The sequence below is a fragment of the Catalinimonas locisalis genome (genome assembly GCF_038039535.1).
In the GTDB taxonomy this organism is placed as follows: domain Bacteria; phylum Bacteroidota; class Bacteroidia; order Cytophagales; family Cyclobacteriaceae; genus Catalinimonas.
The window spans coordinates 57,672-173,014 of the sequence record NZ_JBBPHP010000003.1 but is presented as its reverse complement, the minus strand read 5'-3'; the positions used below and the strand labels follow the sequence as shown (position 1 = coordinate 173,014).

93 protein-coding genes, 1 tRNA gene and 1 pseudogene (2 of these 95 cut by a window edge) are annotated in these 115,343 nt (G+C 42.3%); 47 read left to right on the top strand and 48 right to left on the bottom strand.

The genetic code is table 11. From position 1 onward, the window contains the following. Positions 1-370 carry the 5' end (the start) of an alanine--tRNA ligase gene (gene alaS, locus WJR50_RS06690; protein ID WP_341292468.1) on the bottom strand. It extends 2,267 nt beyond the left edge of the window, so the window shows 370 of its 2,637 coding nt (coding positions 1-370); its start codon is at positions 368-370; the stop codon falls past the left edge of the window. A 158-nt stretch (positions 371-528) separates the two neighbouring features. Between alaS and WJR50_RS06685 the strand changes: the two genes are divergently transcribed. The 3 genes from WJR50_RS06685 (at position 529) to WJR50_RS06675 (ending at position 3,684) form a co-directional block, all read left to right on the top strand. Continuing rightward, positions 529-1,503, top strand: coding sequence for a M23 family metallopeptidase (locus tag WJR50_RS06685; RefSeq protein WP_341292467.1), 975 nt, complete (start codon positions 529-531; stop codon positions 1,501-1,503). Positions 1,504-1,695: 192 nt separating this feature from the next. Then, positions 1,696-3,435: a 2-succinyl-5-enolpyruvyl-6-hydroxy-3-cyclohexene-1-carboxylic-acid synthase gene (gene menD, locus WJR50_RS06680; RefSeq protein ID WP_341292466.1), complete on the top strand. Its 1,740-nt coding sequence runs from the start codon at positions 1,696-1,698 to the stop codon at positions 3,433-3,435. A 45-nt stretch (positions 3,436-3,480) separates the two neighbouring features. Then, the gene (locus tag WJR50_RS06675) at positions 3,481-3,684 is read left to right on the top strand and encodes a hypothetical protein (RefSeq protein ID WP_341292465.1); all 204 of its coding nucleotides are present in this window, start codon (positions 3,481-3,483) and stop codon (positions 3,682-3,684) included. Between the two features lie 34 nt (positions 3,685-3,718). Here WJR50_RS06675 and WJR50_RS06670 read toward each other — a convergent pair whose 3' ends face one another. The 4 genes from WJR50_RS06670 to WJR50_RS06655 form a co-directional block, all read right to left on the bottom strand. Further along, positions 3,719-4,093 carry a DUF1622 domain-containing protein gene (locus tag WJR50_RS06670; protein WP_341292464.1) on the bottom strand — a complete coding sequence of 125 codons (375 nt, stop codon included), beginning with the start codon at positions 4,091-4,093 and terminating at the stop codon, positions 3,719-3,721. 89 nt (positions 4,094-4,182) lie between these two features. Beyond that, positions 4,183-4,935, bottom strand: coding sequence for a hypothetical protein (locus WJR50_RS06665; protein ID WP_341292463.1), 753 nt, complete (start codon positions 4,933-4,935; stop codon positions 4,183-4,185). A gap of 212 nt (positions 4,936-5,147) precedes the next feature. Beyond that, positions 5,148-6,347 carry a tRNA 2-thiouridine(34) synthase MnmA gene (gene mnmA, locus WJR50_RS06660; protein WP_341292462.1) on the bottom strand — a complete coding sequence of 400 codons (1,200 nt, stop codon included), beginning with the start codon at positions 6,345-6,347 and terminating at the stop codon, positions 5,148-5,150. An 85-nt stretch (positions 6,348-6,432) separates the two neighbouring features. After that, a complete protein-coding gene (locus WJR50_RS06655; RefSeq protein ID WP_341292461.1) occupies positions 6,433-6,918 on the bottom strand; it encodes a four helix bundle protein in 486 nt (161 codons plus the stop codon). A 97-nt stretch (positions 6,919-7,015) separates the two neighbouring features. Between WJR50_RS06655 and WJR50_RS06650 the strand changes: the two genes are divergently transcribed. Both WJR50_RS06650 and WJR50_RS06645 read left to right on the top strand, forming a co-directional pair. Continuing rightward, positions 7,016-7,573 carry a hypothetical protein gene (locus tag WJR50_RS06650; RefSeq protein ID WP_341292460.1) on the top strand — a complete coding sequence of 186 codons (558 nt, stop codon included), beginning with the start codon at positions 7,016-7,018 and terminating at the stop codon, positions 7,571-7,573. Positions 7,574-7,798: 225 nt separating this feature from the next. Continuing rightward, positions 7,799-8,176, top strand: coding sequence for a hypothetical protein (locus WJR50_RS06645; RefSeq protein ID WP_341292459.1), 378 nt, complete (start codon positions 7,799-7,801; stop codon positions 8,174-8,176). A gap of 41 nt (positions 8,177-8,217) precedes the next feature. Here WJR50_RS06645 and WJR50_RS06640 read toward each other — a convergent pair whose 3' ends face one another. Both WJR50_RS06640 and WJR50_RS06635 read right to left on the bottom strand, forming a co-directional pair. Beyond that, entirely contained in the window at positions 8,218-8,886 is a 669-nt protein-coding gene (locus tag WJR50_RS06640; protein WP_341292458.1) for an endonuclease III domain-containing protein, read from the bottom strand. 36 nt (positions 8,887-8,922) lie between these two features. Beyond that, positions 8,923-10,299 (bottom strand): deoxyguanosinetriphosphate triphosphohydrolase, encoded by a 1,377-nt coding sequence (locus WJR50_RS06635; RefSeq protein ID WP_341292457.1) that lies wholly within the window; start codon positions 10,297-10,299, stop codon positions 8,923-8,925. A 364-nt stretch (positions 10,300-10,663) separates the two neighbouring features. Between WJR50_RS06635 and WJR50_RS06630 the strand changes: the two genes are divergently transcribed. The 7 genes from WJR50_RS06630 (at position 10,664) to WJR50_RS06600 (ending at position 15,640) form a co-directional block, all read left to right on the top strand. Next, the gene (locus WJR50_RS06630; RefSeq protein ID WP_341292456.1) at positions 10,664-11,923 is read left to right on the top strand and encodes a site-specific integrase; all 1,260 of its coding nucleotides are present in this window, start codon (positions 10,664-10,666) and stop codon (positions 11,921-11,923) included. A gap of 19 nt (positions 11,924-11,942) precedes the next feature. Next, positions 11,943-12,179 carry a hypothetical protein gene (locus tag WJR50_RS06625; RefSeq protein WP_341292455.1) on the top strand — a complete coding sequence of 79 codons (237 nt, stop codon included), beginning with the start codon at positions 11,943-11,945 and terminating at the stop codon, positions 12,177-12,179. Between the two features lie 65 nt (positions 12,180-12,244). After that, the gene (locus WJR50_RS06620; protein ID WP_341292454.1) at positions 12,245-13,261 is read left to right on the top strand and encodes a hypothetical protein; all 1,017 of its coding nucleotides are present in this window, start codon (positions 12,245-12,247) and stop codon (positions 13,259-13,261) included. A gap of 77 nt (positions 13,262-13,338) precedes the next feature. Continuing rightward, positions 13,339-13,632, top strand: a complete 294-nt coding sequence (locus WJR50_RS06615; RefSeq protein WP_341292453.1) for a helix-turn-helix domain-containing protein — start codon at positions 13,339-13,341, stop codon at positions 13,630-13,632. After that, positions 13,629-14,036 carry a hypothetical protein gene (locus tag WJR50_RS06610; RefSeq protein ID WP_341292452.1) on the top strand — a complete coding sequence of 136 codons (408 nt, stop codon included), beginning with the start codon at positions 13,629-13,631 and terminating at the stop codon, positions 14,034-14,036. Before WJR50_RS06615 ends, WJR50_RS06610 begins: the two co-directional genes overlap by 4 nt. After that, positions 14,026-15,348, top strand: a complete 1,323-nt coding sequence (locus tag WJR50_RS06605) for a hypothetical protein (protein WP_341292451.1) — start codon at positions 14,026-14,028, stop codon at positions 15,346-15,348. Before WJR50_RS06610 ends, WJR50_RS06605 begins: the two co-directional genes overlap by 11 nt. A 22-nt stretch (positions 15,349-15,370) precedes the next feature. Then, the gene (locus WJR50_RS06600; RefSeq protein WP_341292450.1) at positions 15,371-15,640 is read left to right on the top strand and encodes a DUF5681 domain-containing protein; all 270 of its coding nucleotides are present in this window, start codon (positions 15,371-15,373) and stop codon (positions 15,638-15,640) included. A 164-nt stretch (positions 15,641-15,804) separates the two neighbouring features. On the opposite strand, the gene WJR50_RS06595 is transcribed toward WJR50_RS06600, so the two are convergent. Next, positions 15,805-16,419: a HEPN domain-containing protein gene (locus WJR50_RS06595; RefSeq protein ID WP_341292449.1), complete on the bottom strand. Its 615-nt coding sequence runs from the start codon at positions 16,417-16,419 to the stop codon at positions 15,805-15,807. A gap of 594 nt (positions 16,420-17,013) precedes the next feature. After that, a tRNA-Met gene (locus WJR50_RS06590) sits at positions 17,014-17,086 on the bottom strand. A gap of 91 nt (positions 17,087-17,177) precedes the next feature. Between WJR50_RS06590 and era the strand changes: the two genes are divergently transcribed. Both era and der read left to right on the top strand, forming a co-directional pair. After that, positions 17,178-18,062, top strand: a complete 885-nt coding sequence (gene era, locus WJR50_RS06585) for a GTPase Era (protein ID WP_341292448.1) — start codon at positions 17,178-17,180, stop codon at positions 18,060-18,062. A 120-nt stretch (positions 18,063-18,182) separates the two neighbouring features. Continuing rightward, a complete protein-coding gene (gene der / locus WJR50_RS06580; RefSeq protein WP_341292447.1) occupies positions 18,183-19,490 on the top strand; it encodes a ribosome biogenesis GTPase Der in 1,308 nt (435 codons plus the stop codon). 11 nt (positions 19,491-19,501) lie between these two features. On the opposite strand, the gene WJR50_RS06575 is transcribed toward der, so the two are convergent. The 5 genes from WJR50_RS06575 to WJR50_RS06555 form a co-directional block, all read right to left on the bottom strand. Beyond that, on the bottom strand, positions 19,502-22,120 hold the full coding sequence (locus WJR50_RS06575; RefSeq protein ID WP_341292446.1) for an FBX42 beta-propeller domain-containing protein: 2,619 nt from the start codon (positions 22,118-22,120) through the stop codon (positions 19,502-19,504). A gap of 245 nt (positions 22,121-22,365) precedes the next feature. Beyond that, positions 22,366-24,429 carry a Kelch repeat-containing protein gene (locus tag WJR50_RS06570; RefSeq protein WP_341292445.1) on the bottom strand — a complete coding sequence of 688 codons (2,064 nt, stop codon included), beginning with the start codon at positions 24,427-24,429 and terminating at the stop codon, positions 22,366-22,368. A gap of 197 nt (positions 24,430-24,626) precedes the next feature. Beyond that, the gene (locus WJR50_RS06565) at positions 24,627-27,185 is read right to left on the bottom strand and encodes a Kelch repeat-containing protein (RefSeq protein WP_341292444.1); all 2,559 of its coding nucleotides are present in this window, start codon (positions 27,183-27,185) and stop codon (positions 24,627-24,629) included. 27 nt (positions 27,186-27,212) lie between these two features. Further along, positions 27,213-29,444: a hypothetical protein gene (locus WJR50_RS06560; protein WP_341292443.1), complete on the bottom strand. Its 2,232-nt coding sequence runs from the start codon at positions 29,442-29,444 to the stop codon at positions 27,213-27,215. A gap of 113 nt (positions 29,445-29,557) precedes the next feature. Next, positions 29,558-30,586: a DUF3500 domain-containing protein gene (locus WJR50_RS06555; protein ID WP_341292442.1), complete on the bottom strand. Its 1,029-nt coding sequence runs from the start codon at positions 30,584-30,586 to the stop codon at positions 29,558-29,560. 134 nt (positions 30,587-30,720) lie between these two features. Between WJR50_RS06555 and WJR50_RS06550 the strand changes: the two genes are divergently transcribed. Next, a complete protein-coding gene (locus WJR50_RS06550) occupies positions 30,721-31,998 on the top strand; it encodes a beta-1,2-mannosidase (RefSeq protein ID WP_341292441.1) in 1,278 nt (425 codons plus the stop codon). On the opposite strand, the gene WJR50_RS06545 is transcribed toward WJR50_RS06550, so the two are convergent. After that, complete coding sequence (locus WJR50_RS06545) at positions 31,995-32,183, bottom strand: hypothetical protein (RefSeq protein WP_341292440.1); 189 nt, start codon at positions 32,181-32,183, stop codon at positions 31,995-31,997. The genes WJR50_RS06550 and WJR50_RS06545 overlap by 4 nt on opposite strands. A 447-nt stretch (positions 32,184-32,630) precedes the next feature. Here WJR50_RS06545 and WJR50_RS06540 point away from each other — a divergent pair, with 447 nt between their 5' ends. Then, positions 32,631-33,068 (top strand): Dabb family protein, encoded by a 438-nt coding sequence (locus WJR50_RS06540; RefSeq protein ID WP_341292439.1) that lies wholly within the window; start codon positions 32,631-32,633, stop codon positions 33,066-33,068. Positions 33,069-33,123: 55 nt separating this feature from the next. Further along, positions 33,124-36,288, top strand: a complete 3,165-nt coding sequence (locus WJR50_RS06535; RefSeq protein ID WP_341292438.1) for a DUF5107 domain-containing protein — start codon at positions 33,124-33,126, stop codon at positions 36,286-36,288. An 81-nt stretch (positions 36,289-36,369) separates the two neighbouring features. On the opposite strand, the gene WJR50_RS06530 is transcribed toward WJR50_RS06535, so the two are convergent. The 5 genes from WJR50_RS06530 to rsmA all read right to left on the bottom strand — a co-directional run bounded on the left by WJR50_RS06530 (position 36,370) and on the right by rsmA (position 43,961). Continuing rightward, positions 36,370-39,672, bottom strand: a complete 3,303-nt coding sequence (locus WJR50_RS06530) for a VPS10 domain-containing protein (protein WP_341292437.1) — start codon at positions 39,670-39,672, stop codon at positions 36,370-36,372. A gap of 159 nt (positions 39,673-39,831) precedes the next feature. Continuing rightward, the gene (locus tag WJR50_RS06525) at positions 39,832-40,674 is read right to left on the bottom strand and encodes a pentapeptide repeat-containing protein (protein ID WP_341292436.1); all 843 of its coding nucleotides are present in this window, start codon (positions 40,672-40,674) and stop codon (positions 39,832-39,834) included. A 101-nt stretch (positions 40,675-40,775) separates the two neighbouring features. Continuing rightward, positions 40,776-41,705, bottom strand: a complete 930-nt coding sequence (locus WJR50_RS06520) for a 2-hydroxyacid dehydrogenase (protein ID WP_341292435.1) — start codon at positions 41,703-41,705, stop codon at positions 40,776-40,778. A gap of 115 nt (positions 41,706-41,820) precedes the next feature. Beyond that, on the bottom strand, positions 41,821-43,194 hold the full coding sequence (mgtE, locus tag WJR50_RS06515) for a magnesium transporter (protein WP_445223452.1): 1,374 nt from the start codon (positions 43,192-43,194) through the stop codon (positions 41,821-41,823). After that, positions 43,176-43,961 carry a 16S rRNA (adenine(1518)-N(6)/adenine(1519)-N(6))-dimethyltransferase RsmA gene (rsmA, locus tag WJR50_RS06510; protein WP_341292434.1) on the bottom strand — a complete coding sequence of 262 codons (786 nt, stop codon included), beginning with the start codon at positions 43,959-43,961 and terminating at the stop codon, positions 43,176-43,178. Before rsmA ends, mgtE begins: the two co-directional genes overlap by 19 nt. 112 nt (positions 43,962-44,073) lie before the next feature. Here rsmA and WJR50_RS06505 point away from each other — a divergent pair, with 112 nt between their 5' ends. Further along, a complete protein-coding gene (locus tag WJR50_RS06505) occupies positions 44,074-45,510 on the top strand; it encodes a leucyl aminopeptidase family protein (protein ID WP_341292433.1) in 1,437 nt (478 codons plus the stop codon). A gap of 5 nt (positions 45,511-45,515) precedes the next feature. Then, positions 45,516-46,583, top strand: a complete 1,068-nt coding sequence (pdxA, locus tag WJR50_RS06500) for a 4-hydroxythreonine-4-phosphate dehydrogenase PdxA (RefSeq protein WP_341292432.1) — start codon at positions 45,516-45,518, stop codon at positions 46,581-46,583. Between the two features lie 6 nt (positions 46,584-46,589). Here pdxA and WJR50_RS06495 read toward each other — a convergent pair whose 3' ends face one another. The 9 genes from WJR50_RS06495 to nirB form a co-directional block, all read right to left on the bottom strand. Further along, on the bottom strand, positions 46,590-48,017 hold the full coding sequence (locus tag WJR50_RS06495) for a rubredoxin (RefSeq protein WP_341292431.1): 1,428 nt from the start codon (positions 48,015-48,017) through the stop codon (positions 46,590-46,592). Positions 48,018-48,157: 140 nt separating this feature from the next. Next, complete coding sequence (locus WJR50_RS06490; RefSeq protein ID WP_341292430.1) at positions 48,158-51,673, bottom strand: molybdopterin-dependent oxidoreductase; 3,516 nt, start codon at positions 51,671-51,673, stop codon at positions 48,158-48,160. Positions 51,674-51,775: 102 nt separating this feature from the next. Continuing rightward, a complete protein-coding gene (locus WJR50_RS06485) occupies positions 51,776-53,152 on the bottom strand; it encodes a NarK family nitrate/nitrite MFS transporter (RefSeq protein WP_341292429.1) in 1,377 nt (458 codons plus the stop codon). A gap of 33 nt (positions 53,153-53,185) precedes the next feature. Beyond that, positions 53,186-54,469, bottom strand: coding sequence for an alginate export family protein (locus WJR50_RS06480; protein ID WP_341292428.1), 1,284 nt, complete (start codon positions 54,467-54,469; stop codon positions 53,186-53,188). 307 nt (positions 54,470-54,776) lie between these two features. After that, the gene (locus WJR50_RS06475; RefSeq protein WP_341292427.1) at positions 54,777-55,406 is read right to left on the bottom strand and encodes a molybdenum cofactor guanylyltransferase; all 630 of its coding nucleotides are present in this window, start codon (positions 55,404-55,406) and stop codon (positions 54,777-54,779) included. 2 nt (positions 55,407-55,408) lie between these two features. Next, positions 55,409-56,101 (bottom strand): response regulator transcription factor, encoded by a 693-nt coding sequence (locus WJR50_RS06470; protein WP_341292426.1) that lies wholly within the window; start codon positions 56,099-56,101, stop codon positions 55,409-55,411. Next, positions 56,076-57,917, bottom strand: a complete 1,842-nt coding sequence (locus WJR50_RS06465) for a sensor histidine kinase (protein ID WP_341292425.1) — start codon at positions 57,915-57,917, stop codon at positions 56,076-56,078. The genes WJR50_RS06470 and WJR50_RS06465 overlap by 26 nt, the downstream gene beginning before the upstream one ends. A gap of 135 nt (positions 57,918-58,052) precedes the next feature. Further along, positions 58,053-58,427: a nitrite reductase small subunit NirD gene (gene nirD, locus WJR50_RS06460; protein ID WP_341292424.1), complete on the bottom strand. Its 375-nt coding sequence runs from the start codon at positions 58,425-58,427 to the stop codon at positions 58,053-58,055. 51 nt (positions 58,428-58,478) lie between these two features. After that, positions 58,479-60,977, bottom strand: coding sequence for a nitrite reductase large subunit NirB (gene nirB / locus WJR50_RS06455; protein ID WP_341292423.1), 2,499 nt, complete (start codon positions 60,975-60,977; stop codon positions 58,479-58,481). 244 nt (positions 60,978-61,221) lie between these two features. Between nirB and cobA the strand changes: the two genes are divergently transcribed. Continuing rightward, positions 61,222-61,983 (top strand): uroporphyrinogen-III C-methyltransferase, encoded by a 762-nt coding sequence (cobA, locus tag WJR50_RS06450; RefSeq protein ID WP_341292422.1) that lies wholly within the window; start codon positions 61,222-61,224, stop codon positions 61,981-61,983. 411 nt (positions 61,984-62,394) lie between these two features. Here the strand turns inward: cobA and floA are convergent, their stop codons facing one another. Genes floA through proS form a run of 3 tightly spaced genes read right to left on the bottom strand, consistent with a single transcriptional unit; the run spans position 62,395 to position 65,412 of the window. Further along, a complete protein-coding gene (floA, locus tag WJR50_RS06445) occupies positions 62,395-63,384 on the bottom strand; it encodes a flotillin-like protein FloA (RefSeq protein WP_341292421.1) in 990 nt (329 codons plus the stop codon). Positions 63,385-63,398: 14 nt separating this feature from the next. Beyond that, positions 63,399-63,884: an NfeD family protein gene (locus WJR50_RS06440; RefSeq protein ID WP_341292420.1), complete on the bottom strand. Its 486-nt coding sequence runs from the start codon at positions 63,882-63,884 to the stop codon at positions 63,399-63,401. Positions 63,885-63,933: 49 nt separating this feature from the next. Further along, positions 63,934-65,412 carry a proline--tRNA ligase gene (gene proS, locus WJR50_RS06435; protein ID WP_341292419.1) on the bottom strand — a complete coding sequence of 493 codons (1,479 nt, stop codon included), beginning with the start codon at positions 65,410-65,412 and terminating at the stop codon, positions 63,934-63,936. 144 nt (positions 65,413-65,556) lie between these two features. On the opposite strand from proS, the gene WJR50_RS06430 reads away from it, so the two are divergent. Both WJR50_RS06430 and WJR50_RS06425 read left to right on the top strand, forming a co-directional pair. Continuing rightward, entirely contained in the window at positions 65,557-66,834 is a 1,278-nt protein-coding gene (locus tag WJR50_RS06430; protein ID WP_341292418.1) for a hypothetical protein, read from the top strand. A gap of 103 nt (positions 66,835-66,937) precedes the next feature. Next, positions 66,938-68,533 (top strand): hypothetical protein, encoded by a 1,596-nt coding sequence (locus WJR50_RS06425; protein ID WP_341292417.1) that lies wholly within the window; start codon positions 66,938-66,940, stop codon positions 68,531-68,533. Here the strand turns inward: WJR50_RS06425 and WJR50_RS06420 are convergent. Both WJR50_RS06420 and WJR50_RS06415 read right to left on the bottom strand, forming a co-directional pair. Then, positions 68,523-69,053 carry a shikimate kinase gene (locus WJR50_RS06420; RefSeq protein WP_341292416.1) on the bottom strand — a complete coding sequence of 177 codons (531 nt, stop codon included), beginning with the start codon at positions 69,051-69,053 and terminating at the stop codon, positions 68,523-68,525. The genes WJR50_RS06425 and WJR50_RS06420 overlap by 11 nt on opposite strands. A 9-nt stretch (positions 69,054-69,062) precedes the next feature. After that, a complete protein-coding gene (locus WJR50_RS06415; protein WP_341292415.1) occupies positions 69,063-70,175 on the bottom strand; it encodes a BT_3928 family protein in 1,113 nt (370 codons plus the stop codon). Positions 70,176-70,553: 378 nt separating this feature from the next. Here WJR50_RS06415 and folP point away from each other — a divergent pair, with 378 nt between their 5' ends. Together folP and cdaA are read left to right on the top strand one after the other, a co-directional pair. Then, positions 70,554-71,330 (top strand): dihydropteroate synthase, encoded by a 777-nt coding sequence (folP, locus tag WJR50_RS06410; RefSeq protein WP_341292414.1) that lies wholly within the window; start codon positions 70,554-70,556, stop codon positions 71,328-71,330. Further along, positions 71,327-72,286: a diadenylate cyclase CdaA gene (gene cdaA, locus WJR50_RS06405; protein WP_341292413.1), complete on the top strand. Its 960-nt coding sequence runs from the start codon at positions 71,327-71,329 to the stop codon at positions 72,284-72,286. The genes folP and cdaA overlap by 4 nt, the downstream gene beginning before the upstream one ends. Here cdaA and WJR50_RS06400 read toward each other — a convergent pair whose 3' ends face one another. Then, positions 72,287-72,565: a hypothetical protein gene (locus tag WJR50_RS06400; RefSeq protein ID WP_341292412.1), complete on the bottom strand. Its 279-nt coding sequence runs from the start codon at positions 72,563-72,565 to the stop codon at positions 72,287-72,289. A 110-nt stretch (positions 72,566-72,675) separates the two neighbouring features. On the opposite strand from WJR50_RS06400, the gene murB reads away from it, so the two are divergent. From murB to WJR50_RS06370, 6 genes are all read left to right on the top strand, one after another. Beyond that, entirely contained in the window at positions 72,676-73,707 is a 1,032-nt protein-coding gene (gene murB / locus WJR50_RS06395) for a UDP-N-acetylmuramate dehydrogenase (RefSeq protein WP_341292411.1), read from the top strand. A 101-nt stretch (positions 73,708-73,808) separates the two neighbouring features. Beyond that, complete coding sequence (locus WJR50_RS06390) at positions 73,809-74,339, top strand: DUF2911 domain-containing protein (protein WP_341292410.1); 531 nt, start codon at positions 73,809-73,811, stop codon at positions 74,337-74,339. 348 nt (positions 74,340-74,687) lie between these two features. Further along, the gene (locus tag WJR50_RS06385) at positions 74,688-75,497 is read left to right on the top strand and encodes a PhzF family protein (protein WP_341292409.1); all 810 of its coding nucleotides are present in this window, start codon (positions 74,688-74,690) and stop codon (positions 75,495-75,497) included. Between the two features lie 100 nt (positions 75,498-75,597). Continuing rightward, positions 75,598-75,918 (top strand): Dabb family protein, encoded by a 321-nt coding sequence (locus WJR50_RS06380; protein WP_341292408.1) that lies wholly within the window; start codon positions 75,598-75,600, stop codon positions 75,916-75,918. 142 nt (positions 75,919-76,060) lie between these two features. Further along, positions 76,061-77,473, top strand: a complete 1,413-nt coding sequence (locus tag WJR50_RS06375) for a sulfatase family protein (protein WP_341292407.1) — start codon at positions 76,061-76,063, stop codon at positions 77,471-77,473. Between the two features lie 49 nt (positions 77,474-77,522). Further along, positions 77,523-78,026, top strand: coding sequence for an AAA family ATPase (locus tag WJR50_RS06370; protein WP_341292406.1), 504 nt, complete (start codon positions 77,523-77,525; stop codon positions 78,024-78,026). 90 nt (positions 78,027-78,116) lie between these two features. Here the strand turns inward: WJR50_RS06370 and WJR50_RS06365 are convergent, their stop codons facing one another. Next, positions 78,117-78,428: a PepSY-like domain-containing protein gene (locus tag WJR50_RS06365; RefSeq protein ID WP_341292405.1), complete on the bottom strand. Its 312-nt coding sequence runs from the start codon at positions 78,426-78,428 to the stop codon at positions 78,117-78,119. Positions 78,429-78,868: 440 nt separating this feature from the next. Here WJR50_RS06365 and WJR50_RS06360 point away from each other — a divergent pair, with 440 nt between their 5' ends. After that, positions 78,869-80,959: a phospholipase D-like domain-containing protein gene (locus WJR50_RS06360; RefSeq protein ID WP_341292404.1), complete on the top strand. Its 2,091-nt coding sequence runs from the start codon at positions 78,869-78,871 to the stop codon at positions 80,957-80,959. A 107-nt stretch (positions 80,960-81,066) separates the two neighbouring features. Beyond that, complete coding sequence (locus WJR50_RS06355; protein ID WP_341292403.1) at positions 81,067-82,083, top strand: hypothetical protein; 1,017 nt, start codon at positions 81,067-81,069, stop codon at positions 82,081-82,083. Between the two features lie 223 nt (positions 82,084-82,306). On the opposite strand, the gene WJR50_RS06350 is transcribed toward WJR50_RS06355, so the two are convergent. The 7 genes from WJR50_RS06350 to WJR50_RS06320 form a co-directional block, all read right to left on the bottom strand. Next, positions 82,307-83,086: an NIPSNAP family protein gene (locus WJR50_RS06350; protein ID WP_341292402.1), complete on the bottom strand. Its 780-nt coding sequence runs from the start codon at positions 83,084-83,086 to the stop codon at positions 82,307-82,309. A gap of 81 nt (positions 83,087-83,167) precedes the next feature. Further along, positions 83,168-83,869 carry a hypothetical protein gene (locus tag WJR50_RS06345; RefSeq protein WP_341292401.1) on the bottom strand — a complete coding sequence of 234 codons (702 nt, stop codon included), beginning with the start codon at positions 83,867-83,869 and terminating at the stop codon, positions 83,168-83,170. A gap of 11 nt (positions 83,870-83,880) precedes the next feature. After that, positions 83,881-84,258: a GntR family transcriptional regulator gene (locus WJR50_RS06340; RefSeq protein ID WP_341292400.1), complete on the bottom strand. Its 378-nt coding sequence runs from the start codon at positions 84,256-84,258 to the stop codon at positions 83,881-83,883. An 11-nt stretch (positions 84,259-84,269) separates the two neighbouring features. Beyond that, entirely contained in the window at positions 84,270-85,043 is a 774-nt protein-coding gene (locus WJR50_RS06335) for a hypothetical protein (RefSeq protein WP_341292399.1), read from the bottom strand. Next, positions 85,040-85,915, bottom strand: a complete 876-nt coding sequence (locus WJR50_RS06330) for an ABC transporter ATP-binding protein (protein ID WP_341292398.1) — start codon at positions 85,913-85,915, stop codon at positions 85,040-85,042. Before WJR50_RS06330 ends, WJR50_RS06335 begins: the two co-directional genes overlap by 4 nt. Before the next feature lie 161 nt (positions 85,916-86,076). Next, on the bottom strand, positions 86,077-87,351 hold the full coding sequence (locus WJR50_RS06325; protein ID WP_341292397.1) for a hypothetical protein: 1,275 nt from the start codon (positions 87,349-87,351) through the stop codon (positions 86,077-86,079). Between the two features lie 282 nt (positions 87,352-87,633). After that, complete coding sequence (locus tag WJR50_RS06320) at positions 87,634-90,528, bottom strand: UPF0182 family membrane protein (protein WP_341292396.1); 2,895 nt, start codon at positions 90,526-90,528, stop codon at positions 87,634-87,636. 364 nt (positions 90,529-90,892) lie between these two features. On the opposite strand from WJR50_RS06320, the gene WJR50_RS06315 reads away from it, so the two are divergent. The 9 genes from WJR50_RS06315 (at position 90,893) to WJR50_RS06275 (ending at position 99,970) form a co-directional block, all read left to right on the top strand. After that, on the top strand, positions 90,893-92,698 hold the full coding sequence (locus WJR50_RS06315; protein WP_341292395.1) for a tetratricopeptide repeat protein: 1,806 nt from the start codon (positions 90,893-90,895) through the stop codon (positions 92,696-92,698). Positions 92,699-92,815: 117 nt separating this feature from the next. Then, positions 92,816-93,211: a hypothetical protein gene (locus WJR50_RS06310; protein ID WP_341292394.1), complete on the top strand. Its 396-nt coding sequence runs from the start codon at positions 92,816-92,818 to the stop codon at positions 93,209-93,211. A 26-nt stretch (positions 93,212-93,237) separates the two neighbouring features. Next, entirely contained in the window at positions 93,238-94,326 is a 1,089-nt protein-coding gene (locus WJR50_RS06305) for a class I SAM-dependent methyltransferase (protein ID WP_341292393.1), read from the top strand. Between the two features lie 33 nt (positions 94,327-94,359). Then, complete coding sequence (locus tag WJR50_RS06300) at positions 94,360-95,286, top strand: alpha/beta fold hydrolase (RefSeq protein WP_341292392.1); 927 nt, start codon at positions 94,360-94,362, stop codon at positions 95,284-95,286. 43 nt (positions 95,287-95,329) lie between these two features. Then, entirely contained in the window at positions 95,330-95,488 is a 159-nt protein-coding gene (locus WJR50_RS06295; RefSeq protein ID WP_341292391.1) for a hypothetical protein, read from the top strand. A gap of 29 nt (positions 95,489-95,517) precedes the next feature. Next, entirely contained in the window at positions 95,518-97,266 is a 1,749-nt protein-coding gene (locus WJR50_RS06290) for a tetratricopeptide repeat protein (RefSeq protein ID WP_341292390.1), read from the top strand. A 306-nt stretch (positions 97,267-97,572) separates the two neighbouring features. After that, positions 97,573-97,923 (top strand): hypothetical protein, encoded by a 351-nt coding sequence (locus tag WJR50_RS06285; RefSeq protein ID WP_341292389.1) that lies wholly within the window; start codon positions 97,573-97,575, stop codon positions 97,921-97,923. A gap of 2 nt (positions 97,924-97,925) precedes the next feature. Continuing rightward, a complete protein-coding gene (locus WJR50_RS06280; protein ID WP_341292388.1) occupies positions 97,926-98,795 on the top strand; it encodes a hypothetical protein in 870 nt (289 codons plus the stop codon). Further along, positions 98,795-99,970, top strand: a complete 1,176-nt coding sequence (locus WJR50_RS06275; RefSeq protein WP_341292387.1) for an adenylosuccinate synthetase — start codon at positions 98,795-98,797, stop codon at positions 99,968-99,970. The genes WJR50_RS06280 and WJR50_RS06275 overlap by 1 nt, the downstream gene beginning before the upstream one ends. A gap of 23 nt (positions 99,971-99,993) precedes the next feature. Here the strand turns inward: WJR50_RS06275 and WJR50_RS06270 are convergent, their stop codons facing one another. Next, entirely contained in the window at positions 99,994-100,686 is a 693-nt protein-coding gene (locus WJR50_RS06270) for a helix-turn-helix transcriptional regulator (RefSeq protein ID WP_510167119.1), read from the bottom strand. Positions 100,687-100,818: 132 nt separating this feature from the next. Beyond that, a pseudogene (locus WJR50_RS34375) lies at positions 100,819-101,003 on the bottom strand (WYL domain-containing protein); the annotation flags it as partial. 92 nt (positions 101,004-101,095) lie between these two features. On the opposite strand from WJR50_RS34375, the gene WJR50_RS06265 reads away from it, so the two are divergent. From WJR50_RS06265 to WJR50_RS06250, 4 genes are all read left to right on the top strand, one after another. Then, positions 101,096-102,475 (top strand): RtcB family protein, encoded by a 1,380-nt coding sequence (locus tag WJR50_RS06265; RefSeq protein ID WP_341292385.1) that lies wholly within the window; start codon positions 101,096-101,098, stop codon positions 102,473-102,475. Between the two features lie 552 nt (positions 102,476-103,027). Next, a complete protein-coding gene (locus WJR50_RS06260; RefSeq protein WP_341292384.1) occupies positions 103,028-106,084 on the top strand; it encodes a SusC/RagA family TonB-linked outer membrane protein in 3,057 nt (1,018 codons plus the stop codon). 87 nt (positions 106,085-106,171) lie between these two features. After that, a complete protein-coding gene (locus tag WJR50_RS06255; protein ID WP_341292383.1) occupies positions 106,172-107,914 on the top strand; it encodes a RagB/SusD family nutrient uptake outer membrane protein in 1,743 nt (580 codons plus the stop codon). 279 nt (positions 107,915-108,193) lie between these two features. Then, a complete protein-coding gene (locus WJR50_RS06250) occupies positions 108,194-109,429 on the top strand; it encodes a phage integrase SAM-like domain-containing protein (RefSeq protein WP_341292382.1) in 1,236 nt (411 codons plus the stop codon). 58 nt (positions 109,430-109,487) lie between these two features. Here the strand turns inward: WJR50_RS06250 and WJR50_RS06245 are convergent, their stop codons facing one another. From WJR50_RS06245 to WJR50_RS06235, 3 genes are all read right to left on the bottom strand, one after another. Beyond that, the gene (locus WJR50_RS06245; RefSeq protein WP_341292381.1) at positions 109,488-110,249 is read right to left on the bottom strand and encodes a hypothetical protein; all 762 of its coding nucleotides are present in this window, start codon (positions 110,247-110,249) and stop codon (positions 109,488-109,490) included. Further along, positions 110,230-112,344 carry a hypothetical protein gene (locus WJR50_RS06240; protein WP_341292380.1) on the bottom strand — a complete coding sequence of 705 codons (2,115 nt, stop codon included), beginning with the start codon at positions 112,342-112,344 and terminating at the stop codon, positions 110,230-110,232. Before WJR50_RS06240 ends, WJR50_RS06245 begins: the two co-directional genes overlap by 20 nt. Before the next feature lie 297 nt (positions 112,345-112,641). Beyond that, complete coding sequence (locus tag WJR50_RS06235; RefSeq protein ID WP_341292379.1) at positions 112,642-114,141, bottom strand: YfaP family protein; 1,500 nt, start codon at positions 114,139-114,141, stop codon at positions 112,642-112,644. Positions 114,142-114,309: 168 nt separating this feature from the next. Between WJR50_RS06235 and WJR50_RS06230 the strand changes: the two genes are divergently transcribed. Together WJR50_RS06230 and WJR50_RS06225 are read left to right on the top strand one after the other, a co-directional pair. Next, the gene (locus tag WJR50_RS06230) at positions 114,310-114,870 is read left to right on the top strand and encodes a sigma-70 family RNA polymerase sigma factor (protein ID WP_341292378.1); all 561 of its coding nucleotides are present in this window, start codon (positions 114,310-114,312) and stop codon (positions 114,868-114,870) included. Between the two features lie 8 nt (positions 114,871-114,878). Next, positions 114,879-115,343: the 5' portion of a tetratricopeptide repeat protein gene (locus tag WJR50_RS06225; protein WP_341292377.1), read on the top strand. Its footprint extends 282 nt past the window's final position; 465 of the gene's 747 nt are visible here — the first part of the coding sequence; its start codon is at positions 114,879-114,881; its stop codon lies off the right edge, out of view.

Below are 115,343 nucleotides of genomic sequence, written 5' to 3'. Positions count from 1 at the left end.
AACGATCTTTGGGGAGTTTATATACTTCTGTCAGTAGTTCCCAACCCCAAGCAATGGCTTCTTTTTTAAAATAGTCTCCGAAAGACCAGTTTCCCAACATCTCAAACATCGTATGATGGTAAGTATCTATGCCTACCTCTTCTAAGTCATTATGCTTGCCGGAAACTCTTAGGCACTTTTGACTGTTTGCAACTCGACTGTAAGGTGCGGGTTTATTCCCTAAAAAGTAGTCTTTAAACTGGTTCATACCCGCATTCGTAAACATAAGAGTTGGGTCGTTTTTTGTTACGATAGGGGCAGATGGTACAAACTGATGTTTCTTACTTTCAAAAAATTGTATGAATGTTGTTCTTATTTCCTGAGAATTCATTGTACACGTAATTTTTCAGCGCAAACGCATAATATGAAATAGTGTAAATTTAGGATATTACCACATTTATAACTCACTCTTTCATGCATCTATAACTGATACCTTGATTTTCAAATGCTTAAAGGGACAAAATTAAAGATTAGAAACCAGCATTAACAATGTCTAAGATAAAATATTATTACGATACCGAAACCTGCAAATACGAACGCATCCGGGTGAGTAAATGGGATGTCTTTTTAAATGTATTAGGGTTCATATCACTAGTGTTGGTAGCAGGAATATGCCTAATTATAGTTTTTGACACCTATTTTGAATCACCAAAAGCAGCCAGGCTCAAAAAGGAAAACGAAGAGTTACAGTTTTATTATGATATGCTGAGCAAAGACATGGAGCGTGCCAACGATATGTTGACATCTTTGCAGGATAGAGATAATCATGTTTATCGTACCATATTTGAAGCTGAGCCTATTCCTTTGTCAGTAAGAAATGCGGGAGTAGGAGGAGTAGAACGCTATAAAGAATTACTGGAAGATGGTTTGGAAAGAGAAGAACTTATCCTCAATACCAAAGAAAAAGTAGATAAGCTTAAGCGTCAGCTGTATATCCAGACCAAATCTTATGATGACTTGCTGGGTATGGCGGAAGATAAAACGGAGATGCTGGCAGCAATTCCTGCCATTCAGCCAGTATCTAACAAAGAGCTTAGAAGGTTGGCTTCCGGTTTTGGTATGCGTATGCACCCTATTTATAAAGTGAAAATGATGCACCCTGGCATTGACTTTTCTGCTCCGCAGGGTACACCTATCTATGCTACGGGTGCTGGTAAAGTGGTTACAGTAAAAAGCTCATTCACCGGATACGGAAAACAGGTGGAAATAGAGCATGGCTTTGGCTATATCACCAAATACGCTCATATGTCTGACTTTAATGTAAAAGTTGGGCAAACTGTAGAGCGTGGCCAGTGCATTGGTTATGTAGGGAATACAGGTACATCAACTGCACCTCACCTGCACTATGAAATTCTGAAAGATGGGGATAAGGTAAATCCTATCCACTTCTTCTATCAGGATATCACGGCTGAGGAATACGAAGTGTTGGTACAACTGGCCTCTATTGAGAACCAGTCACTCTAGTTTGATTGCTTAAGGTTAAAAGTTGAAGGTCAAATTGTGTTGCAATACTTATAACTAGGCATATAATGATATTAGGGAGCTTCGGCTCCTTTTTTTATGTCCCTACTTTGATAAAGCTTGTTGTGAATTCATGAAAGTTTGGCAAACTTGCTGTGCCATTTCAAGTTGAAGCATAAATAAGTTGTACATAGTTTGATACTTCCGTCAATTATTCAGGCCGCACAAATATGTGCCCAGTTGGGTGTAAGACACGCAGTGCTTTCCCCCGGCTCACGCTGTGCTGCTTTGTCTATTGCCTTTGTGCGCCATCCGCAGATCAAAACCTATACTCTCAGTGATGAGCGTTCTGCGGCTTTTGTGGCTTTAGGCATAGCCCGCCAGTTGCACGAACCGGTGGTATTAATATGTACTTCAGGCTCTGCGGCTTACAACTATGCTCCGGCAGTAGCCGAAGCTTTTTTTCAGCAGATTTCTCTACTTTTGCTTACCGCAGACCGCCCGCCGGAGTGGATTGATCAACTGGATGGACAGACAATCCGCCAAAGAGAAATTTACGGAAGGCACATCAAGGCCAGTTTTGAGTTTCCGATTGGACAAACCCAAGAAGATCAATGGTATGCGAGCAGAATGGTTTCTGAAGCACATAATCTATGCATAGCTTATCCGCAGGGGCCAGTACATATCAATGTGCCGATCAGAGAACCTTTTTACCCACAGCGTGGTGAAGAAATCAAGTTTGATCAGGATGTGAAAGTTATCCGGCAAATTCCTGCTAACTATAGTTTGCCAAACGCGCAGGCTTCAACTTTACTGGAGCAGTGGAATGCAGCAGAGAAGAAGCTGATCGTTTGTGGACAAGGTGCTATGGAAGTTGATTTGATTAAGGTTATTGAGAAAATAAGCAAAGAGCATCAAATCCCAGTAATAGCAGATGTGATCTCAAATATGCATGCTCTATCAGGAGCGGTCAAACATGCGGATGTGCTACTGGCACAAAAAGATGAAGATTTGTTAAAGCAGCTTCAGCCCGATCTGCTCATTACTTTTGGCTTGTCGGTGATGTCCAAAAACCTGAAGCTCTTTCTACGAAAATATCGCCCCGCTCAGCATTGGCATATACAGCCTTCGGGCAGTGCTGCCGACACTTTTCAGGCATTGACTCAGGTAGTGCATGCTTCTCCTTTGGCGTTTTTCCAAAACATGCTACAGCAAAAGGGAATACTTTCTACCCAAAGCGATTTAGTAAAGGTCTGGCAAAGAGAGGAGCAAAAAGCAGCAAATTATATTAATACTCTGTTTGAAAAAGAGGAGCCCAATCAACCTGGTGAGTTCCAGGCAGTGAAGGAAGTACTTCACTATTTGCCTGACCAAAGTAATCTGCACCTGGCCAACAGTATGGCGGTGCGTTATGCAAATCTTGTGGGTTTGGGCGAAAAACAGGATGGGGTGGAGGTTTTTGCTAATCGGGGTACCAGCGGGATAGATGGAAGCAATAGCACTGCGGTGGGTTCAGCCTTGAGTTCTGACCGCCTGACTGTATTAATTACCGGAGATCTGGCCTTTTTCTATGATCGTAATGCTTTCTGGCATAACTATAAGCTGCCTAATTTGCGGGTAATATTGCTGAATAATCATGCGGGAGGAATCTTCAGAATGATTGACGGTCCGGCAAGCCAGCCCGAACTGGAAGAGTACTTTGAAACCAGACAAACTCTGGAAGCTGAAAATACAACACGAGACTTTGGTATGCAGTATCAGCACATTGAGTTAAAAAGCGAAGCAGATATGCACGAACTAAAAGAGTTGTTGCCTGGTTTTTATCAGCGTTCGTCAGCGCATACTCAGCTATTAGAAATTGTAACGGATGCTCGTGTGAATACCGAAATTTTTAAGCAGTACAAAAAGCTGATTCAGCAGAAATATGGAGCCTGAAATAGCTGTTGGTTACACTTTTCAACATATAACATTAAAGCAAGAATGCCCATTTCTTTTGACAATATCAGGATAGGTAAAAAATACTTTTTGACCAACTACGGTGAAGAATCAGAGTTTGAGGTGATGGAGTGGTTAGGCGAAGATAACTACAAGCTCAAAGACCTGACTTCACTGGAAATTTACACACTGAACGACCTGATCAAATACGGCAAATCCGAAGATTTTGATATTTACGAAATTAAATAATAATGTAGCTTCCTGGAGTTTGGCAAATTCAATTTTAAGTATTCTGACTCTGCTTCTCTTCACTATTGTTTTGCCAGGGCCATTTACCAGTGAGTTCCAGTTCTAGTGTGAAACTTAGAAAAGTACGAATAAGCACAATAACAGCCAGTACGCCTACAGTACTGAATGATAAATCTACAGCGACAGTGTGGATGATATCGGCCGCAACAAGAAGCTCAAGCCCCATGAGGATGCCTCTTCCAAGTCGTTGACGTGCTTTATGAAAAGTATTTTCAGTTTTGTCCTTGCTTAAAACTTTTATTAAGCTATAAAAACAAATATAAAGAGCCGTTAAAGTGAGTATACCTACACCAATTACTTCTACGATTGCCGCACACCACTCCGCAATTGGTTTGACTAATTCGGACAAAACTTGGTTTCTTTAAGTTGAAAAAATAGTTGTCACTGACAATTTCAAAATTGCTGGCACTAAAAGCAAGCTAAGATAGAAAATCTAACCTATCTCGCTTCTTCATAAACAGAACAGTTTTGCATATGTTCTTTGATTTCTTCCGCACTTAGATAGACGCTTTTCTTGTAGGTCTTATATTTTTTGGAAGCTTCAGAATTCTTCAACACATGTTCCTCCCAGGCAATTGCCTGCCAGCCCAGGCCTCTTTCAATCGCGATTTTATCTACTTTGTGTTCCAGTTTAGCCCGGGCTTTTTTGCTGAAAAGGTATTTGATACCAAGCCAAAGAATATCCAACCCACTCCGTTTGGAGTAGTCAATGATGTGGGCATACTCATGACCGATTCCCCCTAATTGGGCATTAAATGGAAAATCTTCAAAAAGTACACCTTCCCGTTCCTTTACTTTTTTATCAATAAAAATATTGTAACTGCGTTTGTCCCTGCCACGAAACAGGCTCCAGAAACGTGGACGGGCTGCCAGGGTAGTTTTGGTATCAAGATAAACAAAGCGGATTTTGGTGTCTTTAAGTTCAGGATAGTAAGCCAGAGCGATCAGGCTGGGTAACAATGCTTGATCCGAGAAATCTTTATTACGCTGGTAAGCTTCCAGTAAATCTTCCTGATAGTGCATACAGTCTTCTGCATGAAAAGTCTTTTTAGGAATTGTCAGCGCATTAAAATGGGCAAAGGAAAAACCATTGTGTTCTACCGAGGATATAGCAGAATTAGTGGATTCTGGCTGAGAATATGCTGAAGTAAATACGATGCAGAAGAGCATCAACGGGATAACTGCTTTCATAAACTGCTCATTAAATAAGCGAAACTTTTCACATTGTCAAGTCGCTCCTTAAATATAAGCAAGAATTACCCCGCTTGGTTATGAGGAAAAATATAGACGCCCCTTTGAAATGTACTATTATTCACATAAGCTGGTCTAAAGCCAGTAAAAAGTATTTCTGTGTGAAAATGGTATATGAATCAGTATTGCAGGGAGATAAAAGGTATCGGGAGTTAAGCGATCACTCCCGAACCTATAAGCTCGTCATCCTGATACCAGGCTGCAAATTGCCCTTTGGCTATACTTTTCTGCGGGCGCTCAAACACTATGTATAAGCCATCATGCTCCTGATAAAGAGTAGCTTTTTCCAAAGGTTGGCGATAACGTATGCGTACCTGAAATGAAGAAGATTCTCCATTTTTCAGTTGTAAATCTTCTCTTACCCAATGCATCTCCGCCCGACTGATGAACAATGCAGGACGATACAGTCCCGGATGATCACCGCCCTGCCCGGTGTAGACAATATTTTTATCTGTGTCTGTAGCAATGACAAACAGAGGCTTGGGCGTACCTCCCACATTCAGACCTTTGCGCTGTCCGATGGTATAGTAATGCGCTCCATTATGTGAGCCTACTTCTTTACCCATATCTGCAGAATATTCGTAGGCAGCACTCAGGTCATTCAGACTTGCAGGCTCTGCGTCCGAGGTTCCGGCTACCGCCAAAGACCTCTCATATACAGCCGCTTCAGCAGGAATTTCAACGATCTTACCGGGTTTTGGCTGAAGTTTTTGCTGTAAAAATTCAGGAAGCCTTACCTTACCTACAAAACAAAGTCCCTGAGAGTCTTTCTTATCTGCAGTAACCAGGTCCTGCTCACGGGCAATTTGCCGCACTTCAACTTTCTGCAATTCACCGATAGGAAACATAGCTTTGCTCAATTGCTCCTGATTGAGCTGGCAGAGAAAGTAGCTCTGATCTTTGTTACCATCTTTTCCTGCCAAAAGGTGAAAAGTAGTGCTGCCATCAGCATGAACAGTTTCTGCTTTGCGACAATAATGTCCGGTGGCTACATAGTCAGCTCCTAGCTTAAGCGCAGTTTTTAGAAAGATATCAAATTTAATCTCCCGGTTGCAGAGTACATCAGGATTGGGTGTACGCCCCCGCTCATATTCATTGAACATATAGTCTACGATGCGCTCTTTGTACTCCTTGCTAAGGTCAATGGTCTGGAAAGGAATATCCAGCTTTTGTGCTACAATAAGGGCATCATTGCTGTCTTCCAGCCAGGGACACTCACGACTGATGACTACACTGTCGTCATGCCAGTTTTTCATGAACAGGCCGATCACTTCATAGCCTTGTTCTTTCAATAAATAGGCGGCGACACTGGAGTCAACTCCGCCCGACATACCTACTACTACGCGTTTCATAATATGTAATACCGGAAGTGAGGAAAAAAGGTTCGGGTACGATTGTGTTTGAATGTTATAGTTTTTGGCTACTTGCAATAATGACTCAAGATTTTTTTGTTTCAGTTTGAAGGTGCTCTTCCGGGATTTGATAAGAGTCCGAACTGAGGCGATAATTTTCCCTGGGTTCTCTGACTCTGGAACCACTCATACCACTGAATTTCTTTTCACTCGTTGACAAATATTTGATCAGGGCCAAAATAGATTTTCTGGTATTGTCCGTTTGTGTATGTAGCTTTTGAATTTTCTCCTGCTCAATGTAAGCCAGATCTTCACAGAGATAAAGCATACTTTTTACTTCAGCAACTGAACTCTGGGCATAGTTGAGAAACAAAATGAATTCCTTTTTAGAATAGCGGGCAAAGCCTTCAGCAATGTTGTTCATTACAGAAATAGAAGCCCGCCTGATTTGGTCTCGGGCACCAAAGTCCCTGCTAAGCTCTCCGGATGAACTGGACTGATAAACTTCTTTTACTAGCGTTCGTGCCATCTGCCAGCATCTCAAGTCTTCAAAATATTCTACTTTAGCCATTTTATCTATTTTTTCACATTAACTAAATCCTATTAAGGTCGTTCTCCCATCATAACCCCCAAACACAAAGAACTATAACACCATAACACTATCCTATATGAATATCAGTGCGTTTCAGCAAGCCAGAGAGAAATATCGCCCTGCAAATATAAAGCTTCTTTTGATCACTGAAGCTCCCCCTGCTGAAGAGCGAAATCGCTATTTCTATTATGAGTATGTAAGCAGAGGGGATAGCTTATTTCTGGAAACGATAAAAGTACTGTTCCCCGAAGAGGTAGAAGCATTTGAAACAGTTAAAGCCATTAGAAGAGAAAAGACTTATTTTTTGGAACGTTTGCAGGAAGAAGGCTATTACCTCATCGGTGCAGTGGATAAGCCCCTGCCTGGAAAAACAGCGGCTGCAAGGACAAATCTTTACCGCGAAAATCTGCCGATTTTGATGAAAGAAATATTACAGGTAGCGCGTCCCAATACTCCTATCGTACTGATTTCGGCAGTGGTTTACCGGGCCATAGGCGAATCTCTGCGAGCCAGCGGTTTCAATGTAATCCATGACGATATTATTGAATTCCCCAACTCTGGACAGCAGGTAAATTTCCGTCGTAAGCTTAAACCCTTGCTCAGAGAAAATCAGCTTTTGCCCTCCCCAGTCTGATAATGTTGTAGTGTTATGGTTCGTGGTGTTATAGTTCAAGCATTATAGAAAAGAATTAAGTAAAGCATTACAAATACCTTTGCTCTTCTACAACTGCAATATCAATACGAGGAAGCTGAGAACCATAACACTATAACACTTAGAACTAAGAACCCAAACACTTATAAACCTGACTTTTCCTTTAGCTTTCATTATATTGGATAACCACATGATATCTAAATTATTATGGCTTACAAAAATTTAGTCCATCTGCACAATGAGCACCGCCACTGGCTTAATGAGTTTGATCTTTATCAGGATGAAATCAAGTATTTTCAGCATCAGCTGGCTAAGAAAGTTCCTCTCCTGGAAGATCGTGAACTTAAGGACGATTCACAGTATTTTAAGAGCCAGTGGATAGAAATTCTCGCTAAGATTGATGATTTCCGACACAAAGTGTATGCCCACGAGGCACGGCTCTACCGCAAACTGGAGCTTGCCAACCGTACCAAAGATCATGTGATTACGGATGAAGAACACCATATTGTGAAAGGGGAGATGGAAGAGTTTTCTTTACGTTACAAAGCCTTGAAACAACGCTTTCAGGAGTTTATCAAGCGGTGAGAAAATTTGCAATATGTCGGTGATCTGCTCAACAAATTAGTCTAGCGGTGACTACCGACTCCCACTTGCTGGCACATGGATTCCAGCGGGCAGCGAGAACACAACGGAGCTGTGCCCTTACAAACGTGTTTACCAAAAGGAACCAGCAAACGGTTAATTTCTACCCGGTATTGTTCCGGCAGTATTTCTTCAAGGGCCATCATGGTTTTTTCAGGGGTTTTGGTTTGCACATAACCCCAACGATTGCTTACCCTGTGCACATGAATATCTACACCGACGCGCATCTGCTGACAGGCAATGCCTAGTGCCAGATTTGCACACTTAGGACCCACTCCGCTGAAAGATAGCAAGGTGTTAAAATCACAGAGTAGTTCACCTTCATATTCTGCCGTGATCTTTTTAGCAATGTTAAGAATCTGTTTGGCCTTACCTTCATGAAAAGTGCTAGCCTGAATGGCGGTATCAATTTCTTCTACTGATAGATTTACCATTGCTTTGGGAGTGCGGGCTTTTTTGAAAAGTTGTATAGAAGTGGGTACGGTAACTTCATCATAAGTGCGAATGGAAATCATACATGCAACCAATTGCTCAAACAGAGAAGTATAGCCCTGGTCATAAAGGTCAAAAAGAGCAGCTTTAGGAAAACTTTCTACTACATTTTGTAAAAGGCTTACGGCCCGATCAATATCAAAAGCTTCTTTTTCAGGCATACATCTTAAAGAATACTTTCTGCCTGAATGTTTAGCCTATCTCAACTCCGGCAAAGAAATTCCTTTGATGTGACGGAAGAGGTCAACCGCATAGAGGTCGGTCATGCCCGAAACAAAATCTACGACCGACTGCACTTTTTCGTACAGGCAGGTATTTTCTTCAGGCTGAAATTGCAAGGGTAGTAAGCGGAGTAATTTTTTACTTTGATGGCCTTTCATATTCAACACTGCCGGGACAAACTCTTCCAGCAGGCCTCCCAGAATCTTATAACCGGCCAGTTCAATCTCTACCACCGGACGATAATTATAGATGCGGTCTATAGATTTACTTTGCAGCGCCTGAAAAGCTTCGCCCAAACTTCCGGATAGCTCATCCAGTAAACTTTTTTCATAGGTGCCTTCCAGAATTGCGTCCCGATTTTGCCAGAAAATATCCGCACATTCATTTACCAGACTATTGATTGCTACGGCTCTCAGGTAGCCCATTCTTTCATTTAAGTCCTGAATTTTAAGCGCATTGCTCTTAATGCGCTGATATTTATCAGTAGTTAAGTCAGCAAAAAACTGTAAAAGTTGATTTTGGGCTTCTTCGGTACTAATGATCTTTAGTCGGTGGGCATCCTCCCAATCAATCACCTGATAGCAAATGTCATCGGCAGCTTCTACCAGATATACAAAAGGGTGGCGTACATAAGCTTTGGGATTATCAGAAGTAGCTTTGATTTTCAGTTCGGCAGCAATCTTACTAAAAGTCTCAATTTCTGAATGAAAGAAGCCAAATTTACTCCGGCTCTTACGGCTTTTGTTCAGGCCAATCGCTGACTCACAGGGATATTTCACCATGGCAGCCAAAGTGGTATAGGTAAGTCTCAGTCCTCCGTAACTCCGTTCTTTGAACTGATGCGTCAGCAACCGTAAACCATTGGCATTTCCTTCAAAATTAGTCAGATCATTCCATTGGCTGGAGTTGAAACTATCTTCCAAAAGACTTCGGATTTCTCCCTCCAGATTGGTAAAATAAGTGGAAATCGCTTTCTCTCCTGAATGTCCAAAAGGAGGGTTGCCAATGTCATGGGCAATGCAGGCAGCACTGATCACCGAGCCCATCTCATTGCGGTAAAAGTGTGCAAACTGAGGCGTCTCATCAGGATGTTCATCTGCTATGCGGTGTCCGATGATATTGCCTAGGGACCTTCCTACGCAAGCAACTTCTAAACTGTGAGTTAAGCGATTATGGACAAATACGCTGCCGGGTAGCGGAAAGACCTGCGTTTTGTTCTGTAAGCGACGGAAAGGAGAAGAAAAGATAAGTCGATCATAATCCTGCTGATAAGGGTTACGGATCATATCCGTATAAGTAGGGCGGTCTTCCACGCCCAGCCGTATAGGAGAAAAAAGATGATTCCAGTGCATGATGTCTCTGTGATTACTACAAGCTCAAAATGAACAGCAAACAAGATGGACAGAATGTCTGAATCTGCAAAATGGAATCAGAAAATGAATTATTATAAAAATTGTAACTTGAGCATCTGAGAAGGAATTAAAACAAAAAAACCTGAAGTGTGGACTTCAGGTTAATGAGTAGCGGGGACAGCGCTAGAACCTATACAATTCAGTAAAATCATATTTAACTTAAATATACTGTAAATCAATTACTTATGAAATATTGAGATTAAACCACATTAGAATAAGACAAAGGAAATAAAGATTTAGTGTCCCCTATAGTGTCCCCTAATTCTCAAATTATTATATTGCCTTTGGTTCAAAATTTAGATCAATGGCAAGTATTAATTTCTACCTCAAGAATCCCAAAGAGGAGGAAACCTTAATTTTTCTATTCCTCCGCGTCAAAAAGTCAACCGTTAAAATTCACACCGGCCAAAAGATTCCCCCTAAATACTGGGATCATAAGTCACAACGGCCAAAGAAATCATACGCTAAAAGTCCGGAGCTAAAAGTATTCCTGAACAACCTAGAAAAGAACTCCGGCAAGTTCCTGTTAGAAGAAAGTTCTAATGATACTACTCCTAATCTGGCAAGGGTAAAAGAAAGAATATTGGCAAGTATTCATTTTGAAGATGCGAAGCCGGAGAAGAAAGAAGATTTTTTCGGAGTCTATGAGGAATTCCTGACAGTAACCAGTACCCACCGGAGCGAACGCACCATACAGAAATACCAAACCCTAAAACAGCAATTACTAGACTTTCAGAAGAGGAAAAAAGTAAAGGTCAAATTTGAGAACATAGATATTAAGTTCTTTGATAAAATGACCGACTACTATTACAACGATCTGAAATTTGTAAATAACACTTTCGGAAAGTATGTCTCCTCTTTTAAAACCTTTATGAGTTGGGCAACTGATAGGGGGTACAATCAAAAGATTGATTACAGGAAATTTAAAGTAATAAAAGAGGATGCCGATATAGTGGTTTTATCAGCCCGGGAACTTGCAAAACTTTATGAACTTGACTTATCCGATAATAGCAGATTAGAGAGGGTAAGAGATGTATTTTGTTTAGGGTGTTTCACCGGATTAAGATTTTCTGACTTGGAGCAACTGAGGCCGGAACACTTCAAAGGAAATAGCCTGTTAATCAAAACCTACAAAACCAGAGATACGGTTAATATTCCTTTGAGGGAGGAGGCACAACAAATCATAAACAAGTACCTCATAAAACCTCACTTTTTACCGGTAGTTACTAACCAGAAAACAAACCTATACCTTAAGGAACTGAGCAAATTAGCCGGTATAAATGATTCTACCACTGTGAGCCGGTATAAGGGCGCTAAACGCATTGAATTCACTAAACCTAAGTATGAGTTCATTACTACCCACTGTGCCCGTAGAACCTTTGTAACGTTATCATTAGAGGCCGGAGTAAGGCCGGAGCTAGTAATGTCTGTTACCGGCCATAAGAGCTACAAGACTTTCAAGAAATACATTAAAATCACGGATAAGGTAGTAGAGAATGAATTCCAAAGGATTTGGAAACGTGACCAATCCGGCGAAAAGTCATTTATGAAGGTAGCTAACTGATAGTAAAGGCCATACGATTATGAATACAACAACAACAACTTTAGGTATTAGCAAAATAGATTTTATGGGAAATAATCTCATGTTTTTGCACCTGAGCAATGAACGCACGGTATTAGTACCCTTAGAAAAGTTTGAGCCAATTGCCCGACTCACTGCGGAGGAGCGTAACGACTTTGAGATTATTGATAACCAATACCTCTCTTTTTTGGCAATTGATGAGGTGTATAGTGTGAGAGAGTTGATAGGGATTGAGTAGGCAATTATCCGGCGAAAGTCATTTATGAAAGTGGGTATTTAAAACTTTTTACAATTACTTGATCAATGGAAAAAAAAATCTTTTTTCAATATAAAATTATTGATAACAGTGAATCTATAGAGCACGATGTGGGTAATTATTATTATCACCTACTATGTATCAATCCTGAAGGTTTTGATGTAATACTTTATAAAAAGATTTTCGTCTTAAATGGTAGGACTAAAAGTCTTACCTTTCCTACTCTAGATGAAATTAAAAACTTTGATGTTAAAATTTATGATTCAATACCTTTTTGGGCTATTGAAGAAATAGAGGAATACTCAAAAAAGTATCCTGATTGCTCAGAACTATGGCCTCATTTAGGGTATCGTTTCTATACAGAGGCCAGATTAAAATACATCAGAGGTGTATTAAATTCTAAAAGTGATGAATTTGAGATTGTTCCAAATCCATTCATTAAACATATTAATGGATCAAACATCTTTGAGGTAAATTTAGAAGCTAAGTTTTTGGAAAAATTAAAAGTTCTTAAAACTAAAGATGTTCAAGGTTTTCTTAACTATCATTATGATAGATACAAAAATGAAAAAATAGAGTTTATTGATTTATTGAAAAATCTGTTAGTGTCGTTTCCGTACCAAGAATATGACACATTTGAAACCCATAATAAACATTTTTTAGGGGAGATTTATGGAAATTCAAGAGAGAATTACCTAGCTACAATGAATTGGATAGACAATAAAAGAGCAGAAGTTTTTTATCAGCAAATCGATAAACAGAAACCAAAGAAAGGAGAAGAAACCACAAGAAACCAGCAAATATTAATTCTTTACTACCTAGAATTATTCCATAAGAATTTAGGGTTAACCTCTGCTCAATTAAGAGAGTTTTTAGCAATCCTGTTAAATAAAAGTCCTGATAACATAAAGAAGAGTTTGGGTAATGATTTTTTGAATGCTAAGAGTTCAAATGAAGGAAAAGACTTAGAATTTGTTAAAGATTTATTTGAACGGTTTGGTTTTTCAACAGAGAAGATCATTCAAGATTTAGACGAAATAGAAAGAATTAAGAAGTTTAAGTAAAATCGGGGGTTACCCCCAGCCCTACCCCCATCACCAACTAGGTTAAGTTGCGGTCATAATCATTAAATCTTTACATTATGACCGATGTAGTATTATTATCTATGCCAGTAGATGAGTTTCGGGTTTTGATCTCCGAAACAGTCAAAGAAGAGTTAGCACAACTCCGGCCAGCTCCGGCCAATGAAAAGAAGTACCGCACCCGAAAAGAAACTGCGGATTTACTTCATATCTCCTTACCCACGTTAAACGAGCGCACTAAAAAGGGCGAAATAGAAGGATCTCGGATAGGGGGTAGGTTACTCTATTCTGAGGAGGCAATAGAGAGAGCCTTAACCAGTACGAATTTAAAAAAGAGAGGGGGTAGATCATGATTTGCGAACCTATAACCCTACCCCCTCATGAAATTATCCGGTATGTATTAGACCATGAATCCGGATGCTATAATTTATCCTTTGCGCCGGTAGGTTTTAACCGGATGCCTTTTCGTCTAAAGGTAGAGCGTACATTCAACAGGCAAAAGATTGGTTCCGATATGGTAATATCAGGCTCTTTGAATGGGAAGAAGTTTTTTACTGGCATACGTCCCATATCAGAAAATTGGTTTTATGGTGACCAATTGTATAAAGGTAAAAAGTACCTGCTGTTATTTCAGTTTTCGCCGGATAACCAAGAGTTGAGGGTTTACTATAACCTCAACGTTTACCCTACTTACAAAAGTGTGAGAGCAAAAAGGGTAGAACAGTTTATCCAGAGCTATAAAATAATTGTTAAATAGAACCTATGCGAAAGGAGGAGGTTTATGGCCTCCTCTTTTCTTTGGTTCAAAATCAATCAATGGTATGATTGACTTTGTTAAGATAGGAATAGATCAGTTGACCGCCAAGGAACTCCTTTCAAATAAGTTACTTGACTTTAGCCTGCTAGTATCAGAGAAAACCGGCGAAATAAAATATAGAGAAGCAAAGTATAAGAATCTAGATTTTACAGTATATGAAAATGGGGTAGGAAAGATAACCGGATCACTCCACAAGTTTTGGCGCAATAACGCCAATTACGATGACTTTTATTTCAGGGAGTTAATAGAGGTTATTGATACTTTAAAGAACTCCTTTGGCATTAATGCTCATCATGCCAGGTTGCAAAATGTAGAGATAGGGGTAAATTTAACTGAATTACCGATAAGGCCGGATCAGTTCATAAATACTCTAATCCATCACAAAGGAGAACCATTTTCCAGAATGAGGAACATTCATAGGAAATCATTAGGCAAAGATTGCTATCATCAAAGGTATGGTATCAAAATCTATAACAAGGCCAAACAATATGGTTTACCTTATCCGGTACTCCGGTACGAGTTAAAGTATATCAAAATGAAGGAATTGAATGAGATAGGTATCTTTACATTGTACGACCTGACAAAACCTGACATTTTACCAGCGTTAGGAGCGCTATTAGAGGCCAAATTTCGTGACATACTCTTGATTGAGCCACAAATACCCAAAAAGGATTTGAAGTCCGTAGAGCGCCGGAATTTGGCCAATTACACTAATGTTCATTACTGGGAGGAGTTGAATTTTCGGAGTCCAAAAAAATACCAGTACCACCGGAAAAGATATGATGAAATAATAGGCCGGTATGTAGTTAATCCGGTGAAAGGTCAGATAACCAATGCTATCCGGCAAAAGTGGCAAATACTAACTTTTACTAACCCCAAAACTTTAGACAAATTAACCGACTTACAAAAATCAATGTCGGGTAATATTAACCACTCGTATAGTAGGTTAAAAGACTATAAGTTTACAGAAGTGAACACCATAAAAAAAAGGGTGTGTAGCTATACCGGTAAAGACATTTCAAATCAGAGAGCAGACAGTAAATTTATTTCAGCAAAAAACACTAGTTATGAATATGCTCACAAGGTTAGGAATAGGGATAGCAACCCAAGAAACAACCTCCGGAGGAGAATTCTAAAAGGTGAAGAGTTGCCAACTTTATTTGATGTAAACCAGTGTCTTAAACTATCGGATAAGGATAAAGAACTTCTTAAATTCTGGGAGGGTACTAAGTATGAGGTAAGAATTAATTGATTGTAAATTATTGTAGTTAACAATGGCATTTGAAAAAGGTAAATCCGGCAATCCTAAAGGCCGACCAAGAGGAGCAAAGAATAAGGTCACTATTGAAATGAGAGAGGCCTTAAGTGCAGTATTGTTTGAGGAGGTAGAAAAAATACCTCAATACATTAATGATTTAAATTACCCATCTGCAAAGTTGGCATTTATCATTAAGTTGTTGCCCTACATCATGCCTAAAGTGGAGGCAACAAAGTATGATGAATTTGGAGAGGGAAAACCTTTTGATATGGATGCATGGAATTAATAAAAACGCCGAATCCATGGAATAGAAGAGTTTTTAGACTCCTAAAAAAGGAATTGCAGATAAAAAGGGGGTAGGGGGTGTAAATCGCATAAAACTGAAGTTTTCTCAATCGGAAGAGAGTATCTTTGTTCTCGGAACAACTTCCTCACGAGGGGGTATCAATATCATTTGTTATTCCAACCTGTTTCCTCAAATTTCTTATCGTAGTACAATTTTTCATTGGAATAGGGTTTGTTATTGGTAATAACCCACTTTCGATATAATTCGAAAGGTACTGCATAAATATAGGCAAATGGGCCATTAGTATATTTTACATAATCTGGCATAGGCATCTGATTAATAACATGGAAGAAGAATTCATCAATTTTCTCTAACTCATCTATTCCCGTACCCCAGCCTCCTTTCAGCCTTTCATTTGTTTTAAATGGATAACGATCATCAGGATATCTATTTACCGAATAAAGGTCAGAAAGTCTTTGACCATATTCATTGAAACGCATTAGATCACATTCTCTTTTACTCTCAATGGCTTTAATTAGGCCCGGTATATCATGGAATCTATGTTTTCTCTTAAAATCAACTAGTGGATCAATTTGAATATAAAGTGCCTTTAAGATTTTTTCTATAGCCTGCTCTGCTAAGACGAGTCCTGATTGGTGAAGTGCATTTAAGAAACAACATCTACAACCTAGATAATCATTAGTTGCCATGAAATAGAACATTGTTACCAAATTATTTTCAGCGGTGTACTTTCTTATCTTTTTATGGACGTCTTCCATTTAAATAGACCTAATAAGATGATACTTTTAATAGTTTCCCATAGATAAGGCATTGTCTTTCCTCAATTTGGATGTAGTTTATTTTATTCTACAAATGGTTTCCTCATAGAGGTAGACTTTTCAGTAATTATATCTAACAGCAAAATTGTTACCCCCTAATTTTGGTGCAATAATCGTATTTAATCTTAGTAACAATCCCTCATCATTATTAGCCTCCAATACACGTTCATACCCTGATTCATTTGGATTTAATAGTAAGAACGGGTAACTGTTGCAATTGATTGAAGAGTGATCCTTTCTAATTTCATCATAATTAGGTAGATCAGGAATTCTAGTTACAAGTAAATGTTGATCCACATGTATAAACGTAATCAGATATAGCGAACCTGAACAGAAGTATCCAGTTGTATGATTATTGGGCAACTTAATTATGTCAGTCCTGTCTAATAATTGAGATATTGTTTGATCTTTTATATTTATATGCATGTAATCATAATAAGTTGTTAAAATGAATTTAGTGTCCCCTATAGTGTCCCCTAGAAATGAGAAAACCTCACAACTTTCTGATAAACAGATTGTTATGAGGTTAATTAGTAGCGGGGACAGGACTCGAACCTGTGACCTTCGGGTTATGAGCCCGACGAGCTACCAACTGCTCCACCCCGCGATGTATATTTTTAAACGTCTTTTTCGCTTAAGAGGATACAAAAGTAGTACTTTTTATTTTTTAATCAAATATCTTTGTAAAAATTTTCTAAATGGAAGCCAAAATACACAAAGCAGGATTTGTGAGCATCGTAGGGAAACCTAATGTGGGGAAGTCAACCCTGATGAACCAACTGGTAGGGGAGCGGCTTTCTATCATCACCTCCAAAGCTCAGACCACCCGCCACCGCATTATGGGAATCATTAACGGTGATGATTTTCAGGTGGTCTACTCCGATACCCCGGGCATTCTAAAGCCGGAATATGAGCTACATCAATCTATGATGCGCTTTGTGAGTGTAGCCCTGGAGGATGCTGATATCATTCTTTTCGTGACCGATCTCTACGAAAAATACCAGGAAGAAGAGCATATACAAAGACTCAAGGATTCGGAGGTCCCAGTTATTTTGGTGATGAATAAAATTGACCTGGCCAAAGGCTCTCAGGCTGAGGATAAAATGGCTTACTGGCAGGAAATCCTGGAGCCCCAAGAATCTATACTGGTTTCCGCACTGGAAGGGCTAAATATTTCAGAGGTTTTTGAAGCCATTTTGCGCCGACTTCCTGAGCATCCCCCTTATTTTCCCAAAGATGAACTTACCGATAAGCCGGAGCGTTTCTTTGCAGCTGAGATTATTCGTGAAAAGATTTTTAAGAATTACAAGAAAGAAGTTCCCTACAGTTGTGAGGTAGTGATTACCGAGTTTAAGGAAGATGAAAGTATCATCCGTATGCGTTCTGAAATCTTTGTGGAGCGCAAAAGTCAGAAAGGAATAATAATTGGCAAAGGAGGAGAGGCCATTAAAAAAGTGGGCATTGAAGCCCGGGCTGATCTGGAAAAATTCTTTGACAAGCAGGTTTACCTGGAGCAGTTTGTGAAAGTTTCTCCCGATTGGCGTAAAAAGCAGCCGAAACTTCATAATTTTGGCTATAGATAAATAGTGTTATGGTTCTAGGTACTATGGTTATTGTCTTTCATCATTTTTGAACTATAACACACGAAACTAAGAACCGAGAACCATTTCACTCAGAACCAAGAACCATAATACAAAAATAAAGTGTCAAATATAGTAGCGATCGTAGGTAGGCCTAATGTAGGGAAGTCAACGTTGTTTAATCGTCTGATAGAGCAACGTAAGGCCATTATGGATGATGTAAGCGGAGTAACCCGTGACCGCCATTATGGTTACGGACAGTGGAACGGACTGCATTTTACTGTCATTGACACAGGAGGCTATGTAGCCAATTCTGATGATATTTTTGAGGAAGCCATCCGTACCCAGGTTCAACTGGCGATTAATGAGGCTACTGTGATCCTGTTCATGGTAGACTGTGAGACCGGGATTACAGATTTGGATGAAAGCTTCGCTAATATTCTGCGAGGTACACAGAAGCCCCTTTATATCGTAGCCAACAAGGCCGATAACCATGAGCGTTCATTCATGGCGTCTGAGTTTTATGGCATAGGTTTGGGAGAAGTTTTCCCGATCTCATCAGCAAGTGGTTCAGGTACCGGTGATTTGCTGGATGCAGTTGTTTCTCACTTCCCTGCCGACGATGATGAAGACCCGGAAGCGGGTATTCCCCGACTGGCTATTTTGGGACGACCTAATGTAGGGAAATCCTCTTTCCTGAATGTGCTCTTGGGTGAAGAGCGTAGCATCGTAACTGATATTGCCGGTACAACCCGTGATGCACTCCACTCTCGCTACAATCTGTACGGCAAGGATTTTATCCTGATAGACACTGCCGGGCTGCGCAAAAAAGCTAAGATATCTGATAATATAGAGTTTTACTCTACCATTCGCTCTGTGCAGGCGCTGGAAGACAGTGATATCTGTATCATTATGCTGGATGCACAAAGGGGCATGGAAGCACAGGATATGAATATCGTACAACTCGCCGACAAGCATAGGAAAGGCATACTGATATTGGTCAATAAATGGGATTTGATAGAAAAGGATACCAAAACAGCACTGGAATACAAAAAGAAGATTGAAGAGCGCCTGGGCGAATTTAACTATATCCCCATTGTCTTTACTTCTATGGCGACTAAACAAAGGGTGTTTCAGGCGATAGAAAAAGCTTCTGAGATTTATGAAAACCGCCAGCGACGTATCAGCACTTCCAAACTGAATGAACTGCTGGGTAAAGACATTGAGCATTACCCACCGCCCTCAGTAAAAGGTAAGCATATTAAAATCAAATATATCACGCAATTGCCTACCAGAACGCCTTCTTTCGCCTTTTTCTGTAACCACCCCAAATACGTAAAAGCAGCTTACAGGCGTTACCTGGAAAATAAATTAAGAGGGCACTTCAACTTTGAAGGGGTACCTTTGAACATTTTCTTCAGGCAGAAGTAGACCAATGTAGCCTACTCCTTAGGTGGGGTGAATTCCCATATTTGACTTTCGTCTGCAACTCCATCATATATATTTCTTATATGGTAACCCTTTGTGGAGGTACTGATACCAATTGGATTAGAAAATAGCATATTTCCAATATCCATCTGCTTCCAAGAATCAAGTATAGGGTCATATTGATAGAATTGAACTTTGTCTGTATGATCAACATAATAATTGTTACCAATATATGCGTAGTTTCCTATACTAAAGCCGACCGCACCACCTAAAAGACCAGGGTAATCACTGAGTTGTTTCCAAGAGTTAATAGCAGGGTCATACTCCCATAAGTCTCTTAAATTGGCATGATCACCTGCTCCTAAACCCACATAACCTTTACCGTTCATAGAGAATGCAATAGCTCCATATCTTCCCTCCGCAGGTAAGTTTGCGAGTTGCTTCCACGTATCTGTTTCCGGATCATATTCCCAAAAATCATTCTGGATTCCTCCTAAGCCTACATAACCTTTATTATTGATAGAAAAACCAATGGACAGCCAGCTTATTTTGCCTGGATAATCAGCTAGTTTTGTCCAAGTGTCAGTATTGGGATCATAACCGTAAAATTCATGATCATTTCCTGAAGTAGAATTTGTCCCAAGCCCAATATATCCTTTATTACCTATAGCAAAGCCGATTCCCTCTTCTCTCGCACCCCCTCCATAATCAGCTCTTTGAATCAATTGATTAGTTGCAGGATCATATTCATAAAAGGCTTTTGTTACCCCATTGTCAGCACTTCCGGTACCAAAGTATACTTTATTGTCTATTGAGAATGCTGCAGGGCGTCCGTCAAATGCTCCCACAGACAATGAAAGTTTAGCTACCCAGGAGTTTTGCTCTGTAGTTACAGTAAAAAAAGCTTCTTTGTCATTGATGACCAGTGAGGAAGGAAGGGTAGAAGAGAATTCTTCTGAAGCAGTAACTTCTATCCAGATTTTGTCTCCGGTTTTCACGCTAAAGCCATTGTTTCTGTAATTTACACCATTTACGTAAATGGCACCTGTTTCATGATCATCGGTGCTGAACCAGGCTATGCCGGATGGAGTAGGATGAGGCAGTCCGGTGATGGTAATTGTATCAGAGATATACTTCCTCTTTATTTTGGCATTCTTAATCGGCGTAAAGCTAAAAGGATCAGGAGAGTAGTCATCGGTAGTAATGCTGAAGCTGGCAGCTATTCCATTAATATCAACTAGAGCAGAAGTAGCGGCTTTAAATTCGGTGCTGGAAAGCAATTTGACAGCTAGTTCATCTCCGTTTTTAACTGAAGTAGTATCAGTTTCCAATTCTACACCATTTTTAATAATAGTACCTTCCTCAATTTTTAAAGGAGTAGCGAAAGGAATTCCACTTACGGTAATGGTATTGGAAGTATAAAATGAATCCACCGCCACATCTTTCTGGGCAGTGAAGCTGAAAACATCAGGGATATAGTCATCGGTAATGACCTGGAAGTTTTTGACTAGTGTACCAATCGTAATTTTCGTACTTACTGTATCAGCATAAGCATCACTGGAGGTAAGCTGAAGTTGGAGTTGGTCGCCATTTTTCACCTGTGTGACTGAGTCTTCCATCAATTTTCCGTTCAGAATAATTTGTCCATGCTGCACGATAGCATCAGCCGTACCCCCTTCTTTCAACCCACTTAGGGTGACTACATTTGAAATAATATTTACCTTGGTAGCTACGTCTTTTTGTAGGGAAAAGTTGAAATTCTCAGGCGTATCATCTTCATCTTTATTGAGGATGCCATCACCATCGCTGTCAACATACTGTTCAAAGTTAGGAATTGTAGCCTCTACGCCCATGTCTGTATAACGCTTCTCCAGATGCGTTCGGATCTGGGGTAGATTGAGTGACATGGCCTGCTCTTTTAGCTTAGTTTTGGTTGTTTCACTATTGACCACCCCATCTTCTTTGAGGTCAGTGATGATGTTGGCCAGAAGCTCAGAAAGTTCTGCTACTGAATTATCGGCCTGTAGTATGGCAGAAATGACGAGTAGAATTGCATTATCATCACCATCATGTGAAATGTCCAGTGTTTCGGAATAACCGATACTGTCAGCTTTTATACCAAAAACAGTAAGAATTTCGCTTTGTGCTTTCTGCTTCGCTTCTTCAAAAGTACTTTCTTCTTCCTGCATAAGGTAGGCCACTCTGCTAAACTCAAGGTAGGAAAGCAGGTTGACATTAACTGAAGTGGCATCAGTAACATGAGCAAGTCCAAAAAGCGTAAGCTGTGCGGAAGATTTCTCTCCCTTTACCTCATCAAAATAGAAACCATTGGCCTGAAGCTGTACAAAAGGGGAGTTAAGTGGTACTTCTTTGAAATTGAAAGCGCCCTTATTGTCATTGATTTGAGAGGTAAAATTCTTACCAGTAGCCAGGAGGTTTTCATTAAGTTCTGACAAGGTAATAGCTGTACCATTGATGAATGGTCCTTTTTGCACATAACCGGAAAGGTCAATGGTGAGGGTAGAATCTGTAGCAATGGGTGGTGTATTAATGAACTCATCATCTTCTCGGCAGGCCAAAAGCATAAAAAAGCAAAAAATGAATAGTGAGGGGTAGTTTATAAATATTTTCATTACAAGTTAATATTTACTTTTTTGTGTAAATATACTTATAAATGTATTATTTATAATAAAAAATTGAATATTTAAATAAGCCTGGTAAGATTAGTTGTGGTGTAATAAGTAGAATTCCACAGGTTCTGGAGAAAAGATGCGTGCAGCAGGCTGATCTTTTGAGGTAAATGAAAAAAGCTCCTAATGATGAGGATAGGAGCTTTATATAAATTGCTTAGAATATTTATTATTAAAACGGTATAGATCTAGGGCATAAACCTATAAAAGGAACTTCCCATAGCAGTACTAACGCTTGTGTTTAAGATAGCGTAATTATCAGCAGTAACTGCAAAAATGAAACTACGCGACTCCTGTTCAATCCCTTTGATCTGCGTTATTGAATTATTGCTAGGGTCATAGGCATAGAATGAATTTCTGAAATTATCATTAAAGTATAAGTACCCTACGCCTTTCAATGAGAAACCAAATTTAGGATTAGTTTTGGGTAGGGTGCTTACGGTTGTCCAGGAAGCACTGGCAGGGGAAAAGCTGAGTAGTTCAGAGGAGTTTTCTTCAGCAAAATATCCTTTACCATCCATGGCAAAAAGAAAGTTTGATGCTTCTGCATTTCCAACTGTGTGCCATGATTTGCTCGCTGTACTAAACTGCCATATTTCAGCAGCTTTACCTGACTCCTGAAAGGAAACCCAGGCAAACGTTTCACCATCTATGACAAAAGTTTCAATATCTGATGTTACTACTGGAAAATCGCCAATAGAAGACCAAGTGTCGGTAGCAGGATCATATGCCCACAGCGCATTACCATTATCTCCCAGCCCAGCATACATTTTACTGCCACTTGAATAAGCAAAATATGTATCAGCCTGACCAGGAAATTCTGCGATAGCTGTCCACGAATCTACTTCAGGGTCATACTGCCAGATTGCCTTTCCGTTTTCACCCAATCCGGCATAGAATTTATCATTTAATGAGATTGTAATGTTTACTCCTGCATTACCTGGAAAAGAAGCTTTTTCTGTCCACGTATTGTTTTCGGCATCATATGCGTACCATTCGTTTCTGAAAGCAAATCCTATATCAAGCCCAAGGCCTGCAAAAACCTTATTATTTGAGACAAAAGTTTTTAAATAATATTCCGCATTACCAGTATCATTCTCTGTCAATTGAAAAGGATTGGACAAAGTAGTTACTGTCCAGTTGGTAATGAATGTTCCTATGATCAATTCAGCTGAATAGGTAGTAGAAAAATCAGAGCCAGTTTGTAGTTTAATAGCTATTTCGTCTCCATCGGATAATAAAGCACTATTATCACTTAACTCTTCTCCATTGATAATCAATGTAGCTGAATAATCCCCTCCTCCAGCGTACAGCCAACTTTCTGTAGGATTAGGGAGCCCCTGTAAAGTAATTGTTTCCGAGACATAAAAAGTATCCATTTTGGCTTCAGTGATAGGAGCAAAAGAAAATTCATCCGGCGTTTCGTCATCTTCTGAGTTGATGATTCCATCCCCATCACTGTCCAGATATTTTTCAAAATCAGGCAAAGCTATTTCAGTTCCTACCTCTTTATATCTTTTAATTAAATTTTCTTTAATGTTTGCAGGGGAAACAAATCTGGCACCAGCGCGAATTTTTTCTTTGATGGTCTCATTATCTAACGTTCCATCTTCTCTTATATCGCTATTAATATTCGCTAATAATTCAGATAGTTCTGCTACGGTGTTTTGTCCCTGCAAGGTAGCAGAGATTGCTAACAGGATAGCATGTTCATCACCTTCTTTGGAAATGTCCATAGTTTCAGCACTAGCCAAGGTACTTTTTTCTATACCAAAAACTCTAACTACTTCTTGCTGAGCCTGTGCTTTAGCTTCATCAAAAGTCTCTCCCTGTTCTATTAAATAAATTACTCTTTCTCTCTGCAAATGAAGAAGTATATTGAGATTAGTAGCCGTTTTGTCTTTAATGTTCACAATTGCTTTAAGCGTAAGAGGAGCGGATGACTCTTCTGCTTTGACTTCATTATAATAAAAGCCCTCTCCCGTTAGCTCTACATAAGGAGAAATCAAGCTGATCTCATCAAACACAAACGTGCCTCTATTGTCCTGAATCTCTGTACTAAAGGTTCGGCCACTGGGCTTAAACTCATCATCCAGTTCAATAATCGTAACGGTTGAACCATTCAGAAAAGGGCCTTTCTGCACATAACCAGACAAGTTGACATTTATTTCTGGTTTATTTCCTTCTTCATCTTCCTGACAACTCATCAAGAAAGTCAGTATAAACGCTAGCGATATTAAGTGTTTGCCCATATTAAATAATAATGGTTAATAGCTTGTAAATATAGCAGATTAAGTATTTACATGTATAATCATAAGAATAATTTATTTAATTTTTTTATGATTACTGTAGCGCAAAAAATGAGACTCATTTTTAAAAAGAAGCGAATCCTTAAACTTTAAGTTACGTGCTTCAGGATGCTCTTTTGGCAGAAGTAGGCCACAATAGCCTACTCCTGGGGTGGGGTGAATTCCCAGAAGTCCAATGCATCATTAGATGAACTTCTTTTAGTTAAACAGTATCCTTTACCATTAACTGAAAAACATTTTAATGGAATACTTTTATCCATGAATCCATCTACGCCTTTCCAAGAATTATCTGAGGGGTTGAAGCAAAACCACTCATCTGACCAGTTTTTTGTAGCATAGACAAGACCATTAATTTCAAATCCCATATCATCTATATATAGTGGGTTATTTATCTCATCCCAGCTATCTGTATGCGTATCGTATACATAAATGCCAGCATAAAAATCATAGGTAAAGTAAGCCTTACCATTAACTGAGAAGAGAAATGTATTATAGCTAACATTACTAGGAATAGGATTTTTTTGTATCCATTGGTCATTTTTAAGCTCCAAGAGATTTCCTCGATTAATAATAAAAGCTCTATCATTAACATTAAAGTCCTTCGCATAGCTATCTGCATTGGGTAATTCAGGAATGAGGCTCCATTGATCCGTAGTTACATCGTATTTCCAGATATCACTAAATTCCATCATTTGATCTGTATCGATTTCACCTAAGCCGATGTATCCGTAACCTCCAGTACTTAATCCAATAGCCATGGCTCTAGGGTGTCCTTTAAAATTTGCTTTTTTTGTCCATATGTTTTTTTGAGGATTATATTCATAAAAATCATTAAGCTCCGTTCGGGGAGAAAAGGTATATCCTGTTCCTACATAGATTTTGTCATTCAAAGTAAAACCACTATGAAAATATATGGCTTTCCCAGGATAAGTTGATACCAGTTGCCAGGGATTTTGTTCAGTAGTAAGATTGAAATAAGCCTCTTTATCATTGATGACCAGCGAGGAAGGAAGGGTAGTGGAGAATTCTTCTGAAGCGGTAACTTCTATCCAGATTTTATCTCCGTTTTTTACGCTAAAGCCATTGTTTCTGTAATTTACACCATTGACATAAATGGCACCTGTTTCATGATCATCGGTGCTGAACCAGGCTATGCCGGATGGGGTAGGATGAGGCAGTCCGGTGACGGTAATTGTATCAGAGATGTACTTCCTCTTTATTTTGGCGTTATTGATTTCTTTAAAGCTAAAAGGATCAGGAGAGTAGTCATCGGTAGTAATGCTGAAGCTGGCACTGATACCATTGATATCTACCAACGCTGAGGAGGAAGCTTTAAACTCACTGCTGGAAAGCAATTTAACGGCCAGTTCATCTCCGTTTTTAACAGATGTAGTGTCAGTTTCCAGTTCTTCACCGTTTTTGATAATGATTCCGCCATCAATTTTAAACGGTGTTTCGTAGGGTATCCCACTTACGGTAACGGTATTGGAAGTGTAGAAAGAATCAATGGCTACATCTTTCTGCGCGGTGAAGCTGAAAGCATCGGGAATATAATCATCGGTAATGGCTGTGAAGTTTTTGAACAGTGTACCAATCGTAATTTTCGTACTTACTGTATCAGCATAAGCATCACTGGAGGTAAGCTGAAGCTGTAGTTGGTCTCCATTTTTCACTTGTGTGACAGAGTCTTCCATCAATTTTCCATTCAGAATAATTTGTCCATGCTGCACGATAGCATCAGCCGTACCCCCTTCTTTCAACCCACTTAGGGTGACTACATTTGAAATAACATTTGCCTTGGTAGCTACATCTTGCTGTAGCGTAAAAGAAAAATCTTCAGGCGTATCATCTTCATCTTTATTGAGGATGCCATCACCATCGCTGTCAATGTACTGCTCAAAATTGGAGATAGTAGCTTCCACACCCATGTCTGCATAGCGCTTTTCCAAGTGAGCCCTGATTTCAGACAATTTGAGTGACATGGCCTGTTCTCTGAGCATGTTTTTACTGTTTTCGCTATTCAGTTCGCCATCTTCTCTCAAATCAGTGATGATATTGGCCACTAGTTCTGAGAGTTCAGCTACGGTATTATCGGCCTGAAGTACTGCCGAGATAGCCAGCAGGATAGCATTGTCATCGCCATCCCGAGAAATATCCAGTACTTCCGAGTATTGAATGTCTTCTTTCTCAATCCCAAAGACCGTAAGAATTTCCTGTTGAGCCTGCTGTTTGGCTTCCACAAAGTTTTTCTCTTCTTCCTGCATCAGGTAGATAACACGGGTTCTTTCCATGTGGGAGAGCAGGTTGGCATTGATGCTACTTACATCTTCTACATCAGAAAGGGCAAAGAGCGTAAGCTGAGCTGCTGACTTTTCTCCTTTCACTTCATCAAAGTAAAAACCATCGGCCTGCAACTGTACAAAGTTAGACTTGAGCTTAATCCCTTTCAGGCTGAAGGAGCCTTTGTTATCAGCAATTTGAGTAGTGAAGTTCTTGCCGGTGGTGACCAACTTCTTATCCAGTTCGGATACTGTAATCGCTGTACCATTGATGAATGGTCCTTTCTGCACATAGCCGGATAAGTCAACTGTCAAAGTAGAATCCACTGCTATTGGAGGGGCATCAATGACTTCCTCATCCTCACGGCAGCTAAATACTAAAGCTAGTATGAAAACTAAATAAATTATATGTTTCTTCATTATGCCAATCGTTAACAAAATAAATACTTAGAGGACTGCAGTTATTTTTTTAATCTTTGTAGGGGTAGAGGAACCGAATTCGTAGTACTCAACGGTAATGGTTTGTTTGTTATTAAGAAATTGTATTATAATAATGATACCATCATCGTCTACATTAAAAACTTGTGGATTGCTACTGTAAGTATAATAACCAGGAGTATTGCCATAAGCAACTTGGCCCCCTTTTAAAACGATTTTCAAGCGTCCATTCTTAGGTACATTGGCAAATAGGCTGTAGTCAGTGAAAGTTTTAAACGTGTTATTTTCATCTGATAAGATATTTTTTCCATATTTAGATGAAGATGGATATGTAATTGGTTTAGTGAACTCAAAACTTGTATTCTCTTTAAAAGCTTTCACATACTTCTCAAAATCAGCTAGAATTATGGTCTTGCCAAATTCTTTGTACTTATTTGTTATTGCAGAATGAATGGCAGCCAGATCCAGGTACATGGCATTATTGATTAAAGCTGAGCCTAATACCGGATTGTCTATTGTACCATCAGTTTCCAGGTCTTCGCTAATGTTTCTAAGCAGTTCCTGTAAAGTTCCGGTACTTTCGTAGCCTTGCAGTATGGCAGAGATGGCGAGTAGAATTGCTCCTTCTGTATTGTTTTGGGTAATATCAAAATGCTCAGAAAGGGTGGATATGTTATCCTGAATTTCAAATACCGCTAATACTTCCTGCTGGGCTTGTTGCTTGGCATCCGTGAAGCTTAGCCCGGAATTCACCAGATATTTTACCCTCGGAGCTTCCAGATAAGTAAGCACATTCACATTGATCTTATCATTGCCAGATAGATCAGTATAAGCAGTGAGCTGTAGTTCACTTTCGGAAATCTGTGCATTGACAAAATCATAGTAATAGCCTTTAGTTTCGGCTATTGCCCAGGGATAATCAACTTCTATTTCTCCCTTTTGGTACGCTCCCTGGCTATTGCTGGTCTGGGCATTGAAGCTTTTTTCAGTTTTACTGAGGCTAGAATCCAGTTGTGTTAAAGCAAATGAAGCTCCATTGGAAAAAGGTCCTACTTGTAAATGTCCAGCAACTGCGGTCGCCCAGGAATAAGCCTCATTGCTCAGGGCAAAAGTAGTTTGATAATCACCTACTGTGAGTAGCGCAGAAAGTTGTTCGCTCCAGCCAAATGGAGCCCTAATTTTAATTTGCAGCTCATCTCCATCACTAATATAAGCAGTATCCTGTCCTACACTTTTTCCATTAATTAGCAATTCTCCCTCACTGACTTGAGCGATGGCAGGAAAAGGTAATCCGCTTATAGTAATCTTTTCAGAGAGATAAACCGTATTACGTTTAGCATTTTCTATAGCGGCAAAGACAAATTCATCGGGTGTATTATCATCATCTTTGTTCAGTATTCCATCTCCATCACTATCTACATATTGCTCAAAATTGGCGATGCTGGCCTCCACGCCGAGTTCTGCATACCTTTCTACCAGATGCTGCCGAATAGCCGGAAGAACAAGGTTGATACTGTTATGCTTAAGGGCGTCTTTTATTTTGTCAGAATTGATAATTCCGTCTTCTCTCAGGTCAGTGCTGATGTCAGCCAGTAATTCAGAAAGCTGGGCGACAGTATTATCTCCCTGGAGAATGGCTGAAATGGACAGTAGAATAGCATTGTCTTCTCCTGCCTGCGAGATATCCAGCAGTTCAGAATGCTGCATATCTTCTTTTTCAATGCCGAAAATGGCTAAGATTTCTGATTGGGCTTGTGCTTTAGCCTCCAGAAAACCTACTCCCTGATTCAGCAGGTAAAGTACTCTGTCTTTTTCCAGATGAGAGAGGATATTGACATTGATTCTGGCATCGGTAGAGACATCGGCCAGCGCATAGAGTGTAAGTTGTGCCGCAGATTTTTCACCTTTTACTTCATCATAGTAAAAGCCGGTAGCAATCAGTTGGAGATTGGTATAGTCAAGCTGACTGGTTTTTATAAAGAAAGAACCTCGATTATCAGTGATCTGGGTGGTGAAAGTTTTGCCGGTAGCCGCCAGAGAATCATCCAGTTCGGTAATAATCAGCGTAGTTCCGTTGATGAATGGCCCTTTCTGTACGTAACCATTGATATTTACCTTAGTGGTGCTGGTAGAGTCTTCTACTACAGGCTCACTAGGCTGTTGTATAATAATAACCTCCTCCTCACGGCAGGAGAATATTGAAACTAAAATAAGAGAGGTGTAGAATAGTTTTTTAAACATGATCCTGAAGTCTATTGGTAATTGGCCTTAAAATTACCGATAGACTTCAGGAGAATTTGATGGGCTTTCCTGATACCTTACACTACACAGAAAATCAAATAAGTTTCAGCAAATTAATTGTGTGCTTCCTCGTAGTGCTTGCTAAGTATATCTTCCCCAAAATCTTTTTCCATATCACGGATCACAGTGTGAATATGGTTGGCGTCATTTTGCGTGTTGTCATATTCTATTACAAAGCTTGGCCCATGAATGCGATAATAATGTTTGTCGCCTACTTCGTAACTTCCCGCCCAGGCAAAACGAATATTCTCAAAACCTGCTTTTTTGATTCTTAGCATAGCTTCTTTCACGATTTCAGCCTTATGTACACTGTAATACAATTCTATTAACTGTATCAATTGCTCCTGCTGTTCTTGCGTCATCTGGCTGTAAGCAAGGCCTTCCAATTTCGTTATATTTGCCACTTTATCATTGCTGGTTACAATATCAGGATAAGCTTCCTCTGCAATTAAAGCAGTTTGCTGCTGCTCATGAGTGAGTGATTTCACTAGTACTCTTCCCAGGTCTTCTTCTGGTTTCAGTATTCTCCAGCCCTTACGTGGTCCTGAAGGTACTTTAGCAGGATTAGCGCCAAAAAAAGTAGGGGTTACCGAGACAATTTCGTCACTTACTGAGGAAAAATTGAGTGAGATGTGATGTCCCTCAAAACGCCATCCCCAGGCCTCATTTTGTGCAGGTTTACCGAAGATGGAGAAGTAATAATTATTAGGGTCACGATAAGTATCATTGGGGCCACGGCCTTCTACACCTCTTAGTATTTCTTCCAAATCTCTTACCTGCTGAGCCTTTTCATAACCTTTCTCGCTCAGCGAGGCCCGCATCAATGCAAAAGCGGCTTCTTGCTGAGTCTCAGTCATTTCTTTAAGAGGAAGCCCTTGCCGAGGAACAGGGGTGAAGTTCCAGTTGTAGCGCTCTTCGTCAGCCAATGAAAAAGTTGCTTTGTCCAACTGGTCTTCACTGAGCGAAGTAAGGAATGCCTGGGCGCTTCGCATCACTGAGTCATCATCTGTCTTGAGGAGAAAGTTTTGGAATATACTAAGGCTGATCAATGTAATAAGGCAAGTATAGGCGAGCTTTTTCATGGTTGTTGTATTTAGTTGACCTTCTTCTGAATTTACAAAAATGTTTGGCCATACCCTATGTTTTGGGTACTCCCTCATTGGTTTTCTTTTTACATTCATTTAGCTTTAGCACTATACTAACAACCTGAACTTATATGAATCAACAGCAAATCCAAGGGTTTCTCCAAGAGGCAGAGCAGCACTTAAAACAAGAGCTACTTCCTTTCTGGCTCGACCGTAGTAAAGATGAGCAGCACGGAGGCTTCATCACCCACTTTGATAAAGACGGTAAAGATGCTGGCACAGATGAAAAATCATTAATTGCCCAAACACGCTGCGTATACACTTTTTCTTCAGCCCATCGGGCAGGCTATGGAGAGGGTAAATGTCTGGAATATGCAAGGCATGGGGTAGACTTCCTGGTAAACCATATGTGGGATCGCGAATATGGTGGTTTTTACTGGCTGCTGGATCGTAAAGCCAATGTCACAATAGATGAGAAAATACTATACGGCCATAGCTTTGCTATTTATAGTCTTTGCGAATATACGATGGCTTCGGGCGATGATATAGGGCTGGAGTATGCCTGCAAAGTCTTTGACCTGATCCAGAAGTACTGTGCTGACACTATGTATGGCGGTTATTTTGAAATGTTTACCCGTGATTGGCAACTCAAAGGACCGGGAGCCGCGGGGGGTGACCGCAAGACTTTGGATGTACATATGCACCTCATGGAGGCTTTTAGCAGTCTTTATGAATGCAGTCAGCTTCCTGTACATCGTCGCAAACTGCTGGAAGTGATTGACATTATGCTCAAAAGGATATTACACCCAGAATATCATACGGGAGTACCTCAGTTTTATCCAAACTGGGAAGTGGCTCCTCAGATCAAATTTGATATTGTCTGGGGCTGGGACCGCTTTACGGAGGATGGAGCCAAAAAGCAGGCAGATGATAATACCAGTTACGGGCATAATGTGGAATTTGCCTGGCTTTTCACCCATGCCTTAAAGGTATTGAAAATTGATACAAAAGAGTTTGGCACGGTGCTCAAAGCCTCTTACGATCATGCGGTAAATTATGGGATAGATGAAGAGTATGGTGGAGTTTACGTAGAAGGTTCGCATGCCGGAGAGGTATACGACCGTGAGAAAGAATTCTGGCAGCAGGCGGAAGTGCTGATCGGAATGTTACAGGCTTACCTTACTTTCGGTGATGAAAAATATTTGGGAGTGTATGAAAACGTTCACCGTTTTGTATTTGATAAGATGATTCATCATCCGGTAGGAGAATGGTGGCCTTTGTTATCCCGCGAAGGGAAGCCTATCTGGACCCATATGAGTCACTCCTGGAAAGTGAACTATCACACAGTAAGAGCAATGGTCCAGTCGGTGGAAAGACTGAAACTAATCAGGGATAAACTGAATAATTAATCGTTCAGCTTATCCCAGTTCATCACATACTCAGGCAAATTCTTTTCGTTCTGCTTTGTGTCACTTTTGAGCTTACTATTAAGAATAGTTGAACGCCCAGAGAAAGTAGTAAGGCAGATGGCAGCCCAAAGAAGTAATACTATGGTGATTCTAACTTTTAATTCTAATGCAGATCTAGTACTCATATCTATACACTTTTATAACTAAAAAAATACTTTATATGTAATATTTTATAAAAATAGTGATAATTAATGTTTAAAACAATAAAAAGTTACATTTTTAATGTATAAAATATAACAAAAAGCATTTATCTAATCTCTATTACAATGATTGTATACTGGTTTTTCGCACCAAAGTTTACCAAATCAGCTATTTTATGACTTAGTAAGATTTAGAAACGGGAACAAAAAAAGTGCTAAATGTAAACAGATAAGAAGTTAATTTCTTCTCTTCCTGAAGAAGAACGAATTTTAAATAGAAAAGGAAGCAACATTCTTTCTTTGCTTTAGACACTGTAGAAAGGTGCTCGCTATACAAATTCACCTCTTACAATTGGTATTAGGCTGAGTACCTACCTCCGCAAAGTTATACATTGACATGAACGCCATATTGTTAATTAAAACCCCTAGCACATGCAGAAGTATCTAAGCTTAATTGGATTATTATTAATCATAGCTTGCCAGCCTCAGGATAGCCGGGTGAGTGAACAGACACAACCGGAAGTAGAACCGAAAATTACGCCTGCTTTGTCAGAAGAGCCACCGCCAATTCAGCGGATTGTCGCTTTTAAGTTTAAGGAAGATGCTTCTGAGGAGGCTATTCAAAAGCACATGGATTATTTTGCCTCTCTTCAGGATAGCATTCCACAAATATTATCTTATAGGGCAGGTGAAACTTTCCCGGCTGAATATGAAAATACCGGCGAATTTGATGTGCTGCACTATTCTACTTTTGAGAGCGAAGAAGCCATTGAAGAATACTTCAATCACCCGGTACACCAGCGTTTTATTGAGGCTAATAAAGACATCTGGGCAAATGTGATTGTGCTGAATTCACTGGTGAGAGAATAGTTGTGTTGTATCTCTACAATCTTATTTTTCAATAAACTATCTAATACAATTCAAGATGCATGTTAACTGTTTTGCTGCTTCAAGTACCAAACTTATTCTTTTCAAATATGTGATCTTTACCAGCACTTTCATCTTCTGTTTCTTCCCGCTCAAAGCTCAAAAGGCTACCATCCAGGAGGAAAGCAGAATGATCAAAACCTATCCTTTTTCTGATCCCAATCCTGTCCCTGCCCTGACATTCAATCCCAAAATCTACCCTTATCATCAGTTTACCGGTTACAGTCATGAGGGGAAAGAACAGGAGTGGAAAGTAGTAACGATGGAAAATGATTATATACAGGTTTTTGTATTACCTGAGTCAGGGGGCAAAGTATGGGGAGCGATTGAGAAGGAGACCGGTGAAGAATTTATCTACCGCAACGAGGTGATGAAGTTTCGTAATATCGCCATGCGGGGTCCCTGGACTTCAGGAGGAATTGAGTTTAATTTCGGAATTATCGGGCATGCCCCTTCCACAGCATCGCCAGTAGATTATATTATTGAAGAAAATGAGGACGGTAGCGTAAGCTGTACCGTAGGCACCATTGATCTTCCTTCCCGAACGCAGTGGCGTGTAAAAATCACCTTGCCGGCAGACAAAGCGTATTTTGAAACACAAGCCTTATGGTACAATCCAACTCCTGCACATCAGGCCTATTATAACTGGATGACTGCGGCAGCTCTGGCTGCTCCGGATCTTGAATTATTTTATCCCGGAGACTCCTACCTGGGGCATGGCGGAGAGGTACATCCCTGGCCTATAGATCAGGAAGGCAGAGACCTGGAAATGTATAAGAACAATGATTTTGGGGGCAGTAAGTCTTATCATGTGGTAGGCAACTACCACGATTTTTTTGGGGGATACTGGCATGAAAAGGATTTTGGCTTCGGCCATTGGTCACTGTATGAAGAAATGCCCGGCCAGAAGCTATGGATTTGGGCTTTGTCCCGCTCCGGCGCAATCTGGGAAGACCTGCTTACCGATACCGATGGGCAGTACATTGAATTTCAGGCTGGCCGCTTGCTGAATCAGTATTCTTATTCCAGCCAGGTCAATCCTATCAGTGAGGTGGATTTTGGTCCTTATGTAACGGATCAGTGGCATGAACTGTGGTTTCCGGTCAAAGAAATCGGAGGTATCAGCGCGGCCTCTCCTTTAGGAGCAGTCAATGTGGAAGAAACAGAAAATGGATTGGCTATCGGCTTCAACGCTTTTCAGCAAATTGATGATGCCCTGACGGTGAAATCGGGTGACGAAATCATCTTTCAACAAGCTGTGTCGCTAAAGCCTATGGAAGTTTTCCAGCATACTTTAAATATAACTATAGAAGATCAGGGTTTAGTAATCAGCATCGGTAATGAAGTCATTTTCTCCACTGCTCTGGAAGAAAAAAATGACCTGAAACGCCCTTTTGAAAGCGATGCAGATATTCAACCTACCCAGGCTTATCAATTGTATTACGCAGGAAAGTCTTTGATGAAAAACCGTAATTATGCGCAGGCAGAAGAAAAGCTGAAGGCCAGTCTGCAGGAAGATCCAGCCCTTTATCATGCGCGTGTAGCCCTGGCAGAATTACATTACCAGAATGCCCGGTATGAAGAGGCTCTGGAACAGGTCAATCATGCTTTGAAAGCTGATACTTATGACTTTGACGCCAATTATATAGCGGGAATTATTTACAAAGCTTTAGAAGACAAGGTAAATGCCCTGGAAGCGCTGGGATGGGCTGCCCGCTCTATGGAATATCGTTCTGCCGCTTATGCCCAGATGGCAGAAATTTATATGCAATCTCAGGAGGTTGAGCGTGCAGCACATTACGCGCAGCAGGCGCTGGATTATAACCTTTATAACATCAGTGGGCTGCAAAGTCTGGCGGTGATTCACCGAAAAAACAAAAATGAGACCTCTGCTCGAGAAGTGCTTGATCAGATTTTAGAGTTGGATCCCCTGAATCACTTTGCCCGCTTTGAAACTTACCTATTGGATAATAAAGCTCAGAGTCTGGAGCAATTCAAATCTAGTATTCAAAATGAATTTTCTGCACAGACTTATCTGGAAATGGCCATGGATTACCTGAAATTGGGACAGCAGGAAGATGCTCAGACTGTACTGCAGCAATCTCCCAAAAACCCTATAGCAGCACTCTGGCTGGCCTATCTTCATAGAGATAATACGGAAGCAAGTCAAAAATATCTGGCAGAGGCAGTAGCTCAACCAGCTGATTTTGTAGCACCTTTTCGCAGTGAAACTTTAAAAGTACTGGAATGGGCAGTCAACCAGCAAAAGCAGTGGAAGCTGCATTATTATCTGGGATTGAATTATTGGGCTAAAAATCAATTGGAAAAAGCTGCTGAACAATTTAAAGCCTGTGGTGAGCAGCCGGATTATGCTCCCTTCTACCTGAGCAGAGCTGACTTGCTGGAAAAGACAGAAGGAAAAGATAAAGAAGAGGATTTGCGTAAAGCCCTGACTTTGGATGAGGGATTTTGGAATAGCTGGCATTTACTATTGCAGTACCTGAACAGGCAGGAAAAGTATGAGGAAGAATTGAAAATGGCCGAGCAGGCTAATCGCAAGTTTCCTGACAACTATGTGATTGGGATGGACTATGCCCAGGCCTTGTTGCACAATGAAAAATACGAGCAGTGTATAGCTTTGCTGGATAACATCCAGGTACTGCCCTACGAAGGTGCTTCTGAGGGAAGAGCGATTTATGAAAGAGCACATCTAATGGCTGCCATGACCCAAATGGATAAAAATAATTACAAAAAGGCTGTCAAAACCCTTCAGGCGTCTTTGGAATGGCCGGAGAATCTGGGGGTAGGAAAGCCTTATCATCCTGATGTGAGTGAACAGGACTTGCTGCTGGCACATGCTTACCAACGGCTTGGGCAGATGCAGAAAGCCGATCAGCACTTACAGCAAATTGTTCAACGCTACGAGAATAGTGGTGATGATGGAGTCAATAATCTCTTACTGCTGGGAGCACTGAAAAAACTGGGAAAGACAGAGGAGATTGCTAAAGTGCTGTCACAACTGGAAGATGCTGATAGCCCGGAGGCAAAATGGGTAATAGCGGCCTGGACCAATGATGAAGCAGCCAAATCAACTGTTCAGCCTAAGCTCAGCAATAATCGTTATGAGATGATTGACAAAATTATGCAGGCTACAGCCAATTAGTCGGCGTTTGTTCAACCAGAAGTTGGAGAGAGAAATAAAACTCTGCCAAAGACCAATGCTTTGGCAGAGCCAAATGAAATATCAATTTTTCTCCGGTCCAACTGGCGGTAAAGCTTCACCTTCTATCCAGGGGGCTCCGTTTTCCATAAGTTCAGCAGAGATCTCTGCCATCTCACTCTGGGCTGATTTGAGTTTGTTCTGGATGTCCTGCAATTGCTCTTTAACGATCGCCAGGCTTTGCTGATGGGTAGGGGTAGGGCCATAAGTAGAATGACTGATCCCTCTTTCCACTGCAAAAAGCCTTTCGCTTATGGTAGGTTTGGTTTTCTCACCAATTTCCTGCTTAGCCCGATTACCATTTAGCTCTTCGTCCAGATCCATCAGTGACTGCTGTAAATTATACATTTGTGCATCAAACTCACCGGGAGCAGTGGTAGAGCGTTCCAGTGCCAACTGCAAACGCTCCGCTTTGGTCAGGGCATTGTCTAACGAAACGCCTACCGCACTCACTGCTCGGTAAGTACCTTCATATTCTCTCCAGAACTCAGCCACCTGACCGGCAGGCGCGCCTTCAAGCGTTCCATCATACAGAGGTTCTACTTCAAAAGTGATGGGTTCAGAAAGTGTTGTAACTTCACCATCCACTTTTTTAGAAAGTGAAGCAGTATATGTACCGGGAGCAGCCATCATACCTTGACTTTCTCCGGCTTCACTATCCATTTGCAGAGGCTCTGGGGCAGGATAGCGAAGATCCCAGGCGATTCTATGGAAGCCCGAAGTCACAGGACCTTCAATACGGCGAACCGTATTACCATTGGTGTCTTGTATGGTGAGCAAGATCTGAGGTGCCTGCTCTCTTCTTTCACCTTCCACTGCTTCCCAGCCAGGGAAAGGAATATCCTGATTTTCTTGTTTTAATGCTTTTTCTTTTTCTACACGAACCTCTTCCCGTGTCTTAAGTCCATCTTTGAGGTAATAAGTAAAAATGGTTCCAAAGTCAGGGTTGGGTGCTACGAAATGAGCATCACCCAAAGAACCTTTTTTATCCTCAAAATCAATGTCGGAGCGGGGAATGTACCATAGGGCTTTGCGGGCAGGAAAGAGGGTGGCTTCTGCCATCAGTTGCTGATCAGATACACCACGCAACGCAGTATAATCGTCCAGAATAAAAATACCTCTGCCAAAAGAAGCAGCTACCAGATCATTTTCTCTTTTGTGAATTGCTAAGTCTCGGAAAGAAATGGTAGGTACACCACCTTCAAGTTTTACCCAGCGCTGCCCGCCATCTACAGTAAAGTAAACGCCAAATTCAGTAGCGGCAAACATAAGCTCGGGCTTCACATGATCCTGCACGAGTCGCCATACCAGTGTACGGTCGGGAAGGTTGCCCCGAATGGATTGCCAGCTTTTTCCACGATCTGTGCTTTTCATCAGATAAGGCGAAAAGTCACCGTACTTATGATTATCCAGGGCTACATAAACAGTATTGGCATCATGCAGATCCGCTTTAATATCATTGACAAAAGCGGTAGCAGGTACTCCGGGCATGCTGCCTACATCTATTCTACGCCAGTTCTGCCCTCCGTCTTCCGTCACCTGTACAATTCCATCATCCGTACCAGCGTATACGATTCCTTCCTGCACAGGAGATTCTGCCAAAGAAGTGATGGTGTTGTAGTTGGACATCGCTCCTACATCCCAGGCAGCATCCCAGCTTTGGGTTTTGTCCATAATCGGTAGTTCTATGCGTTCCTGATCTTTAGTCAAATCACCAGAAATCGCTTCCCATTCGTCACCCCGATTGTCAGATTTCCAAACCCGTTGCGAAGCAAAATAAATGCTGGCCGGATCATGCGGACTTACCAGAATGGGAGCGTCCCAGTTGAAGCGTTCGTAGTCCTCATCGGCTCTGGGCTGGGGCTGGATGTCAATGACTTCACCGGTTTTCATATCCAGACGGGAAAGTGCTCCCTGCTGACGCTCGGCATACACTATGTTGGGGTTGCCCGGCTCAGTAGCAGGCTGATGTCCATCCCAGTTGAGTACCAGTTTCCAATCTGAATTCTGGATGCCCTGCACATTGTCGGTGCGTGATGGACCACCCTGAGAACCATTGTCTTGGGTGCCACCGTAGATTTTATAGAAAGGCTCGGTATCGTCAAGGGCAATTTTATAAAATTGGGTAAGGGGCAGATTCTGCATATAACGCCAGGTTTTCCCCAGGTCAAAACTTTCATAAACTCCGCCATCAGTACCAATCATAAGGTAGTCAGGATCATCTTTTTTGAAAGTAAGGGCGTGATTATCACCATGTCGGAATTGGGTGTTGAGGTCTGTAAAGGTTTTTCCTCCATCGTCTGAAACCTGCATGGTGGCATCAGCCAGGTAGATGCGCTCAAAATGATGGGGTGAAGCATAGAGTTCCTGATAGTAATGCGGTCCGGTACCACCGGAAACCACATCAGATCTTTTCTCCCAGCTACTTCCCCGGTCGGCAGAGCGATAAATGCCTCCTGTGCCCCGGTCCAGTTCTATGGCTGCATAGACAATATCTGGTTGCTGGGGTGAGATCGCCAGACCAATTTTTCCCATATCTGATTCAGGCAGACCATTAGTCAGTTCTTCCCAGCTTTCGCCGCCATCGGTAGAGCGGTAGATACCTGTGCCCGGACCGCCTCCCATATAAGCCGCTACTGTACGATGGCGCTGCCAGGTAGCCGCATATAATTGATCAGGGTTCCGAGGATCAATAAGCAAGTCGGTGACGCCTGTCCATGCATCATCGCCTAGTTTTTTGGTCCAACTCTTACCGCCATCAGTAGTTTTGTAAAGGCCGCGTTCTCCTCCTTTATTCCATAGCGGACCCTGAGCAGCCACCCAGACAATATCAGAATTTTCAGGATGTACAATGATTTTAGAAATATGCTCAGAATTTGGCAGTCCCATATTTTGCCAGGTCTGTCCGCCGTCTTCACTACGATAAGCGCCATCTCCATAGCCCACGTGGCGCCCGCCTACATTCTCACCGGTTCCTACCCAAATGATATCCGGATCGGAGGGATCTATACTGACACAGCCGATAGAATATGAATCCTGTTCATCAAAAATGGGCTCAAAGGTGGTTCCGGCATTGACAGTTTTCCAGACGCCGCCCGAACCTACGGCGATGTACCAGATGCTCGGATCTTCCGGATGAATAGCCAGGTCAGCAATACGCCCTGACATAAAAGCCGGGCCAATATTGCGCAGTTCCAGCCCTTCAAAGGTGGAGGCTGACATGGGAACTTCGGAAGAAGAATTTGCCCTGTTTCGCTGACTCATAAGTGGATGAAACAAAAGCAGACACAGCAGTAGTGCTGTTGTGTAGTGTAAGAATGTTCTCATAAAGTGCTGTATAAATTAAGGTTAGGAAAAAAATGATGAAATATAGGTAAGGTTATTCCTTAGACTTTATGAGGTCAATATAATAAATAATTTGGCTGAAGCTGAAATATCAGCTCGGTTAAGAAAGTAATTCTAAGAAACGAAGAATTAATTTTTGTGCTAGCGAGCCAGTAGGGTAGCGTGACTTTCCTTGATCTGTTCCATCAGATCATCATCCAGCAAGGCTTGATGAAGCGTATTGGCCTGGGCAAGCTGCTCTAGCGTGAGGCCTTCAGCACCTCTCAAATCTGCTTTATAGAGATTGGCATTTTTAAAGTTGGCACCTACCACATAAGTATCTCTCAGGTCTGCTTCCATCATAAATGCATTCTCAAAGTCAGACCTGATCAGGAAAGCAGCTTGTAAATTGGCTTTGATAAGGTAAGTGTCTTTGAAGGAGGCACCACTGGCATAGGCGTGCTTGAGGTGAGCCTGATTAAGATTAGAGCCTTCAAAGTTGGTTTGGTTGAGGCGGGCCCCTTCCAGATTACACTCTATCAGGTTGGCATGCGTAACATTGGCATTATTCAGGTTAGCCGATTTGAGCACCACATGGCTGAGGTTAGTACGCGTAAGGTAGCAGTCTACCAGATCAATACTATAGATTTTCTCTCGGTTTAGCCTTTTGATATTACCTACCGTACGAAAGGCCGCTTCCTCTGATTGCCAGGTACGGAAGTCCTCAATCTCATCCCGGTAAGTACGAATGGCCTGTCTTTTCTGCCCCCGTTCGTTGAGCCAGTAGATCAGAATACCAATGACGGCAATGTCAAAGAGCATGCCGTGGGCTTCGGCCAGTACTTGTCCCCAAAACTCATAAAAATCGTGCTTATAGTAGCCATAGCTTAAAGAAAGAACCAAAACAGAAAGACACAGGAGTACGAAGAGTGAAATAGTGACCGGTCGTTCCATAATGGACTTACAGCGGTCAATAATGTGCCTGTATCTTCCCGAATATTTCATGCCTGCAGCGCAATTGTTGTATGCAATATCTTGCAATTTAACACTCAGGGATATGAAATCATTTTGGAAATCTAAGCAAAACTCACATCACACAAAGTCTCTTAGTTTAAAGATTTGATTTTCTCTACCAGAGTTTTGTTGATCTTCTCATAAGACTCAAATGTCCATCCGCCAACGTGAGGGGTGAAAATAACATTGTCATGATGGATAAGTAAATTGAAATAATGCTGCTGCTCAGTGGTGAATTGTGTTATTTTTTCATTTTCCAATACGTCCAGCGCTGCTCCTTTTAACTTACCATTTTCCAGGGCTTCTACTAATGTTTTGAAGCTAATGTTCTTGCCGCGTGCAGTGTTGAGTAGGTAAATGTCTTTTCTGAACTTTTGTAGAAACTGATGGTCAATCATATAGTAGGTTTCTTCCGTCAAAGGAACATGCAGGCTCAGTACGTCTGCCTGCTCAAAGATCTCATTCAGGCTGGCTTCTTGAGCATACTCATCACCATAGCTTTCTTTATATTTATCATAAGCCAATACTTTTACACTGAATCCTTGTAGGCGACGTGCAAAAGCCTGCCCCATAAAGCCATAACCAATGATTCCCACAGTTTTGCCCATGAGTTCCACGCCCCGGTTTCCTTCTCTGTCCCAGGTGCCTTTGCGAATCTGGCGGTCGGCCATATGGATTTTATTGAACAGGCTTAGCAGCAGCGCAATGGCATGCTCACCCAAAGCATCCCGATTACCTTCCGGAGCATTGACAATTTTGATATTTCGGGCTTCCAGAGCATTTACATCCAACTGATCCAGTCCGGCACCGGCCCGTCCGATCCATTGCAGTTTTTCTGCACGATCAACGATTTCTTTGTCAATAGTAGTTTTACTCCTTACGATCAAACCTTCATACTGGTGAATGACCTGTAGGATTTCTTCTCGCTTGATCTCCGGACGGTAGTCTGCCTGCCAACCAATTTGCTGGAGAAGTGAGAGGATACTTTCGTGCATTAAATCTATAATAAGGCAGGTTTTCATTTTTTATAGTGTTAAAGTGCTATGGTGCGAGAGTGTTATAGTTCTTGACAGTCAGAGCATAATGTTGAAGAAAGATATTCTACTATAACACCAAGAACCATGATACCAAAAATAGTTAAAATCCATACAATGCATGGGCTACTGAGAAATAGACAGCTAGGCCCAAAAGGTCATTGGCGGTAGTAATAAAAGGACCGGAAGCCAAAGCCGGATTGACACCGAGCTTATCTAATATGAGTGGCGTAATGGTACCCATGAGCGAGGCTAGCAAAACCACGCTGAACAATGCAATGGCTACTACGGCAGCCAAGGTCAGCTTTTCGCCAAAGAGCAGATTGAAAGAAAATACCAGGGCAGCGAGTGCCAGACCATTTACCAAAGCTACCAGCAGTACTTTACCCAATCGTTTGCCGAGGCTATCAGTAAAGACTGAAGTATTGGCCAGGCTCTGCACCACCAGAGAGGAAGACTGAATACCCACATTACCACCGGTAGCGGTGATCAGGGGTATAAAAAAGGCCATGGCCGGAACCAGCGCAATATCTTTTTCAAAAATTCCGATAAACTGTGCGCCTAAAAGACCTCCTACCATACCGATTACCAGCCAGGGAAGACGTGCCCGGGAGAGCAGCCATACACTTCCGCTGCGTTCTTCCACATCTTCAGAGATACCGGCCATCATCTGTCGCTCCTGCTCCGCCATTTCAGTAATGACATCCACTACATCGTCAATAGTAATGCGGCCTACCAGGCGATGCATGATGTCTACTACCGGAATAGCTTCCAGGTCATAGCGACGCATGATATCGGCTATTTCCTCCTCTTCCTGATAAGTTTCTACAGAAACCACCTCTTCATCGTAAATATCTGCGACTTTGGTGTCGTCATTAGAAAGCACGATCCGTTTGAGGGATACTTTGCCGATCAGGTGGTTTTGCTTGTCTACCACATAGACAGAATAGACTTTCTCTACATTTTCTGCCTGCCGCCGGATTTCTTCTATACACTGCCTTACGGTCCAGTCAATGTTGACTTTGATTAGCTCCTTGGCCATCAGACCACCGGCCCGATCTTCCTCATAGCGGATCAGGTCTTTGACATTGCGGGCCTTTTCGGCATTCTCCATTTTGTCAATGACCTCTTCGCGGGTCTGTATAGGGAGGCGGTTGAGAATATCGGCTCCGTCATCAGAGTCCAGGTAGTCTATAAAGCGGGCTACTTCTTCGGAAGTAAAGTTTCTCAGGAAAGCAGTTTGCTGCTCATCCTCAATTTCTACGATGATATCAGCTGCCCGCTCCTCATCCAGCAGCTTAATCACGTACTTGGATTCTTCGGTGTTCAGCTCATAGAGCACAGTAAGGATATCAGGAGGGTTGGCATCTTCCATACTCTCCTGTACAGACTGTGCATCGTCCTGTCGTATGGCTGCTCTCAGCCACTCCAGATACTCCTGCGATACCTCAAAATGCATTATGGCTCCTGTTTCCAAGACTCTTCTATTTTTAGCGTGAGTTCTACAAAATCATTGACGGATAATTGCTCTGCCCGTAAATCTAAGGTATTAAGCTGCCTAATTGTTTCGGGCAAATTTAGAGGTTTCAATGCATTGCGCAAGGTCTTGCGGCGGGTTTGAAAACTTTGTTTGACTACCCTCCTGAAAAGCACCTCATCACAGGCAAGTTGCTGTCTTTCATTACGCTTCAGTCGGATTACACCGGAGCGTACCTTAGGAGGCGGGTTGAATACACCCGGCTCTACGGTAAAGAGGTAATCAATGTCATAATAGGCTTGTAGTAACACACTCAGTATGCCATAAGCCTTACTTCCGGGAGGAGATTTGAGGCGGTCGGCCACTTCTTTTTGCAGCATGCAGACGATCTCAGGAACTTCGTTTTTGATATCCAGAATTTTGAAGAAAATCTGCGAGGATATATTGTAGGGGAAATTGCCGATCACCGCGAAAGGCTCCTGCATCAATGCCAGTAGGTCAGTTTTGAGAAAATCTTTGGAGAAGATGCGGGGCTTCAGATCAGGATAATGCTCCTGCAGATAATGCACGGATTCTGTGTCCAGTTCTATAAGGGAAGTAGTAAAGCGCTCATCCTGTACGAGAAATTGTGTAAGTACACCGGTGCCGGGACCAATCTCCAATACCTGCCGGTAGTCTCTGTGCAGCGTCAGGCTTTGAACAATCTTGGAAGCGATGTTTTTATCCTTCAAAAAATGTTGTCCCAGATGTTTTTTTGGTCTTACCACAGTATTAGCTTCTCAGGTTTATGCTTTGTTAAGCTCAAAATAGAAAGGTGAGCAATAATCCTCTTTATTAAAAAAGCATTGTTAAATTGCGCCGTAAAATAAGAGATTTTTTATGTCAGTAAAGCTAAAGCAGGCTAAAGAAGTTAAAAAAAACGTGACTCTGGCAGTCTTACTCACCAGCCAGGAGGAGGCTTCCGGCTACTGCCAAAATGATGCGGAAAAGCAATACGTGAAGAGAAAGCTGAAGGATAAAACAGGCCTGGTGGCTGTCAATCAGTATGCACGCATGCTGTATTTTATAGCACCTGCCGAGGAGCAGGAAAACCATTTGAAGCGAGAATATTATCGCAAGAAGGGTTTTGATCTGGCGAATATCGTCCGGAGTGAGTCACTGGAAAATCTGCAACTTAGCACTACTGCGGATGTACAAGACCTTCTGGATATCAGCGAAGGATTATTACTCTCAACCTATAGTTTTGATAAATATAAATCCGCTGCTAAAGAGAAAAATGCAAGCGTATTTAAAGAGCTGACCATCATCCACACTGATCTGAAAAAGAAGGCCTTGGAGGAAGTCAGTAACCTTGTAGATGCTACGTTCTACGCACGTGATCTGGTCAATGAGCCGTTGATTTCATTGAGTGCGGAGCAACTTGGCAAATCTCTGAGGAAAGCCGGCAAAGAGCTTGGCTTTAAGGTAGAGGTTTTTGGTAAGGATAAGATCAAAGCATTGAAAATGGGCGGGCTTCTGGCTGTAAATGCAGGAAGTGTAGATCCACCAACCTTCAATGTGCTGGAATATAAGCCTGAAAAAGCTGTCAATAAAAAACCTTATGTACTGGTAGGCAAAGGCGTCACCTATGATACAGGTGGGCTTAGCCTTAAACCTTCCAACTCCATGATGATGATGAAATCGGATATGGGAGGTGCGGCTGCGGTAGCCGGGGCATTTATGGCAGTGGTCAAGAATAAATTACCCATCCACCTGGTAGGTTTGATTCCTTCTACTGATAATCGTCCCGGAGGCAATGCCATTACGCCCGGTGATGTAATTACCATCTCTGACGGTTCCACCGTAGAAGTACTGAATACCGATGCTGAAGGACGCTTAATCCTGGCCGATGCGCTGGTGTATGCTAAAAAATACAAGCCGGAATTGGTTATTGATCTGGCTACCCTTACCGGAGCAGCGGCTATGGCACTCGGTAAAGAAGGTATAGTGATGATGAGTACCGCAGATGAGGAAATGAAGCAGCAACTCAAACTGGCAGGAAACGAAACCTACGAGCGTATCGTTGAATTTCCTTTATGGGAGGAATATCGCGAATACCTTAAATCCGATATCGCTGACCTTAAAAATATTGGAGGACGAATGGCAGAAGCCATTACCGCAGGTATGTTTCTGAAACACTTTACAGACTATCCTTGGATACATATGGACATTGCGGGCTCAGCTTTTTTGGAAGCCCCTGATGTTTACAAAGGAAAAAACGGAAGTGGGGCAGGCGTACGACTTTTGTATCAGTTTCTTAAAACACTGGCGAAATAGAGATCATGGAAAAAACAGAATTATCAATAAATAAACCACAAAAAGTTCAGCGAAAGAAAAAAGGAGAGCTTCCGGTGGTGGGTATCAGTTTGGGAGATTTCAATGGTATAGGGCCAGAAGTAGTGATCAAAGCACTGGCGGATAAACGCATGCTGAATATGATGACGCCTGTTATTTTTGGCTCCTCCAAAGTGGTTTCTTTTTACCGTAAGAATTTGAACCTGGAAGATAGCTTCAACTTCATGACCATCAAATCACTGGACGAAATTGCTTATGGCAAAGTCAATGTCATCAACTGCTGGCAGCAGGTAGTCGTAGAAGTTGGTAAAGTTACAAATGAAGCAGGGGAAGCAGCCTGGCTATCCTTAAAAGAAGCTACCCAGGCCCTTAAAGATGATTACACGGATGCTATCGTAACAGCGCCCATCAACAAGCATAATATCCAGAACGAAGAATTTAAGTTTGCCGGACATACTGAGTTTTTTGCCCAAACCTTTGAGGCTAAAGATATGCTTATGATGATGGTGCATGATCAACTGAGGGTAGGAGTAGCTACCGGCCATATTCCGCTCAGTGAAGTAAGCAATCACCTCACCCGTGACCTCATCCGCCGTAAGCTGAAGGTAATGGAAGAATCGCTGAAGCTAGATTTTGGTATTCTCAAACCCAAAATCGCGGTTTTAGGTCTAAATCCTCATGCCGGAGAGGATGGTCTATTAGGTTCCGAAGAGCAGGAAATTATCAGGCCGGTGATTCAGGAGCTTAAAGAGGAAGGTAAGTTGATCTTCGGTCCATTCCCAGCCGATGGTTTTTTTGGAGTAAGTATGTTCAAAAAGTATGATGGCATACTGGCCATGTATCACGATCAGGGTCTAGTAGCTTTCAAGACAATGGCTTTTGAGCAGGGCGTTAATTTTACGGCCGGTTTACCGGTAGTTCGCACTTCACCGGATCACGGTACCGCTTATGATATAGCCGGAAAAGGAGAAGCCAGCGAGGTTTCCATGCGCGAAGCGCTCTATCTGGCATGCGATGTAATCAAAGCCCGGCAAGAACAGATGCCCGACGAATAAGAGCATTTACTTGGAAAGTTCTACCTGTCTGAATTTGGATTTAGGACTTCCACATACCGAACATCTAAAGCTGTCGGGCAGTAATGAAAAGGGAGTGCCCGCAGGAACCTTGGCCAGCGTATCTCCATAAGCTTCATCATAAATACTCAGACATTCGCTGCACTGAAAAACCAGCTTATGTGATTCCTGATGAGGCTGGCTTTTTTCTGAGGCAGAAGCTACTTTTTTGGTGTTGAGTTGTTCGTAATATTTCTTGCTCAGCTCAATGAGCAAAGAAGGGATAATATCACGATTGACCGCCCGGGTATAATAGTAATACTCAAAAAAGTTTGGGTTAAAATCTTTAGCATATAAGATGTTGTATTGATAGGCATCTTCTTCATTTTCAGGTTCTTCTCTTTCTATAACGATAGAAGTAAACAGCACGACATGCTTCTGTGTCTTAATAGAAAATGATAGTCCGTAGGTGCTGATGTCCTGCTGGTCAAGCGCACGTACCAGATAATTCTTCAGTTCCAAAGCATCCTGATCAGCTACGGGAAGGTGCCAGTTAAGCTCCAGAGAAGAGTGGCGCATATTGATGCCGTACTTTCCAAGGATTTTCTCCCACTCCAGCTTATCCTTTTCCATCACCCCTTTAATCAGGATAGATTTCCAGGGCGTAAGGCAGATGATGCCAATATTGGTTTTAAGACATTGGTTGCAGAAGACCTCCAAAAACTTGATGGTAAACCGGTTATTACGCCAGTAGAGTCCCATCCAGTATTTATCGCTTTCTGTTCGGTTGATGCCTTCAAAATATGGAAAGATCATTTCCGGATACTCCAAAGGCTGCTCAATTTTGCGAGTATTGAAGTGTAATTCAGACTTGATCCGAGCATAAATATCTGCCAGAGGAATAAGGTTTTTTACTGGCCTAAGCTCCTCAATAGCTTTTGCGACTTTTGCGATATCAAATCCATAAATCAGATCCGGGCAACACCAGGGCTTAGTATCCAGGGCAGAATAGCGGATATACAAGTACCAGTAATTGTCAATGCCAGAAGCAATGAAGTTAATATTACCGGTAAACAGCGGTACCATACCTTGTGTAGGATCTGTGATATTAATTTTATCCGATGGCTCGTAGACAAAGCTATCCAGAATGTAGTGATAGATATGAGGAGCCAGCCAGGAAGTAGCTGGCATTACATCCAAAGTAACGTAGGAGCTTACAATATTCTCACAATTTTTACTCTCATGCTCATAAGGAAGAGGTAATTGCTGGAGTAGCGTATTGACCTTTTCCATATTACTAATGCGTATAGGGAAAAGAATGTCTTGGCGGGCACCTAGGTGTACATAATCTGAGCCTAACTCCTGCGCCAATTCTATGACTTTAGAAAAATCACCAGGTGATATAATTCCACCTTTAGCAAAAACTCTGACGAGCATAATTTTTTGTTTTATCGGAAGTTCTCATAAACAACAAATTTGTTTGTGGGAACTATCAAGAAATGTAATACTTAAAGTTAATATTGTAGGATTGCAAATAGAATTTTTTAGCCCCTTTCAATCTTTTATTACGTTACTCTCTACACCTTAGCCATCAGTTCCTCATCAATCATGGCTTTGAGTTCGGGTTTGCAGCTGCCACAACCGAGACCGGCACCCGTAGCTTCGCAAAGCGATCTGAGTTCGTGGCAACCCTGCGTAATTGCTTCTGTGATATTGCCTTTGCCCACATTTCCGCAGGAGCAGACGAGCTTACCTTTTACAGGCTTTGATGCACCACCGCTCCTGAGTAGTTTTTCCCGCATATCGCCCAGTTCTGTCTGCTCTTCAATCAGGCTTTTGAACTCCGCAAACTCAGACTTATCCCCCAGCAGGATAGCACCTACCAGCCGGTCTTTGTGGATAATACACTTTTTGTAATAGACTTTGGACTTATCCAGGAAGAATATTTCTTCGTACTCATGACGATGCTGGTGGGGTATGTCAGGAATACCAATGGAACATAAGTCCAGATTTGAGAACTTGAGGATATTCATAGGCACAGAACCCTGATACATGCTCAGAGGGTCACCGGCAATGAAACGGGCAGCCATATCTGCCTGCTGCTCTGCGGCAGCGGTAATGCCCAGCATCTTTTCCCGGTGTTCAGCGATCTCCCCCAGCGCAAAGATATTGGGGTCGGAAGTTTGCAGGTAGTCATTGACCTTTACGCCTCTTCCGCAGGCCAGCTGTGCTTCGCGTGCGATCTCAATATTGGGCCGTGTGCCGATCGCATAAACTACCGCATGAGCATCCAGAGACTTGCCACTCTTGAGCCTTACCTTAATCGGCTGATGGGCTTCATGCGGATCTATTACCTGCACCTGGTCGTTCATTTGTAGTTGAATACCCATTTCTTCTACTTTTTCCCTTAGCAGGTTACTGGCTGTATAATCCAATTGTCTTTCCATCAGGCGGGAAGCCAGCTGTATGATGGTCACTTTTACGTTCATTTCCAGCAGCGAAGCTGCCAGTTCCAGGCCCAGAAGACCTCCGCCTACGATGATCACATGAGCCTTTTGAGGTAGATAATACTTGAGCTTATCGGCATTTTCGCGGCTGCGCATGGTAAAGATGCCCGGATAATGTATGGGTACATCACCTGGTATGAAGGCCCGGCTACCCGTAGCCATCACCAGTATGTCGTAAGCATGTTTTTGTCCGTGCGCATCGGTCACTGTTTTGTGCTCCCGATCAATATTGCTGATAGCATTAGAAGGATGCAGGTGAACGTGGAGTTTGTCAAACTCTTCTGCCGTTTTAAACTTCATCAGATCGTGCCATTCCAGGCTTTCGTTGATGTATTCAGGCAAAAGCACACGATTATAAAAAGGGTGCTCTTCTTTAGAAAAGACATGTATCTCATCTTCCTCGTTCAGCTCCCGATAGGTATTGATAAAACGATAGGCGGCAGCTCCCGCACCTATAATGACAATTTTCTGACGCACTTTTTTTACTTTTTCCACCTGCACAGCCGAAAATTTGAAGTCAGGCTCTTTGGAAACAGGGTCATAAAGATTATTGGTAAGATTGTTGGCTCTGCCAAAATCTTTCTTCAGTATTTTGCCCCAGTGCATCGGCAGAAAGACTACTCCTTTCTTGATGTTTTCGGTAATTTTCGCCTTTACTTTTACTTCTCCTCGGGGGTTACTAATCACGACCACATCATCTTCGCGTATGTCTCTAATAAGAGCGTCTGAGGGATGAATCTCTAAAAAGGGTTGGCTGATGTGTTTCTTGAGCTTCTGTACTTTTCCAGTACGGGTCATGGTGTGCCACTGATCACGTACACGGCCGGTGGTCAGCACCAGAGGAAAGTCAGATGTAAGGGGTTCGCTTGCGTTTGCGGCACCGCTGCTTTGTATCTGTGCACGCTGATTGGGCGTATAAAATTTCTTGTCTTCAAACAGTCTTGCCGTTCCCGAATGACCTTTCTGTGGAACCGGCCATTGCATGCTGCCTTTTTCTTTTAGTACTTCGTAACTCAGGCCGGAAATATCAATATTAGTGCCTTTGGTAAGTGCGCAATGTTCGGCATATACTTCCGCCATAGAAGAATAGTCAAAGCCACGGAAGCCCATCTTTTGCGCAAATCGCCACAGAATTTCCGCATCAGGAAGTGCCTCTCCGGGTGAGTCAATAGCCTTTTCCAGATAGCTAATCCTTCTCTCCGAATTGGTCATGGTGCCTTCTTTCTCCAGCCATCCCGCGGCGGGGAGCACCAGATCAGCATAGGCTACGGTATCGGAACGGTTAGAAATGTCTTGTACTACTACGAAAGCCGCATTTTCCAGTGCTTCTTCTATTTTACGAGCATCAGGCAAGCTTACCAATGGGTTGGTACAAATTATCCAAACTGCTTTCATTTTACCTTCCCGCAAGGCATCAAACATTTGGGTAGCCGTGAGACCGGGCTTGGCGGCAATGCTATCCACGCCCCAGAAGTCCGCTACTTCCTGTCTGTGTTCTGCATCCAGCAGATTTTTATGGGCTGCCAGCAGACTGGCCATGCCTCCCACTTCTCTGCCCCCCATGGCGTTGGGTTGTCCGGTAAGTGAAAATGGTCCTGAGCCGGGTTTTCCAATATGTCCGGTGATCAGGTTGAGGTTGATCAGGGCCAGGTTTTTATTGACGCCAGCGGCACTTTGGTTAAGCCCCATTGCCCAGAAAGTAAGAAAGCCTTTGGCATTGCCGATATACTTGGCAGCCAGTAGTATATCGTCTATAGAAATGTCACAGATCGCAGCGGCTTCCTGTAAAGTTTTTTGCATCACCTCTTTGCGGTAGGCTTCAAAGCCATCGGTGTGCGATTTGATAAAGTTCAGGTCAATATCACCCTGTTCAATCAGGCATCTTCCAATAGCATGATAGAGTACGGTATCAGTACCCGGACGAATTTGCAGATGCAGGTCAGCTAAGGCACAGCTCTGAGTTTTGCGAGGGTCTACCACTACAATTTTAGCATCAGGATTCTGCTCTTTGTGCTTTTCAATCCGACGAAAGAGGATAGGATGGCACCAGGCAGGGTTGGCTCCCGCGATGAAAAAACAGTCAGCCTGCTCAATGTCATCATAGCAGATAGGTACGGAATCTTCTCCCAGCGTTTTGACATAACCGGCAACCGCTGAACTCATACAAAGACGGGAGTTAGTATCAATATTATTGGTACCCAGAAAACCTTTGGTCAGTTTATTGGCCAGATAATATTCTTCGGTGAGGCATTGCCCGGAAACATAAAAGCCTACGGAGTCGGGGCCGTAGTTTTGGATCAATGACTTGAAGACAGCAGCTGCCCTGTCCAGTGCAGTATCCCAACTGACTTTTTGCATAGGCGCGGCACGACTCCAGCGCATTTGCGGATGCAGGAGGCGGTCGTTACGTTCCTCCACCACATAATTCAGGTTCATCCCTTTGGAGCAAAGCATTCCCTTATTCACAGGATGATCAGGATCACCGCTGACGCTTACTTTTCCCTGACGGTCTTTATTCACAATAATTCCACAACCAACTCCGCAGTAAGAGCAGGTAGAACGAAAGCTGCTAGCTTGATTTGTCATACTTTTGAAGTTTCGGGGTAAATGATGTTGCTGATGATGAACTTAGCGGTAGAAGAAAGAGCCTGAGGTGCTCTACTTCAGGCTCTTTCTTTTGATAGATATTTAAGCTATTGCGGGCTTGAGTGCCAGCTTTCCTTCTTTGTCAGCCAGTGCGGTATCCATTTCTTCTTTGGCTTCTTTTTCAGCGACGGCAGAGAAACGTACCGCCAGCGTAAGCGATGACACGCAGGCTACGGTGATACCCATGATCAGCAGGGCTTCAGGATAGGTCAGGCTTTCAGATTTGAAGAGGAAGCCAGCAGCCACAGCACCGGCATTACCACCTGCCCCTACGATACCGGAGATCGCACCTACTGCTTTTTTGTTGACGAAAGGGACAACGGAGTAAGTGGCACCTTCGGACATTTGTACGAACAGGCTGAATACAATCATGGTGATGATGGCGAGAGGAAGTACGCTCATTTGAGAGAAAAGGATCAACGCAGCTCCCTCTACCAATAAAGCAATGCCTAAGAACGCAACCCGACCTTTGAGCCCCCACTTGATACCGGCTTTGTCACCGAAAAACCCTCCCAGCGAGCGAGCGAAGATATTCATCAGGCCAAAAAGCCCGGCAATAAGTCCGGCAGTTTTCAGGTCCAGGCTGAAGTAGTCGTGATAGTAAATTGCAGCAATATTATTGATGGTAAGCTCTACGCCAAAGCATGCACCATAGATCAGGAAAAGCGCCCACACGCGATAATCTTTAAGTGCGGCTTTAAATGCTCCCTTGCTCTCTTTGCTTTTGAGGTGAAAGTCAGGATCATTTTTTTTAAGGTCTGTCAAATTACCTTCGGGTAAATCGGTGGTATACTTATAATATAAAACGCCGCAAATGATAAGGGCGATACCGGGCACTACCATCGCATATCTCCAGGCATCAGTATCTAGAAAGCCTAATCCCACAAAGGCAGCAAAGATCAGCGGCATTACCATCTGGGTTACCCCACCCCCCATATTACCCCAGCCAGCGGTAGTGGCATTGGCTGTACCTACCACATTAGGCGCAAACATCATGGAAGTATGATACTGTGTAATGACAAAAGACGCACCGATTACACCAATGGCTAATCTGAACATCAAAAATGATTCGTAGCTGTTGCTGAGTCCGATGAGCATGACCGGAATGGACCCGAGTATCATCAGATAGGTATAGGTGATTCGGGGGCCGATTTTGTCACAAAGCCAGCCGATGGCAAGCCTTGCAAATACGGTAATAGCCACTGAAGAGATGATGATATTACCGATTTGTGATTTGGTAAGGTCTAACTCTTCACGCACCACCGCCATCAAAGGGGCGATGCCGAACCAGCCAAAGAAACAGAGGAAGAATGCGAACCATGACAAGTGGAAAGCTCGCATATGTACTGTCTTGAGGCTGAATAATTTGATAGAAGTCGCCTTTTTAGAAACAGCAGGTTTCTTAGAAGTAGTTTTCATAACACTGAGTTTAAGTATGGTTTCTACGAATTTTTACTTAGAATAAAATGTAGGTTTGATGGTAAGCATTGCCCAGGCCCATTGGTTGAGGCCTTTGCGCTCGGCTCCGCCTTTGATCGCTTCCAGCGATTGAGTAGAAAAGAGTTGTGAGTAGCCTAGTTTAAAGTTGACATCGGGCGTAAGATTCAGATTGTACACCAGGTCAATTTCTTCACCTAATTGTGCTGAAAGTTCTTCTCCATTTCCTTCAGCCGCGTAAATAGTAGTCGGTGAACTGAAATGATGTAAATGAGCGATCAAAGCGGATTTATTACCGAGTTTAAATTTTGACTGTACATAAAAATCCAGCAGTCCTGAAGTCTGACCATTTTGTCCGTGGTTGTTACCCACATAGAAATAGTCCATAAATCCATAAAACTTATGATTGGTACCATAAAGCGGATTAAATGAATGGTTACTATCATCTGTAGGGTTGGTGCCCGAGAGATAGTCAAGCCCAATGGTTAGGGGCGTATATTTGGTATTGAAGCTTACATTTACAGCAGCCAGCCAGGCGCTTACATTTCTACCTGCTGGATCTTCCCCTCCCTGATAGTAGAGTTCGCCTCCTAACTTCACTTTTCCTAAACTTTTGTCACCGATAAATCCGTAAGTCTGACGAAATGCGGTGGTAGAATCTGCCTGCTGACGGCCATCATTGAAAACCAACAAAGATGCCTGAGCGCTTGTCCAGTCTTTATGCAGCCAGATGTACTGCATGGTCTTATAATTATTTACGCCTTCATAATAGGTAGAAGACAGTTCTCCCGGCTCAAAGGGTACATTTTGGTTGAAGCCTGCCCCTGCATGAAAGGCAAAACCGCTACTGTCCTGGTATATAAATTTCACTGCATCATGGCTACGGCCCTGCTGAGCCCAATCCAGGTCGCCTAGAAAACGGGCATTGTCATAATCCAGCGCCTGACGCCCTACCCGGATAGAAGTTTGGGGGCTAAACTTATACTCTCCCCAGGCTTCATACACATTGGTAAGTGCCGGATCATCTTTGTAGATCTGGTCAGCATTTCCCCAGATACGTACATCCTGAAGGCTAAACTGAAATCCGAGTTTCTCCTGCTGATAGCCTACATACAGTCGGGAGCGCTGTTCTATGAAGAAAGCGGCTTCCTGTGCTTCGGTATTGATGGTCTTGAAGCCATCTCTGAATTCAGCCCGGGGGCGAATTTCGCCTCCTACCGTAAATTGGGCATACACTCCTTTGATGAAGCCCAATTGAAGCAGCAGCAAGCATATAATTTTTGTAAATGTTAAACGCATGTTTTTGAAGTTTTTATTGACCAAAGCAATGCGTCATCTGGATTGCGCATCCCGGTTGACATTTCAAAGGTATAAATTAAAATTCATTTTTACGTAATATTACGTAAATTTTAATTTGATAAAAGTATTTTTTGCAGAATAATTACTTAGAAATAAACTCAAAAGGCTAAAAAAATGACATTTTTAATTGAAATACGTAGATTTTGATCACTCCAAAAAAGTTTCAGCAACGAATATTCCATCAGAACATCCGCAAGTATTTATTCATGTCAGGAAAATGGATAGAGAAGGGGGAGAATGATCAGGCCTACAAGTCGTCAGGGGTGTTGAAATTTTTAAACTGGGGCAAAAACTCAGAGGGAATGCTGATCACAGTAGCTTTCAGCATTTCTTCTATTATGCTGTGCATGCTCTGGTCCCGAAGCTTTTCATCTTCATAATATTGCATAAGTCTTTTGAGAGAAGCCTGGCTGTAGACGCCACAGAGCGGTTGTAAATAATCCGGGGTGCTGCACACAACTACCTTATCTTCCTGCTCCGATTTGGTAAACTCGCTTATCCACCACAGAAAGGTATCGGTAGATAAAGCAGGCATATCACAGGGAAGAAAGAGAATATCCTGATTTGGGACAGCAAGATGAGCGGATAATATGCCTTTTATGGGACCATTAAGGTGAGCAGAAGAAGGGTGGTCAAGGATTAAAGTTTGATCCGAGAAAACTTCTGTATAAGTGTCTTTTTGCTGATTGTTGATAGATACATAGGTTTTCAGGCCAATCTTTTCCAGTTTTTGTTGCAGTGACTCCGTCCAGGCCAGGCCATCCTGCTGGATCAAACCCTTATCCTGTCCCATACGGCGACTTTGTCCGCCACTCAAAATTACTGCGATCATATTATCCGGAGCCTTGTCCATAAGCGTAGCATCAAGTTTATTCAACCTCAGGTTTGGGCAAGAAAATCTTTGAGTCCTTTGTCATCTTCCACTTTTTTCAGCAGTTCAACCACATTGCTGACATCCAGCTTCTTCATAATGTTAAAGCGATGGGTCTCAATGGTTCGTATGCTTTTATTCAACCTCCCGGCTATTTCTTTGTTACCAATACCATCGGCCAGCATCATCAGTATCTGTTTTTCTCTTTTCGTAAGATCATAATCTTTGGCAGAAGTTTGAGGAGCCGGTGCCTGGGGATGTCTGGTATTCAGATAGCTGTCAATAAACACTCGGGAGACATCTGCGCTGAAATACTTTTCCCCTCTGTGTACTGTCCTGACCGCTTTCAAAAACTCTTCTTTGCTGGAGCCTTTGAGCAGGTAACCGGAAGCTCCGCTTTCTACTGCCTGCAAAATGTAGTCTTCATCATCATGCATAGAGAGGATGAGTACTTTGGTAGTGAAGCCCGACTTTTTGATAAGTTTTGCCACTTCCAAGCCGGTCATTTCAGGCATGCGCACATCCAGTATAGCCAGGTCGGGTGACAGCTGCTTTACCTGCCGGAGTGCTTCCTGTCCGTTTTCTGCTTCGGAGATGACTTCAATATCTCCTTCACTTTCCAGCAATGATTTGATGCCGCTTCTTACTACGCCATGATCGTCGGCTAAGGTTGCTTTAATAGTTTCTCTTGTCTCTTCCATTGATGGGTAAATGTATATTGATCCGTGTACCTTTACCTGGCTCGGAGCTCAGTTCAAAGGTGCCGTTAATATAATAAGTTCTTTCCTGCATATTCAAAATTCCCAGTCCTGTACCATCTTTGCTTTCTCTTTTTCGGTAATTTTGAAAGTCAAACCCCACTCCGTTGTCAATAATGTCAACATTTAGATAATGGGCCTTGTGGCTAAATTCTACCCTGATCTCATCAGATTTTGAGTATTTGATGGCATTGTTTACGGCTTCCTGTATGATTCGGTAAAGATTGGTTTCTATACTTTTATCCATGCGGTTGAGGAAGCCGGTTTTGTTCTCAAAAATGACTGTTTTATCAGATAGGCGGCTTGCTTCCGCACAGAACCGGCGGGTGACGGGTACCAGACCATAGTCACTAAGGGCGCTGGGGTTGAGGTTGAAAGACACTCTGCGTACTTCCCGAATTACCTGGTTGAGCATCTTCTGTGCTTCTCTTACTTTCTCTTCCCGGGTAGGCATATTGGGTTCCAGATTGATATTCTCAATGGTAAACTTAAGCGCGGTAAGCTGCTGCCCAATTCCATCATGAATGTCTCTGGAAATGCGTCTTCTTTCTTCTTCCTGCCCTTCCAGTATCAGAATAGAACGCACTCTCTGTTCTTTCAGCTCACTCTCAATCTTGTCTTTGATGATCTCATGCGAACGGGCCTCTGCTTCTTTTCTTTCAGTTTTATTTGAACAAATGATGTTAAACGACTCTATTTGTTGCTTAATGTTAAAAGTAGGTACAATGGTCATGTCCAGCCAGATGAAATCTCCTTCTTCGGAAGTTCCCTTTACTTCTCCATACCAGGGTTCTCCCTGCATTACGATCTGGTGAATATTCTGTACCTGGTCATAGGGGTAGCCTTCATATTCCAGCCAGGCAAAAATATTGGTGTGTGAGGCTTCCTGAGTATCTCCTAAAATCTCCAGGAAATCGTCCGATATATAGGTGAATATGCCCGAAGATTTGGTTTTTGCAAATACTTTGGGTAGATCTTCCTTTACGTCTACTTTGGCCAGTTCCTGATAGGAGCGCTCCAGTGAACTGTACAGTGCACCAATCTCCCGCGACATGTCTTTGGCCAGTTTCTCAGACCTTAGTAGTTCACCAATTGTCTTTTTGATCCTTCGGGCGGTAGGACGAAAAATGAAAAACAACTCAAAGAAAATAATGGAAAGAGATAGTCCTAACAGGCCCAGTTCAATGACTTCCAACTGAATTACTTTTTCCCTGGCTTCATAGTCATACTGAAAAACGATGGTATCCATGCCCTTCAAAAACGCTGACTCATGAGAAAGTATCTGGCTGATGTAAGTTTGGAGCCGGGTGGAGTCAATAGCTGGATTCTGGGAGATCAGCCGGAGGATATCCTGACTATTATTTACTATGGCCTCATAATCAAGGGTAATGGCCTGATACATTGAATCTACCATGCTGCTATTATTAGCAATAACCCCCAGGCTTTTGTCTCCCTCGAGGAGACCATGGTGTGATTGTGTCCAGAGGTCAAGCGCCTTCTCCAGCTCGTTAGCATAAACCTGGCGTTGTTCTGTATTTTTAGTAGTGCCAATCTGTAGGGCTATTTTGCTGATCTTCTGGCTCAGCATACGTTGTCGGCCAGCCAGGTTTACGATTCTGGAGTCGTATTCCTGCCTGCTGATGTAGCGTTGCACAAAAACCTGACTAATAATGATAGCCGCTGCTATACCGGACAAAGCCAGCGCATACATCATGCCCAGGCGTTCAAAGCCGTGTTTTCTCTCCCGCTGCTTTTGCATGCTCTAAATAAATAAAAACTATAAGGATTTACGTAATATTACTTTGAATACTTGTCTGGTGATGAACAGAAATAAAAAAACCGGAGTTTGTTACCCCGGACTTTCCGTTGTTCATCATATTTGGTGGATACAGCTTTATTCCTGAAAGCCTATATAAACGTGCTCATCTTTTATTTTCACCGGATAGGTGGCGATATTACATTCGTCACCGTTGATGCACTCTCCTGTTCTCAGGGAGAAAGATTTTTTATGAAAAGGACAGGCCACTTTAGGCTCTTCCTGATGCGTACCAATCATGCCTCGGGATAATATCATCTGCATTTTGTGGGGACACAGATTCTGGCAGGCATACCATTCGTTGCGACGAGTAAAATTGAAAACAGCAATTTGCCTCCCTTTGTACTGTACACAGGCTCCACCATTGGTGGGAAAGGTACTAACTGGAGCAGCTTTGAACCAGGTGGTAACCGCTTCTTCATTTACTGTTTTGTATACTTCTGCAGATATCATAAGTAATTTTTTTAGATCAGTGAATAAAATGAACTGAGTGTGTGGATGAACCTATTTGCCCCATTCGGCAGGTACCTTTTGCGCTCTGCGACGGTCAAAACGTATGCTCTCGTCAGGTTCATCTGAGTTGATAAAATGGGTAAACTTAGCCCTAAGCTCAGGATTGTTGACTACTTCTTTCCACTCACATTTGTAGACATTTAGCGTACGCTTCATATCTTCCTCCAGTTGTGCGCCTATGCCCAGGCAGTCATTTACCACCACATCTTTCAGATATTCTATTCCACCTTCCAGCTTGTTGAGCCAGGTGGAGGTACGGGTAAGCGGCTCCGCTGTTTTGATGTAAAACATGAGGAAACGGTCTATGTAGCGGATGCAGATTTCATTATCCAGGTCTGAGGCCAGGAGTTGGGCATGCTGGGGCTTGGCTCCGCCGTTTCCACAAACGAAGAGGTTCCAGCCTTTTTCGGTAGCGATAATGCCAAAGTCTTTACTTTGCGCTTCCGCACACTCACGAATACAGCCGGAAACAGCACTTTTAAGTTTGTGAGGCGAGCGTAATCCTTTGTAACGGTTTTCTATTTCCAGGGCAAAAGATACAGAATCGTGCAAACCATAGCGGCACCAGGACGAGCCCACACAGCTTTTGACAGTACGAAGTGATTTTCCATAAGCATGGCCGCTTTCAAAACCTGCTTCAATTAGTTCTTCCCAGATGTCAGGCAGTTGATGCAAGTGAGCACCAAACAGGTCAATACGCTGACCGCCGGTGATTTTGGTGTACAAGTCATATTTTTTGGCTACCTGCCCGATTACAATCAGTTTATCAGGCGTAATCTCTCCACCGGGAACGCGAGGAACTACAGAGTAAGTGCCTCCTTTCTGTATGTTGGCCAGAAAGCGGTCATTGGTGTCTTGTATGGTATCCTGCTCGGTAATCAATTCATTCCAGATACTGGCAAGAATTGAAGCTACTGTCGGCTTACAGATTTCACATCCATCTCCTTTGCCATATTGGTCAAGCAGTTCATCATAGCTTTTGATTTCGTTGACTTTTACTAGATCAAAAAGCTCCTGACGGGAATAGTCAAAATGCTCACACAATGTCTTTTTGACCCGCTTGCCCATGCGCTTGAGCGTATGGTGGAAAAGATCAGTCACCATAGGCATACATCCTCCACAGCCTGTTCCTGCTTTAGTGCAGGATTTTACTTCCTGTACTGAGTTTAAGTTTCCTGCGGTAATTGACTGGCATATCGCCCCTTTAGTGATTCCTTCGCAGGAGCAGATTTGCGCCTGCTCAGGTAGATTTTCTACACCTTGTCCTACGGTACCTTCACCTCCTCTGGCACCTAAAATCAGGTCTTCAGGGTTAGGAGGGAGGCTTAGGCCATTTTGCATGGTTTGCAGCAACATATTGTAAGCTTCCGCATCCCCCACCAGTATGCCTCCCAGCAGCAGTTTGCCGTCTGTGGAGAGGTTAATTCTTTTATAAATTCCTTTAGACTTATTCTCAAATACAATGGGGTAGTGGGGTTGACTTTCGCAGAAGGGATCGCCAAAGCTGGCTACGTCCACCCCGATGAGTTTAAGTTTGGTAGACATATCACTCCCCTTGAAAGTTTTTTCCTGTCTGCCCAGAAGGTGCTGTGCAGCCACTTCAGCCATATCGTAGCCGGGAGCTACCAGCCCATAAATCATATTTTGGTAAAGTGCAGCTTCACCGATGGCATAGATATCGGGATCGGAAGTCTGCATAAATTCATTGGTCACGATGCCGCCGCGAGGCCCAACCTCCAGGTCGCTTAAGCGGGCCAGCTCATCACGAGGACGTATGCCTGCAGAAATTACCAGCATATCTACATCCAGTTGAGTGTTATCAGCAAAATACAAGCCGTCCAGCTTTCCATTTCCAGCGATTTCGCGTGTGCTTTTGTTAAGGTGTATTTTTATGCCCAGCCTTTCAATGCTGGTTTGCAAAGCTTTGGAAGCGGCTTCATCCAGTTGACGCGGCATAAGACGGGAGGCAAATTCCACTACATGGGTTTCCAGTCCCAGATCAAGCATAGCTTTGGCGGCCTCCAGCCCCAGCAGCCCGCCTCCAAGTACGGCGGCACTTTTTACTTTACTGCCATAAGAGATGATGGCATCCAGGTCTTCTATGGTACGGTATACAAACACCCCCTTTTTGTCTGTTCCCTGAATAGGAGGCACAAAGGGACTAGAGCCGGTAGCCATGATCAACTGATCATACTCAAAAACCTGATGGTCATGCGTTTCTACAGTTTTGGCAGTTCTATTCAGTTGAGCGATCAGTTTTCCACTGTGCAGGTTGATTTGGTTTTCTCTGTACCATTCCAGCGGAGCCAGGGTGAGCTTGTCTGCGTTTTTATCCGAGAAGTATTCGCTAAGATGGACCCGGTCATATGCCAGACGCGGTTCTTCTCCAAAAACTGTAATTGAAACCTGTTCAGGAGACGCAATTTTACGTAGTTTTTCGCAAAATTTGTATCCCACCATTCCATTTCCTATGACGACAACTTTTTTCATAGCATTCAGTATTTAGCTATTTGTATTCAATCTATTGAGCTTATATCATCTGTTCTGCTGGTGAATAAGCCTTTAAACAGTATTTTTTCGTAGCCATCCAGCCATAAATCATCTGCTTTTCATCACTAAGTAAAGAAATAATTTTTTAAATACGTAATATTACGTAAATTTATTTCATAATTATTTTATTGGTACGTAGAATATTCTTTCATTGTACCGTACAAATACTTTTAAACTGAATGATATGTTGAAACCAAAACTTACTTTGGTAGGAGCAGGCCCTGGTGACGAGGCCCTGATCACACTAAAAGGCATAATGGCGCTGGAAAGCGCGGATGTGATTCTCTATGATGCCCTAGCAAACCCAGCCTTGCTTGAATATTGTAAAGATGATGCGCTGAAAATATTTGTGGGAAAAAGAGCAGGGCGCCATCATTTGCAGCAGCATGAAATTAACCGGATGATCGTACGCTATGCCCGCAAGTATGGCAATGTAGTACGCCTGAAAGGGGGCGATCCATTTGTATTCGGAAGAGGGCAGGAGGAAAAAGAATATGCGTTAAAATATGGTCTGAAGGTAGAGATTGTACCTGGCATCAGTAGCGCTATGGCGGTTCCTGCCATGCAGCATATTCCGCTGACGCATAGAGGAATCAATGAAAGTTTTTGGGTGATGACCGGAACTACCCGGGCTGGAACCCTTTCCAAAGATATACACCTGGCAGCGCAGTCGTCCGCCACCATCGTAATTCTGATGGGTATGAAACGGCTTCAGCAAATTGTGCAACTTTTTGGAGAACAGCGTGGTATGGAAGAACCTATTGCCATCATACAGAATGGCACCCGGAAAGATGAAAAAGTAGCGGTTGGAAAACTGAAAAACATCATGGCTTATGTAGAGGAAAAACAAATTTTCTCACCAGCTATTATTGTGATCGGTGCAGTAGTAGAAAAACACTTATTATCTGTCCGGCAAAGTGTAGCTTCGCTAGCACATCCAAACTAATTTTGGGAGTAGGGCGCTCAACAAGATGAAAATGTTCTGTCTTCAATATTTTTTGAACTACATAAAAAATTAAGCGCACAAAAACACTTTGGTCAGTGTGGCAGGTACGCCTGATCTTTGTGCCTTTCAGATGTAGTGATGAAAAAAAGTGAGCTGAAGATAGCACGATCTCTAGCATTCACCTTTAACCTTTATTTTCAGCAGGATGGAGAAAATTATCCTGTGTGTCTTTCTGTGTGTGTCTTTCTGGAAGTAATGTTATAAGCGCTTGATGAACAAAAATTAACCATTGATCACAGAATCTGAGCAGGCAATCTGCTTTTGACTTTAGGGCCAAAAACCAAAAAAGCCAAGTATATTCCACTTAGCTACTTGAGGTTTAACAATCATAAGTAAAAATTATCAATCTTCTCAATCTTCATCATCTTTCTTGCTACGGGTATCATCCTCGCCGGAGATGGCAGAGCGCATATCGGTGTCAGCCTGAATATTCTGCATACGGTAATAATCCATCACTCCTAAGTTGCCAGAGCGAAATGCTTCGGCCAGTGCTTTAGGTACTTCAGCTTCAGCCTCAATCACTTTGGCTCTTGCTTCCTGTGATTTAGCTCTCATTTCCTGCTCGTTGGCTACCGCCATAGCTCTACGTTCTTCGGCTTTAGCTTCTGCAACTTTGAGGTCAGCATTAGCCTGGTCAATTTGTAATTTAGCGCCAATGTTATCGCCTACATTTACATCCGCAATATCAATAGAGAGAATTTCAAAAGCAGTACCAGCGTCCAGTCCTCTTTGCAGTACTAGTTTGGAAATGTTATCTGGATTTTCCAGTACATCGGTATGCTTACGCGCAGAACCAATGGAAGTCACGATACCCTCTCCAACCCTGGCAAGAATGGTGTCTTCACCTGCTCCACCCACAAGCTGAGCGATATTGGCACGTACGGTTACTCTTGCTTTGGCCATCAGTTGAATACCATCGGCAGCAACCGCAGCTACTTCGGGCGTATTGATCACTTTAGGATTTACAGAAATCTGTACGGCTTCAAATACATCACGACCCGCCAGATCAATAGCAGTAGCCTGCTTAAAAGTAAGTCTGATATTCGCTTTATCTGCTGAAATCAAAGCCTTAATGACAGAAGGTACGTTACCTCCGGCCAGGTAGTGCGTCTCCAGATCAGAAGACGTAACATCCAGTCCTGCCTTGGTCGCAGTAATGAGCGAGTCTACAACGATCCGAGGAGGTACCTTACGAATACGCATGAAGACCAGTTCCAGCAGGCCTACCTTTACACCCGAAAAACGGGCTGTGATCCAGAGGTTGAGAGGTATAAAGTACAGGAATGTGAAAAATGCTACTATTGAAGCAACAATAATTAAGATGAGCGAAAGTCCGTCCATAGAGGTATTATGAGTTAGGTAGTTTTAGTTTGATGTGTATTTACTGGTTTTACAATAATTTTATGGTCCTGTATGCTAATGATCTTTACTTCGGACCCGGCGTCAAGATATTGACCTAAAGTGCTGACCTCAACCACTGTATCTTTAAATTCAGCCTTACCACCCGGACGAAGTGCTGAAAGAGCTACGCCCTTATCACCTTTCCAGAGATTGTTTTTCACATCTTCATTGACATGTCCTGTATTCGCACTTTTGAGAGAGATACCCTCCCAGGTATCAGACCTGAAACTAACTATTAGTAGGCCGGTGATGAGTACAAAAGAAACAGCCAGAATGATAAGGCCGGTGCCAGTCCCAAAGCTTACAAAAGTCATGATTACCCCTGCGGCTGTAAGTATTAAGCCAGCGATTCCAAAAATAGTGGTACCTGGAATGAAGACTAATTCAGTCACAATCAAAAGAATACCTACAATCAGCAGAATAATAATGGTTAGCCACATGATGGTAAAAGTTTAGAGGAGCGTGTAGAGCGCTCCTCAATATACAAGATTAATATGCTTTGGCAAAGATCACCCGCTGAGAGGATGGCTTACCGGAGTAAACACACTTACCTTCTTCTTTGTCAGTATTCAGAGGGATGCAGCGTATAGTAGCTTTAGTCTCCTCTTTAATTTTTGCTTCTGTTTCAGCTGTACCATCCCAGTGGGCAGAGATAAAACCACCTTCATCTTCCAGGATCTTTTTCATTTCATCATAGCTATCCACACGTACGGTTTTCTCTTCTCTGAAGCTATAAGCCTTATTGTAAATATCTTTTTGGATGGTATCCAGAAGGTTTTTGATGGTTTGCGGAAGCTCATCATCTGCCTGGTAAATTTGTTTTTCCAATGTATCTCTTCGGGCAATCTCTACCGTGCCATTCTCCAGGTCGCGGGGCCCCATCGCTATCCTCAGTGGCACTCCCTTCAGCTCATATTCGGCAAATTTCCAGCCCGGCTTGTGGGTATCACGATCATCATATTTAACGGAGATGCCGAGCTGCTCAAGCTTAGCTTTGATGGCAAGTGCTTTCTCTGAGATAGCATCAAACTCTTCCTGCTTCCTAAAAATAGGAACGATTACCAACTGAATAGGTGCTAATTTGGGAGGTAATATCAATCCATTATCATCAGAATGGGCCATAATCAAGGCTCCCATCAAGCGTGTACTGACACCCCATGAAGTGCCCCATACATGCTCTAGCCCTCCTTCTTTGGTAGCAAACTTTACATCAAAAGCTTTGGCAAAATTCTGTCCCAGAAAGTGTGAGGTGCCGGCCTGTAAGGCTTTTCCATCCTGCATAAGTGCTTCAATGGAGTACGTATCTATTGCTCCCGCAAAGCGCTCACTTTCAGTTTTTACACCTTTGATGACAGGGACTGCCATATGCTCTTCGGCAAACTCTGCATATACGTTCATCATGCGTATTGTCTCTTCTACTGCCTCTTCTTTAGTTGAGTGCGCAGTATGGCCTTCCTGCCATAAAAACTCAGTAGTCCGTAGAAAAAGCCGGGTTCTCAGCTCCCACCTTACCACATTGGCCCACTGGTTAATCAATAGAGGCAAATCCCTGTAGGATTGTATCCAGTTTTTATAAGAGTTCCATATGACAGTCTCAGAGGTAGGGCGCACAATCAGTTCCTCTTCCAGTTTAGCCTCAGGGTCTACTACTACGCCACTTCCATCTTCGGCGTTTTTCAGACGATGGTGGGTAACCACCGCGCATTCTTTCGCAAAACCTTCCACATGATCCGCTTCTCTACTCAGGTAAGATTTTGGGATAAAAAGAGGAAAATAAGCATTAGTATGACCAGTAGCCTTGAACATCTTGTCTAGCTGAGCCTGCATCTTTTCCCAGATAGCATATCCGTAGGGTTTTATTATCATACACCCCCTTACTTCGGAGGCTTCTGCCAATTCTGCACGTTTAACCAGTTCGTTATACCAGGCTGAATAATCTTCGCTTCTTTTGGGTAGTCCTTTACTCATGAAATGCTTATTGTTGGTACTATATTTGTGAATTTTTACCTAAAAATGGTATATTAAGCACGAGCAAAGATATTTATTACAAATCTATTTTCGTACTTTGCCGTATAATAATTGTAGAGTATTAGTATAAATAGGAGGATGTTTATGAAAACTTATGGAACAACATTAGCAATTGGTCTGGCAGCAGCGACGCTTTTGGGTGCCTGCGCCACCTCAGATCAATTTGCTCAATCAAATGAGTATGATGATCTGTACTTTACGGCCAGTGACAGACAAACTGTAGAGTTTACCAAGCTGAATGAGCCTAAAGAGGCAGAATATCAGCAGGGATCATATGTCTATGATCAGCAAAGTTATTCCTCCAAGAACGTTAACCCTGAGTACATTGCAAAATACAGTAATACTGAAAGTCAGCAAGCTGTAGAAGAAAACTCTGTACAGAATGATGAGTATTATGTAGAGGATTATAATCGTGAAGATTATTACGTGGGAAATGAAAGACAACCCCAAGTTGTGAATAATTTCTACGGTTCGCCTATGGGATTTAGCACATTTGGTAATCCTTACTACGGTGGATTTAACGATCCATTCTTTAGTCCTTTCTACGATCCTTTTATGGGAGCCTCAATGTGGGCGCGTCCGGGCTGGAATGTAGGCGTCAACATTGGATTTGGATGGGGCTTTGGTAATGCATGGGCATATCGTCCTTGGAGAGATCCGTTTTATGGTGGCTGGGGCTTTGGTAGTCCTTGGGGCTTCAGAAACAGCTATTACGCTGGTTTCTATGATGGCTACTACGGAAGTTACTGGAACCGTCCTGGTGTAGTAATTATTAATAACGAACTTGGTGTGAACCGTCGTTTGGCTACTACCGGAAGAAGTTCACAAAGAGCTACTCGTGCTTCTTATGATAACAGAAGTAATCGTGATGCGATAGGACGCTCTTACAATAATAGTAGAAACAGAGCAACCGCTGTTTCGGACCGTAACAGTATCAGAAATTCTCGTTCAACGAACAGCAGGGATTATACCCGCACTCAGAATGAGTATTACAACCGTTCAAGATCTAGTGCCAGGTCAGCTGAGACAAGCAGAGTATATAGAAGCTCAACACCTGCCAGTAGAGGTAGCAGAACTTATTCTGCCACTGAAGCGACCAGAAGCAGCAGAGGTAATACTTACCGAAGCACTAGTCCTTCAAGGAGAACATATTCTTCAAGTCCTAGCTATAATTCTAACAGCTACGGAAATAGGAGCAATAGTAGAAGTTCTTCCCCTAGTTATAATAGTGGCTCACGTAGCAACAGCTATTCTCCTAGCAGAAGCAGCGGAAGTTATAACAGGAGCTCTTCACCCTCTAGAAGTTCTTCTCCCAGCAGAAGCAGCGGAGGACGTAGCTCTCGTGGTGGAGGCGGTGAATAATAGCTAAGATTAAGGTTTAAGACCCTTATAAAAGGCAACATGTAGTGTAGTGAGAGCGTTATCTTACTACACTATTTTTTTGTCAATACGATTTGATTAACCTATGAAATATCTAAATAAACACTATATATTAACCTTTATTTTCTGCACCATCTCGGTAGCAGGGAGTTATGCACAGTTTGCTGAAGATGCGCTGCTAATCAGCAGAAATGCCCCAGTAGGCACAGCCCGAATGCTAGGTATTGGAGGGGGAGGCGTTGCACTAGGTGGGGATGTAAGTTCAGCTTTCATTAACCCCGCTGGATTAGGGTTTTATAACCGTTCACAGGCAGTGATTACTCCAAATTTTCAGAATGCCCGCACCAACACAAATTTTCTGGGAGTAAACTCAGAGACTTTTGATAATCATTTCAATGTATCCAATTTTGGAGTAGTGATTAATAATACTAAGGATGATATCATTCCGGCAGATTACAGAGGCGGCTCCTTCGCCATTACCTACAATCAGACGAATTCATATAATATCAATTATACCTTTGGTCCCGCTGAAAATACTTTTTCATTGATGGATGAGTTTGCCTTACAGGCCAATGATATTGGAGATGACGCCGATATTTTGCTGGATAATGCAGCAGAGGGTTTTTTTCCTCGCTACATTGATGCTGCTTATGAGAACTACCTGATCAATGCTTATCCGGATGACCAAGATTCCTATGTAGCTTCTATTCCGTTAGGCACTGAGGCCGTTCAGGAAGGACGAGTAGAGGAAATGGGAAGACAAAGTGAGTGGAATTTTGCTTACGGAGGCAATTATAAGGATAAAATTTACTTTGGCGCTAGTTTAGGGTTTAAAAACTTTACCTATGAAAGAACAAATGTTTTTGATGAAACACCTATTTATACCGAAGAGTATCAGGACGACGTAGCGGCAGGCTTTCCTTTCTTTCCGGTAGGTGATCAGTTGTCTATCAACTATGTAAATTATGTGACTTTAGAGGAGACATTAAGATTAGATGGTAGTGGAATCAATGCTACGCTTGGTTTTGTATATCGCCCAATCAATGAACTTACTTTAGGCTTTTCTTATAAAACGCCTACCTTCTACAGCCTCACCGAGGAGTACTTTTTCAATTTACAATCTACTGTGCTGGGTGTACAGGAAAGTGATGATTCTGCACCTTTTGACGTGGAGGATAATCTCGTAGAAGGCACTACTAACTTTTCTGAATATACATTATCTACTCCTTCTAAAATTAGTGGTGGTTTTGCCTATTTCTTTGAGAAATATGGTTTCATCACTGCTGATGTTGAGTATATTAACTATGAAGCTAACCGCTTTAGCTCTAATGAATTCAATACCGGAGATGTAAATACTGAGATAGATGAGGTGATGGAGTCTGTCATCAACTATAAATTTGGAGGAGAGTTTAGGTATGATATTTTCCGCCTACGCTTAGGCTATGCCATATATACTGATCCTACCCAGTATGTGGATGATAATCTGGATAGAGACAGGCAGGTACTCTCTGGTGGCGTAGGTATTAGCACTCCTTCATTTTTTGCAGATTTGGCGGTAGTAAATACTCAGTATTCTACTGATTTCTTTGCTTATCAGGGTATCCAATATTTTGATGGTGGGTTAATACAGTCAGACAATAACTTGACTAACGTAGTGCTATCAGTCGGCTTTAATTTCTAGTATCTTCTTTATTTTGTAGGGATATCAGGTGGATGATGCGCTCGGCGGTCACATAATCACCTGATATTACTATTTTGGCCTGCTTGTAGAAAGGAATTCTGGAGCCGAATTTTTTATCAAATTCTTCTACCATATTTTTTGTATCCATCCCCTGGAACAAAGGGCGGTCAGCCATGCCTTTTTTGCTCATACGGCTGATAATCTCGTGAGAAGGAATATCAATAAAAATGGATAAACCCGCTTCATTCATTGCTTTCATGTTATTATGAAAACAAGGAGCTCCACCACCGGTAGCCATCACAAAGCTTTCGTGTTCGTGGATTATTTTGTCCAGCGTATCCCGTTCCATCTCGCGGAAATATACTTCTCCATGCTGCTGAAAAATCTCACTGATTGTAGTCCGCGCAAGGTGCTCAATTTCGGTATCCAGGTCAATAAATTGCATGTCCAGTAGACGGGCTACCTGCTTACCAAGGGTAGTTTTACCTGAACCTGGCATGCCAACTAAAAAAATCTTCATGAGCACGTACTAATTACTGGAGACTAAATCTGTACTGGTGAGTTGTTTGATTTTTTCTACCTTGGGTACATCATTATGGTGCCACTTAGCAAGCACTACCCCATCCCGCATCAGCACCAGGCCAGGGTTTGATCTGATGATGGTTTTCAACACCGTAGCATCAGCAAAATAATAGGGGATAGCCAGTTGATGTTCATGGCGAAAAGACTCAAATACAGTTTCGCCAGAAGCAGTGAGGATGATAGGCTTAACCTGTTCAGGAAGACTACTGCTAAGCCTTTTGATTTCTTCTAATGACTCAGTATCAGTTTTTAAGGCATCATACATGATAATCATGAGTTTATTACCTTCAAATGTCTGCTCAGTAAAATCTCCTTCAGGGTTCCATACACTATAATCTGTAATTTTAGGCTGTGCCTCGGGGTTGAGCAACACCATTTCTTTAAATTCATATCCGCCTTCGCTAGGATAATCCATAAACTCCTCTTCCTTGCCATCTTTAGTCATAATGTATTTGTACTGCAATTGAGCGGAAGGCTGCATCAATTGGGGTATATTCGCCCCAACTTTGTATGCTCTAAAGTCAATATAAGGCAGATGTTGAATGGCGATAATTGCTCCTGCAATATTAATCAAGGTGACAACGCCAATCGTGATATCAGCTCGTCCCTGGTCCAGAAACGGCTCTACCTGATTGCGATACATGAAGAGAATTAGTATGAGTACCAGCAGGATAATATCTTTGATAAACGACTCCCAGGGCGTAAGCTTGATGGCATCTCCAAAGCAACCGCAGTCAGTAACCTTATTGAAGTAGGCTGAATAGAAAGTGAGGAAAGTGAAAAACACTATCAGCCCCAATAAGATCCAGGCTGTAATACGCATGCGATAATTGAGCAGAACAGCTACACCCAAAACTACCTCCAATACGCTGAGCAATACCGAGAAAAAAAGCGCCGCAGGTACCAGATAAGCAAAGAAAGAGGCAAAATCAGCAGCAAAAACTTCAAAGTATTCTTCAAGCTTAATAGCAGTACCCACTGGGTCATTGATCTTGATCAGACCGGAAAAGATAAACAAACCACCCACCAAAAAGCGGGAAACCTGGACGATAATATTCATGGAATGTAATTTACTACGCTACAAAGTTAAACGGATTAGATAGAAAACCACATATACTCATTCAATAGTTCTATAGAGACTGACTGATTTTCAATTTTAAAAAAGATAAAACTGAATATTAAACAGGTTGAAAAAACAGAAAAGAAAAGCAGTACTTTTCATTTGGCTAAATTTAGCGTTTTTCTTTTTGAAGACTTCTTTGTAAGCGATGACAACATGACTATATTCGTATTCATTTTGAATTTTCAGAATTAATTGATATATAAAATAACTTGGGTACGGAAGTTGATCAATATACAGTCAAAAGGTAAAATATTTTCTCTTAAAAGAAGCATAAATCTAAAGGGAAATCTGATTGATTTGAGTAGCCCAATCGTAATGGGAATCTTAAATGTAACTCCTGACTCTTTTTATGATGGAGGGCATTACATAGCTGATGAGAGTACTTTGCTCCATCAGGCAGAGAATATCCTAACAGAAGGAGCAACGATCATTGACATAGGCGGCTATTCTTCCCGGCCCGGCGCAGCATACATAAGCACCGAAGAGGAGATGAAACGTGTAATAAAAGCCATTGAACTGGTATCTAAATTCTTTCCGGAAGCGTATATATCAGTAGATACTTTCAGGTCTGATGTGGCGAAAGAGGCAATAAGTGCAGGGGCATCCATGATCAATGATATCTCTGGTGGCAATTTGGATGATCATATGTTTGATATGGTAGCTTCTTTACGGGTTCCTTATGTGTTAATGCATATGCGGGGAACCCCACAGGATATGAAGGAGTTAACTAAGTATGAGGACCTGACCGGAGAAATTATTGACTATTTCCAGAAAAAACTGACAGTGCTAAGAGAGAAAGGAGTTACAGATATCATCATAGATCCTGGTTTTGGGTTTGCAAAGACTATTGACCAGAACTATGAACTGCTCAGGAAAATGCAGGATTTTCAAATGCTGGATGTCCCTATATTAGCGGGTTTGTCACGAAAGTCAATGATTTATAAAAGGTTAGGAATTACAGCCAAGGAGGCCTTGAATGGTACTACTGTGCTAAATACAGTAGCTATCATGAATGGTGCCTCTATCCTGAGAGTTCATGATGTAAAAGAAGCAATACAAACCATCAAAATTTTAAAATATACATATAGTTGATTTATCTTTTTTCAATAGGGTTTCTTGAAATTAGCTGGGTAGATATAATTGATATTTTACTGGTAAGTGTACTCCTGTACCAGGTTTACAAGCTAATGAAGGGAAGTGTAGCCCTAAGTATTTTCTTTGGCTTTTTAACCTTATACCTAATTTATCTGGCGGTAAAAGCTGCTCAGATGGAACTGCTCTCTGCTATCCTGGGCCAGTTTATGAGTGTGGGTGTGCTGGCAGTAATGATCCTTTTTCAGCCCGAAATTCGGAAGTTCCTTCTTCTGGTAGGTAAAACAACTGCTTTTAACCGGGATAACTTCTTTAAGAATTTCTGGAGAAAAGATAATGATGATGGTAAAATAAATATCACTCCTATTATAGATGCTTCCAAAAGTCTTAGTGGTTCCAATACCGGTGCGCTTATCGTATTTTCAAAAAGCTCTCCTCTAAAGTTTTATGCCGAATCCGGGGATGAAATAGATGCGGTAGTCTCTAAGAGATTACTCCTTGCTATTTTCAACAAGTATAGTCCATTGCACGATGGCGCAGTAATTATTCATGAAAATCGTATAAAGGCTGCCCGTTGTATTTTGCCTGTAACAGAGAGAGATAACCTGCCTGCTGAGTTTGGTTTACGTCATAGGGCAGCTATCGGAATGACAGAGATTACCGATACGCTGGTGTTGGTAGTATCAGAAGAAACAGGGCAAATGTCTGCTGTTCGTAATGGAGAAATTGCGCATAACCTTCCTGCCAAAGAACTTAGGAAAAAGATCAACGAATACCTATACGAAGAGAAAGAAGAAGAAGAGTTTGTACTTGATCAGGCAAAAGCCGAAGAAAAGGCTTTTGTAGAGAAGAAAGAGAAAGGCAAAGAAAAGGACAAGGACAAAGATAAAATCAAAGAGAAAGATAAGGAGAAATCCAAACAAACTGCTGATGAGAGCATGACTACTCAGGAGTAGTCAATTATTATCTTTTTTAGGACGTGCAGGAATTTTGAATTTAGGCTTAGGTTTGGCGATAGAAGTAGTTTCATTTTTATCAGAACCAGAACCAACATTCTCCTTAATAGGAAACTGCCTTCTGATAGGATTGATTAAAAAAAGCTTTTGTTGCGTAAAACTATTAGGATGCATCGTGTAAAAAAGACTTCTCCAGTTTTCCCACATCTCAGGTTTTTCTTCCTTAAAAGCTTTAGCATCTATTTTTTTACTGCTCAAATACTCTTCAAATTCCTGCATACTTTTGTAGATATCCTTCCAGAACTTACGTTTTTTTAAACTTTGAAGTTTTCGGCGTTAAACTTGATGCGAATTTTTTACAATTGCAATACAGTGAATGATCATACCTTATGACAATACAGGAAAATATCTCTCTCAAGCCCTATAATACTTTTGGAATAGATGCTATCGCACGTTTTTTTGTTGAAATAAACAGCGTAGACGACTTACAGGAGCTTATAAGCAAAAAGCTTTACCGGGAAAAAGAAGTATTCATTCTGGGTGGAGGAAGCAATGTGTTGCTGACGCAGGATTTTGACGGGCTGGTAATCAAAATAAATATACCTGGGATAGAGGTGGTAGAAGAGAATGAAAAGTTTGTGTGGGTAAGAGCTGGAGCAGGAGAAAACTGGCATATGTTTGTGCTTCATTGCATAGCTCGTGGATACGGAGGAGTGGAGAACTTATCGCTTATCCCTGGTACAGTAGGAGCTGCACCTATGCAGAATATTGGTGCCTATGGTGTAGAAATTCAGGATGTCTTTGAAAGTCTGGAGGCAGTGAACCTGAGTGATGGAAAAGTAAAGAACTTTACCCATGAAGAATGTCAGTTTGGTTACCGTGAAAGTGTTTTTAAGCATATACTGAAGGGGAAATATATTATCACCCATGTTACGCTTCGCCTGAGTAAGCAGCCCGAAATCAATACCACTTACGGAGCCATTGAAGAAACGCTGAAAGAGATGCGCGCTCAGGAAGGCTATGAAGCCCGTACCCCTATTGAAGAAGTGAGCGAGGCAGTTATTCGCATACGCAAGAGTAAGCTGCCTGATCCGCTTAAGATAGGTAATGCGGGCAGTTTTTTTAAAAATCCGGTGATTGATGCTACCAAGTTTGAATCTCTACAACAAGCGTATCCACAGGTACCAGGCTATAAGCTAGCAGATGACAGGGTAAAAGTACCTGCCGGGTGGCTGATTGAGCAGTGTGGCTGGAAAGGAAAGAAAGTAGGTAACACTGGCATACATAATCAGCAGGCTTTGGTTTTGGTAAATCATGGTCAAGCCCAGGGTAATGAAGTGATAACATTAGCCATGCAAATCAAAGATTCTGTATGGGAAAAATTTGGAATAGAGATTACACCCGAAGTGAATATTATTTAAGGACCTTAAATTACTAATCTTTGTCATAAGGTTTACTTTGAGTTAATCCATTTTTGTTTACATTTGGTTATATTAACATTAAACTAAAAAGACTACACACTATGAAAAAAAGTATTGTACTATCACTTTTTGCTTTCGCATTGGTGGTTTTTATGTGCGAAAATGTATTGGCTCAAAAAGCACTTGAATCCAAGCCCAGCCCTATGGCAATTGCCAAGATGAAGAAAGACGATGCCTATATCAAAGTAGTGTATAGCCGTCCTCATTTACGCAACAGAAAGATGATTGGCGAACAGGAGCCTTACGGTAAAGTTTGGAGGTTAGGTGCTAACGAAGCTACTGAAATTACGCTGACAAAAGACGTAAAGCTGGGAGGCAAAGAAGTTGAAGCTGGCACATATTCTATGTTTGCTATTCCTGAAAAAGACAAATGGACGATCATCCTGAACAGTGAGTTAGGTCTATGGGGTGCTTATGAGTACGATGAAAGCAAGGATGTAGTAAGATTTGAAGTGCCAGTGAAAAAAGGTACTGAAAAATATGAGCCATTTACCATTCAGTTCAATGAAATGGGTAATAAAATGATGATGATGTGGGATACACTTCTGGTAGAAGTTCCGGTTGAAATCTAATCCATTGTTTCATTTTATGAAGCATAACCCAGCTAATTTTCATCAGCTGGGTTTTTTATTTGAAACACTTCATAAAGTTGTCAACAAAGGGCTGATGGAATGATAGCTTGCTTTACAATGGTCCTTAATTGGCAGTAAAGAAACAGGGTATCAAAGAGTTTATTCTATTAAAGGATAGTTAAAGCTTTAACTGTCAATGCGAATAGTAACTGCTATTTTTGTGCTGATGGCGTCTTAAAAGAAGAGCTTGAGATCAAGATTTTTTTTGCATGTCAGCCTTTACATCCCATTCCCATAATTTCCGTTAGTTTAGAAAGATATTTTTTTACGCTGAAATCGAATAAGTATATGTATAGTCCCTTTGCTCTGATAGAAGTTTTTGATGATGCTGCTCATGGTTTTAAAGGTAATACTTCCACCGTGGTATGGCTGGATAAAGAGATAGAAGTAGCCAGCATGCAGTCCATCGCGGCTGATTTTAACCAGCCTGCCACTACCTTCCTGTGGAAAAATCCTGAAGATGATGCTGATGATTTTCGTGTACGCTGGTTCGCACCTGATGCCGAAATTGGTCTGTGCGGCCATGGCTCCCTAGCAGCCATTGTATATCTGAGTGTTCAACGTTCAGTCAAAGGAATGATCGTGCTACATTTTCCCGAAGGACAACTGGAAGGAGAAATGCAGAAAGATGGTAGCGCATCCATCACCCTGGATGGTATCCCGGTGCTATCGGAGGATGAGATCCCCGAAACTTTGGAAGCAGGTTTGGGCATTCCTGTCAAAGCTTATTTTTCTACCCCCAACAAACATATAGTATTGGTAGAAAGTGAAGAGGCTTTGCAAAATATGAAACCTAAATTCGCCAAACTAAGAGAACTGGCTGCTTTTGGCTACGCTGTTACAGCTCCCGGTAATGAGGTGGATTTTGTCAGCCGTACTTTGGTACCTCATGTACAGCAGTTGGAAGATCCGGCTACCGGTTCCTCTCATGCGGCATTGGCACCTTTCTGGGGTAAGAAATTAGATAAAAAGTATATGAAGGCTCATCAACTAAGTAAGCGGAGAGGTAAGTTTATCTGTGAGCTGGTAGAAGATGACAATGTCAAACTTAGTGGCCAGTACAGTATACTGGCTGAAGGAAAGCTGAAGCTAGAATGACAGCTATTGTGATTTGTCTCTTGCCAAAATTATTGTAGAATTGTCTTTTGCTCTCTCCACAGAGATTGTATTGCTTAACCTATAAAAATATTTAACTAAAATGGAAAAATCATCGTCAATGTTGCATCATGTTTTCTTCTGGCTGAATAACCCCAATTCTAAAGAAGATCTGGATAGTCTGATTCAGGGGCTAAAGAGCCTCGGGCAGATCAATACCCCCAAAATGATCAAGATCGGTGTGCCGGCGGCTACTCCCAAACGTGATGTGGTGGATGACTCCTATGATGCCTCCCTGCTGCTGATGTTTGATAGTGTGGAAGATCATGACGACTATCAGGTTGATCCTATCCATAAGAAGTTTGTGGAAGAATGCGCCTATCTATGGGATAAGGTACAAATCTACGACTCACAGGATGTATAGTGCTTGGCATTATTTTGTCAGCGCTAAATCGCTAGGCAGCCTAAGTTTGAATATCAAATAATAAAATACAGAAGGAATAACAGACTTCTGTTGGAAAATGACGGGAAGCTCGGTATTTTGATGATTTAGCATACAACAACCTATGAGTACTGTTTTTTCTATTGGCTTCCGTACAGCCTTCCCTCAATTTCTTCTCTGTGTATTGATCTGCGTTTTGGGTAGCAGCCGTTTTTTGGCTGCGCAACAAATGAATGATCGTCCCAATATCATTTTTATCCTGACCGACGATCAGCGCTGGGATGCGCTGGGCCATGCTGGCAACGAAATCATACAAACCCCGGAAATGGACAGATTGGCTGAAGAAGGGCTGTATTTCAAGAATGCCTTTGTGACCACGCCTATCTGTGCCGCTAGCCGAGCCAGCTTCCTTACTGGGCTGTATGAACGTAAGCATGGCTATACCTTCGGACAGGAGATGCAGGAAGCGCTGATGCAAAAATCTTATCCCACTCTGCTCAGGCAGGCAGGCTATCATACCGGTTTTTATGGCAAATTTGGAGTCAACTATCCGGGTAAGGATCAGCTTTTTGACAAAAGCGAAATCTATGATCGTAACGGGCAGTATAAAGATCGCAGAGGTTACTACTACAAAACTCTCAGAGAAGATACAGTCCATCTGACCCGTTACACCGGCCAGCAGGCACTGGACTTCATCAGCAATGCTCCTCAGGATCAGCCTTTCTGCCTTTCGCTGAGCTTTAGCGCTCCGCACGCCCATGATCCCGCCGAATTGCAGTATTTCTGGCAGGATGAAGTAGACGACTTATATCGTGAGATTGATATACCTGCTCCCTTGTTGGGTGATAAGCAATACTTTCTGGAACAGCCCATGTATGTGCAGGAAGGAGAGAACCGCAAGCGTTGGTACTGGCGGTATGATACTCCCGAGAAATATCAGCATAGTGTCAAGGGATATTACCGCATGATCTCTGGTATTGATAGGGAAATCGCTAAGCTCAGGGCTTTGCTGGATGAGAAAGAGCTGGCAGACAATACTGTCATCATCCTGATGGGTGACAATGGCTATTTTCTGGGTGAACGCCAACTAGCCGGCAAGTGGTTAATGTACGATAATAGTTTGCGAGTGCCACTAATCATTTTTGACCCTCGCCAAACCAATCCTCAGGAAGTGGAAGATATGGTGCTCAACATAGATGTACCTGCTACCATGCTGGAACTGGCGGGTGTTGATCGGCCCACCAGCTGGCAAGGAACGAGTCTGTTGGCGTATCAGCAGGGGAAAAAGCCTGTATCTACGCGTACCCATAATCTTTTTGAGCATTTGTGGGAAACAGACATTATTCCTCCCAGCGAAGGCGTCAGGACTACCGAATGGAAGTATATGCGTTATATTCGGGATATGGAACATGAGGAGCTGTACAACCTGAAAGATGATCCGCTGGAGAAAAATAACCTGGCCGGAAAAAATAAATATCAGAAAGTACTGGAGAAAATGCGGGCAAGCTGTGACTCTCTTATCATGGTTAGAAAGTAGAAAACATCAGGATATTGATTACATCCTTTCCCCAGAGAATACATTTCATATGAGAAGACTTATAGGACATGAACTTACGCATGTGTATCAGCAGAGAGGAGAAACATCAAGAGAGTTATTAAATGCGCTGAAAAAAGATAGCCTGACGGCTCGTTCATCTCTGGTGGTGATAACAGGTAACTCCCCATTTCAAAGAAAAACTGCCGCTGAGGAACTGGCAAGAAAGACGGCACAGCAACTGTACACGGTGGATCTTTCTCCTGTTTCATCCAAGTACATTGGAGAAACTGAGAAAAATCTTGAGCGGATTTTCAAGCGTGCCTCATCACTAGGATGGGTATTATTTTTTGACGAAGCTGATGCCCTTTTTGGAAAAAGGACAGCGGTTAAGGATTCTCATGATCGCTATGCGAACCAGGAGAGCAATTATCTTCTTAAGGGCATAGAGTATCATAGAGGATTGGTGATCTTGGGCACCAATCCTCAATCTGACTTAATTACTACCTTAAGGAGGACTAATCAATATGTTCTAAAATTTCCTCCTTTTAGCTGAAAAGGAGATGCAAAAAGGGTTGATAGAAAAATCAAAACAAAGCCTGACTCAATGAGGCAGGCTATGCCCAATAATTTAGGATAGGAAGGTTTACGCTTCTATTTCATTACCTTCAGCATCGTAGGTAACAGTAATAGTATCAGTACCATCAGTGATACTCAATTCGTACTGCATGCCATCTTCTGTCTGTACCTGGTATACAATGGTTACTTCCTGCTCACTATAGTCAGATTCCTCAAAAGCTGTCTTTACAGCCTCAGGAAGGTTTTCGTACTGAATCTCAGTGCGGCTGTCCTGAATAAACACTGTAGTGGCGTCCTGATTTACAGGAAGAGCGCTTGCGTCTACTGTAGCAAAAGAGAAAATAGCCAGCGCAGCTAAAGCGATAAGTGAACTTTTCATAGTTGTAAAAATTAAAGTTTGTAAAAAAATACTTTGAATTTGCGCGCGCACTTATTTATCTGGAATAATTGTGCCAATTGAGAATAGTCTGTAAAAAACTGAGCTTTAGTGATTTACAATGGATTTTTGCGGTTTTTCAATAAAGCTATATTAATTTTACTTTGCTCAATCTGGGGTGTTTTTCCACGGTGCTTTTTACCCCTGGGCCTCGGAAAGGGTTATTAATATTTGCCTTTTGACCTCAAGTTAATTTTGGTTGTACACGAAAAAATATCAGCTTCAAACAAGCTTAAGCCATATTATGCGTTTAGTCTCATAATGGATGCTTAACTTAAACTGCCCGACATAAGAATATTTACAAAGCCTACTGACCAAAGTTTAACAACGGACAGCCTTTCAGACAAATTGACGTTAAAACTATTTAAACTAAACTTGAGCCTATGTTTGGGAGTAACGGAACTATTGACCAGCACATCATTTATACCCGGGAAGAGATATACGTCCGCCTACACAAGGAAATCACCGCTGCACAATCAGAAATACTGATTGCTGTAGATCGCTTTTCCCACGATGAGCTCTTTCGTCTGCTATTCAAAAAAATAGAAGAGGGGGTAAAAGTTGAAATGATCATTACAGAGCGTACCCAGGAGCCGGAAGAGAAGTACGAGTACGAAGAAATATTTGAATACGAATCTTCCTCCCTTCAGCAACTGGTGCTTAAAGGGGCTTCTGTGCTGCAAATAGATCCCAACGCCCACGACATGTCGCAGAAGTTCTGCATAGTGGACAAAAAATTAGCCTTTTATGGTGCCTATAGTTGGAGTAAAGCAGAGCAGAGCGGTCAACAGGAAAGTATTGTACTTACTCATCATCAGGCTACGGTAGAACGTCTGGTCGCCTACTTCAACGAAATCAAAAACAAAGCTTTTGCGCTTCAGCCTGCTAAGGCGGAAAAGAAGTCTCTGCTCTCCTACATAAAAGCTTTCTTCGGCATGAAGTCGCAGGAAAGGCCGCAGCTTTCCAGGCCACCTAAAGCTGATCAGCAGCCAGCTTCTTCTATAGCAACAGACAAGCGCAGCGAGTATGAGCATGTGCTGGATTCTATGATTGCGGCGGAGGTGAGTAATTTTGACCGCGAACTGCTGCGCAAACAGGGTTATGAGCGGGCCAGAGCCAATAATGGTGATGCCCAGGTACTCAGCAAAGGACTGGATAGCGTATATTCTGTCTTTGTCAATGAGGTCAATGTAATAGAAGACAAAAAGACCCGCCTGATTAGCAAGATAGAGGAGCAAAGGGTCAAGAGTACCGATAAGCTGAAAGAGCAGTTGGACCTGCAACTTCATACGCTAGATACCCAGTTTGAAAGTCGGAAGGAAAGCCTGCAAAACAAGATCAGCAGTCTGGAGTCTCATATCGCTATCCACAAGAAAGAGATAGAAGGCATACGTACTTCTAAAATTCCCGCAGTGCAGGAAAAGAACGAGCAGATAGCACAGCAGATCAAGGAGCAGGAGCGAAGCTTTGTCAAACCGGCATTCAAATGGTTTGAGTTTATTCCGGTCACCCTCATCAACCTGGGCCTGATCTTTTACCTCTTCTTCTTTTATTCTTCCGCAGCCTATATACTACTGTTCAGCGAACTGGATGCCAAAGAGGCGAGGTTGAGAGGCATTACTGTAAACCCTCCTGAGGTCTTTAACCCCGATGCCATCAGTATGGCAGCCGACAAAGGCGGATCGGCACTTTTCTTCATCATGCTCTTTGTTTTTGTACCACTATCGCTGGCGCTGATCGGCAGGTTTGTAAAAGAGATGAACTGGTGGAAGAATACGCTTACGTTCCTGGGTATACTGCTGGTAGATGCTTTTATCGCTTACAAAGTAGCCGAGGCTATCCATAATGTAGATTATCTGACGGGTGCAGTAGATGTAGAGTGGGAGTTTATGATGGCCTTTGAAGACCTGAACTTCTATCTGGTATTTATCTTAGGGGCATTGGGCTTACTGCTGTTTAAAATTACTTTTGAGAAGCTGATGCAGTTCTTTGAAGAGCGCAATCCGGATATGAACTACCGTAAAAACCAGCAACATATCAGGCATATGCAGGATGATATTGCCCATAACCAGAACCTGAGGTTTTCGCATGAAGAGGAAATCGCAAGATTTGAGAAAGAGATCATCCAGTATAATACAGATATCAATATCTGCCGGGAAGAACTGGCGGCCATGCCTGCCAAGAAGACGCAGCAGATAGAACAGAAGAAGAGTGAGATGAACAGCAAAGCCCAGAGCATTGAAAGGATTACGGACATCTACAAAACCCATATTGAGAATGACATTCTGCCTATTTCTATAGACTCCGTAAAAGACCGTATCAATGTGTTTCTGGAAGGCTGGAATGACTTTCTACATGATGAGTATTCCGTCAACAAAGCCATGGAGAAGAGCAAGGCCGCTGCCGAAGTAGCTACCCAGTGGCAGGTAGAAAAGCTGAGTGGTAATCGTTTTGATCAAAGAATAAAAGCCTAGCAATGAATAAAACATTTGTGTTAAAGAAATTTCCTCATCTATGCCTCGCTTGGTGTCTTCACCAACCGAAATTACTGATACTGCTGAGTATCTTTCATACACGGTCTGTGTCTTCACAGACCGTATGCCTTGGGATTTGCCTCATACTGGGCATTACCCTGGCCTCCTGTTCCAGTAATAGTGAGAGTCTTAAGGAAGGGGAAAGAGAAGAGGACGAAAGCATTAGTCTGACGCACTATAATATTGTTTTTGCCCCCGATCTCTCAAATCGGGTGAACACCAATTTGCATCCCCGTCCGCTCAACGATCAGCAGATTGTGCACAGCGTATTGGAGAATATCTATCCTGCCATTCTCAACCACCAGCGTTCCGACAATCAACTGGATAGGTTCACGGTTTCTCTGGTCAATAAAAAGCTGGTGAATGAGTATAACATCAATAAATCACTGCTGAACATTGATTTCAGTCAGTTCAAAAACCAGCGGGAACGGATAGACTACATCAAGGGCAGGAGTGAAGCAACACTGGAAGCAGACATACAGAACTTTGAGCAGGAGTTTGGCCGGATCAATGAGATTGCTGCCCAGAATACTTTTGGAGCAGATGTATGGTCTTACCTCAATGCGGGAGTAGATAATCTGGTGGTACAGGCGGAGAAAGAGCCGATCATCTTCAACGGCACTACCTACCGCAACCAGTACCGCAATGTGCTCATCCTGCTCACCGATGGCTACATAGAGGCGGGCATTTACGACAATAAAGGTTGCCCGGAACCTAACCAATGCTATTACCTGAGCGGAGAGCGGGTGAAACAGTTTCGCCAGGCTTTTAAACAGTCGGGAGTGAAAGACATGAAAACTTTCTTTGAAGAAAACAACTATGGCATAGTGCCGGTCAGCAATCCTTACCTGGAAGAGGTGGAAGTGTTGGTGCTGGAAATGTACGACCGTTCCCTATCACAAGGCGGCAATGCTACGGTACACCCTACCGACACCGAAATCCTCAAGCTCTTCTGGTCCGACTGGCTGGAAAAGTCCCATGTCAAACGCTACGAACTTCGCCCCCTCATGACCACCGAAGAAGAAGTAGAGCAGGTAGTGATGAACTTTATGGGAGTGCGATGATAGTGTTAGTGTGTGGTGGTGTTATAGTGCGATGGTATTAGGGTGTCATGGTTCTACTTTCCGCCTCTCCCACCCTGTCATTTCGTAGCCACAGGCGTAGAAATCTTTACCACCCTGCAATGTCAATGATTTTCATAGTGGTCTCCACGGAGTGGAGTTAGAGTGTTATGGTTTAGGGGTTTTCTAACCATAACACCAAGAACTATAACACCCCAACACCATACTAAAAATCAGAATAATCAGCAGCGCGGAGGAATATGATGTCTGCTTTGGAAACATTGTTCTGGTATTCGTCCTTCGCCTTAAGCTTCAACCAGTCAGGGGCTTCTCTGAAGTCATCCCACAGCTTATCTCTTTCTGCACGGTTATTATAAGCGGTCATGTACATCAGGTTAGGCATTCGGCCACCGAATAAAGTTTCCGCATAGAAGACCGATTCAAAGCCCAGATTGTTGAAGATCTCAATTTCATCTCCCTCATTAAACATATTCACCTTACTGGCATACAGTTTTTCGGTGGCACCTTCGTAGCTGCGCAATTCATACACCCGTTCGCTTCGGGGGCTATTCAGATCAGGCACAAGAGGAGCAGGCATATCGGAGAAAGCGTGCAGCAGAATGTTTTCAATCCGTTCGTAAGGCGCATTGTCATGAGGGGCATCCAAATAGTCACTACCCGCCCGGAGATACTTTTTGTCTTTTTCCAGCGCATCATCGGTCTGCATGATTTGCTCAAAAGAGGCGTAAGGCACCAGCACATAGGTCATAGGGGTTTCACTTTCCGTAGTATGGAAGACGCCTACATTTTCAATACCAGCTCGGTGTATGGCCGGCACGTAGGCATCTTTCAGGTATTCATCTACCCTTTGCTGCTGGCTTTCATCTGCCAGATGGTAGACTTTGAGCTGGTAAAAATATTTGTTGTTCTTTTGTGCATACGCTAAAGAAGTACTGAGCAACAGGCCCAGTAGCAGGCAAATCAGGTTTAGGTTGTGCTTTTTCACTGTTATCATTGGTTTTAGTTCATTAGACAATGATAAGCAGCTTTCAGTAAAATAGCACCTTTCTCAGCATATTAATCAGTCTCAGGGTATCAATCTGCTCAGCAGATAGCCCGGAAGGTTTAGCTGAGCTGTTTCATCTGCTTGTATCTCCAGCGAATCTAAAGCGTTATACTCTGCGGTAAATGCGCTGACATCCCGGATATTTACCAGTGCTCTGCTGATTTTGTTACTCGCTTCCAAAAGAAGTAGACTTCCCTCACTTACGGTAGCTGAAAACTGATCAACGTTACTTTCCTTTAACAGGACACCTCGTTGTACGCCTTCTTTCCCCTGTACCTCAAAATGCATCTGAGCCTCTTTCCAGCCGCTAAGTCGGCAGGTGATTCCCTCAGCATGTAAGGCCGACAGGTTTGGGGCCGTGATGTAAACACCCGCATTTTCTCCGTAAAATGTATAATAATACTTCGGGAAATTTTCTGAAGGATTCATAAGTTGAATACTCACTTCCAGAGTATCTCCCTTGATTTCCCATTTAGTTCTGCCATCGGTTCCCTCATCCATTCTTATCTCGTAAGCATCACCTGCTCTTAACTCTACCAGCCCGGGGTAATTACCTATTATTTTCACCGCTTTGAAAGGCGGTAACTCTCCCTGCGAATAACCTGACAATGGATCATTGCGGTCAAGTTTCTCAAACTCAGATTTAAGAATGAGCGATGAGCTAAGAATGCCAAGAAATATTACTGCGATAAGGGTTAGGATAAGTTTATTACTGGTTTTCATACGTTACTGATTTAGGTAGCGGGATAAGTTTCTCTGACAAAGGCATTGTAGCGTTCCTGTATCTCCTCCATGCTGATGTCCAGCAGATAGAGCGTACGGAAAAACTCTGGCAGTTCTGCTTCCAGAAAGCGTTCTTTACGATAGGCTTTGATTCTGACCGGAGCCTGATGGCTGGCAAAGTAACCTATACCTCTTTTGTTGTAGATAATTTCTTTCTGCTGCAAAAATTCATAAGAACGCATGGCCGTATTGGGGTTGACCTCCATCAGCGCTGCCAGATCCCTTACCGAGGGAATACGTTCTTCCGTAGCCCATTTTTCCAGCAGTATCTGTTCGCAGATATAATCAGCGATTTGCAGGTAAATGGCTTGTGTATCATTAAATTCCATAGTTCAGTCTATTAAATCTGCTTCTCCTTCAGGCGAACATAAGTGATGCACCACATGGCAAAGACTATCAACCCCAGAAATACCCAGATTAAATCGTCAATAGGTTCCGGATAGTTGATCGTATACTTTTTATCCAGAAAGAGCGTCCAGGAAGTGAAAGGGAAGACTGTGATATTGTGATCATAGCCAGTAAACTGGTAGACCAGAAAAGCATTGAATAAGTAGGCGATAACTAATACTCCTGTGAAAATTCCCAGGGTCATGATGTAGGCATTTTTAGTAAAATAAATAGAGCCTAAAAACACTGCTCCCTGCACCAGAAAATAAAAGGTCCCAAAAAACCATCCCACATTAGAGGGAATAAGCGAGTACTTTCTGAATCCCTCCGGAATGTTCTGGTTGGCGAGTTCTATGATGCCAATATGCAGGCCATAAAATACGAGGACGGCTGTGAGTACAAATAGTAAGTTGTAAAGTAAGATGAGCAGAAACTTTTCTATCTGCGAGGCAGGCAACATGATGGCCGGAATGCCCTGGGAAGAATTATTATACGCATTGAAAGCAGTACTGGTAAACATACTGCTGCCCAGCATCAGTCCAAAGAGCGCCATGACATGCAGTATGTACAGCATATCTTTGTATGCTTTTGTGCCCAGAATAGGAATCATCAGCAGGAACATGCCCCCCAGCAAAAGCATAAGCGATATAAGATAGTTTCTTCCGTGCTCAGCAATATAGAGTTTTAGCAAAAGCCAGAAGCGCGATATATTTAAGGTTTGGTTCATAAAGTTGGGGCTTTAGAGGTACTTGGTTTACTGAATAGGGTACGTATGCGCTCAGGCTGCTGTATGGCAGCATGAAACAACCGCTCCAGGTCTACTTTAGACTCCGTCGGGTTTTCTAGCTGCTCAGCATTTTCCATTACTACGGTATAGCCTTGCAAAGAAGGTTCAGCGTACAATATCCGATGGTCGTTTTCGGCGCTGCTGAGCGTAGTGAATCTAAGCTGCTGACTAATAACCTCCAGGCTTTGGTGTAGCAGAATTTCGCTATCATCCAGTACAATCACCGCGTCTATGAGGTTGTCCAGATCCCTTACCTGATGGGTAGAGATAAGCATTAGCCTGTCTTCCTCAAAAACAGAAGATACCAGTTTGCGAAACTGACTTTTGGAAGGAATATCCAGTCCGTTAGTCGGTTCATCCATGATGAGTACTTTGGTATTGCAGGCCAGGGCAAAGGCGATTAACACTTTCTTACGCTGTCCGAAAGAGAGGCCATTAAGCTTACTTTCAAAGGGTACATCAAATTCTGTGAGGTAATAGCGAAACTGCTGCTCATTGAACTTGGGATAAAAAGGAGACAGCGTTTTGAGGTACTTTGCAATGCTGATTGGCGGAAGGTAAATTTCCTCCGGGATGAAGATGACTTCCTGCAAAAAAGAAGGCTGACGCTTACGGGGAACATAGCCCAGTACTTCTATTTTACCACTATTTGGGTAAAGCAAGCCTACCATAATTCTCAATAAACTGGATTTGCCAGCACCATTCTTACCTAAAAGTCCATAGATGTGACCTTCATTTAGTTGTAAGCTTAGCCCATCAAATAGCCGCTGATGTCGCGTATATCCAAATGAAATTTGATTCAGATTAATCATATCATAGTGTATTAGTGAAGTAGTACACTATAAATGTAGGTAAAAAATTAAGAGTTGCAAACCCTTAGCTAAATCATTTGGATGTTGATCCTAAAAGAAGAGAAGGTAAAGGCGGAAAAGTAAAGTCTTTGTCGCGCCTTTTGATGATTAAAAAAGCAGGGTTATACTGCTGCCTGCATTGAAATTTCTTCCGAGATAGGGAGTACTAATGTTTTATCACGATTAGTATCCAGATAGGTACGAATAAACTGTCCTAACTCAAACTGATGTTCGGGTTGTAGCTCGGAGGTGTCAAAACTAAAAAGGTCTGCACACCCCGCCTTCATAAAATGTTCTTTAATATCAGGATGGTTGGGAATATCAGAAAGTATAAAAGTGCTTAAACGGTCAATAGCCAGGTATTTTTTGTCTACCGCTTCAAGGCCAATGGTTTCTTGTAAAGCCTGACCTTCAGGAGTTCTATCCATGGTAATGAAAAGAAAAGTGCGGATCAGTACAATGCTGTCTACCACTTCTGCGAGCAGGTAGCCTAGCCTTTTGCCATTATAAGAGTACGCAATAAGCTTCTGGCCACTATGATTTTCTATCACTACAGGCTCTTTCAGGGTAAGATATAAATGAAAATGTTGCAGATAAGCATCAATACAATCCAGTCTTTCACTCATGCGGTGCAGGGCATGCGGTTGTATGTAGACAGGTAAACTTATTTGTTTCTGGCTTTGTGTCAGACCAAAATGTGAAGCATCAATGCTTATCCACTCAGGTCCATCAAGGGGCCTGGCCCACCCCACACGCAATACCTTGCGCCATTTGCCATCAATATTTACCTTCTTTTGGTCGGGGCGTACGGCATATAGGTCAAAACGATTGTTTAATCGCATATCCTTTATTTTGTACCCATGATCTACCCAGTACATCTTGGTATCCAGCGTACTTTCTTCTAAACAGGCTTGCCAAAGGGCTTCATACATGTGCATAAAAGGAAAAGCGTCACTTTCCATCAATTCAATGTATTCGGCAAACCTCTGCTTAAGGATTTCTGACCGGCAAGGTGATTTTTCATTCGTCAGGTAGAAGTACAAGGCCTGGCCAAAAGAAAGAAATTCGCGTAGTGTGACTGCTTTTCTATTTTTAGTGTTGGCATCTTCAGGGTCAATAAAGGAAAACCTGAACTCATTCAAAAACTTTTCATGCCCCTCCCGAATATTCTTGAGTACGGATAGCGGAATATCATCGGAATTGGCAATGAGTGTACTGATACTAACCCTCATATCAAACAGGTATTTAAGATCATCTGCTGAAGCGATCAGCTCAAAATCTTCTACACCAATAGCTTCGGCAAAGTTGATGAGTTTACGAGTATAGACTTTGCGGTACTGAGCTTCCTGCAACTTAGGAGAGATTGCCTTTGACTTTCCTTTTTTTCGCTTTGCCATAGTGCTAACCTTTAAGTGATTTTACATAAATGAACGATATCAGGGTGTTATTCAATTATGCTTTAATTAAAGTCAAACAATATGCCTCTCGTACTTTAAGGATTTTTTTTGTAGGTAGGATAATGTGCAATATTCACAAAATGTGATAAGAGAGATAAATCAACTTATGAAAAAAGTAATATTTGTAGATAAAAAAGTTATAAATAGAAGTTAAAAATTTGCAAGATAGCCCAAAGTCAGGAGTTCTTTCATTAAAACTCCTGACATTAGATTTCTACGATTTTAATTCGTTTCTTCTTCTTCGGACAGTTGCTGCAATAGTTGTTGCAGGCGGTTGAGTTGTTCGGCAGCCTCATCAAAGTTCTTGTCTCCGGTAGATTCCAGATACTGCTCAAAGGCTTCGTTGGCCTGCTGAATCAGGCTCTGGTTAGCAGGAGTTATAGCTTCTTCAGCTTGTGCTTCCTCTGCCTGGGCCTGCTCAAGTTGACTTTCGGGCAGCATCCCACTCACGGTAGATTCTATTTCAGTATTGGCTAATGGACCATCAAAAATGCCCTGTAGCGCATCCTCAAAGGTCTCGGCATAGCTCAGGTCATCGTTGTGCATCACCACGACCAGTCGGAGTTCGGGATAAGCGGCAGTCTCGGATTGCAGGTAGATAGGTTCTACATAAATAATGGTTTCATCTACCGGAATGGCCAGCACATTCCCCCTGATTACATTAGAGCCTCGCTGGTCCCACAGACTTAGCTGTGAGGAAAGAAAGCTGTTCTGATCAATTTTGGTCTCTACCTGCTGTGGGCCAAGTACCCTTTTATCTTTGGGAAACTGATAAGCGATAAAACGACCATAATTCTCAGGATCGCAGAGCCCGGCTATCCAGCCGATGAGTACCTGTCGGTTTTTAGGGGTAAAAGGCTGTATTAAGGTAAATTCAAGATCATCAGAGTCGGGCAGCTGCCACATGATGTAATAAGGCTGAACCGGTTGTACCTCATTGTAATACTTTTCTGTAGCCCTGATCCATAGGTCTTCCTGATTGTAGAAAACTTCGGGATCTGTCATATGATATTTGGCATACACCAGTCCCTGGGTAAGCAGCATTTGTTCAGGATAACGTACGTGTTCCTGAAGGTTTTGAGGCATGGCTTCTCTGGGCTGAAATACGTCAGGAAAAATCCGCTGCCAAACCTGTATGATGGGGTCTTCTTCGTCAAAAACGTAAAAATCAACCTCTCCGGAGTAAGCGTCTACTACGGCTTTCACTGAATTTCTGATGTAGTTGACACCTCTCAACTGGTTATCCAGTCTGGTGATCAGCATCCGGCGGTTATCTCCTTCCTGATACTCAATGCTCTCCTGTGCAGTAAATGGCTCGCTGTAAGGATAATCGTTGGAGGTGGTATAGGCATCAATAATCCACTTCAGCTGACCATCTACCAAAGTGATATAGGGATCGTTTTCAAACTGAAGGAAAGGTGCCAGTTTTTTGACCCGCTCAGAAACTTTGCGGTTAAACATGATGCGACTTTCGCTGGTCGGGTAGGTAGAAAACAGCAGACGAGAGCCATCAAACATATAGCCGTAGATGAATTTACGGAAGAAATTGCTGATCTGTACACCTCCCGTTCCCTCATAGCGTACATACACATTTTGCTCTCCCTGAGGGTAATCAAACTCACTTTCTTCAGAATTTACAATGACATGGGAATCGGTAAGTTCGCCATAATAGATCTCCGGCCTTTCTACTTTCAGGCTTTCATAGGTACTTTCCGGAGGAATATTCTTGATCAGCAAGTTAGGTAAGCCCTGGGGCGTAAATTCATTTACGTTTGTAAGCGTAATGCCGTAGCCATGCGTGTACTTGAAGCGTTCGTTTACAAAAGTCTGACTCTGATCGGGTAAATTGCTAGGCTCCATCTCCCGGGCAGAAACCATTACCTGACGATATTCTCCATCAATCATATAACGGTCAATATCTACATCCGTAAACTCATAATACAGTCTTATTTCCTGAAACTGACGATATACATCATCCAGGGCCCGCCAGTCCCATAAGCGCACATTGTTAAAAATCTCCCGATTATTCTCTACCATTTCCGGAGTAAAGCGGTCGGAGGCGGGAAACTCCCGCTCCTCTACATCATGAAGTTTGAAACCCCGACGGGTAAATTCAATATTGTTGACGATATAAGGCTTCTCAAAAGTAATTTCATTAGGCTCTACCCTCAGCCACTGGAACAGGCCGGGAATGGCCGATAGACCAATAAACCAGATAAGAAAGACTGCCGGAAACATCAGCAAACCTACGATAGGGTAAGCTTTGAGGGGCATAAACTGCTTGCGCATAATCCAGTGGCGAAAACGCTCCCGCGTAGAAGGAATGAGGAGGATCAGGCCTGCTACAAACGTAAAGATAATTATCACAATATAGGCGGGAAGGCGAATGTGGTCATCGGTCCAGCCGGGGCCGTGCACGGCGCCCAGATCAGAATACATAAGCTCAAAGCGATCCAGGTATTTCCCAAAAGACATCAGTATCAGCAGTATACCGCTGTTGATGAATACAGAAAGAATCAGCTTATTATCAATATCACTGGGATGGTCGGGGCTTACAAACTCAAAGGTAGTTTGCCCGCTGCGGTTCACAAAAATAGAAAGGATGGATACGATCAGGGAGATGACCACCAGGGCTGATAACAGTGAATAAGTAGAGGTGAGAAAAGGTAGTTTGAAAAGGTAAAATCCGGTGTCCTTTCCTAAAAGCGGGTCGCTCACGCCCGTATTGACAGCATACCAAAATTTGAGAAATACTTCCCAACTGGCATAGCCCCATACACCCCCTATGAATGCACCTATAGCTACGCCCAGCCATTTGATGTATCTGTTTTGATAAGTAACCAGCCAGCAAAGCAACCACACCATGCCACCACAAAAGAGTAAGCTAATCAGCCCCATACTCCACTGGGTGAGCGTAGCTATCCAGAAACGTTCTCCAAAACCTACTGCCTGAAACCATAACAGTTCTCCCCAGAAGTTCATCATACTGGATAAAGAAGCAGTAAAAAGGCCAATAATAACGCCAATCCATACTTTACCTTTTTGCTCTTTTCGTACACCCTGGTAGAGAAAGAAGAAAGACAAGCCGGCAAGTATGATAAAGATCGCTGTATACATGAGTTGTGTTTATATGATGAATGTAATGTATAAAGTTCTGGGGAAAAAATTTGTTTTGAGCCAATACAGAATGTTAAAAATGAGCTACACCCCATTGTTGACAGCCAATCTAAGCATTTGAATCAAGCCGGAAAAGAAAGAGAAACTGTAATAGTAAATATTGACTCTTAAATCTATGTTAACAGGATATAAGCTATTATTTAATAAAACAGATACTTGAGTATTTATAACCAAATCTACTTTAACCCAGGTAGACAAAAGGTGAACATGATGAAAATTAGCTCTTTTAATCTCATAATCAGAGGTTTATGATTTGAGGATGATAAGTGAATTAGGTATGTTTACATTACAAAAAGGTGTATAAATGGAAAAGCTAGTTGTCAATAAGGCGGTTTATCTCGCTGTTTTACCTTTTGAAAATTTTACTCCCGATAATGAGCTGGATTATCTTGCGAGAGGCTTTGCAGAGGACCTGATTACCGACCTCTCCCGTTTCCAGTCGTTGATGGTGATTTCCTCCCATTCCGTACTTCAACAAGGGATGCAGGATAGAAAATTGATCTCAGAAAAACTGGGGGCTAATTATCTGCTCAAAGGTAACTTTCGCTACCGTAATGAGAAGGTGCGCATTGTTATCCAATTGGTAGACGCAGAGAATCAGCATATCATATGGGCCGAACGCTATGACGAACCCCTAGAAACCATCTTTGAAATTCATGATGATATCATAGAGCGGGTAGTAGGCATTTTATCAAGCAAAATTGATATAGACTTACTTTCCATCGCGCAAAAGAAGTCTTTCACCCAGCTGCAAGCTTATGACTGCTGGCTGAGAGGCATGGAACATATGAAACAGGCTTCTTCGGAAAGTGACCAGAAAGCCAGAGCATTTTTCCAGAAAGCGCTGGAAATAGATCCTCTGTATGCTCGCGCCTATACAGGAATTTCACTTACCTATTTTAATAACTGGAGCTGCATGCTGTGGAATGATTGGGAAGATAATGAAAAAGGTGCGTTTGAGAATGCGGTAAAAGCAGTGAGCCTTGACGAAAGTGATCATATCTCGCAAATGGTGCTGGGGCGTATCCTGAATTACCGAAAGGAATTTGAGCAGGCAGAATATCATTTGAATAGGTCGCTGACCATCAATCCAAATGATGCAGATAATCTGGTGCAGTTGGCCCTGTGCTTTGCCCAGGTAGGTAGTCATGAACTGGGCATTAAGCTGTTTAATAAAGCGCTAAGGCTTAACCCTTACCATGACACCTGGTATTATGCCTTTGGTATGGTGCCTTACTTTCTGGGAAAACAGTATCTGGAGACAATAGGCACGGGTATCAAATGCCCAATTTATGTAGCGGTAGACCAGCCCGCATTTCTCTCGGCCAGTTATGCCTATGAGGGAGACCCAAAGATGGCCGGGCAGTACCTCAACACTTTTTTGAAGCTATTTAAAGAAAGAATCAAACATGGCAAGGAATATAAAGCGCTGGAGGCGCTGGAATGGATGCTGATGGTTACTCCCTGTAAAAAATCAGAAGATACTGAAAACATTGTCAGGGGACTGGAACTGGCAGGGCTGAAGGAGGCATCTTACGCCCAGCCCGGTACCTATGAGTCATTCAGTAGACCGGAGCCGATTCTTCAGCAAAACGTATTCAGAAAAGAGCATGAACTCTGGGAAATAGCATTTATGGGTCAGTCTGTAATACTCGCAGAAGTAAAAGGTTTTCATGACCTGCTCGCGCTGCTGCTCCGCCAGGGAGAAGAAATACACTGTACTGCATTGATGCAATCCGAGAGCCAGTCAGAAGAGGAGGCAGTATTTGATGATAAGGCAAAGCATAACTATAGAAAAAGGATTCAGGCTTTGCAGGAAGAACTGGCAGAAGCGGAAGAAATGCAGCATTATGAGCAGGCAGAAAAGTTAAGCCTGGAACTGGACCAACTGATAGAGCATGTGAGCAAGGCTACCGGTTTAGGTGGCAAAACCAGGAAGGTAAAATCTCCGGTAGAGCGCTCCCGTGCTGCCGTAACCCTCAGGATACGCAGTGCTATCAAAAAGATAGCCCAGTCTCATCCCAATCTGGGTAAACATTTCCAAAATGCCATCCGGACAGGTACATTTTGTTCGTACCAGCCCGAGCAGGAGATGTATTGGGTGTTGTAAACTTTACTTACAGCACCTTTATCTCATGCTTACATTGTAAGCTCCACATTTACGCCTTATGAGTTGAAGGGTGTTAGCAAAAGCATCCTGATTAACTAAAACAAATTAACTCATAAGATGAATCTGAAAGTAATTACTGCTTTCCTTATGATCTGGATGGTATTGCTTACGCTTCTCCTATTATTAGGGAATGTCCGGCATGATAATGTAGAAGAGAGGTACTTCCTTGCATTGGAAGAGGAGCTAGACCGATTGCCTGCGGGGACTACAGAAAAACAAGTGCTTGCATTACATCCCGAACTACTCACGATCAGGCAAATGCTGGATCAGGCTTCTAATCTTAAGTGCAGGCTACAGGAAATGATCCGAAACCCCGCGCCTATCTACTGCAAAGAGATGGCGGATGAAAAAGAGAGGTGTCAGCAGGAGATCAGAAAGCTTACCCAAGCCGTTTCTGGCTTGTTGTATAGCCGGGAGGTATCAGCAGGTAACTCATATATCCAACCCGATTAATATTCACTATAAAATTTTCTTGAATTATGTGCAAAATATGTTCTTTTGATACCGCAAAAGCCGAAGGCTTCGGACAGAAAATGGTAGAAGTGATCAATCATGGCGCGTTGTCTCTGATGCTTTCCCTGGGGCACCGAACAGGATTATTTGATGTCATGAAGGACCTTCCTCCCTCTGGCAGTGAAAGTATTGCTAAAGCCGCCGGCCTCAACGAACGCTATGTGCGAGAATGGCTGGGCGCTATGGTTACCAGTGGAATCGTAAGTATAGAAAGAGATGAGGTCAATTCTGAAAAGATACTGTACCACTTGCCTGAAGAGCATGCGGCTTCACTTGCCCGTACCGCCGGCCCTGATAATGTAGGCGTGTTTGCGCAGTATATTCCTTTGCTGGGCTATGTAGAAGATAAAATTCTTATCTGCTTCCGGCATGGAGGAGGTGTACCCTATGAGCAGTATAACCGTTTTCATGAGGTGATGGTAGAAGACAGTGGACTGGCTGTGGTTTCCTCTCTGCTGGTGGACGTGCTGCCGCTGGTACCCGGTATCATCAAACGTCTGGAAGAAGGCATACATGTGCTGGATGTGGGCTGTGGCAGTGGTAAAGCCCTTAACCTGATGGCCAGGCACTTTCCTAACAGTACTTTTGTAGGATACGACTTATGTATGGAGCCTTTGGTTACTGCCCACCAAGAGGCAGTACTGATGGGATTGAACAATGTGGATTTTGTGCAGCAGGACCTTAGTGACGCTGACATTGGGGACAAATTTGACTTCATTACCGCTTTTGATGCCATACATGATCAGGCCCACCCGGATAAAGTTTTGAAAGGCATATTCAACGCTCTGAAAGATGATGGTCATTTTCTGATGGTAGATATCAACGCTTCTTCAGTAGTAGAAAATAATATGGGGCATCCGCTGGGTACTTTCTTGTACACCATTTCTACCATGCACTGCATGAGTGTATCTCTGGCCCAGGGAGGCATGGGATTAGGAGCCATGTGGGGCAGAGAAAAAGCAGCAGAAATGTTGAAAGAAGCGGGCTTTACACAGGTCAAAGAGCATATGCTGGAGCAGGATATCCAAAATCGCTACTTCATTATCAGTAAATAATCAATCAACATAACCCTTAATTATTCATTTATTATGAAATCAATTTCGTTGTTAGGAACATTATTCCTTTCGCTCTGGATGCTGGTAACTCCGCCGGACTCAGTGGTCAAGTCAGCGTACTTTTACTCGGAAGGAAATAAGCTTCATTATGTCACGGCGGGTTCAGGTACGCCAGTGATCCTCATTCATGGGTTTACAGATAATATCTCCATCTGCTATCAGGACTCACTGGACAGTGCAGGTACAAGCTTTATCTCAAAACTGTCAGAAAACTACCGGGTCATTGCGCTGGATGTCAAAGGTCACGGGCAAAGTGATAAGCCCACTGATGCCAGTCAGTATGGCAAAGCACTGGAAGAGGACGTGATTCGCCTGATGGATCACCTAAAGATAGAGAAGGCGCATGTGGTAGGGTACTCTATGGGCGCTTTTATTACGGGAAACCTGATGGTAGATCATCCCGAACGCCTGCTCAGTGCCACACTGATCGGAGGTACACCTCTTACCAAGAACCAGTTTTCTCCTGACCATAGCCTGAATGTGCTTCTGGAGGATATTTCAGAAAAACTGGAAAAAGGAGAGGGTATTACGCCTTTACTACAATGGTTCTGGCCAGGTGGACAAGCGGAGCCTTCACAGGAAGAACTTGAAGAGATCAGTCAGCAGATATTGGAAGGTCAGAATGCCCAGGCTTTGCAGGCATGTATCAGTTCGCTTACTACTTTGTGGCAGCTTGATGAAGCGAAGCTTATGCAATTGGATATTCCCGTCACGCTCATCAATGGTACTGATGATCCGCTCAAAAATTATATTACGCCTTTTCAACAGATCAAAAAGAGCAACTCTGTATTGATAGAAGAGGCAAATCATATGGATATTCTGATGTACCCTTCCTGCCTGGCTGCGGTAGAGAAATCTCTGGATTTGGTCAATTTACAGCTTAGCAGTGCCAAAGAATAAAACTTCTTTTTTGAAATCAACATAACTATAACCCAAGCCTATCATGAAAACTAAAATATGGGGGGAAAGAAGCAGCCTGTGGAGGATAATTTTCCGCCTTAAAAATGCTTATCAAATGTTTTTCTTAATAAAAAGGCGGAATAAGACGTACTGGCTTCAACGGATTGCTGACCGAAACGCCAACGCTTTCTACGACTATTAATCTACGCATTCAATAAAACTATTTAGACCATGAAAATGCTATTTCAAATTGCTACTTACCTGACAGTAGGTATATTGATGATGGCGAGTGCCTGTCATTCGCCCCAAAGTTCACTAGACCCTAAAGCTCCTTTGCTCCAAGGTTTGGGAGATCATACACTGGACATTACCACTGACTCTACACTGGCTGAAACTTATTTCAACCAGGGCTTCAACCTTACTTATGGCTTTAACCATGATGAAGCAGAGCGTTCATATCGGGAGGCAGTAAGGCAGGATTCTACCTGTGCCATGTGTTACTGGGGTGTTGCGCAGGTATTGGGTAGCAACTATAATGTCGCCATGTCGGATGATGTAAAGCAGGAAGCATCCCGGATGATCAAACTGGCCCAGCAGTATGCCGAGGATGTCTCCGATTGGGAAAGAGGCCTGATTGAAGCTACTGCCCTGCGCTACAACTATGACAAAAGTGACGAGCAGCCGGTGCTGGACGCTGACTATGCGGAAGCGTTGCGCCAGCTTCATGAGCAGCTTCCCGAGCATATAGATATTGCTGCTTTGTATGCTGAGGCGCTGATGATACTGCATCCCTGGGATTTGTATACCCGAGATGGTCAGCCCAAAGCCTGGACACCACAGATTACGGCCTTACTGGAAGAAATCCTGAAAAAGGCTCCTGATCATGCCGGGGCGCACCATTTGTATATACATGCCGTGGAAGCTTCCGCCAAGCCGGAGGTGGGGCTGGCAAGCGCAGATAAGCTGGGTAGCCTCATGCCGGGAGCGGGACATATTGTACACATGCCTTCACATATTTATATTCGTACTGGTAAGTACCATGAAGGTTCGGTAGTGAACGAAAAAGCCATAGAGGTAGACAGTTTATATCTGGATGCCTGTGCCTCTCAGGGTGTGTACCCTTTGATGCTTTTTCCTCACAATATCCACTTTCTGGCTGCCACGGCTGCCTTTGAGGGAAGAGGAGAGACTTCCATCAATGCGGCTTACCGGGTGGCCGCTCATACCGATACCACTGTGATACGGGAGGAAGGCTGGCAAACTCTGCAGCATTACCTCATGATTCCTCACTATGTGCTGGTGAAGTTTGCCCAGTGGGATCATATTCTTACGTTGGAGCAACCCGATGAAGACTTGCTGTACCCTAATGCGGTTTGGCAGTACGCCCGGGGAATGGCATTTGCGGGAAAAGGTCAGCTAACCAAAGCCCGGCAGGCTTTGGCTGAGGTCAAGAAAACTGGGCAGAACCCTGCGCTGGCCGAGATTACCATTTGGGATTTGAACTCGGCAGTACAATTGGTGCAGATTGCCGAACGTGTGCTGGAGGCTGAGATTCTCAGAAAAGAAGGTAAAAGAAAAGAAGCCATTACCTTGCTGAAAGAAGCAGTGGAGATAGAAGACCAGCTTAACTATAATGAGCCACCCGACTGGTTTTTCTCCGTGCGTCATCCCTTGGGAGCAGTATTGTTGGAAGATGGACAATATGCCGAAGCGGAGAAGGTTTTCCTGGAAGATTTATTCTTTTTGCCGGAAAATGGCTGGGCGCTCAATGGTTTGTATCAGAGCCTGAGCAAGCAAAACAAACAGAATGAAGCTGCTGAAGTGAAAAAGCGGTTTGAAGAAGCCTGGCAGTACGCGGATATAGCGCTGGAAAGCTCGGAAGTAAAAGCCATGGCTTATCAGAACATCAGCGGTGAGGCTCCTTTCGGTTCTTATCTGGCAAGTATACAGCAGTTTGCCATGTGTGGAAAGTCAAACTAACCAGATCCTTTTCTCACTATGACTTAGTCTGAAAGCGTTCAATATAAAACAAAGTCGGAAACTGTAAGGTATTGCGAATAGCCTGTCCTGCATCTCCGGCTTTTTTTATTTTTACTACTTGCACAGAAGAACTTAGAAGATTTGGTTTCTCTAGCTTTTAGATACAAATCTTCTTTAACCATCATCTTTCTTAATCATTCAGTATAATAATCGGGCAAAAAGCACCAGTGCTCAAAATTGTCATATTCCGTGATAAATTATGCAAAAACCCCTTTTACATTTGTATAATAAGCATAAAAAAAGACTATGGAAGAAAATCTTGAAAAGGGGGCATTCTTAGATTCGCTAAAGCGAAATAACGACAAAATACGGGACGACCGTGCCCATGCCATCGTGGAAGATGCGCAGATCATGTACAAACGTGAAGCGGAAGACCTGGCACTTTCACTCAAAAAACTCAAAAGAGAACAGGAAAACATGCTGGATATGAGTCCGACCGATGCCAACAGCCTGGTATTGGCCTCCGACTTTGACGCCAAAAGCTATGTGGCCAAGGATCTGGAAATGGCGGTGAAAATACGCAATCTGGAGATCAAGTTGGAACTGGCCACGAAGCGATACCAGTACCTTTTTGGAGACACTTTAAACTTATCATAATCATGGGAGGAGGAAAATTTAGTTATGAGGCTTATTCTCAGTTGAGGGTAAAAAAATCATATAGCAGCAAATCAAGAAGCGAAATCTTTACCGCGCGTAACATTGATCCGGAGATGAACCCTAAAAACATTCAGATGCGTGAGTCCCGCGACTCTGAAGAGCATCCTGAGTCTCTGTCTATCATTGTGGGGCTGGATGTAACCGGAAGTATGGGTTTTGTGCCTGAATCAATTGTCAAGGAGACCTTGCCGGATTTGATTGGCTCGCTCATGGAAGCCGGTATTCAGCATCCCCAGGTATTGTTTTTAGGATTGGGTGACTTTATCTACGATGGTGCTCCTCTACAGGTGGGCCAGTTTGAGTCTTCTGCCGAACTGCTGGACCGCTGGCTTACCAAGGTATATCTTGAAGGTGGAGGTGGTGGAAATAATCAGGAAAGCTATAATATGGCCCATCTCTTTGCCGCCCGACATACTGCTATTGATTGCTGGGAAAAAAGGAAGCAAAAAGGCTTTCTGTTCACCATAGGAGATGAGCCGGTAACTCCCGAAATCCCTGCCGACATCATTAAGCGATATACGCCCGCTACTGAGACCAGAACAGTAAGTACTGCTGAGATCATCGGGGAAGCTCAGAAAAAATACAATGTTTTCCATATCCATCTGGAACATGATGAAATCTCTACACAGGATTACCGAAAAGGTAACTGGAAGGAGCTTTTGGGTGAGCAATTTATTGTACTGGAAGACTATCGGCAGGTAGCCAAAAAAATTGCCCAACTGGTGATTCAGCATCATAATTTTGCCAAGTCTTCTTCCAATCCTGCTTCATCAGCATCTGGTGATGATATCAAAGTAGAAGACATGCTCTGATGCAAAAGTGTAGCATAGTCATAGATCTGGGTTTTGGTGACGCAGGCAAAGGTCTGACGACCGACTATCTGGCTTCCCGGCACCCGGATCGTACTTTGGTGATTCGTTTTTCAGGAGGGCATCAGGTTGGGCATACCGTCACTACAGATTCCTTCACCCATACTTTTAGCAACTTTGGCTCAGGGACTTTACGAGGAGTGCCCACATTTTATAGCCAGCACACGACGCTATTTCCTCCGGCCATTGCCTGGGAAAGTCAGGCTTTATCATCGTATCGGCCTCAATTGTTTTTGCATCCCCTCGCCATGGTAACTACCGCTTACGACATCGCCTACAATCGGGCGGTGGAGAAGCAGCGGCAATATGGCTCCTGTGGCTTAGGTTTTGGTACCACCATCGCCCGCAATAGAGAAGAAGTTTACTTCTTTGCCAATGACTTACAATTTCCCTGGATAATTAAGCAGCGTTTGCAAAGTATCAGCCGCTACTATCAGCAACAACTAAAGCGCCAAACTGACCCACAGCTAACCACTCTCTACCAGCAGGAATTGAAAGATTATGAAGATGAGCAGTTTGTAGCAAGCTGTACTGCTATTCGTCAACTATTTAAGATTGTGCAGCTAAAGAGTCTGCTACCATGCTACCAGCACTTTATTTTTGAGGGCAGCCAGGGCATCATGCTGGATACCAGGCATGGCGTTCATCCCCATACTACCTGGAGCAATACTACTGCTCAAAACGCTTTGCAGCTTATTACAGAAAACTGGGCAGAGCGTCCTGACATTGACATTTATTATGTAACGCGTTGTTACCAGACCCGGCATGGCAATGGTCCTATGAGTAATAAGGAGACTGTTAGCCTTCAAAACCATGAGCATGAGGCAAATGTAGAAAATGAATTTCAGGGGAAATTCAGAGTAGCTGCACTGGATGTCCAGCTTCTGTCATATGCATTGTCCTGCGATGTTATTTACCATCAGAATTTCTCCCCCAAACGTCACCTGCTTATCACTTGCCTGGACCAGTTGCCGGGCTTTAAGGTAGAAAAATTACTAAGTGAGCTTCCAGATATATTTACCCATATCTACGGAAGTTATGGTCCCAAGGCTACTGACGTGAGGTTATTGAAGGAAGGAGTTATCATTGATCCTAAGAGGAAGGTGGGAATACAGTAAAAGCTAATGTTTATTGCTGATCGCTATGTATACTTTTCCAGAGCAAATTCCAGCTTATTTTTGATGCGTTTTCTAAGTCGCTGGGGCTCTAGCACCTCAATGGCATCGCCAAAGCCCAGAATCAGGCGCTCCAACTCAAAGTTGAGGTGTACCGCTATGCTGAAGGTCATGCTTCCGTCTTCTGCATTTTCTACGATCTGCTGAGAGTGATGGAAAGGCTTCGTCAGTACATAGGGTGCATTGAGCTTATTGATTTTCAGCACGACTTTTTGCAATGCCTTTGGGTTCATAACAGTCACTCCAATCGTATCTTTATAGTACGCATCTCCATCAAAGGATTCTTCAAGATAAGTAGTGTGGAAGTCATAGCCAATGTGCAGGATTCTGTCCAGGGCCAGGGTAAGGATCGGTTTATCAGCTTCTGTTTTACCAATCAGAAACCAGCGATTGTTGTATTCTTTCAGGATAAAGGGGTGAATCCTTAGATTGGAAGCTCTTTTGGCCTTGAAAGATTGGTAGGTAATGGTTAGAACAAGCTTTTTTACGATAGCCTGATACAAAGCGTCCAGGTGCTCCAAACCCTTGAGCTTATCATTTTTGTCCAGGTGGATGACTGCCGACTGATGAGTCTTTTCGGTATATACTTTATCCTCCAGCCGTTGGATGATGCCTTTCAGTTCGGCAAATAAAGAAAAGTCCTTAAACTGCTTTAGCATTTCAACCGACTCCGACAAAACCTGCATGTCAATTTCTGTGAGCGGAATATTTGTAATGGAATAGTTTTCGTCCTCGTATTTGTAGTACTTTTTATCGTAGACAATAATAGGAGCATTATAGCCAAGCTTGTCACTGCGCATCATTTGTATATCCATCTGTATGGTACGTCTGCTCACATTGACCTGACGTCCCTCGTATTCGTACAAGGCTTCTGAGCAGGCTTCAATTAAGTCACCGAGGTCCACTGGCAGTAAGGGTTTTGCAGGCATTTGTCAATGGTTTTGTAACGGATGAGCGCATTTTTACTGAAAGCCATGAATTTTTTTGGAGAAATATCAGATAAAAAGTAAAGTACGCAAAATGACTGCGCAGGAGAGTTCTTCATTTGTAATAACAAAAGTAAGAAAGATGAAAATTAGCGGAAAGACACTAATCGCATTAGGATATGAGCCGGGAAAATGGTTTCAGGAAGCTATTGAGCATGCCAACAAATATCAGCTTGAAGGAGAAGCACTAACTACTTACCTGGATACGGTAAAGCCTGCTCCCCATATTCCTTTAATGTCGGAGCCTGCACAACTGTCTATCAACATTCACGCGGAAAATGCGCTGGAAGAAAGCAATGTGGGTTCGGTAGTTTCGTCTATGCAGAACCTGCTACGTACTCCCACCATGATAGGAGGGGCTCTGATGCCGGATGCCTGCCCTACCGGACCTGTAGGAACGATTCCGGTAGGAGGTGTAGCTGTTGCGAAGAATGCCATACATCCGGGCATGCATTCCGCCGATATTTGCTGCTCAGTGATGCTCACCGATTTAGGAAAAGCAGACCCAAGGGAGGTACTGGACAAAGCTCAGCAGGTAACGCACTTCGGCTTTGGCGGAAGAGTCAAAGACAAGCAGTTTCAACTGACAGCGGAGTTGAAAAGAGCCTTCCGAGAAAACCCATTGCTGCGGGATAACAGACTTCAGCAGCTGGCAGAAGAGCATATGGGTACACAGGGAGACGGCAATCATTTCCTTTTTGTGGGCCGTTCTGCCAAAACCGGCAATACAATGCTGGTTACCCATCATGGTTCCCGGGGAGTAGGAGCGATGTTGTTCAAGAAAGGGATGCAGATAGCCGAGCGTTATCGCAGAGCTTTGTCCAAAGATACGCTGAAGCAAAATGCCTGGATTCCTTATGAGACGGAAGACGGAAAGCAGTACTGGGAAGCGCTACAGATCATCAGAGCCTGGACGAAGCACAACCATGCGTCACTTCATGATGCTACTTTGAGAAAGTTACATACAGAAGGGCAGGACCGCTACTGGAACGAACATAACTTCGTCTTTAAAGAAGGCGATAAATTTTATCATGCCAAGGGAGCTACACCTTTGGATAATAAGTTCTTACCAGATATAACCGGCCCGAGACTGATTCCGCTGAATATGTCGGAGCCGGTATTGATTGTAGAAGGCAAAGAGACGAAGACCAACCTGGGCTTTGCGCCTCATGGTGCGGGAAGAAACATCAGTCGTTCGGCACATATCAGGAGTAAAGCGGATCAAACTTTTGCGCAGGTTTTTGCTGAAGAGACGCAAGGCCTGGATGTGCGCTTCTTCTCCGGTGAGATTGACATTTCGGAGCTGCCCTCTGCTTATAAAAATGCAGCGACGGTAAGAGCGCAGATGCAGCACTATGGACTGGGCGAAGTGGTAGACGAAGTGCTGCCCTACGGCTGTATTATGGCAGGGGACTGGAAGAAAAACGCGCCCTGGAAAAAGAAAAAAAGAAGGAAAAAGTAAGTACATAGTTTTGCTTGTGCACATTCTTCTGAGTTTCATTAAATGCGGGACTTAAGTGTAAGTCGATGGAGTAAAGCCATTAAGCTTACCAATCGCATTATTAGTTATTTTTTTCAGTAGTAAGCATCAATACTGGCAAAGCAGGTTTTTGTGCTTACTACTTATTTCTCTCCCTTCCTACAAGCATGTCAAAAATGAGAAGCAAATTTTTCAAAAGTTGAATCAAAGGAAACAATTTGTTCACGTTTTCTTAAAATAAAGATAACCTCTCAATTGGCTTTATCTCAAAATCTATGGAGTAATATTGTCCCCTCAATGACAAAGGTTCAGGTATGAAATCTCTGCTTCTAAGCGGAATAAAATTCAAAGATTTTAGAGTTGGCTTTAGCGATAGTTAATTCAATATTTCATAAAAAAATAGCGAAAACAGCTGATAAAAGTAATTTTTACACTAAAAAAGCTATATTTAATTAGCAAATTTAAAAGCTATAGTTACCTCACTAATAACTTAATAGCCAATGTCAGTTTTTCTTTTCTAAACTAAACTTTACTATGTGTTTTAATTTCACAAAATCCTTGTGGCTGGGTCTTTTCATAATACTTTCTTCTTATGAAACCTTCTCAGCGTCAGAAACTAGTACTCCCGGGGGGAGCTACAAAGTTTCACCGCCCCTGTTTACTACCCACCTTGTCGCTTCTGCTAAAATCGCGGAAGAAATCACTGGTGTGGTTACTGATGAAAGTGGCGAACCTCTTGTGGGTGCAACGGTTAGTATAGCGGGTACTACCAGCGGAACTATTACCAATGTAGATGGTGAATTCACTATTTCTGCCAATGAAGGTGATGTCTTGGTCATCTCGTTTGTAGGTTATGTCACGAAAGAAGTAGAAGTAAATAACCAGACAAACATTAGGGTACAATTAGCAGCAGATGCAAGGCAGTTGGAGGATATCGTGGTGATTGCCTACGGTGAGAAAAAGAGGTCTGACGTTACGGGCGCTATTTCTTCTGTAAATGAAGAAGAGTTTAACAAAGGTGTAGTCGTGAATCCGGGTGAATTACTGCAGGGTAAAGTGGCTGGTGTAAATGTTTCTAATGCCAGCGGTGAGCCAGGCGCCTCACAAAATATTGTTATCCGTGGTGTTGGGAGTTTACGTTCAGGAACAACCCCTCTCTATGTGGTAGATGGATTTGTGCTTGACAATTCTTCTACCGGAGTAGCCAATAATCCGCTAAACTTCATCAACCCCGCCGATATAGAGAGCATGGAGGTATTGAAAGATGCCTCGGCCACTGCACTGTACGGATCCAGAGCTTCCAATGGAGTGGTGGTGATTACCACAAAAAAGGGGAAAGTAGGTAACACGAAAATTGACTTATCAGCCTCCACGGCCTGGTCATCTGTAGCCAATAAAATTGATGTGTTCGGTACAGAAAGATTCCGCAACCAGGTGCCTGCCGTAGGAGGTAGCCTGGAAGATTTTGGTGCAAGCACAGACTGGCAGGATGAATTGACCCGCACGGGCTTATCCCAAAACATCAACCTATCAATGAGCGGTGCCTCAAGTGATCAGTTTTCCTACTTTGCCTCAATAGGTTACCAGGATCAGGAAGGAGTACTCAAAAACAGTAATCTGACACGTTACTCTGCCCGACTGAACATGAATCAAAAAGCACTGAACGGCCGGTTGAATATCGCTTATAATTTCACCGGTGCACAAACGAACAACCTGAGGCCTGACATGACTTCAATGGTGACTGATATGCTGCAGTTCAATCCTACGCTTCCGGTTTACACCGATGGAGAACCTACACAATTGGAAGAGATGCTTAACCCGGTAGTACGCTATGACATCTATAAGGATGAAGCTGTCAACAATCGTATTTTGGCGAATGTTACGCCCTCTTTTGAAATTATTGAGGGACTTACCTATAAAGTGAATTTGGGCCTTGATTATTCTACTACCACCCGAGACATTCAGTCAGAGCCTTATCCATTGCTGGAAGGAGCTGAACTGGGTTCATTAGCATCCATCACCAAGAGGAATGAAAACAAGCTGATAGAAAATACACTAAACTATAACCTGGAAGTAGGCGCGCATAACGTGAGTTTCCTGGCAGGTCATTCTTATCAGAAACTGTTTGAACATCAGAAAGCTTTTAACCTTACTGGCTTTGCTATCAATGATATTGAGCCCATATACCAGGACCAGATTAGTACGCAGGAGCAACCTACTACATTAACTTCATTCGCTACTGAAAATGAGCTTCAGTCTTTCTTTGGTAGAATTGACTACAATTACCAAAGCAAGTATCTACTGACAGCGACCATGCGTGCTGATGGTTCTTCCAAGTTTGGAAAAAATAATAGATACGGGTATTTCCCATCTTTTGCTTTAGGTTGGAATATCCATGAAGAAGGTTTTTTTAACAGTCGGATTATTGATAACCTGAAGTTGCGGGCCAGTTGGGGACAAACGGGAAATCAGGAGATTCCTTCTAAAATTACGCAGGAAAGCTATACAGAGAGCAGAATAGAGAATGATACTTACCCACTGGACCCTAATGCTACTACGCTGGATGATTACCCTTATGGCATCATCTATACCCGTTTCGCGAATCCTGATTTGCAATGGGAAGTATCTACCCAAACTGACATCGGGCTTGATTTTACATTGTTCAATTTCCGCTTAAGCGGTACAGTAGATTACTTCAATAAAGTGTCTGAAAACATCCTCCTTGAGGTAGTACCTGCCGACCCTATCCAGCCAACTGCAACGTACTGGACCAACATCCCGGATATGCAGATCAAAAATTCCGGTCTGGAATTGACACTGGACTATTACAGTAATCAGAGCAATGATTTTTCATTCAACGTAGGTGGTAACTTTTCCTACATCAAGAATGAAGTAACCAACTCTCCTTATACTGTTTTGGCCAGCGGTGCTGCGCAAGGTGCCGGTCAGACTGGGGCAACGATCAATGGTTATATCAATGGTGAACCCATTGGTGCGTTTTACATGAAAGAATTCATTGGTATTGGCGAGGATGGTCTCAACGAATTTGTAGATGTAGTGGAGGATGGGCAAAGTTTGGAAAATGACCGAACAGTAGTAGGAACGGCCCTGCCAGATATTAATTACGGGTTCCACCTGGATTTTAAGTATAGAGGCTTTGATTTGGGGCTGAACTTCAATGGTGTTGCCGGTGGTAAAATATATAATCATACCGCCATGTCCCTGTTCAACAAAGGACGTCTCGCTTCAAATTTTAATACCACTGACTTCGCAGTTCAGTATCCAAATGAAATCATTTCAAACTCCAATGAAGTTTCCACCCGCTATCTGGAAGCTGGAGATTTCTTTAGGTTAAACAATGCTACGCTGTCTTATACGCTCACGCCAGCAAATCTTGGACTCGGAGATGCGATCAACAATATTCGCCTATCATTGACCGGCCAAAACCTGTTCGTGATTACAGATTATTCCGGCTTTGATCCTGAAGTCAATACAGGAAGCGCGCTTAATGGTGTACAGACCTTTGGTATTGATTATTTCACTTATCCCCGGGCAAGGACAATATTGTTAGGACTAAACGTATCATTCTAGAAAATCAAATGAAGTGTATAACGGCATTTTTATCAAGTATGATTATGCCATACCTACTCTTTCAATTGCTTAGAAAATTTAAAAAAAATGAAAAATCTATATTTAACTAAAATACTTCTAAGTCTGGTTTTTCTTATCAGCTGGGGATGTACCTCACTGGAAGAAGAAGTGCTTGATGAATCTTTAACAGGTTCCGGAAACGCAGAGGCGATTAGCGGATCTATTGCTCCGGCTTATGGGCAGCTCTCCTGGACATGGCGGCACACGAATTACTATGGGCTGCAACTTATCGCTGCGGATGAGGCCATTCTTCCTTATCGTGGAGGCACAGACTGGTACGATGGAGGAAAGTTTTTGGCGATTCACCAACACGAACAGACGCCAGGTAATGACCTGGTTACCTCCTCATGGAATGAGCTTACAAAAAATATCTCAAGAGCGGTGGCAGCCATAGAAGTATTGAGGCCTCTTTCAGAAGCCGGAAATGCTGAAGCTAGCGGTGCGCTATACGAAATGATAGCCCTGAGAGCTTACTTAAATATGCTGGCCTTGGATAGCTGGGGAATAGCCTTCAGAAAGGAAAATACAGACGAATTTTCAGTGATTCTCAGAACACAAGATGCTATTGATTATATCCAAAGTGATCTTTTGTCTGTGGTAGATGTGATCAATACCGACAGAGGGCCTGGTAGATTTACCCAAAGTGCTGTATGGGGGTTGTTGGCCAGGCTCCACCTTAATGCCGCAGTATATCGTGATCCTTATGGTACTCCAGATTTCACTCAGGAAGATATGGATAAAGTCATTGAATATACGGATAACATCATCAATTCCGGTGATTTTCTCTTGTCGTCTGAATACTTTGACCTGTTCAATGATGATAATAACAGTAATCCTGAGCTTATCTTCGCGCTAGATCAAAGAGGCGTTTTAGAAAGAGAACACAGCCGTTGGGCTTACTGGTCCATTGCCGGCTCTATGTTTCCCCGACCCGAACATCCCAGTGCAGATGGTACTGATGGTCCTGCCGTCACTTCAGACTTTTACCAGACTTGGGTAGAAGCTTATGGGGAGGATCCTGCTGAGGATGATGCCAGATTTTATCAAAGAAATACGATCGTTCCTGACGAGTTGCAAGACCTTAGCGGCTTATCTCCCGAAAATGATTCCACACACTATTACTGTGTACAGGATGTAAATTTTGAGATGGACAGAGGAATCTTGCGTGGTGTGCAGTGGGGGCCTAGAAAAGGGGACGATGGAGCGTTTCTTACTTGTGGCGAGGAGGGAATGGTGAGGATATATCCTGTAGAACAGACCAAAGGAAACAACCCTACCGGATATGTAATTCACACAGAAACTGTTGATTTCACTAATGAAGGCAGACTGCATAATACTGGCTTTAGGGCATCAAAATATCAGTTTAGCCGTACCTCACCCAATGGTAATAATTTTAGTAGTGTAGATCTGGTGATGATGCGTTTAGCAGAAATCTACCTGATGCGGGCGGAAGCCAAGCTGAGAAACGGAGATGAAGCAGGTGCCTTGGCTGATGTCAATACTGTCAGAACTTCAAGAAATGCCCGTCCTGAACAAACACCTGCGCCATTGGAGACTATTGACCTGGACATACTGTTCCGCGAACGAGGGTTTGAGTTGTACTGGGAAGGCTTCAGAAGAGGAGACCAGATTCGCTTCGGTAAATACGAAGATTCCTGGACAGAAAAAACCAATAGTGATGTTAATAAAAGATTATTTCCGATACCTCAGAGTGCCATTGATGGTGCTTCCAATGTAGATGGATTTTTAGAACAAAATCAGGGGTATTAACCAGGAATTTTGGGTTGATATTTAAAAAGTTATTGACATAGAAAAAGCCACTTACATTTTTTGTAAGTGGCTTTTTCTATGTGATCCCGCCAGGACTCGAACCTGGAACCTACTGCTTAGAAGTCAATGGGCCTTATGTTTTCGATAATTATTGATATTTATTAAATCACTGTTAATCAGTTGATTATGAATGATTAGGTTAGATGATGCACTTCTTTTTTCTTGTTAATTCGATCAAATGTATGCAAATTGTATGCAAATTTTAAAATTTGCATACAATTGGAAGATGTAACTACAGGAATAGTATTGGATACCCGACGAGCAAAAAAGAATGGTACTTACCCAGTTAAGCTTCGCTTAACCTGTCAGAGAAAACAGAAATATTATGCTACCAAATATTCATTCTCTGAAGAGGAATTTGCCCAGATTATTAAGCATAAGCCTGCTAAGAAATACAAAGAATTACAGCTTAAGCTCCAGGCTATTGAAGCCAGAGCAACAGAAATTTTAGATAGCATGCCTGCTTTTTCATTTAACCTTTTTCAAGAGCATTTCACCAACGGTAAGACCAGCAATAAAGTAGATTACCAGGATGTCTATGCAGCTTTTGAAAGGTATATGGAGACTCTAAATAATGATGGTAGCGCAGGAACTGCAAAACTATATGAATCAGGTATGAGATCTCTGCAAAGTTTTAGTAAGGAGCTAAGCTTTGCTGATGTCACTCCTGAATTTCTGAAAAAATATGAGAAGTGGATGTTGGACCATGGGAAAAGTTTCTCAACCATAGGTATCTATACGCGTCAACTCAGGACTATATTTAATATTGCTATTGATGAAAGACATGTAAAACGAGAACTCTATCCTTTTGGAAGAAGAAAGTACCAAACTCCTACAGGTAACAATGTTAAAAAAGCACTTAGCCTAAAAGATTTGGAGAAGATTTTTAATTATCAGCCAGAAACAGAAAGCGAAGCTAAGTATCGTGACTTTTGGATATTTTCATATCTGGCCAATGGAATCAATGTTAAAGATATGATTAAGCTCAAGTATAAGGATATTCATGATGAACTTATTGTCTTTAACAGAGAGAAAACAAAGAAGTCCAATAGAGTCAAGCCTAAGCCCATCATTGCCACCCTTACTCCTGAAATAAGGCAGATTATTGACAAATGGGGCAATGAAGATGATAACCCAAATAGCTATGTTTTTAATTACCTTTCAGATGATTTAAGTCCAGAAAGAGAATTAGCTATTAAACGTCAGCTCATTAAGCAAATCAATAAGTATATGAGGATAATTGCTGAAAAATCGGGTATCCAGAAAGATATCACATCATATGTTGCCCGCCATAGTTTTGCCACAGTATTAAAACGTTCTGGAGCATCCAGAGAATTCATATCAGAAAGCCTTGGTCACAGAGACCTTCATACCACCGAGAATTATCTGGATAGCTTTGAAGACGATATGAAAAAACAATTTGCTAAGGCTTTAACTAATTTTGACAGTAAGTGAGTAAGCTGAAATAATCAAGTTTGATCTGACAGTTGATTAAGTCGTCAGATCAGTTTTCTTATTCAAGGATCTTAATAATTACGCTGTTTTGATAGCATGGGCTCCCATCTTGCTCACAATTATTATCACCTTCAATTTCTTCATTGATAGCTTTTGCTGTAAATTCAATATCCCCTTCATAGGTAAGATCAGTGAAAACAAATGTAGTTTGCGCATTCCCTTGTACGTTAGATTCAGCCTTCTCGCTTTTGAAGAAGCCTACATCTGCCTGATTACATGAAAAATATACAGGCGTTCCTTGAGAAGCTACGCCATTATCGCTTCCAACCGTAGCCGTCAAATTAATTTCTGTGATAGTATCATTTTGAATATAAAAAGCATTCGAAGTCAGCGATACTCTATTAGCCTTAGCTGTATCAAAATTTACCCTATACTCCTTGAAAGTATTTTGAACTTCAACTCGTACGGTACTATTTCCAGTACTAGTTGATACTAAATTAGCTATTGCGGTTTTTGAGTCCTCTAGTGTAGAGAAATTGGTGTTTAGAGTATCGTTCTGTGACTCCAAAAAAGTGCCACGAGAAGCAATTAATCTAAGGGAGGTTAAAACAGAATCTGCTTCACTAGAAAAGGTAAAGGTAAATGTTAATTTACTATTACCATCCGCGTACACCGACATAGTATCTGGAGTGATCTTGACAAACTCCTCAGTAAAAATTTCTTTGGAAACCATGTCATAAATATCTTCGTCGTAGCAACTAGTAGCGGTGAAGATAATTATTGCCAGTAAAAAGACGATCTTATTTAAATTTGAATGCATCTGCAATTGATTTTATTGTGTCAGTGATACCGAAATCCATTGTTAAAGCCACATAAGGCATAGCGGCCAACCTTTTCTCACTCACAAAAGGCTCCTTATCCTTTCTGTTGAATAATAGTGCCCCGGCAGATAGGTTGAGCAAGTTGTTGATCCTGAAACCATACCCCACTAGAAGATTATTGCTGTTGAACAAATTGAACCTAGTCCTTCCATCAGCAATAGAAACTGGTGAGTAAGAAATGTTGATAGAGGAATGGTGAAGTAGGTTTTTGTAAGTGATGTCCCGGAAAGCGTATTTATTGTTGATTGGCCTGAAATTAAACCTAATCCCAAAAAAGGGTATCCATGCATTATAGGTACCGGTTGGGCTGGTGGTTATAAAGTTGGATGAAAAAGCTAAACCTAGATCTGGCCGGATTGTAAACTGACCTTTAGATTCGGTGGTAAGATCACTATTGCTTGTACCCTGACTGTTGTTAGTAATGTACTTGGCTAATGGTTTTGTATTTCCGATTTCGTAAGTAGCTATCTTCTTCCCAAACTGAGTTTTATCACGCACATACTTTTCTATCTGAGATTTTTTATGATGCAGTGAGTCCAAAACCTCATCCACTTGACGGCAGTTACTGGTTGAGGCTACATTATCATGCCAGTTAATGGTCAAAATCTTTTCAACGAAATCGATTGATTTAGTTAGGTTTGAAATCCTTTTACTATATTCAGTAGTATCGGCTTTTTCTTTCACGGATAGATAATTGACGGGTAATAAGCCAATATTAACCTCTTGGGTAAGGGCTTCATTATTGAGATAGAAATTGGGAATCAAATAATTGTTGATGGAGTCCAGTAGATAGAGCAATGTCTTGTCAAAATCACAGGCAGTGCAATTTGCCAGGTCAGTCAAGTTCTCCTGATAGCAGTCAAGAAATTTGTTGAGGTTAATATCATTTATTTTAATTTTTTCTTTGAGTGCTATTAATTCGTTATAATCTTTCTTTAAGTTTTTGGAATTATTTCCTCTTGTTAAATCGTAACGTATCATGATGAAAATGGCACTATCTTGCTTACCTTTATTTAAATAATTTTTAATACTGTCACGTGCTGCTTTCTCTCTTTGGTTTTTAAAATTTATAAGATAGTTTTTAGCATTAGCCGTCTCTTTATTAATCAATAAACTATTCAATGAGTCAATTAAAATTTGGCTTTGTTTTTTTTCTTCTTGTTGACTTTGATCCTTATTAATATTCGCATCAATAAATTTTCCAATCTTTTGGGGTACCTCATCTTTATTAGTGAATTCTATGATACTAGCCAACGAATCTAAGCTTGATGCTAGAGGATCTTGATTCTTTAAGGAATCTATTATTTTTAAATTAGTGTCATTGATAAATTTTTCAGTAAAAGTAGACAAAGACGCCAGTAAATTAGGTTCATAAGCTATAGCTTCATCAGGCGTTTCATCCTCCACAGGCATCTTAAGTAATTCTTCAATGTACTTATCAATGTTCTTGTCATCATAAGTTAGTGTATACTCGAAATGATATTTTGTATGGGGATTTAAAGGAAAGATGTGCACAAGACTCTCTTTTTCGTTTTCTTTGATAAATTGACTTGAATCTTTATTGTAGAGATCTAAGCTAGTTGGTTTCTTTTCATCATCTTGAAAGTTTATATTCGTTAGATTTTTTTCCTTATATCTATCATAAAATGCAAAAAGTCTTTTGTACTCCAGTTTAGTGAATTTCTTATCAGTTTCTAAAGAGTCAATTTTATTTTTGATCTTTGTTGTATCCCTGGTGAAAAGTCTGCTACTGGCTTCATCTTTGGCTTTTCTACGTTCGAGGACCTTTCTTTGTAATCTGGCCACTTTTTTAGTTTTTTTTCTACCTTTTTCAATCTTAAAATTTTCAATGGATTGAGCTTTGGCTTTCGGGATTTTTATATAAAAATCCCTGTCAAAAGGAAGGGGCTGATCAAAAGCGTTGGTTTTGTTGTCCCAGGTAACTATCGGAATGGTGTTTTTTTCCTCCTGCGCCTGTAAAAAACTTATTTTGCTTATTGCTAAAACAAATGCTACTAAATATTTAAGCTTCATCAGATGTGTTGTTAAGTATTTGTTTAATTATTTTGACAGTTTTCTTTTTTGTATTGCTTGCAATCGTCCCAACTGCCCCTGAAAACCTCATTATAAGGACTAGATATAACTTTATCAATAGATACTATTTCACACTTCCCAGTGGTATTATGTTGCTTTACTTTGTACATAAGTTTTGGTTTTTATAGGTAACTTACTGAATGGCTTAAATTAACTTTATTAAAAATCGGTATACAATACCCATAAATAGGTAGTAAACAGGTGCTGCTGGTGAAGCAGCTACCTGTCGTCCAAAGACTATTTCTTAGTGCTCAGCAAACGGGCATTGATACTCGATGCTTCAAACCTTCCTTCCGGAAGTGTTTCTCCTAAAGTGAATTCTACTACGCTAATGGTTTGATCAGCGGTGATGGTACCGCTGTATTGGCGGGTTTGCCCCAAAGTTTGTACGAGTACTGTGTAGTTCGTAGGAGATTCACCGCTGTAATGGTCTACTTCTACCTGATAAAGTCCTTGTGGGGATTGCTGGGTGGGCCAGAAAATATTCTCCGGGCCGAAACCATCAACATCATCTACATCCAGCATACCTCCGGTTGTGCTCTCAGGTGTCACATAGTAAATTCTTTCGCCATTGGGTTCTATAACGTGTAAATCTATATCAGCCGTATTGTCCCAAGTCAAAGTGATTTGTACGTCTCCTCCTCCATAAGCTAAGGATTGGCGCGCAAGCTCAATGCTTTCGGCATGCTCCTCCCTTAACTGGCCTGCGGCTTGGTTAATGGCTACAGCTTGTGCTAGCAGCATGTTGGCACAGTCGGTAATAGATTCAATGTAGGGAGGGTACATTACTTGATTGCATCCGAAGAGATCAGCATAGATTCCAAAAGCGGGTGCACTCACTTCAATACTGTTAACTGGCGCATTGTATAAATCTACATTAGCGGTATGTAATAGGGAGGCGTTACAATGAGCTATTCCACCGACCGCCTCTGCCGGTACGCCTGCCGCCAACAAAGCATCACTTAGGGAACAAGCCGCTAAATTTAATGTTGAGGCGGTTTGACTCAGGTCTTCCAGGAAGCTAACAGATGCCCTTCTGGCATTTCGCCCGTTTTCTCTTTCGGTAAACGCTAACTCCCGGTGTATACTAATCTCTCCCTCCGGATTGATAACCGCTACATCAAAAGTCACATCAGTGTAGTTAGTAAATAACATGGTATAGCCTGCGGTATTGACGATCTCCGGCAACAAATACTGATTAAAAGACATATAGGTTTGTACATCATTATTGATATAGATTGCGCCCACAGGAAATAAATCATCAGGATCATTATTGATCGGTATGAGAACTTCTCCATCTTCATTGATCGCTACCACCGGAAACTCACTACTTCCGGTTACTGCCATCGCTATGCCATCAACGGTCTGGTCCGCATGGTCCAAAATGTCAAGCTGACTTTCGCTGCTAATGCGTTCACCCTGATAAGCAAGTTCAACCGCATGACTTCCCGGAGAAAGGTCTATAGGTACTTTGACCGTTACTTTAGACTGGTTCGTAGCTATAATTTCCGCAGCTTGATCATTAATAAAAATCTCATAATTACTGAGCGTATCAAATCCTACGTTCGCCTCAATTTCCAGGGCTGTTTTGACATAGGTTGAAGTGGGAGTAAAGCTATTGATTACAATTTCTGTATCAGTCGGGTCTACCGGGCCTACCGGAACGTCTTCACAAGATGTAATGGCTAACAACAATATCATACATAATGGATAGGTGAGATAATGAAGTGTTTTCATGGTTGAAAAGGTTTAGGAGTACTAAATATTTGCCCTTTATGGAAAGCACTGTAAAAGGTCACCCAGTCCTTGAAAAAAAATTATTTAAAGTGAAATTCTTTTGTTCCAAAACAGAAATATCTATTTTGGAAGGGTGACCTAGACCATAGGATTACATTAACAGCATCTATGGCAACTACCTCAACGGACAACAGAATTATTCAGCATATTCAGAAAGGTGATGAAGGTGAGCTTGTAAAAGTTTACCAGAATTACCGGATGGAGTTTATCCATTGGGCTCAGAAGACTTTTCATTGTTCTGAGGAAGTAGCGAAAGATGCCTATCAGGTAGGCTTTTTGATTTTTTATGATAATGTGCTTTCAGGAAAGGTAAGCCATGTAACCAGCTCTATCAAAACATATTTATTCGCTATTGGTAAGAATAAGCTTTTTGAACAACATAGGCACGAAATGCGGTATTGTCATGAAGTCAAAGATGAGCTTTTAGGTTATGATAAAACCGATAATGATATATTGGAAAGTGAGGAAAATTTCAGACAACTTGAGACAGGTTTAGAAAAACTTGGCTCACCTTGTAAAGATATTTTGGAAATGATGTATTATGAAAAACGGTCAGTAGATTATATCACAGAAAAATTAGGCTATAAGAACTCAGAAACTACCAAAAACCAGAAATATAAATGTATGCAGAGATTGAAGAAATTAGTGGTTAAAACCAAGCTATCATAAATGACTCAATGAATAACCCAATTGACGATAGTACCATACAGCGATACCTTGACGATGATATGTCAGAGCTAGAGAAAACTGAGTTTGAAGAAGCTTTGTCATCGGATATTGAGTTACAAAGATCTGTTGCTGAATATCGTAACCTATCTGAAGGAATATTATTTCAGAAACGAAGAGTGATTTGGAGTAAGATTCAGGATATGGAAGCTGAGGTTGAGCGAACATCGCCTCAAAATAACAAAACCAATTTGACAAACTGGCTACCCTGGTCTATTGCAGCAGCCATAGCTCTTTTGATTGTGGGGGGGATATTGCTGTGGAACGAATGGCAACCCACCTCTCAGGAGTTGTTTGCCGAGAATTTTAGTCCTTATCCTGCTTTAGCTTATGCTCCAGATAGGAGTGATACAACAGTTGAAGGTCTAAAGGAGCAGGCCTATAGTGCTTATAGCAATGAAAATTATAGCCAGGCT

Coding starts and splice junctions, on each gene's coding strand:
- WJR50_RS06685 (WP_341292467.1), top strand. CDS start 529: ATGTCTAAGATAAAATATTATTACGATACCGAAACCTGCAAATACGAA.
- WJR50_RS06675 (WP_341292465.1), top strand. CDS start 3,481: ATGCCCATTTCTTTTGACAATATCAGGATAGGTAAAAAATACTTTTTG.
- WJR50_RS06665 (WP_341292463.1), bottom strand. CDS start 4,935: ATGAAAGCAGTTATCCCGTTGATGCTCTTCTGCATCGTATTTACTTCA.
- mnmA (WP_341292462.1), bottom strand. CDS start 6,347: ATGAAACGCGTAGTAGTAGGTATGTCGGGCGGAGTTGACTCCAGTGTC.
- WJR50_RS06655 (WP_341292461.1), bottom strand. CDS start 6,918: ATGGCTAAAGTAGAATATTTTGAAGACTTGAGATGCTGGCAGATGGCA.
- WJR50_RS06650 (WP_341292460.1), top strand. CDS start 7,016: ATGAATATCAGTGCGTTTCAGCAAGCCAGAGAGAAATATCGCCCTGCA.
- WJR50_RS06645 (WP_341292459.1), top strand. CDS start 7,799: ATGGCTTACAAAAATTTAGTCCATCTGCACAATGAGCACCGCCACTGG.
- WJR50_RS06640 (WP_341292458.1), bottom strand. CDS start 8,886: ATGCCTGAAAAAGAAGCTTTTGATATTGATCGGGCCGTAAGCCTTTTA.
- WJR50_RS06635 (WP_341292457.1), bottom strand. CDS start 10,299: ATGCACTGGAATCATCTTTTTTCTCCTATACGGCTGGGCGTGGAAGAC.
- WJR50_RS06630 (WP_341292456.1), top strand. CDS start 10,664: ATGGCAAGTATTAATTTCTACCTCAAGAATCCCAAAGAGGAGGAAACC.
- WJR50_RS06625 (WP_341292455.1), top strand. CDS start 11,943: ATGAATACAACAACAACAACTTTAGGTATTAGCAAAATAGATTTTATG.
- WJR50_RS06620 (WP_341292454.1), top strand. CDS start 12,245: ATGGAAAAAAAAATCTTTTTTCAATATAAAATTATTGATAACAGTGAA.
- WJR50_RS06615 (WP_341292453.1), top strand. CDS start 13,339: ATGACCGATGTAGTATTATTATCTATGCCAGTAGATGAGTTTCGGGTT.
- WJR50_RS06610 (WP_341292452.1), top strand. CDS start 13,629: ATGATTTGCGAACCTATAACCCTACCCCCTCATGAAATTATCCGGTAT.
- WJR50_RS06600 (WP_341292450.1), top strand. CDS start 15,371: ATGGCATTTGAAAAAGGTAAATCCGGCAATCCTAAAGGCCGACCAAGA.
- WJR50_RS06595 (WP_341292449.1), bottom strand. CDS start 16,419: ATGGAAGACGTCCATAAAAAGATAAGAAAGTACACCGCTGAAAATAAT.
- era (WP_341292448.1), top strand. CDS start 17,178: ATGGAAGCCAAAATACACAAAGCAGGATTTGTGAGCATCGTAGGGAAA.
- WJR50_RS06575 (WP_341292446.1), bottom strand. CDS start 22,120: ATGAAAATATTTATAAACTACCCCTCACTATTCATTTTTTGCTTTTTT.
- WJR50_RS06570 (WP_341292445.1), bottom strand. CDS start 24,429: ATGGGCAAACACTTAATATCGCTAGCGTTTATACTGACTTTCTTGATG.
- WJR50_RS06565 (WP_341292444.1), bottom strand. CDS start 27,185: ATGAAGAAACATATAATTTATTTAGTTTTCATACTAGCTTTAGTATTT.
- WJR50_RS06560 (WP_341292443.1), bottom strand. CDS start 29,444: ATGTTTAAAAAACTATTCTACACCTCTCTTATTTTAGTTTCAATATTC.
- WJR50_RS06555 (WP_341292442.1), bottom strand. CDS start 30,586: ATGAAAAAGCTCGCCTATACTTGCCTTATTACATTGATCAGCCTTAGT.
- WJR50_RS06550 (WP_341292441.1), top strand. CDS start 30,721: ATGAATCAACAGCAAATCCAAGGGTTTCTCCAAGAGGCAGAGCAGCAC.
- WJR50_RS06545 (WP_341292440.1), bottom strand. CDS start 32,183: ATGAGTACTAGATCTGCATTAGAATTAAAAGTTAGAATCACCATAGTA.
- WJR50_RS06540 (WP_341292439.1), top strand. CDS start 32,631: ATGCAGAAGTATCTAAGCTTAATTGGATTATTATTAATCATAGCTTGC.
- WJR50_RS06535 (WP_341292438.1), top strand. CDS start 33,124: ATGCATGTTAACTGTTTTGCTGCTTCAAGTACCAAACTTATTCTTTTC.
- WJR50_RS06530 (WP_341292437.1), bottom strand. CDS start 39,672: ATGAGAACATTCTTACACTACACAACAGCACTACTGCTGTGTCTGCTT.
- WJR50_RS06525 (WP_341292436.1), bottom strand. CDS start 40,674: ATGAAATATTCGGGAAGATACAGGCACATTATTGACCGCTGTAAGTCC.
- WJR50_RS06520 (WP_341292435.1), bottom strand. CDS start 41,705: ATGAAAACCTGCCTTATTATAGATTTAATGCACGAAAGTATCCTCTCA.
- WJR50_RS06505 (WP_341292433.1), top strand. CDS start 44,074: ATGTCAGTAAAGCTAAAGCAGGCTAAAGAAGTTAAAAAAAACGTGACT.
- pdxA (WP_341292432.1), top strand. CDS start 45,516: ATGGAAAAAACAGAATTATCAATAAATAAACCACAAAAAGTTCAGCGA.
- WJR50_RS06495 (WP_341292431.1), bottom strand. CDS start 48,017: ATGCTCGTCAGAGTTTTTGCTAAAGGTGGAATTATATCACCTGGTGAT.
- WJR50_RS06490 (WP_341292430.1), bottom strand. CDS start 51,673: ATGACAAATCAAGCTAGCAGCTTTCGTTCTACCTGCTCTTACTGCGGA.
- WJR50_RS06485 (WP_341292429.1), bottom strand. CDS start 53,152: ATGAAAACTACTTCTAAGAAACCTGCTGTTTCTAAAAAGGCGACTTCT.
- WJR50_RS06480 (WP_341292428.1), bottom strand. CDS start 54,469: ATGCGTTTAACATTTACAAAAATTATATGCTTGCTGCTGCTTCAATTG.
- WJR50_RS06470 (WP_341292426.1), bottom strand. CDS start 56,101: ATGGAAGAGACAAGAGAAACTATTAAAGCAACCTTAGCCGACGATCAT.
- WJR50_RS06465 (WP_341292425.1), bottom strand. CDS start 57,917: ATGCAAAAGCAGCGGGAGAGAAAACACGGCTTTGAACGCCTGGGCATG.
- nirD (WP_341292424.1), bottom strand. CDS start 58,427: ATGATATCTGCAGAAGTATACAAAACAGTAAATGAAGAAGCGGTTACC.
- nirB (WP_341292423.1), bottom strand. CDS start 60,977: ATGAAAAAAGTTGTCGTCATAGGAAATGGAATGGTGGGATACAAATTT.
- cobA (WP_341292422.1), top strand. CDS start 61,222: ATGTTGAAACCAAAACTTACTTTGGTAGGAGCAGGCCCTGGTGACGAG.
- floA (WP_341292421.1), bottom strand. CDS start 63,384: ATGGACGGACTTTCGCTCATCTTAATTATTGTTGCTTCAATAGTAGCA.
- WJR50_RS06440 (WP_341292420.1), bottom strand. CDS start 63,884: ATGTGGCTAACCATTATTATTCTGCTGATTGTAGGTATTCTTTTGATT.
- proS (WP_341292419.1), bottom strand. CDS start 65,412: ATGAGTAAAGGACTACCCAAAAGAAGCGAAGATTATTCAGCCTGGTAT.
- WJR50_RS06430 (WP_341292418.1), top strand. CDS start 65,557: ATGAAAACTTATGGAACAACATTAGCAATTGGTCTGGCAGCAGCGACG.
- WJR50_RS06425 (WP_341292417.1), top strand. CDS start 66,938: ATGAAATATCTAAATAAACACTATATATTAACCTTTATTTTCTGCACC.
- WJR50_RS06420 (WP_341292416.1), bottom strand. CDS start 69,053: ATGAAGATTTTTTTAGTTGGCATGCCAGGTTCAGGTAAAACTACCCTT.
- WJR50_RS06415 (WP_341292415.1), bottom strand. CDS start 70,175: ATGAATATTATCGTCCAGGTTTCCCGCTTTTTGGTGGGTGGTTTGTTT.
- folP (WP_341292414.1), top strand. CDS start 70,554: ATGGGAATCTTAAATGTAACTCCTGACTCTTTTTATGATGGAGGGCAT.
- WJR50_RS06400 (WP_341292412.1), bottom strand. CDS start 72,565: ATGCAGGAATTTGAAGAGTATTTGAGCAGTAAAAAAATAGATGCTAAA.
- murB (WP_341292411.1), top strand. CDS start 72,676: ATGACAATACAGGAAAATATCTCTCTCAAGCCCTATAATACTTTTGGA.
- WJR50_RS06390 (WP_341292410.1), top strand. CDS start 73,809: ATGAAAAAAAGTATTGTACTATCACTTTTTGCTTTCGCATTGGTGGTT.
- WJR50_RS06385 (WP_341292409.1), top strand. CDS start 74,688: ATGTATAGTCCCTTTGCTCTGATAGAAGTTTTTGATGATGCTGCTCAT.
- WJR50_RS06380 (WP_341292408.1), top strand. CDS start 75,598: ATGGAAAAATCATCGTCAATGTTGCATCATGTTTTCTTCTGGCTGAAT.
- WJR50_RS06375 (WP_341292407.1), top strand. CDS start 76,061: ATGAGTACTGTTTTTTCTATTGGCTTCCGTACAGCCTTCCCTCAATTT.
- WJR50_RS06370 (WP_341292406.1), top strand. CDS start 77,523: ATGAGAAGACTTATAGGACATGAACTTACGCATGTGTATCAGCAGAGA.
- WJR50_RS06365 (WP_341292405.1), bottom strand. CDS start 78,428: ATGAAAAGTTCACTTATCGCTTTAGCTGCGCTGGCTATTTTCTCTTTT.
- WJR50_RS06360 (WP_341292404.1), top strand. CDS start 78,869: ATGTTTGGGAGTAACGGAACTATTGACCAGCACATCATTTATACCCGG.
- WJR50_RS06345 (WP_341292401.1), bottom strand. CDS start 83,869: ATGAAAACCAGTAATAAACTTATCCTAACCCTTATCGCAGTAATATTT.
- WJR50_RS06340 (WP_341292400.1), bottom strand. CDS start 84,258: ATGGAATTTAATGATACACAAGCCATTTACCTGCAAATCGCTGATTAT.
- WJR50_RS06335 (WP_341292399.1), bottom strand. CDS start 85,043: ATGAACCAAACCTTAAATATATCGCGCTTCTGGCTTTTGCTAAAACTC.
- WJR50_RS06330 (WP_341292398.1), bottom strand. CDS start 85,915: ATGATTAATCTGAATCAAATTTCATTTGGATATACGCGACATCAGCGG.
- WJR50_RS06325 (WP_341292397.1), bottom strand. CDS start 87,351: ATGGCAAAGCGAAAAAAAGGAAAGTCAAAGGCAATCTCTCCTAAGTTG.
- WJR50_RS06320 (WP_341292396.1), bottom strand. CDS start 90,528: ATGTATACAGCGATCTTTATCATACTTGCCGGCTTGTCTTTCTTCTTT.
- WJR50_RS06315 (WP_341292395.1), top strand. CDS start 90,893: ATGGAAAAGCTAGTTGTCAATAAGGCGGTTTATCTCGCTGTTTTACCT.
- WJR50_RS06310 (WP_341292394.1), top strand. CDS start 92,816: ATGAATCTGAAAGTAATTACTGCTTTCCTTATGATCTGGATGGTATTG.
- WJR50_RS06305 (WP_341292393.1), top strand. CDS start 93,238: ATGTGCAAAATATGTTCTTTTGATACCGCAAAAGCCGAAGGCTTCGGA.
- WJR50_RS06300 (WP_341292392.1), top strand. CDS start 94,360: ATGAAATCAATTTCGTTGTTAGGAACATTATTCCTTTCGCTCTGGATG.
- WJR50_RS06295 (WP_341292391.1), top strand. CDS start 95,330: ATGAAAACTAAAATATGGGGGGAAAGAAGCAGCCTGTGGAGGATAATT.
- WJR50_RS06290 (WP_341292390.1), top strand. CDS start 95,518: ATGAAAATGCTATTTCAAATTGCTACTTACCTGACAGTAGGTATATTG.
- WJR50_RS06285 (WP_341292389.1), top strand. CDS start 97,573: ATGGAAGAAAATCTTGAAAAGGGGGCATTCTTAGATTCGCTAAAGCGA.
- WJR50_RS06280 (WP_341292388.1), top strand. CDS start 97,926: ATGGGAGGAGGAAAATTTAGTTATGAGGCTTATTCTCAGTTGAGGGTA.
- WJR50_RS06275 (WP_341292387.1), top strand. CDS start 98,795: ATGCAAAAGTGTAGCATAGTCATAGATCTGGGTTTTGGTGACGCAGGC.
- WJR50_RS06270 (WP_510167119.1), bottom strand. CDS start 100,686: ATGCTAAAGCAGTTTAAGGACTTTTCTTTATTTGCCGAACTGAAAGGC.
- WJR50_RS06265 (WP_341292385.1), top strand. CDS start 101,096: ATGAAAATTAGCGGAAAGACACTAATCGCATTAGGATATGAGCCGGGA.
- WJR50_RS06260 (WP_341292384.1), top strand. CDS start 103,028: ATGTGTTTTAATTTCACAAAATCCTTGTGGCTGGGTCTTTTCATAATA.
- WJR50_RS06255 (WP_341292383.1), top strand. CDS start 106,172: ATGAAAAATCTATATTTAACTAAAATACTTCTAAGTCTGGTTTTTCTT.
- WJR50_RS06245 (WP_341292381.1), bottom strand. CDS start 110,249: ATGCATTCAAATTTAAATAAGATCGTCTTTTTACTGGCAATAATTATC.
- WJR50_RS06240 (WP_341292380.1), bottom strand. CDS start 112,344: ATGAAGCTTAAATATTTAGTAGCATTTGTTTTAGCAATAAGCAAAATA.
- WJR50_RS06235 (WP_341292379.1), bottom strand. CDS start 114,141: ATGAAAACACTTCATTATCTCACCTATCCATTATGTATGATATTGTTG.
- WJR50_RS06230 (WP_341292378.1), top strand. CDS start 114,310: ATGGCAACTACCTCAACGGACAACAGAATTATTCAGCATATTCAGAAA.